Here is a 111447-nt window from a genome sequence, read left to right on the forward strand (position 1 = left end):
TGTGTTGCTGAAGCAATGCGGAATGCGACGTTCTGAGAAGGTGTTCAAGCCACGCTCCCCGCCCGTCGCCGGTTGATCTACCCGCCGGTAGCATCCTGTCCATGGCAGAGACGGCAGAGGCTGAGACCCAGCAGGTGGACGGCAGGCGGGCGGCGCGCGCGGAGCGCAGGGCGGCCCGGCTGGCCAAGCGGATCGGCGCCTTCGCGAAGGCGCACGGCGGCGCCGAGGGGCAGATCGCCTACCTCGGGCAGATGGGCGCCCGCATCGTCCTGGTGGGCGAGGACGGCGACTGGGGCGATCTGGTCGCCCCCTCGTACGAGGTCGCCGAGAGCGCCGCGCGGAAGTCGGGGATCACGCTCCACGAGGCCTTCGACGGCGAGTTCGCGGCGAAGGTGCGCACGGGCCCGTACGAGTGGAGCCGGATGGCCGGCATCCAGGTCGGCGGCCCGTCCAACGCGGCCTGACACGGGAAACGGACCGGGGCTCCCGCTCCGACGGCGTACAGCCGTGGAGCGGGAGCCCCGGTCCGTTCGTGCGTGCGCCCGCGTCAGCCGGCCGCGGCGGGCTCCGCCTGCTCGACCGCCCGCTCCGGCTCCGGTACCTGTGCGACGGCCACCGGCCGCTCCCGCAGCGACAGCAGTACGCGGACGACCCCGATCCACACCAGGCACGAGCCGAACATGTGGATCCCGACGAGGATCTCCGGCGTGTCGGTGAAGTACTGCACGTAGCCGATCACACCCTGCGCCAGCAGGATCAGGAACAGCTCCCGCGTCCGGTGCAGCGGACCGATGGGCGCGTCCACGGCCTTCAGGACGAACCAGAGCGCGACGGTCAGCGCCACCACGACCCAGGCCAGGTCCGCGTGCAGCTGGGCGACCATCTTCCAGTCGACCGGGATGCGGTGCACGTCGCTGGAGTCGCCCGCGTGTCGCCCGGCGCCGGTGACCACCGTGCCCACGGCGACCAGGAGCCCCGCCGCGACGGCGAGCAGCCAGGCCAGCTGCGCGACGGCCTTGCCGACCAGCGGGCGCGGCGCCTCGTCGCCCTCACGGATCCGCTGCCAGGTCATCAGGGCGACCGTGAGCAGCGCGGTGGACAGCAGGAAGTGCGCGGCGACGGTGTACGGGTTGAGGCCGACGAGCACGACGATGCCGCCGAGCACCGCGTTGCCCATCACGATCCAGAACTGCACCCAGCCGAGCCGCGTGACGCCGCGCCGCCAGGGCTTCGCGGAGCGGGCGGCGATGATCGCCCAGCCGACGGCCGCGCACAGCACGTACGTGAGCATGCGGTTGCCGAACTCGATGGCGCCGTGGAAGCCCATCGCGCTCGTCGCCGTCAGGCTCTCGTCGGTGCACTTCGGCCAGGTCGGGCAGCCGAGGCCGGAGCCGGTCAGCCGGACGGCGCCGCCGGTCACGACGATGACGACGGCCATCACGACCGCGGACAGGGCCGCGCGGCGCACCGTCCGGGGCTCGGGCGTCCAGCGTTCGGCGATGTACAGCAGCGGGTTGCGCAGGGCTTGAGCGACTTCGGCTCTCGTCAGCTTGGGCACGCGCACCATGGTAGGACGCCGCTTGTGCAAGCTTTCACGAGGGGGACGAGTTACGCGTAACGGCGACGGAACGCGGTCGAGGGCTTACTCCCAGCGGAAGAACCGGGCCGCCGCACCGAGCCCCAGCACCGTCCAGACCGCCAGGATGCCCAGGTCGCCCCACGGCGTACCGGCGCCGTGCTGGAGGACGTCCCGCAGCCCGTCCGAGAGGGCCGCGATCGGCAGCAGGCCCAGCACCGACTGCACCGCGTCCGGGAACTTCTCCAGCGGCACGATCACCCCGCCGCCCACCAGGAGGAGCAGGAAGACCAGGTTGGCCGCGGCGAGCGTGGCCTCCGCCTTCAGCGTCCCGGCCATCAGCAGCCCGAGCCCCGAGAAGGCGGCGGTCCCCAGCACCAGGAGCAGCAGCACCGCGAGCGGGTTGCCGTGCGGCGACCAGCCCAGCGCGAAGGCGATCACCGTCAGCAGGACCACCTGAAGGACCTCGGTGACCAGGACGGACAGGGTCTTCGCGGTCATCAGCGCCCAGCGGGGCAGCGGTGAGGCGCCGAGCCGCTTGAGCACCCCGTAGCGCCGCTCGAAGCCGGTGGCGATGGCCTGGCCGGTGAAGGCCGTGGACATCACGGCGAGAGCGAGGATGCCGGGGGTCAGGAAGTCGACCGACTCGCCCGAGCCGGTGTCCACGATGTCGACCGCGCTGAACAGCACGAGCAGCAGCGTCGGGATGACCACGGTCAGCAGCAGCTGCTCGCCGTTGCGCAGCAGCATCCGGGTCTCCAGCGCGGTCTGCGCGGCGATCATGCGCGGCAGCGGGGCGGCGCCAGGCCGGGGGGTGTACGTACCGGCGCTCATGCGCGCAGCTCCTTGCCGGTCAGTTCGAGGAAGACGTCCTCCAGGGTGTGGCGCTCGACGGAGATGCCGGAGGGCATCACGCCGTGCTGCGCGCACCAGGAGGTGACGGTGGCCAGCAGCTGCGGGTCGATCTCGCCGGTGATGCGGTACGCGCCGGAGCTCAGCTCGTCCGCCTGCGTGCCGTCGGGCAGCGCCTTGAGCAGCGAACCGAGGTCGAGCCCGGGGCGGCCGGTGAAGCGGAGGGTGTTCTCGGCGCCGCCCCGGCACAGGGCCTCGGGGGAGCCCTGGGCGACGATCCGGCCGGCGTCGATGACGGCGATCTCGTCGGCCAGCTCCTCGGCCTCGTCCATGAAGTGGGTGGTGAGCACCACGCTCACGCCGTCGGCGCGCAGCTCCCGGACCAGGTCCCAGGTGGAGCGGCGGGCCTGCGGGTCGAGGCCGGCGGTGGGCTCGTCCAGGAAGACCAGCTCGGGCCGGCCGACGACCGCCATGGCCAGCGCGAGCCGCTGCTGCTGGCCGCCGGAGAGCCTGCGGTAGGAGGTCCGGCCGCAGGAGCCGAGGCCGAGCCGGTCGATCAGGGCGTCGACGTCGAGCGGGTGGGCGTGCAGCTTGGCCATGTGGCGGAGCATCTCGTCGGCGCGGGCGCCGGAGTAGATCCCGCCCGACTGGAGCATCACGCCGATCCGGGGGCGCAGCCGTGCGGCGTCGGCGACGGGGTCGAGGCCGAGGACCCGGACGGTCCCGCCGTCGGGGCGGCGGTAGCCCTCGCAGGTCTCGATGGTGGTGGTCTTGCCGGCGCCGTTGGGACCGAGCACGGCGGTGACCGCGCCGGCCGGGATCTCGAGGTCGAGGCCGTCCACCGCGGTCTTGTCGCCGTACCGCTTCACCAGGCCGCTGATCAGGACGGCCGGGCGGGGCTCGCTGTTCATGGCAGATGAGTGTAGGCAGCGGGCCGGGGGCGTCCGGCTCCGGGGCTTGATTAGGTAACCCTAAGTGATGGAGAGCACCGTTGATCGTTTCGGACCGTGGTTGTCACGGCCGGAGGAATTACGCAACAATGGCGTTGTGAAATACGCGGGCGAGGCTCCTCAGGAGGAACTCGCGACCGGTGAGCGCTCGACGCGCAACCGCGTCGCGCGGTCCATCCTGGACCACGGCCCGTCCACCGTCGCGGAGCTGGCGAAGCGCCTGGGGCTCACCCAGGCCGCCGTCCGCCGCCATCTCGACGCGCTCGCCTGCGACGGCGTGGTCGAGGCCCGCGAGAAGCGGGTGTACGGGGCGCGGACCCGGGGCCGTCCGGCCAAGGTCTTCGCCCTCACCGACTGCGGCCGGGACGCCTTCGACCAGTCCTACGACACGCTCGCCGCGGACGCCCTGCGCTGGATCGCCGAGACCGCGGGCGACGAAGCGGTCATGGCGTTCGCCCGCGCCAGGACCGCCGAGCAGTCGGCGGCCTACCGCGCGGCGATCGAGGCCGCGGACCCCGAGGCCCGTACGGAGGCGCTGGCCAGGGCGCTGTCCGCCGACGGGTACGCTGCTACGGCGCGTAGCGCGCCGGGCCCGCAGCAGGGCGAGCAGCTGTGCCAGCACCACTGCCCGGTCGCGCATGTCGCCGAGCAGTACCCGCAGCTGTGCGAGGCGGAGACGGAGATCTTCTCCAGCCTCCTGGGGACCCATGTGCAGCGTCTGGCCACCATCGCCCACGGCGACGGGGTGTGCACGACGTACATTCCGCGCAGCGGACACCCCACCCCACAGACCACCGATTCAGCATCTGCAAGCACGGCCGGGAGGAACCCCGCATGACGCTCCCCACGGAGACTGCCCACCCTGAGCTCGAGGGTCTGGGCACGTACGAATTCGGCTGGGCCGACTCCGACGCGGCAGGCGCGGCGGCCAAGCGCGGCCTCTCCGAGGCCGTCGTCCGCGACATCTCGGAGAAGAAGAACGAGCCCGAGTGGATGCTGAAGCTGCGGCTCAAGGGCCTCAAGCTCTTCGGCAAGAAGCCCATGCCGAACTGGGGCTCGGACCTCTCCGGCATCGACTTCGACAACATCAAGTACTTCGTCCGCTCGACGGAGAAGCAGGCGGCCTCCTGGGACGACCTGCCCGAGGACATCAAGAACACCTACGACAAGCTCGGCATCCCGGAGGCGGAGAAGCAGCGTCTCGTCGCCGGTGTCGCCGCACAGTACGAGTCCGAGGTCGTCTACCACCAGATCCGCGAGGACCTGGAGGAGCAGGGCGTCATCTTCGTCGACACCGACACCGCGCTGAAGGAGCACGAGGAGCTCTTCAAGGAGTACTTCGGCACCGTCATCCCGGTCGGCGACAACAAGTTCGCGTCGCTGAACACGGCCGTGTGGTCCGGCGGATCCTTCATCTACGTGCCCAAGGGCGTCCACGTGGACATCCCGCTCCAGGCCTACTTCCGTATCAACACGGAGAACATGGGCCAGTTCGAGCGGACGCTGATCATCGTGGACGAGGACGCCTACGTCCACTACGTCGAGGGCTGCACCGCCCCGATCTACTCCTCCGACTCGCTGCACTCCGCGGTGGTCGAGATCATCGTGAAGAAGGGCGGCCGCTGCCGCTACACGACGATCCAGAACTGGTCGAACAACGTCTACAACCTGGTCACCAAGCGTGCCGTGGCCTACGAGGGCGCGACCATGGAGTGGGTCGACGGCAACATCGGCTCCAAGGTCACCATGAAGTACCCGGCCGTCTACCTGATGGGCGAGCACGCCAAGGGCGAAACCCTGTCCATCGCCTTCGCGGGCGAGGGCCAGCACCAGGACGCCGGCGCCAAGATGGTCCACATGGCCCCGAACACCTCGTCCAACATCGTCTCCAAGTCGGTGGCGCGAGGCGGTGGCCGCACCTCCTACCGCGGCCTGATCGAGATCGGCGAGGGCGCTCCGGGCGCGAAGTCCAACGTCCTGTGCGACGCGCTGCTGGTGGACACGATCTCCCGGTCCGACACCTACCCGTACGTCGACGTCCGCGAGGACGACGTGTCGATGGGCCACGAGGCGACCGTCTCCAAGGTCTCCGAGGACCAGCTCTTCTACCTGATGAGCCGCGGCATGACGGAGTTCGAGGCCATGGCGATGATCGTGCGCGGCTTCGTCGAGCCGATCGCCAAGGAGCTCCCGATGGAGTACGCCCTGGAGCTCAACCGGCTGATCGAGCTGCAGATGGAGGGTTCGGTCGGCTAGTACGCCGCCGAACACGTCCTGAAGTCCTTGACTGAGAAAGCGAGCACTACGACAGCCATGGCTGAGGCTCAGAACATCCCCGCGGGGTCCACCACCGCCGGTTCCATCGCGGTGGCCGCGGAGTCGACCGTCGCGACGCGCATGAGCGCGCCCCCGTCCTTCGACGTCGCGGACTTCCCCGTCCCGCACGGCCGCGAGGAGGAGTGGCGGTTCACCCCGCTGGAGCGGCTGCGCGGTCTGCACGACGGCACCGCCGCGGCCACCGGCAGCGGTGTGAAGGTCGCCATCGAGGCCCCCGAGGGCGTCGTGGTCGAGACGGTCGGCCGCGACGACGCGCGGCTGGGCAAGGCAGGCAAGCCGGTCGACCGGGTGGCCGCGCAGGCGTACTCGTCCTTCGAGCAGGCCCACGTCGTCACGGTCCCCAAGGAGGCCGTGCTGACCGAGCCGATCCGGATCGCCGTGCACGGCGAGGGCGGTGTCGCCTACGGCCACCAGCTCGTGGAGCTGGGCGCCTTCGCCGAGGCCGTCGTCGTCATCGACCACACCGGTGACGCGGTGCTCGCCGCCAACGTCGACTACGTCCTGGGCGACGGCGCCAAGCTCACCGTCGTCTCCGTGCAGGACTGGGACGAGCGCGCCGTCCACGTCGGCCAGCACAACGCGCTGGTCGGCCGGGACGCCTCGTTCAAGTCCGTCGTCGTCACCTTCGGCGGCGACGTGGTCCGGCTGCACCCCCGGGTCGCGTACGCGGGCACCGGCGGCGAGGCCGAGCTGTTCGGCCTGTACTTCACCGACAAGGGCCAGCACCAGGAGCACCGCCTCCTGGTCGACCACAACACCCCGCACTGCAAGTCCAACGTGGCCTACAAGGGCGCGCTCCAGGGCGACGAGGCGCACGCGGTGTGGATCGGCGACGTGCTCATCCAGGCCGCCGCCGAGGGCACCGACACCTACGAGATGAACCGCAACCTGGTCCTCACGGACGGCGCGCGGGTCGACTCCGTGCCGAACCTGGAGATCGAGACCGGCGAGATCGTCGGCGCCGGCCACGCCTCCGCGACCGGCCGCTTCGACGACGAGCAGCTGTTCTACCTCCAGTCCCGCGGCATCCCGGCCGAGGAGGCCCGCCGCCTCGTCGTGCGCGGCTTCTTCGCCGAGCTGGTCCAGCAGATCGGCCTGCCGGACGTCGAGGCCCGGCTGCTCGACAAGATCGAGGCCGAGCTGGAGGCGTCGGTCTGATGGCCTTCGTCAAAGCCTGTGCGCTGAGCGAGCTGGAGGACGACACCCCCAAGCGGGTGGAGCTCGACGGCACGCCGGTCTCCGTCGTCCGCACCGAGGGCGAGGTGTTCGCGATCAACGACATCTGCTCGCACGCGAACGTCTCGCTGTCCGAGGGCGAGGTCGAGGACTGCTCGATCGAGTGCTGGCTGCACGGATCGAGCTTCGACCTGCGCACAGGCAAGCCGTCCGGCCTTCCCGCGACGCGCCCCGTCCCCGTATACCCCGTCAAGATCGAAGGGGACGATGTGCTCGTCTCCGTCACCCAGGAGTCCTGAGTCACCCATGGCAACGCTTGAAATCCGCGACCTGCACGTCTCCGTCGAGGCCGACAACGCCACGAAGGAGATCCTCAAGGGCGTCGACCTGACCGTGAAGCAGGGCGAGACCCACGCCATCATGGGCCCCAACGGGTCCGGCAAGTCCACCCTCGCGTACTCCCTCGCAGGCCACCCCAAGTACACGATCACCAGCGGCACGGTGACCCTGGACGGCGAGGACGTCCTGGAGATGTCCGTGGACGAGCGGGCCCGCGCCGGCCTGTTCCTCGCCATGCAGTACCCGGTCGAGATCCCCGGTGTCTCGGTCTCCAACTTCCTGCGTACCTCCGCCACCGCCGTCCGCGGCGAGGCGCCCAAGCTGCGTACCTGGGTGAAGGAGGTCAAGGAGACGATGGCCCAGCTCCAGATGGACCCGGCCTTCGCCGAGCGCAACGTCAACGAGGGCTTCTCCGGCGGTGAGAAGAAGCGCCACGAGATCCTTCAGCTGGAGCTCCTCAAGCCGAAGGTCGCCATCCTGGACGAGACCGACTCCGGTCTGGACGTCGACGCCCTGCGCATCGTCTCCGAGGGCGTCAACCGGGTCCGGGAGACCGGCGAGGTCGGCACCCTGCTGATCACGCATTACACCCGGATCCTCCGGTACATCAAGCCCGACTTCGTGCACGTGTTCGCCAACGGCCGGATCGCCGAGTCCGGCGGCGCCGAGCTGGCCGACAAGCTGGAGAACGAGGGCTACGAGGCATACGTGAAGGGTGGCGCTGCCGCGTGACATATCTGCCGGGCCTCCTCGACACCGAGGCGATCCGCAAGGACTTCCCCCTCCTGGACCGCACGGTCCACGACGGCAAGAAGATCGTGTACCTGGACAGCGCGGCGACCTCGCAGAAGCCGCGCCAGGTCCTCGACGCCCTCAACGAGTACTACGAGCGGCACAACGCCAACGTGCACCGCGGGGTGTACACGATCGCGGAGGAGGCCACGGCGCTGTACGAGGGTGCCCGTGACAAGGTCGCCGCCTTCATCAACGCGCCCAGCCGCGACGAGGTCATCTTCACGAAGAACGCCTCGGAGTCGCTGAACCTCGTGGCCAACATGCTCGGCTGGGCCGACGAGCCCTACCGGGTCGACCACGAGACCGAGATCGTCACCACGGAGATGGAGCACCACTCCAACATCGTCCCCTGGCAGCTGCTCTCGCAGCGCACGGGCGCGAAGCTGAAGTGGTTCGGCATCACCGACGACGGCCGGCTCGACCTGTCCAACATCGACGAGATCATCACCGAGAAGACGAAGATCGTCTCCTTCACGCTGGTCTCGAACATCATGGGCACGCACAACCCGGTCGAGCAGATCGTCCGCCGCGCCCAGGAGGTCGGTGCGCTCGTCTGCGTCGACGCCTCCCAGGCGGCCCCGCACATGGTGCTCGACGTGCAGGCGCTCCAGGCCGACTTCGTGGCCTTCACCGGTCACAAGATGGTCGGTCCGACCGGCATCGGCGTGCTCTGGGGACGGCAGGAACTCCTGGAGGACCTGCCGCCGTTCCTGGGCGGCGGCGAGATGATCGAGACCGTGTCGATGCACTCCTCGACCTACGCGCCCGCGCCGCACAAGTTCGAGGCCGGTACGCCCCCGATCGCCCAGGCCGTCGGCCTCGGCGCGGCCGTGGACTACCTCTCGGCGATCGGCATGGAGAACATCCACCGCCATGAGCAGGCCATCACCGCCTACGCGGTGAAGCGGCTCCTGGAGGTGCCGGACCTGCGGATCATCGGTCCGGCCACCGCGGAGGACCGCGGCGCGACGATCTCCTTCACGCTCGGCGACATCCACCCGCACGACGTGGGGCAGGTGCTGGACGAACAGGGCATCGCGGTCCGGGTCGGCCACCACTGCGCCCGCCCGGTCTGCCTGCGGTACGGAATTCCTGCGACGACGCGAGCGTCGTTCTATCTGTACTCCACGCCCGCCGAGGTCGACGCCCTGGTGGACGGCCTGGAACACGTCCGGAATTTTTTCGCCTAGACGCGGCTGGGGATTGACTCGTGAAGCTGGATTCCATGTACCAGGAAGTGATCCTGGACCACTACAAGCACCCCCACGGGCGCGGTCTGCGGGACGGCGACGCCGAGGTGCACCACGTCAATCCGACGTGTGGTGACGAGATCACGCTGCGGGTGCGGTACGACGGCGAGACCATCGCCGACGTGAGTTACGAGGGCCAGGGCTGCTCCATCAGCCAGGCCAGCGCCTCCGTGCTGAACGAGCTGCTGGTCGGCAAGGAACTGGGCGAGGCGCAGAAGATCCAGGCCGCGTTCCTGGAACTGATGCAGTCGAAGGGGCAGCTGGAGCCCGACGACGCGATGGAGGAGGTGCTGGAGGACGCGGTCGCGTTCGCCGGTGTCTCCAAGTACCCGGCCCGGGTGAAATGCGCGCTGTTGAGCTGGATGGCGTGGAAGGACGCGACGGCGCAGGCGCTGTCCGAAGGGAAGACCGCATGAGCGACAACGAGACCGTGACGACCAAGCCGGCCTCCGAGGAGGAGGTCCGCGAAGCTCTGTACGACGTGGTCGACCCCGAGCTGGGCATCGACGTCGTCAACCTGGGGCTGATCTACGGCATCCACATCGACGACGCCAACATCGCCACCCTCGACATGACCCTGACGTCCGCGGCCTGTCCGCTGACCGATGTCATCGAGGACCAGGCGAAGTCCGCGACGGACGGCATCGTCAACGAGCTCCGGATCAACTGGGTCTGGATGCCGCCGTGGGGCCCGGACAAGATCACGGACGACGGCCGCGAGCAGCTGCGCGCGCTGGGCTTCAACGTCTGAGCCTCCGCGTACGACGCGTACGCCCCGTACGACCGAAACGGCCCCGGCACCCGCCGGGGCCGTTTCGGCGTTGTCCTCGTGGGACGCGCCGGGCAGACTCTGTCCATGGCTCTTCGCTTCTATCAGCTCGCCGTCGATGCCCACGACCTCCCCGCCCAGGCGCGTTTCTGGTGCGCCGCCCTGGACTGGCGGGTGCTCTACGAGGACGCTGACGAGATCGTCATCGGCGCCGACGAGGCCGCCCTGCCCGGCATCTGCTTCCTGCCCGTGCCCGAGGACAAGGCGGTCAAGAACCGGCTGCACATCGACCTCTCGCCGGACGACCAGGCCGCCGAGGTCGAGCGGCTGATCGGGCTCGGTGCCCGGCGCGTCGAGGTCGGCCAGCCGTCGGACGTGACGTGGGTGGTCCTGGCCGATCCCGAGGGCAACGAGTTCTGCGTACTGCGCCCGAAGAAGACGCTCACCGACTGAGGCCGGGCGCCGGGGCCGCTACGCCGTGTGCTGCGGTGGTACGGCGGCGGCCTCGGCGAGGACCGGCGCCAGGTTCTCGGTGCGGATGCGCCGGTCCACGTACAGCAGCCCGGTCACCAGCGGCGGGAACACCGAGACGATCAGCTGGCTCACCAGCTGGCCGAGTACCCCGATGACCAGGTAGCCGCCGAGTGCGGTGAGGATCGCGGCCGGGTGCGTGTTCTCGTCGAAGGCGGCGCCGCCCAGCGCGCCCGTGAACATGCCGAGGAGGCTGAACGGCAGCTGGATGACGTAGCTCGCCACGGAGGCGATCACGCCCGCGAGCAGCGTCATCCCGCAGATCCGCCACCAGTCGCCGCGCACCAGAAGGACCGAGCGGCGGAGCGAGGCCAGGGGGCCCTGGTTCTCGAAGACGGCGGCCGAGGGGGCGAGCGACAGGCGCACCCAGAGCCAGACGGTCAGCGGGATGAACGCGAGGAAGCAGACCGCGCCCACGACGATCAGTGCCACCGCGCCCCCGCCGCCGTCCGTGGCGACCGCGGCGATGATGCCCGCGGTGAGCGCGGCCACCGCCAGCACCATCGGCACCATGGTGATCAGCCCGGTCAGCAGGAGCGTGCCGACCACCGCGGGCGTCCGCGCCCAGGCCCGCCGCCAGATCGCGGAGAACGTCGTCGGCCGGCCCAGCACCGCTTCCTGGAGGACCGCCGGCACCGCCGCGTAGACCACGGCCGAGGCGATCACCATCGCGAGGAACCCGAGCAGCACGACCACGCCGAACGCGACGACCACCGGCACCACGTCCCGCGAGGCGGCGCTCTCGCCCTCGTGCAGCTCGAACAGCCGGTGCAGATGGTCCGAGACCGCCGCGTACGCGACCGCGACCGCCGCGCCCATCAGGACCAGCGCCCCGCCGTACAGCGTCGCGCCCACCCCGAAGAGCTGCTTGCCGTAGCGGCCCAGCGTCGAGAACGCGCCGTTGAATATGTCCCCGAGCCTCATCGGCCCCAGGGGTATGACCCCCGGCTTCGGCGGCATCCAGCCACCGCCCCAGCCGCCCCACCCTGCGTCCTGCGCCACTGCCGCTCCGTCTGCCTGTTCGATCATGTACTGGACGAACCACGGTAGCGCCCCCGGCCCCGGGTGACTCCGGCCGTACGGGAGCAGCCGTTGCGTACACTTGTACACATGGGATACGGACTGCTCGCCGCGGCCATCGCCGCGGAGGTGGCGGGGACGACCGCCATGAAGTACAGCGAGGGATTCACCCGGCTCTGGCCCTCGCTGATCACCGTCGCCGGCTATCTGCTGGCCTTCTCCCTGCTCGCCCAGACCCTCAAGACCCTGTCCGTCGGCACCGCCTACGCGATCTGGGCGGGCGTCGGCACGGCGGCCGTGGCCCTCATCGGGATGTTCTTCCTGGGGGAGTCCGCGAGTCCGCTCAAGGCGCTCGGCGTCGTGCTGGTCATCGCCGGTGTGGTGGTGCTCAATCTGGGCGGGGCGCACTGATGGCGCGGCGGTACGACCCCGAGCGCCGCGACCGGATCATCGACGCGGCGATCCGGGTGGTCGGCGAGCGGGGGATCGCCGGGCTGAGCCACCGCTCCGTCGCCGCCGAGGCCGACGTGCCGCTGGGCTCGACCACGTACCACTTCGCCTCGCTGGACGAACTGCTGATCGCCGCCCTGCGCCGGACCAACGAGAACTTCGCCGCCGTGCTGCGCGCGAGCCCCGCCCTCGCCGACCGGGAGGCGGACCTCGCCGCCGAACTCGCCCGGCTGCTCGGCGAGTTCTTCGCGGGCGGCCGCGGCAGGGCCGAGCTGGAGTACGAGCTGTATCTCGCCGCCGTGCGCAGGCCCGCGCTGCGCCCGGTCGCCGCCGAGTGGACCGACGGTGTGACCGCCCTGCTCCGCCCCCGCACCGACCCGGCCACCGCGCGCGCCCTGGTGGCCCTGATGGACGGCATCTGCATCCAGGTGCTGCTCACGGGCGGCGGGTACGACGAGGCGTACGCCCGCGAGATGCTGGGCCGGGTCGCGGGCTGAGGGGTCCGCCCGATCAGCGGCTGTCCGCACCCCCGACCGCCGCCAGGGCGGTCCGCACGCTCGCCTCGATGTCGGTGACCGGGTACAGCACGTCGCGGACCGTGCGGTCCCGGTCCACCACCAGGGTCAGCCGCTTGGCGCGGACGATTCCGCCGGCGCGGAACGTCGGCAGGCGCAGGGCGGCGGTCAGTTCCAGGTCGGCGTCGGAGAGGAGCGGGAAGCGCAGCCGCTCCGCCCCGGCGAATGCCGCCTGCTCGTCGGGGCGTTGCGTGGAGACGCCGTGCACGCTCGCGCCCGCCGCCGTGAAGTCGGCCAGCTGGTCGTGGTAGGTGCACGATTCGAGCGTGCAGCCGCGGGCGCCGGGGATGCCGGACCAGCCCGGAGGATAGGACTCCTGGCGGGCGTAGGCGCCGGGGAAGAAGTACAGGACGGTGTACGGGGTGTCCGCCACCGGGTCCCGGTGGTCGCCGTCGGCGCCCGGCAGGGTCAGGTCCGGCACGCGCGTCCCGCGCAGCGCGTGCACGCGTGCGGCCTCCCGCGAGGACTCGTCCGTGGTCGCCATCGTCTCCCCGTCTCCCATCACCCAGGCGTCGCCCCAGTCCTGGAGCGCGATCAGTACCGGCAGCAGGGCCCGGCCGCGCGGGGTCAGCCGGTACTCGTACCGCACCGGCCGCTCCTGGTACGGCTCACGGAAGAGCACTCCCGCGTCGACGAGCAGCCGCAGCCGTTCCGTCAGGACCTTGCGCGAGACGCCCAGTTCGCGCTGGAGCGCGTCGAACCGGTGCACCCCGCGCGCGGTGTCCCGCACGATCAGCAGGGTCCACCAGTCGCCGACCACGTCGAGCGCCTGTGCGATGGCGCAGTCGGCATCGGCCTGGCTGATGCGCTGGGGCATGGGGCCTCCTCGGTGGTCCGGGGCTGCCATTCAACTCCATCGGGCCGCGTTGACCTGCGGAATCCATGCTGCCATAGTCAGTTCCCAAAAGGAACTCACTGGGTGTTCCGTTGGGGAGGGCGTTCGGATGGGGATGCTGAAGGGTGTGCCGCGCACGGTGCGGCTGCTGGCTTTCGGGGCGTTCTTCAACGCGGTGGTGAGCTTCACCTTCGTCTATCTCTTCGTCTATCTGACGGGCCCGCGCGGGCTCTCCGTCGCCCAGGCCGGGCTGCTCACCGGCATCGGCGGCGTCGGTCTGGTCGCGGGGAACTTCACCGGCGGCTGGTTCGGCGACCGCTACGGACACCGCCGGATGCTGCTGCTCGGCGCCTGTGTGAGCGGCGCGGTGCTCGTCGCCCTGCCGCTGCTGCCGCTCGCCGCCCTGTACGCCGTGCTGCCGCTCGCCCAGTACGCGAGCGGCGTCGTGCGCGCCGCGAACTCCGCGCTGGTGGCCGTCTCCGTCCCGGAGGGCGGCCGGCGCCAGAGCTTCGCCCTGACCCGCTTCGCCTCCAACGGCGGCTTCACCCTCGGCCCGCCCGCCGGAGCGCTGATCGCCGCCCGTTTCTCGTACGACTGGCTGTTCCTCGTCGACGGCGTGGGCACCCTGCTCTTCGCCTGTTACGCGTCCCGCATCCTCCCGGCCCGGGGGACCGCCCACTCCCGCTCCGCGCCCCCGCCGCCCGGGGCCCCGGGGCTGTGGCGCGAACTGCGGGCCAGGCCCACCGTGCCGGTCCTGCTCGCCGCGATCGTCTGCGTGGACGTCGTCTACCGCCAGCAGTACTCGACCCTGCCCGTCTTCCTCGCGGACCACGGGCACGGCACGGCGTTCTACGGCTGGCTCATCGCCGTGAACGGCGGGGTGATCCTCTGCCTGGAACTGCCCGCCGCCCACGCCCTGCGCGCCCGCGCCCCGCTGGGCATCATCGGCGCCGGGCTGCTGCTGGTCGCGGCCGGGTACGCACTGCTGATCCCGGGCGCGGGGGCCGGGTACGCCGTCCTGATGATGGTCTCCCTCACCCTCGGCGAGATCCTGTACAAAACCCCGGCCACGGCGTACGTCGCCGACCAGGCGCCCGCCCACGCGCAGGGCCGCTTCCAGAGCCTGTACGCGGGCGCCTCGATCAGCGGCCAGGTCCTGGCACCGCCGCTCGGCGGTGCCCTGTACGCCACCGCACCCGCGCTGCTCTGGCCCGCCTGCGCGGTCCTCGCCTGCCTGGCGGGATGTGCGGTGCTCGCCGCCCGGCGGCTGCCGCCCGTGCCCGCCGGGGCGGGACCGGTGGCAGCAGCGGACCCCGGTCCGGCGGCGCGCCGCCCGGACGCTGGGACGGGTTCGCCCGCGCGGCCCCGGTCCGGTTAGGTTTCTGGTCATGACCGACACGACTTCCCCCCGTACCACCGGCGCCGTCGCCGCCGGCCTCGCCACCATCGCCGGCGACGGTGCCGTCCTCGACACCTGGTTCCCCGCCCCCGAACTGACCGCCGAGCCCGGCCCCGCCGGAACCGAGCGGCTCGGCCCCGACCAGGCCGTCAACCTGCTCGGCGAGGGCGCCGCCAAGGCCATCGGCGTCGACGCCCGCCGTGGGGTCGAGGTCGTCGCCGTGCGCACGGTCATCGCCTCGCTGGACGACAAGCCGCTCGACGCCCACGACGTGTACCTGCGCCTGCACCTGCTGTCGCACCGCCTGGTCCAGCCGCACGGGCAGAACCTGGACGGCATCTTCGGCCACCTCGCCAATGTCGCCTGGACCTCGCTCGGCCCGGTCGCCGTGGACGATCTGGAGAAGGTGCGGCTCAACGCCCGCGCCGAGGGCCTGCACCTCCAGGTCACCTCCGTCGACAAGTTCCCGCGCATGACGGACTACGTGGCGCCGAAGGGTGTGCGGATCGCCGACGCCGACCGGGTGCGCCTCGGCGCGCACCTCGCCTCCGGCACGACCGTGATGCACGAGGGGTTCGTCAACTTCAACGCCGGCACGCTCGGCACGTCCATGGTCGAGGGCCGCATCTCCGCCGGTGTCGTCATCGGTGACGGCTCGGACATCGGCGGCGGCGCCTCCACCATGGGCACGCTCTCCGGCGGCGGCAAGGAGCGCATCGTGATCGGCGAGCGCTGCCTGGTCGGCGCGGAGGCCGGGGTCGGCATCGCGCTCGGCGACGAGTGCGTCGTGGAGGCGGGTCTCTACGTCACCGCCGGCACCCGGGTCACCATGCCGGACGGCCAGGTGGTCAAGGCCCGCGAGCTCTCCGGCGCCTCGAACATCCTCTTCCGCCGCAACTCGGTCACCGGAGCCGTCGAGGCCCGCCCGAACAACGCGGTCTGGGACGGCCTCAACGACGTCCTGCACAGCAACGGCTGAGCGGCTCGCGCTGCTCGCGCGCAACGGCTAAGCGGCCACGAGGAGGTCCTCGTACGCCGCACGCAGCCCGTCGGACGCCTCGCGCCCGGCGGGCTGCAGCGGTTCGCGGACCGGACCCGCGGCCAGCAGCGCCTTCGCCGTCACGGTGCCGGGCAGCCCTGACGCCATCATCAGCGCGGTCAGCGGGGCGAGCCGCGCGTTCAGCCGGGCAGCCCCGGCGGTGTCCCCGGCGTCGAACGCGTCCAGCACCGCCCGCATCCGTCTGGGCACCACGTTGGCGACCGTGCTGACGTACCCCGCGCCGCCCACCGCGTACAGCGGCAGGTTCAGCTCCTCGCAGCCCGAGTAGTACGCGAGCCCGCCGGCGGCGATCACCCGGGTCGCCGTCAGCAGATCCTGCGCGCAGTCCTTCACCGCCACGATGCGCGGGTGCTCCGCGAGCCTGAGCATCGTCTCCGGCTCGATGCGGGTGCCGGTGCGGCCGGGGATGTCGTACAGCATCACCGGCAGGCCGGCCGCGTCCGCGATCCGCCGGAAGTGCGCCTCCACGGCCGCCTGCGGGGGCCTGCTGTAGTACGGGGTCACCACCAGGAGCCCGTCCGCGCCCGCCCGTTCCGCCTGCCGGGCCAGCTCGACCGTGTGCCGGGTGTCCGCGGTGCCGACGCCCGCCACCAGCGGCACGCCGGGGCCGACCGCCTCGCGCACCGCGCGCAGCAGCTCCGCCTTCTCGGCGTCGGAGGTGGTCGGGGACTCGCCGGTCGTGCCGCTGAGCACCAGCCCGTCGCAGCCGCCCGTGACCAGGGCGGCGGCGTGCGCGGCGGCGGCCTCCCGGTCGAGAGCGCCGTCGGCGGTGAACGGCGTGATCATGGCACAGAGGGCGCGGCCGAAGGGGCGCGGGCGGGCAAGGGCGGAAGGCGTCATTCCTGCAGTGTCGGTCCGGCGGACCGTGAAGGTCCACTTAGATCTGCTGTGGGTGAAGGTGAAGCAACGCTCAAGGGTCCGGGGAGGGCCGTGCGGGCCGGGGGCCCTTGCCCGCATTCCGGTCGGCACGCGGCGAAATGCGTCTACGCTTAGGGCGTGTTCCGCCCGCCCCGCCACAGGTCCTGGGCCCCGCGGCACACGTCCTGAGCCGGCCGGCCCGGCGACCGAAACCCCGTACGTTCCGAGGAGACCCCCTGATGTCCGCAGAGCGCCCGACCCTGCCGCCGGTCCGGCTGCACACCGAGGCCGAGCTGGCACGGGACGCCCTTGCCGCGCCGCTGCTCGCCCGTGCCGCACGGCTCGCCCGCTGGGCCGGCCCGGACACCAGGGTCGGCGCCGGCGGTGAACTGGCCGACGCCCAGCTGCCCGCCGCCGCCGAACTCCTCGGCCTCACGCCGGACGAGGACGGCGCGGCGGAGGCCAGCGAGGCGTGGCGGCTCGCCGTGGACACCGGGCTGGTCGAGATCGAGGACCCCGCGGGTGAGCCGGGAGACCCGGACGACGGATTCCACGAGGACGACGAGCCCGGGGGCGGGGACGAGGAGCCGGCCGGGACCGTCACGGCCGGCGAGAACCTGGCGCTGCTGACCGGGGGTTCACCGGCGGACGTCCTCGCGATCTGGCTCGACGGCCTGGAGGCCGCGTACGCCGACGCCACCGCGCCCGCCTTCGACGACTTCGCGGACCTCATCGGCGAGGACGGCTCGGTCGACTTCGACGCGCTCGACTGGGATCCGGAGACCGAGACCGAATTCCTGGACGGCGTCCTCGGCAACCTCTACCTGCTCACCGTCGGCGACGGGGCGGACGGGGCGCCCGTGCCGCTGCCCGCGCTCGCCGCCTCGGTGATCGTCCCCGACGACATGGGCGAGCCCACCGACGACGTCCTGGAGCAGGTCTCGGACGCGATGATGCGGCTGGACGACCAGTTCCGGGTCCTCGAACCCATCGGCATCGTCGAGTACCAGCCGGTGGACGAGGCGCTGCTGGTCGAGGAGGGCGAGGACGCCCTGTCCCCGGGCGACGAGGAGGACGTCACCCGGTACGGCATGGTCCGGCTGACGCCCCTCGGCCTCTACGGCATCCGCGCCCGCATGCTGGACGCCGGAGTGGACGCCCCGGCGATCGGAGACCTCGCGGACAAGGGCGCCGACGCGCTCCTCGGCGGCGTCGCCCACTACCCGGAGGCCGTCGCGCGCGCCGAGATCCAGCTGTGGCTGACCCGCCGGGGCTCGGACGGCGCCGCCGCCGAACTCCTGGACGCGGCGCGGGGTTCGGACGAGCTGGGGCCGTTGCGCAGGCTGCACTGCCAGCAGGCGCTCGCCCTGGTCGGCGCCGAGGCGGAGCCCGCCGTGCGCGCGGTGCTCGACGATCGGGAACTCGGCGGCCTGGCCCGCGTCTGGCTCGCCGAACGCGGCGCGGAGGACGTCCCGGCGCCCTCGGAGGAGATGATCTTCTGGCTCGCCGTCGACACGATCGCGGCCCAGCTGGAGGCCGCCGGCGACCTCGAAGAGCTCCAGGGCCTGGTCGAGGGCCTGTCCGGCCAGCACAGCGGCTTCTTCGAGGAGGCGTGGCGCGTCGACCACCCGGCCACAGCGGAGGTCCTGGAGGCGATGGGGCGGCTGCACAGCGACAAGAAGCAGGCCAAGGACGCCCGCAAGGCCGCGTTCAAGGCGCGCTCGCGCGGCGGTTCGGCCGACTGAGCGGGCGTACCACGACGGTGTGAGGGGCGGCCGAAGTTCACCTGACGGGTCGCCCCGAAGTCGTCGCGGGTTCAACTGGTGTTGGGGAACGGACGGAACGGTGAGCCCGTCAACAGCACGCCCCCGCAGCACCAGGAGTACGTGATGGCCTTCACGCGCAGGGAATTCACCAGACAGTCCGCCCTCACCGGCGCCGGCATCGCCCTCACCGGAACCGTCGCCGCGCTGGCCACCGCGCCCGGCGCCCTCGCCGCCGGGGACTCGGCCCACGGCCACGGCCACGGCCACGACGACCACGACCACGACGGTCACGGCCACGGCCATGAGCACGGTCCCGGGTACGGCCCGCTGCGCCCCGACCCGAAGGGCATACTCGCGCTGCCCGCCGGATTCTCGTACCGGATCATCACGCACTGCGGGGTCACCAAGCTGGACAGCGGCGAGTACACGCCGTCCAACCACGACGGTACAGCCGCCTTCGAGGGTCCGCGCGGGGTGACCCTCCTGGTCAACAACCACGAGCTGAGCGGCACCAGGGCCGGCTGGGAGCACCCCGTGCCCCTCACCGAGGGCCTGGTCTACGACCCGGTCGCGGCGGGCGGCTGCACCGTCGTGGAGACCCGCCGCGACGGCCGCACCGCCGAGTGGGTCGGCATCGCCGGCACCTCCACCAACTGCGCGGGCGGCGCCACCCCGTGGGGCACCTGGCTCACCTGCGAGGAGACCGAGGACAAGGCCGGCAAGAACGGCCTGCTGAAGGACCACGGCTACGTCTTCGAGGTCGACCCGTACGACAAGCGCGCCAACCGCTCCCCGCGCCCGGTCAAGGCGTTCGGCCGGTACGCGCACGAGGCGGTCGTCATCGACCCCAAGCAGGGCCACGCCTACCTCACCGAGGACGCCTCGGGCCCCAACGGTCTGCTCTACCGCTGGGTGCCGCCGCACGGCTTCCGGCACGGCCGGGGCAAGCTGCGCACCCTCGCGGACGACGCCGGGGTCCTCCAGGCGTTCAAGTGCTTCGACAAGCGCGGCACATTCGTCGACGACCTCTCCCGGGCCACGAAGACCGGCACCGTGTACGGCGTGGACTGGGTGGACGTGCCGGACCGCGACGCCACGTCCGTCTCGGTGCGCAAGCAGTTCGCGGCCGGCGAGGTCACCCGCGCCCGCAAGCTGGAGGGCATGTGGTGGGCCGACGGCGGTGCGTACGTCGTGTCCTCCTTCGCCCGTGACGAGAGCCCCGTCCAGCACGACGGCCAGGTCTGGTTCTACGACCCGAAGCGCCGCACGCTGACCCTGAAGGTGCTCCTCGGCGTCAACCCGGACCCGTCGAAGGACGGCGCGTTCGACGGCCCGGACAACATCACCGTCTCGCCGTACGGCGGCCTGGTCATCGCCGAGGACGGCGAGGGCGTCCAGCACCTCTTCGGGGCGACCGAGAGCGGCCGTACGTACCCGATCGCGCGCAACGAGCTGAACATCGGCAGCGCGGAGGAGCCGGAGTACAGCGAGTTCACCGGGGTCACGTTCTCGCCGGACGGGCGGACCCTGTTCGCCAACATCCAGACCCCGGGGATCATGGTCGCGATCACGGGTCCGTGGAAGCGGCAGCCCAACCGTTAACTGCGGGGCATGGCGTCGGGCCCGCCGGGGGCGCATACTCGAAGCAATGAAACAGTCAGCCGGCTCCCGGCGCCACCTGCCGTCCAGTCCCTTCAACCGCCCGGCCCAGGCGGCCCCACCGGTCGAATTGTTCGACGTGGGTGACCGGGTCTCGCACGACCAGTTCGGTCTCGGGCGCGTCCTCGCCGTCGAGGGCGACAACGATGCGGTGCTCATCGACTTCGCGGGCCGCCAGGGCCGCATCATGAGCCCGTACTCCAAGCTCACCAAGCTCTGAGGCCGTCACAAAGGGGCCGTCCGCCAGCCGCGCGGACGGCCCCTTAACCATGCCCTAGAGCGCCTGGGCGGCCGGCTTGACCATGCCCCGGACGGTCCGGGACTTCACGAAGTCGCCGATCGCGGTCATCTCCCACTCTCCGGAGAACTGTTTGATCAGCTTGGCCATCATCACGCCGGTCTGCGGCTCGGCCCCGGTCAGATCGAAGCGGACCAGCTCCTCGTCGGTGGCGGCGTCGACCAGCCGGCAGTACGCCTTGGCCACCTCGGTGAACTTCTGGCCCGTGAACGAGTTGACCGTGAACACCAGGCCCGTCGCCTCCGCCGGGATCCGGCCCAGGTCGACGGTGATCACCTCGTCGTCCCCCGCCCCCTCACCGGTGAGATTGTCCCCGGAGTGCTTGATCGCGCCGTTCAGGATGGACAGCTTGCCGAAATAGCAGCTGTCCAGGTGGTTGCGCTGGGGCCCGTACGCGATGACCGAGGCGTCCAGGTCGATGTCCTTGCCCCGGAAGGCGGGCTCCCAGCCGAGACCCATCTTGACCTGGGAGAGCAGCGGGCGCCCCGCCTTGACCAGCGAGACCGTCTCGTTCTTCCGGAGGCTGACCCGGCCCTTGTCCAGGTTGATCCGGCCGGGTGCCGCCGGGGCCGGAGGGGCGGCCGGAGCGGCCGGGGGCGCGGGGGCGGCGACCGGTGCCGGGGCGGCGGGGGCGGCGGGGGCGGCGACGGCCGGGGCGGCGGCGGGCTCTTCGACCGTGACGCCGAAGTCCGTGGCGATGCCGGCCAGGCCGTTCGCGTAGCCCTGGCCGACCGCGCGGACCTTCCAGGCGCCGCCGCGCCGGTAGACCTCCACGATCACGAGCGCGGTCTCGGCGCCCAGCCCGGGCGGGGTGAAGGAGGCGATCACGGCGCCGTCGTCCGCGTTGCGCACGGTGGCGGTCGGCTCCACGCCCTGGAAGGTCTGGCCGGAGGCGTCCGGGCTCGCCGTGACGACGATCTTCTCGATGCCGGCGGGCACCGACGCGGTGTCCACGACGACGGCGTCCGGCGCGCTGCCGCCGCCGGAGCGGTAGCTCACGCCGGGGCCCGCGGGCTGGTTGTAGAAGATGAAGTCGTCGTCGGAGCGCACCTTGCCGTCGGCGGTGAGCAGCAGGCCCGAGACGTCGAGCCGCACGGGCGCGGCGACGTCCACCGCCACGCGGACGGCGCTGAGCGGAAGATTCGAGCCAGGTGTCATAGCGGTCATGTCCGGATGAACGAACGACCCGGCTTTGCCGTTCCCTTACCTTTCGACAGCTTCGCCCGTACGGCGGAATGCCCCGTTCCGGCGGCCTGTTCCCCTGCCCGCACGGGTCAGTGCGGCCAGACCGGCGGGTTGGTGCAGAAGTGGCCGCCGAGGTGGGCGTGGTCCGGGTTGCCGGGATCCAGCTCGCCCTGTTCCGCGACGAGCTTCGCCGCATACGGCTCCGAGTCGTCGCGCGGCTCGTAGCCCAGCGCGCGGGCCGAGCCGAGGTCCCACCACAGCCGGGTGTTGTCCGACGAGCCGTACACGACGGTGTGTCCGACGTTCCCGGCGGTGAGCGCGGCGTCGAAGAGCCGGGCGCCGTCGGCCGGGCTCATCCACACCGAGAGCATCCGTACGGAGGTCGGCTCCGGGAAGCAGGAGCCGATGCGGACGGAGACCGTCTCCACGCCGTGCAGGTCCCAGTACAGCTGGGCGAGGTCCTCGCCGAACGACTTGGAGAGGCCGTAGAAGGTGTCGGGGCGGCGCGGGGTCTCCACCGGGATCAGCGGATCGCCCGGGCGCGGGCGCGGGGTGAAGCCCACCGCGTGGTTGGACGAGGCGAACACGACGCGGCGGACACCGGCCTCGCGCGCTGCCTCGTACAGGTTGTACGTGCCCTCGATGTTCGCCTTGAGGATCTTGTCGAACGAGGCTTCCAGCGAGATGCCCGCGAGGTGGATGATCGCGTCGACCCCGGTCACGGCCGCGCGCAGCGCCTCCCGGTCCCCGAGGTCGGCGGTGATCGCGTCCGGCTCGCCCTCGATCGGCACCATGTCGAACAGGCGCAGCGTGTAGCCGTGGGCGGGCAGCAGCTCGCGCATCAGCGTGCCGAGGCCGCCGGCGGCGCCGGTGAGCAGGACGGTGCGGGGCTTTTCGGCGGGCATGCGGGGTCTCCTCTTGGATCAGGTTCACATGCGTGGACAAGGTATGCGGGGGGTCGGGGGGCGTCAAGAGAACCCCGCGCAGGGTTGGCCCGGACCGGGGCGTCGGCGCCTTGACCCCGGCGCCTCGCCGGGCCTAGCTTAGGCATCGTTCATAAATATGGACACCAATCAGAGATGCGCACGCCTCAGGAGGCGCCCGTGAGCTCAGACCCGCTTGCCGCCCGGCTCACCGCCGTTGCCGGGCCGCTCTTCTTCCCCGTCACCGCGTACGACGCGACCGGCTCCGTCGATCTGGACGCCTTCCGGGCGCACGTCCGCCAGGGCATCGACGCGGGCGCGGCGGCCGTCTTCGCGTGCTGCGGCACCGGGGAGTTCCACGCCCTGACGCCGGAGGAGTTCCGGCGCGTCGTCGCCGCCGCCGTGGCGGAGACCGCCGGGCAGGTGCCGGTCGTCGCGGGCGCCGGGTACGGCACCGCGCTGGCCGTCCACTTCGCCCAGCTGGCCGAGGAGGCCGGCGCGGACGGGCTCCTCGCCATGCCCCCGTACCTGGTCCACGCGGACCAGGAGGGACTGCTGGCCCACTACACGGCGCTGGCCGGGGCGACCGGCCTGGAGACCATCGTCTACCAGCGCGACAACGCCGTCTTCACCCCCGAGACCGTGCTCGCCCTGGCCCGGACCCCGGGGATCATCGGCCTGAAGGACGGCTACGGCGACCTGGACCTCATGCAGCGCATCGTGAGCGCGGTGCGCACCGGGCTGCCGGGGGAGGACTTCCTCTACTTCAACGGGCTGCCCACCGCCGAACTCACCGGCCTCGCCTACCGGGGCATCGGCGTCACGCTGTACTCCTCGGCCGTCTTCGCCTTCGCCCCGGACATCGCGCTCGCCTTCTACCGCGCGCTGGACTCCGGCGACGACGCCCTGGTCAACGCGCTGCTCGACTCCTTCTACCGGCCGCTCGTCGAGCTCCGGGCCCAGGGGCGCGGTTACGCCGTATCCCTCGTCAAGGCGGGCGTCCGCCTCAACGGCCTGGACGTCGGCCCGGTGCGCAGCCCGCTCACCGAGCCGCCGGCCGCCCACATCAAGGAGCTCACGGAGATCATCGCGAGCGGCCGCGCCCTGCTGGAACGGCACGGGGCGGAGGGGCGCGGATGAGGGCGTCCGCCTTCCTCTACCCCTGGGACGTCGTCGGTGACCCGGACGCCCCCGCCCGCATCGCGGACCTCGGCGTCCAGCAGGTGACACTCGCAGCCGCCTACCACTCCACCCGGGCGCTGACCCCCCGCCACCCCGGCCACCGCATCGTCACGGCCGAGTACGCGGCGGTCCTGTACCCGCCGGACGACGGCCGCTGGGCGGACCGGGCGCTCCGCCCGTACCGGCAGGCGTGGACGGCCTCCGACGACCCCTTCGCCGAGGCCGCCGAGGCGCTGTCCGGCGCGGGTCTCGACGTGCACAGCTGGGTGGTGCTCGCGCACAGCTCACGCCTGGGCGCGGACCATCCGGACACCTCCGTGGTCAACGCCTACGGGGACCGCTACCCGTGGGCGCCCTGCATCGCGCGCCCGGAGGTCCGCGCCTACCTGGTGGACCTCGCGGCGGAGGCGGCGGTACGCGACGGGGCGCTGGGCACCGAGCTGGAGTCCTGCGGCTGGTACGGCTTCGCCCATCTGCACGCCCACGACAAGGTGGCGGGCGTCGGGCTCGGGGACGCGGCGCAGTACCTGATGTCGCTCTGCTTCTGCGCCGTCTGCCGGGCCGGTTACGCCGGACAGGGCCTCGACCCCGAGGAGCTGGGCGCGGCCGTGCGCCGGGCCCTGGCACCGGTCTGGGCCGGGTCCGGAGCACCGGACGCGGGCTGGGACGCCGTCGGAAAGCTGCTCGGCGCCGACCTCGCGGAGGCGACGCTGCGGTGGCGCACGGGGGTGGCCCGGGGCCTCCAGGAAGCGGTGACCGGCGCGGTGCGGGCGGCCGCTGCGCCCGGGTTCCAGGTGCTGCTGCACGCCGACCCCGCGCCGTACCGCTGCGGGGCCAACGTGGGCGTCGACCCGGGGCACATCCTGTCCGTGGCGGACGGCGTGGTGCTGCCGTGCACCGGGGCGGACGCGGCGCGGGAGGCGGTGCTCGGGCCGTTCGCCGGCGCTTCCGACGCGGTCGTCGCCGCCAACCTCACCGTGGTGCGCGGCATGGGCGGCAGCCCGGACACGCTGGAGCGGGACGCCGCGCACGCCGCCTCGCTCGGCGCCGACCAGCTCCGCCTTTACCACGCCGGCCTGGCCTCGGACCCGGACCTCGTGACGGTCGCCGGGGCGCTCTCACGCCTCGGCTGAGACGGGCGGGCCGCCGGGAGCCACCCGTTCCCGGCGGCCCGCCGCCAGCAGCAGCGCTGCCGTCAGCACCGCCCCCGCGCCCACCAGGGGCAGCAGCACCGTGACGTCTACCCGCGCCACCAGGCCCGCGCCGATCCCCAGAGCCACCGCGTTCGGCGACATCATCAGCGTGTCGGCGGTCGCCGCCGTCCGGCCCAGGACCGCGTCGGGGGTCTCCCGCTGCACCGCCGTCAGGGCGGCGATCAGGACGCACGGCAGGCCCACCCCGATCAGGGCGCACGCGGTGAGCGCCACCGCGTCGGACGGCACGGCCCGCAGCCCCACCGCGACCCCGAACACCGCGATCCCGGCCGCCGCGAACACCCGGCCCGGCAGCCGGCGCATCAGCGCGCCCGCGAGCAGCCCGACTGTGACGGACCCGAGCCCCTGGGCGACCGACAGCACACCCGCGTACGCGGGGGAGTGGCCGAGGGTGTCGTCCACGACGGCGTACAGCGTCGCTCCGTTGAGCCCCGCGCACAGCATCGTGGCCGAGGCGGCGAGGACCAGCGGGCGCACCACCGGCGACCCCCACAGCTGCCGCAGCCCGGCCGTCCAGCCGCCCGGACCCAGCGGCGAGGGGCGGGCCGTCCGGCGTACCCGCAGCAGTGCGTAGAGACCGGCCGCCAGGGCGAAGGAGACCGCGTCCAGGAGGGCCACCGCGCCGCCGCCGAAGCGGGCGTAGAGCCCGGCGCCGGTCAGCGGGGCGACCAGTTTCATGCTCTCGTTCGCCATCATCCGCAGGCCGTTGAAGTCGCCCAGCAGGTCGGGCGGGACCGCCCCCGCCACCACGGCCGACTCCGCCGAGTCCATCAGCACCGAGGCGCACCCGTACAGCACGAGCACCGCGAACAGCAGCCATACGCGCCCCTCCGCGCCCGCTGCCGCGAGCACGGCCATCAGGACCGCCAGGGTGGCGTTCGCGCCCACCAGCAGCGGCTTGCGCGGCAGGCGGTCCGCCACCGCCCCGAGGAGCGGCCCGAACAGGACCGGCAGCCAGACCGCGAACAGGGCGAGCGCCGCCAACGCGTCCGAACCCGTCAGCGACTTGACCCAGATCCCGGCCGCCAGAGTCATCGCCGAGCTGCCGAATCCGGAGACCACGACCGCGGTGAGGAACAGCCCCGCCGTCCGGTCCCGTAGCACCCGCCCCACCGCCATCACACCCACCGCACCTTCCTGACCTGCACGTTCGTCATGCGGTCAGGCTGGCGGCTGAGGCCCCGGCGCGGCATCGGGCAGATGCCCTACACCGGGCAACTCGCGGCCGGCACACCGGAATCCGTGTACGGCACATGTCCCGGTCCCGAGAAGTTCTTTCGTCAGAAGCGTTGACGAAACATTCGCGGCGGCCCTAGCTTCATCGCGTCGTACTCCGTACGTCATATATGAGACGCGATACGCGAGATGTGAGAGCCCTTCACCCATGACCTTTGCGCCCACCCCGATTCCGTCCCGCACCCAGTACGTGCTGGAGGCGGTCAAGCACGCGATCCTCACGGCACAACTGAGGCCGGGGCAGGCGCTCGTGGAGACCGAGCTCGCCGCGCAGTTCGGGGTCTCCAAGACCCCGGTACGCGAGGCGCTGAAGACCCTCGCCGGCACCGGACTCGTCGTCATGAGCCAGTACAAGGGCGCCACCGTCCGGCTCGTCGACGCCGCCATGGCCCGCGAGGTGTACGACGTACGGCTGCTGCTCGAACCCGAGGCACTGCGCCGCTCGATCACCCGCAAGGCGTCGCTCGACGCGGCGCAGGAGGCCCTGGAGCGGGCGGACACGGCGGGCGACAAGGCCGACCGGTCGCTCGCCAACCGGGACTTCCACCGGGCGCTCTACCTGCCCTGCGGCAACCCGCTGCTGGCCCGGATGCTGGACGAGGTCCGCGACCAGGCGGCGCTCGTCTCCACGGTCGCCTGGTCGACCATCCCGTCCTGGGAGCGGGAGGCGGCCGAGCACCGGGAGATCCTGCGGCTCGCGCTCGCCGACGACGCGGACGCGGCGGCCGGGGCCCTGCACGACCACATCGCGTCGTTCGTCCGCCGCGCCTTCCCCGACGACGAGGACGGGGACGGCGCGGCGTGAACCGGCACACCGACGAAAGGCCAGTCCGCATGGACCTCACACCGCTGAAGGCGGCCCTCGCAGATGTCGTGGCGATCCCGGTCACCCCGTTCGCCGGGGACGGGACCATCGACACGACGGCGCACCGCGCCCTGCTGCGGAGACTGCTCGACGGCGGCGTGCGCATCGTCACCCCGAACGGCAACACCGGGGAGTTCTACGCGCTCACCCCCGAGGAGCGGCGCACCGTCACCGAGCTGACCGTCGACGAGGCCGGCGGCCGCGCCACGGTCCTGGTCGGCGTCGGGCACGACGTGCCGACCGCCGTCGCCGCCGCCGAGCACGCCAGGGACGCCGGGGCCGAGATGGTGATGGTCCACCAGCCCGTCCACCCGTACGTCTCGCAGGACGGCTGGATCGACTACCACCGCGCCATCGCGGAGGCGGTGCCCGGGCTCGGGGTCGTCCCGTACATCCGCAACCCGCGCCTCGACGGCTCCTGCCTGGCCGTGCTCGCCGACAGCTGCCCCAACGTCATCGGCGTCAAGTACGCGGTGCCGGACGCCGCCCGCTTCGCCGCCTTCGCCCGCGACGCCGGCCTGGACCGGTTCGTCTGGGTCGCCGGCCTCGCCGAGCTGTACGCCCCGGCCTACTTCTCGGCCGGCGCCACCGGCTTCACCTCCGGGCTGGTCAACGTGGCGCCCGGCGTCTCGCTGGCCATGCTGGAGGCGCTGCGGGCCGGCGACCACCCGGCGGCCATGAAGGTCTGGGAGCAGATCCGCCGCTTCGAGGAGCTGCGCGCCGACCGGCAGTCCGCCAACAACGTCACCGTCGTCAAGGAGGCCCTGGCCGCGCTCGGGCTGTGCGACCGCTCGGTGCGCCCGCCCAGCCGGGTGCTGCCCGAGGCCCAGCGCGCCGAGGTCGCCGACCAGATCGCCGGGTGGTCCATATGACCGACCGCATCGCCCCCGAGGAACTGCGCAGCCACCAGTGGTACGGCACCGACGGGCTCCGCTCGTTCAGCCACCGCGCCCGCACCCGCCAGCTCGGCTACCTCCCCGAGGAGCACCTCGGCAAGCCCGTCATCGCGATCCTCAACACCTGGTCGGACATCAACCCCTGCCACGTCCACCTGCGCGACCGTGCGCAGGCCGTGAAGCGCGGGGTCTGGCAGGCGGGCGGCTTCCCGCTGGAGTTCCCGGTCTCCACGCTCTCGGAGACCTTCCAGAAGCCGACCCCGATGCTCTACCGCAACATGCTGGCGATGGAGACCGAGGAGCTGCTGCGCTCCTACCCCGTCGACGGGGCGGTGCTGCTCGGCGGCTGCGACAAGTCCACCCCGGCCCTGCTGATGGGCGCGGCCTCCGTGGACCTGCCGGCCGTCTTCGTACCGGCCGGGCCGATGCTGCCGGGGCACTGGCGCAACGAGGTCCTGGGCTCCGGCACCGACATGTGGAAGTACTGGGACGACAAGCGCGCCGGGCTCATCGGTGACTGCGAGATGGGCGAACTGGAGAACGGTCTCGCCCGCTCGCCCGGCCACTGCATGACCATGGGCACCGCGTCCACCCTGACCGCGGCCGCCGAGGCGCTCGGCGTCACCGTCCCCGGCGCCTCCTCGATCCCCGCCGTCGACTCCGGCCACGACCGGATGGCCGCCGCCTCCGGGCTGCGCATCGTCGAACTGGTGTGGCAGCAGCGGAAGCTTTCCCGGATCCTCACTGCGGAGGCGTACGAGGACGCCGTCGCCACCGTCCTCGCGCTCGGCGGGTCCACCAACGCGGTCATCCACCTCATCGCGATGGCCGGCCGCTCCGGGATCGAGCTCACCCTCGACGACTTCGACCGCGTCGCCCGCACCGTCCCGGTCCTGGCCAACCTGCGCCCCGGCGGGAAGTACCTGATGGAGGACTTCCACTTCGCCGGCGGGCTCCCCGGCTTCCTGGCCCGGCTGACCGACGTACTGCACCTGGACCGCCCCACGGTCTCGCACGACACCCTGCGCGAACAGCTCGACGGCGCGCTCGTGCACAACGACGACGTCATACGGGAGCGCTCCAACCCGCTCGCCGACGAGGGCGGCGTGGCGGTGCTGCGCGGCAACCTCTGCCCGGACGGCGCCGTCATCAAGCACATCGCCGCCGAACCGCACCTGCTGCGCCACACCGGACCCGCGGTCGTCTTCGACGACTACAAGGAGATGCAGCGCACCATCAACGACCCGGCGCTCGCGCTCACCCCCGACCATGTCCTGGTCCTGCGCAACGCGGGCCCCAAGGGCGGTCCCGGAATGCCCGAGTACGGCATGCTGCCGATCCCCGACTACCTGCTCAAGCAAGGTGTACGGGACATGGTGAGGCTCTCCGACGCCCGGATGAGCGGCACCAGTTACGGGGCGTGCGTGCTGCACATCGCGCCCGAGTCCTTCGTCGGCGGGCCCCTCGCCCTCGTCCGCACCGGTGACCTCGTCACCCTGGACGTCGAGGCGCGGTCGCTGAACCTCGACGTGTCCGACGAGGAACTGGCCCGCCGCCGCGCCGAATGGACCCCGCCGCCCGCCCGGTACGAGCGCGGCTACCAGGCGCTCTACCAGGACCAGATCACCCAGGCCGACACCGGCTGCGACTTCGCCTTCCTGGCCCGGCCGGGAGAAGTGCCCGACCCGTACGCCGGCTGAACGGCCCCTCAGGAATTCCGGCGCCCCCTTGTTCGGGATACCGAACAGCATGCGGGAAGCGCTTGCGTACTACACGCACCACCGGCTCCGCCGCGTAACACCGCACGACCCGCACCCCGTACAGAGAGAACGGAGACGTGTCATGGCCCAAGCCTCCGCCGCGGCCACACCGCCCAAGGTGCCCAGGCGCCGCTCCGCGAGCCCCCGCAGGCTGCCGTATCTGCTGATCGCCCCCGCGGGGCTGCTGATGCTCGGCTTCATCGCCTACCCGGTGGTCAGCGTCTTCTACTACAGCCTGCAGAACTACAACGTCACCAAACCGTGGCGGAACGGCTTCGCCGGCTTCGACAACTTCACCCGGATCTTCACCGAGGACGACCAGTTCTGGACGACGCTCGGCTTCAGCGCCCAGTGGGTCTTCGTGCAGGTCGCGCTCCAGCTCACACTGGGGCTCGCGCTGGCCCTGATCGTCAACCAGTCCTTCATCGGCCGGGGCATCTCCCGCGCCATGGTCTTCTCGCCCTGGGCCGTCTCCGGGGTGCTGACCAGCACCATCTGGATCCTGCTCTACAACTCCTCGACCGGCTTCAGCCGCTACCTCGCGGACGCCGGGATCGGCGAGTACGGCACCTCGGTGCTCTCCGACACCGGCACCGTCTTCTGGGCCGCCACCGTCTCCGAACTCTGGCGCGGCGTCCCCTTCTTCGCCATCCTCATCCTCGCCGACCTCCAGTCCGTCTCCAAGGAGCTGTACGAGGCGGCCGCCGTGGACGGCGCCGGACGGATGCGCCAGTTCTTCCACATCACCCTGCCCCACCTGCGGGACGCGATCATCCTGTCCACGCTGCTGCGCGGGGTCTGGGAGTTCAACAACGTCGACCTGCTCTACACGCTCACCGGCGGCGGACCGGCCGGCGAGACCACCACCCTGCCGCTCTACGTCGCCAACACCGGCATCGAGGGCCACGACTTCGGCTACGCCTCCGCGCTCACCACCGTCGCCTTCGTGATCCTCCTCTTCTGCTCGATCGTCTATCTGCGCCTGAGCAAGTTCGGAGGCGACCACAAGTGACTGCCGCCCTCGCCGAGAAGAACGGCACCCACGCCGCACGGCCGGCCACCCCCGAAGGCCCGCCGCCCGCCACGCCCCGCCGCAGGCCCGGCCGCGAACGCGCCTTCGACGACGTACCGCGCTGGCAGATCTACGTGCCCCTGGGCATCTACCTGGTCTTCACGCTCGTCCCGTTCTACTGGATGTTCCTCTTCGCCGTACGGCCCGCCGGCTCCACCTCGCTGGTGCCGTGGCCGATGACCGGCGAGCACTTCTCCAAGGTCTGGAACGAGCGCAGCTTCGCCGTCTTCTTCCAGAACAGCATGATCGTCGGCGTCTGCACCCTGGTTGCCACGACCCTCGTCGCCCTGGCCGGCGGCTACGCCCTCGCGCGGTTCGACTTCAAGATCAAGAACGGCTTCATGCTGGCGCTGCTCTGCTCGCAGTTCATCCCCGGCGCGCTGATGCTCGTCCCGCTCTTCGAGATCTTCAAGAACCTTCAGATGATCAACTCCCTGGGGAGCGTGGTCATCGCCGAGACGGTCTTCCAACTGCCGCTCTCCATCATCCTGATCAGCGGATTCATCAAGAACGTGCCGCCCTCCCTGGAGGAGGCCGCCTGGGTGGACGGCTGCTCGCGCTTCCGGGCCTTCTGCGCGGTCGTGCTGCCGCTGCTGCGCCCCGGGCTCATCGCCGTCGGCTCGTTCGCCTTCGTGCACAGCTGGAACCACTTCCTGTTCGCCCTGATGTTCCTCAGCGAGCAGGACAAGCAGACGATCCCGGTCGGCCTGAACACCCTCATCGGCGCGGACAGCGTCGACCTGGGCGCACTCGCCGCGGGCGGGGTGATCGCCGCGGTGCCCGTGGTGATCGTCTTCGCCTTCATCCAGAAGTGGCTGATCACCGGCTTCAGCGCCGGCGCCGTGAAGGGGTGACGGACATGACCTCGCTGCCCCCCACCACCCCGCTACCGATCGTCCTCGCGGGCGCCCGGGGCCACGGCCGCTGGCACCTCGCCAACATCCGCCGCCTCCAGCACCAGGGCCTCGTCCGCCTCGCCGGCATCTGCGAGCTCACCCCGCTCGACGCCACCGAGCTCGACGCCTTCGCGGACGAACCCCCCGAGCAGTCCGCCGACTTCGGGGCCCTCCTGGACTCCACCGGGGCCCGCGCCGCCGTCATCTGCACCCCCATCCAGACCCACACCGCCCTCGCCCTGACCGCCGCGGGGCGCGGCGTGCACCTCCTCCTGGAGAAGCCGCCCGCCGCCACCCGCGCCGACTTCGACCGCATCCTCGCCGGGGTGCGGGACGCGGGCACCGCCTGCCAGGTGGGCTTCCAGTCCTTCGGCTCGCACGCCGTCCCCGCCATCCGGGAACTCGTCGCCACCGGCGCCATCGGCACCGTCCGCGGGTACGCGGCGGCGGGCGCCTGGGTCCGCGACGACGCCTACTACCGGCGGGCACCCTGGGCCGGGCGGCGCCGCATCGGCGACACCGACGTGGTCGACGGCGTCCTCACCAACCCGCTCGCCCACGCCGTCGCCACCGCCCTCGAACTCGCCGGCACCACCGCCGAGGACATCACCGCGATCGACACCGAACTCTTCCGCGCCCACGACATCGAGGCCGACGACACCTCCTGCGTACGTGTCACCACCGCGTCCGGGCCGCCCGTCACCGCCGCCGTCACCCTCTGCGCGGAACAGGCGGGGGAGCCGTACGTCATCGTCCACGGCGACCGCGGCCGCGTCACCTTCTGGTACAAGCAGGACCGCGTCCTCGTCCAGCGCGCCGGACACGGCCCGCTGGAAACCGTGCACGGGCGCACCGACCTCCTGGAGAACCTGGTCGCCCACCTGGCGGAGGGCACCCCCCTCCTCGTACCGCCGGAGCGCACCGGCGCCTTCATGGACGTCGTGGAGGCCGTACGCACCGCGCCCGAACCGCGCCCCCTGCCGTCCGACGCCTGGCACACCGCCCCCGTGCCCGGCACCGGCGCCACCCGCCGGGTGGTACGCGGCATCGACGCCCTGGTCGCGTCCGGCGCCGAAACCCTCGCACTCTTCTCCGAACTCGGCGCCCCCTGGGCGCTCAGCGAGGTGACCTCCTCATGACGACCACCGCCCTGCTCAGCTGCGCCGGCCGCCCCGTCGGCCGCTACACCTACCTCCCCGCCGACGCGGGACGCCCCTATTTCCACCCGGTCACCACCCTCGCCGGCACCCCGGTCACCGAGGAGCGCCCGGCCGACCACGTCCACCACCTCGGCGCCTCCGTCGCCGTCCCGGACGTCTCCGGGCACAACTTCTGGGGTGGGCGCACCTTCGTCCGGGGCCAGGGGCCCACCGTGCTCGACAACCACGGGACGCAGCGCCACCTCGGCTGGAAGCTGTGCGACCCGGACGGCTTCGTGGAGGAGCTCGGCTGGGAGGCCGAGGGCGGCGAACTGCTGCGCGAGCACCGCACGGTGGCCGCCACCGCCCTCTCGGACACCGCCTGGGCGCTGGACTTCTCCTTCTCGCTCACCAACCCCGGCCCCGGCGACCTGTCGATCGGCAGCCCCGCCACCAACGGCCGCCCCGGCGCCGGATACGGCGGCTTCTTCTGGCGCGCCCCCAAGGAGGCGTCCCCGCCGGCCGTGTTCGGCCCGGCGGCGGACGGCGAGGAGGCGGTGCACGGGCGGGCCGCCGACTGGGTCGCGCTCTGCGGCGACGGCTGGTCCCTGGTCTTCGCCGGGGCCACCGAGGAGACCCGCCGCGACCCGTGGTTCGTCCGCACCGCCGAGTACCCGGGCGTCGGCTCCTCCCTCGCCTCCGCCGAACGGCTGCCCGTCCCCGCCGGCGCCACCGTCGTACGCCGCGTCGTCACCGTCGTCGCGGACGGCCGGCTCGACCGGGCCGCCGCCGCCGCCCTCGTCCGCCGGGCGGTGACCGCGTGACCGCCGCCCGCCCCTGGACCGCCGACCTCGGCGGCACCTACCGCAACCCGGTCCTCAACGCCGACTGGTCCGACCCCGACGTGATCCGCGTCGGCGACGACTTCTACCTCACCGCCTCCAGCTTCGGCCGCGCCCCCGGGCTGCCGCTGCTCCACTCGCGCGACCTCGTCAACTGGACGCTGACCGGGCACGCCCTGGACCGCCTGGAGCCCGCCGCCGAGTTCGCGGTGCCCCGTCACGACTGCGGGGTGTGGGCGCCGTCGCTCAGGCACCACGCCGGACGGTTCTGGATCTTCTGGGGCGACCCCGACCACGGCATCCAGCAGATCAGTGCCGAGGACATCCGGGGCCCGTGGACCGCGCCGCACCTGGTGAAGGCCGGGCGGGGACTGATCGACCCGTGCCCGCTGTGGGACGAGGAGACCGGCGAGGCGTACCTCGTGCACGCCTGGGCCAAGTCCCGCTCCGGGATCAAGAACCGGCTCACCGGACACCGGATGAGCCCCGACGGGCGGGAACTGCTGGACGGCGGCAAGACCCTGATCGACGCCGACACGCTGCCCGGCTGGTTCACCCTGGAGGGCCCCAAGCTCTACCGGCGCGGCGGCGAGTTCTGGATCCTGGCCCCGGCGGGCGGGGTCGCGACGGGCTGGCAGGGCGCCTTCCGCTCCCGGGACTTCTTCGGTCCCTACGCGGAGCGCGTCGTCCTCGCCCAGGGCCGCACCGATGTCAACGGCCCCCACCAGGGCGGCTGGGTGACCACCCCGTCCGGTGAGGACTGGTTCCTGCACTTCCAGGAGCGCGGGGCGTACGGGAGGGTGGTGCACCTCCAGCCGATGCGCTGGGACGGTGACGGCTGGCCGGTCATCGGGGACGCCGGCGAGCCCGTCGCCACGCACCGCAAACCCGCCCTGCCCGCCCAGCCCGTCGAGGCCCCGGCCTGCGACGACAGCTTCCCGGGCGGCCGCTACGGCAGGCAGTGGCAGTGGACGGCGAACCCGCGCCCCGGCTGGACCGTCGAGCACGCCGGGGACGGGCTGCGGCTGAGCTGCGTCCCGGCCCAGGACGCGCACGACCTGCGGCTCCTGCCCCACGTGCTGGTCCAGCGGCTGCCCGCCGGGACGTTCACCGCCGAGGTCGGGCTCGCCCTGGACAGCGAGGCGCCCGGGGCGAGGGCGGGGTTCGCCGTCCTCGGGGACGCCTACTCCTGGATCGGCCTCGAACGGCAGGCGGAGGGCGGGGTGCGGCTGGTGCACCGGTTCGCCGAAACGACCGCCTCCGCCGAGCGCGACGCGGGGTACGCCAGGCCGGCGCCCCCGGGCACGGCGCGGCTGCGGATCGAGGTGGCGCCCGGCGCCCGGTGCCGCTTCCTCGCCGACACCGGGGACGGGGCCGGGTTCCGGCCCTCCGGGCAGGTCTTCGCCGCCACCCCGTGGCGCTGGGTCGGCGCGCTGCTCGGGCTGTTCGCCACCGCGCCGCCCGGGACGGGCCCGACCGGGACCGCCCGCTTCACCGGCTTCCACGTCACCGCGTAACCGGACCACCGTCCGGCGCGCAACCCCCCATGCACGCGTACGACCCGAGAGACCCGAGAGAACCGAGAGAGAAGAGCCGATCATGAACATCTCGAAGACGCAGCGGGGGCGCGCCGCGGCCGCCGTCTCCCTCGCGGCGGTGCTCGCCCTGACCGCGACCGCGTGCGGCGACGACGGCAGCGACAGCGGCAACGAGGGCAGCGGCAAGGGCGAGATCACCTTCTGGGACAACAACGGCGGTCCGCGCACCGCCGTCTGGAAGGAGATCATCCAGGACTTCGAGAAGAAGTACCCGGACATCAAGGTCAAGTACGTGCCGATCCCGATCGCCGACGTGCAGTCCAAGTACGACACGGCCATCGCGGGCGGCGGAGTGCCGGACGTCGGCGGCGTCGGCACCGCCTACCTGGCCAACATGGTCTCGCAGGACGCCCTGGAGCCGCTGGGCGACCGGATCAAGGACTCCTCGCTCAACGGCAAGCTCGTCGAGGGCATGGTCGAGAGCGTCAAGGACGCGGCCGGCCGGGGCGACGAGATGTACACCGTGCCGACCTCCGCGAACAACGGCGCGCTGTGGTACCGCACCGACCTCTTCAAGGCGGCGGGGCTCGACGCGCCCACCACCTGGGCCAAGTTCTACAAGGCGGCCGAGAAGCTGACCGACGCCAAGCACAACAAGTTCGGCTACACCATCCGCGGCGGCGCCGGCTCGATCGCCCAGGCCGTCGACGCGGCGTACGGGCAGTCCGGCATCTCGGAGTTCTGGAACGGCGACAAGACCACCCTCAACGACCCCAAGAACGTGGCGGCGCTGGAGAAGTACGCCGCCCTCTACAAGAAGACGACGCCGTCCGCCGACGTCAACAACGACTTCACCAAGATGGTCGCCCAGTTCGACACCGGCACCATCGGCATGCTGAGCCACAACCTCGGCTCCTACCAGGACCACCTGAAGGCCCTGGGCAAGGACAAGTTCGCCGGCATACCCAACCCGGTCGGCGACGGCGGCACCCGCGTCCAGGTCTCCAACCCGGTCGACGGCCTCGGCCTGTTCAAGGCGAGCAAGAACAAGACGGCCGCCTGGAAGTTCATCGAGTTCGCGGCCTCGCACGAGTCGAACAGCAAGTGGAACGAGTCCGCGGGCGCCATCCCGGCCAACACCGAGGCCGCCAAGGACCCGTGGATCAGCGAGGCCGCGCCGACCGAACTGGCCGCTAAGGCCCTCACCGACGGCTCCACCAAGATCGTGCAGCTGCCGTACTACCTGCCCGACTGGAACAACATCAGCAAGGCCGACAACGAGCCGGAGTTCCAGAAGCTGCTGCTCGGCAAGGTCACGGCCAAGGCGTTCCTGGACAAGATGGCCGACGAGCTGAACGCGGCCCAGAAGGAGTGGAAGGAGCGGAGCGACGGCTGACCCGCTCCCGCCGGCGCGGGGCCGGTGGCGGGACCGTCGCAGGACGGCCCGCCCCGCCCCGCCCCGCAGCCCTGCCCTGCCCTTCTGCGTACCCACCCACGAGAGAGGCAGTTCCACCGTGTCACTCACCCGCAGGCAGACCGCGGCCGCCCTCGCCGCGCTGCCCCTGGCGCTCGCCGCCACCCCGGCGACGGCACACGGCGCCGCCCGCCGCACCCGCACCGTGCACATCGCGGGTGACTCCACGGCCGCGCAGAAGTACGCCGACGCCGCCCCCGAGACCGGCTGGGGCATGGCCCTGCCGTTCTTCCTCGGGCACGGGCTCGCCGTGGCCAACCACGCCATGAACGGCCGCAGTTCCAAGAGCTTCCTCGACGAGGGACTGCTCGCCGCCCTGCTGCCGCAGGTCCGCCCGGACGACCTCCTGCTGATCCAGTTCGGGCACAACGACGAGAAGACCGGGGACCCGGCGCGCGGCACCGACCCGTACACCACCTACCAGGACTGCCTGCGCGTCTACATCGCCGAGGCCCGCGCCCGGCGCGCCCGGCCCGTGCTGATCACCCCGGTCGAGCGTCGCAGGTTCGCCGAGGACGGCACCGCCAAACCCACCCACGGCGACTACCCGGCCGCCATGCGCGCCCTGGCCGCCGAGGAGCGGGTCCCCCTGCTCGACCTGCAGGCCCGCACGCTCGCCCGCTGGCAGGAACTCGGCCCCGACGGCACCGAGGCGTACTTCAACTGGCTGGAGCCCGGCGAGTCGCCCAACTACCCGGACGGGCGGCAGGACAACACCCACTTCCGGCCCGCCGGTGCCGTCGAGGTCGCCCGGATGACGGCCCACGCCCTGCTCGACGCGCGCGTGCTCGCCCCGCGCGAACTGCGCCGGCTCGGCGCACACGTACCCGAGACGTGGATCAGCTGGCCGCCGGCCGTCTGACGACCGCGCCACCCCCTCCTTCTCCTTCCACAGGTCCCGTACCAGAACCGAGGATTTGTCATGCCCACACGCATTTCTGCTCGCAGAAGCCACGCCCGCGCCATCGCCGTCGCGATGGGCTGCGCCTCGCTGGCCCTCGCCCTGAGCGTCCCCGCGCAGGCGGCCCCGCACCCCCACGGCAAGAAGGGCGTCGAGCGCGCCGTCCTCGCCGAGGGCGACGGCTGGGCCTCCGCCGAGGGGTCCACCACCGGCGGTGCCGCCGCGACGCCCGACCACGTCTACACCGTGCACAACCGCGCCGAACTCATCGCCGCCTTCGAGGACGCGGGCGACGCGCCGAAGATCGTCCGGATCGCCGGGACCGTCCACGGCAACGCCGACGCCCAGGGCAACCCGATCGACTGCGAGGCGTACCAGACGGACGGCTACACCCTGGACAAGTACCTCGCTGCCTACGACCCCGGGACCTGGGGCCGCGAGGAGGTCCCCTCCGGGCCGATGGAGGACGCCCGGCTCGCCTCCGCCAAGCTCCAGAAGGCCGCCGTCAACGTCTACGTGCCGTCCAACACCACGCTGATCGGCGTCGGCAGGGACGCCACGGTCATCGGCGCCTCGATCCAGATCCAGAACGTCTCCAACGTCATCGTCCGCAACATCAGCTTCGAGGACACCTACGACTGCTTCCCGCAGTGGGACCCGACCGACGGCGACACCGGCCACTGGAACTCCGAGTACGACAACCTCGTCGTCTACGGCTCCGACCACGTCTGGGTCGACCACAACACCTTCGGCGACGGGGACCGCCCCGACGCCGGCCAGCCCCGCTACTTCGACGAGCTGTACCAGCAGCACGACGGGCTCTTCGACATCGTCAAGGGGGCCGACCTGGTCACCGCGTCGTGGAACGTCCTCAAGGACCACGACAAGACGATGCTCATCGGCAACAGCGACAAGGCCGGGGACACCGACCGGGGCAAGCTCCGCGTCACCCTGCACCACAACCTGTTCAAGGACGTCAACGAGCGCGCGCCCCGCGTCCGCTTCGGCCAGGTCGACTCGTACAACAACCACTTCGTCGCCACGAAGGGCAGCGTCTACGGCTACTCGTACGGGATCGGCGCCGAGTCCCACCTGGTCGCCGAGCACAACGCGTTCACGCTGAGCGGCGAGTTCGACAAGGCGAAGATCCTCAAGAAGTGGTCCGAGTCCTCGCTCACGGCCGCCGACAACTGGGTCAACGGCCGCCGGACCGACCTGATCGCCGTCCACAACGCGGGCGTCCCCGAGGAGCAGCTGACCACGGGTGCCGGCTGGACCCCGGTCCTGCGCAACCGGATCGACCACCCGCTGCTGGTGCCGCTCGTCGTGGGCCTCGGCGCGGGCTCCGGCCGGCTGCCCGGCGCCTGACAGCCGCCCCTTCTCCGCCGGCGCCCGCGCGGCGCCGGCGGAGGCCGCCCCCGCAAAGGAGTACCCATGCCCACCCGCCGCACCGCCCTGGCCCTCCTCGCCGGCTCCGCCACCGCCCTCGCCCTCGGCACCGCCCCCGCCCGGGCCCACGCCCGCCCCTTCGGCCGCTACGGCTCGCCCGCCCGCCGCCTCGACCGCGCGACCCTCTACGTCGACGCGCGCGGCAGGGGCGACCACACCACCGTGCAGGCCGCCGTGGACGCGGCCACCGGCACCGGACGCACCCTGGTCATCGCCCCCGGCACCTACCGGGAGACCGTCGACATCCCGGCCGACCGGACCGGCCTCACCCTCGTCGGCGCGAGCGGCGACCCGCGCGACACGGTGATCGTGTACGACCACGCCAACGGCACCCCGCGCCCCGACGGCTCGGGGACCTACGGCACCAGCGGGTCCGCCACCGTCACCGCCCGGCCCGCCGGGCTCACCGCCCGCGCTCTCACCTTCGCCAACGACTGGCTGCGCGCCGACCACCCCGACTACACCGGCACCCAGGCCGTCGCCATCAAGGTGACCGGCGACCGCTCGGCGTTCCACGACTGCCGCTTCCTGGGCCACCAGGACACGCTGTACGCGGACTCCGCGTCGCTCACCGACTTCGCCCGGCAGTACTACCGCGACTGCTACGTGGAAGGGGACGTCGACTTCGTCTTCGGCCGCGCGTCGGCGGTCCTGGACCGCTGCCACTTCCGCACCCTGGCCCGCACCGACCTGGCCGGGCCGCCCCACGGCTTCGTCTTCGCGCCCAGCACCGCCGGGGCCGACCCGCACGGCTTCCTGGTCCTGCGCTCCCGGGTCACCAGCACGGCCCCCGACGGGTACTTCAAGCTGGCCCGCCCCTGGGTTCCGTCCTCCGACCTGACCGCGCACCCGATGCTGACCGTGCGCGACAGCCACCTCGGCGCGGGCATCGACACGGACGAGCCGTACGGCACCATGTCGGCCGGCTTCCCGTGGCAGGACCAGCGGTTCGCGGAGTACCGCAACACGGGCCCGGGTGCGCGCGTCACCGTCCCGGCCAACCGGCCGCAGCTCACCGCGTCGGAGGCGCGGGAGCACACCCCCGCCGCGTGGTTGGGCGACTGGAAGCCCTAACGCGACCGCCCGAAGTGGTCGCCCACCGACGCCTTTCCGCCCGAGGCGCGGACCGCGTGCGCGGTCACGTAGTCGCCGGTGGCGTCCCGGTCGCCCTCCGCGTGGTTGTACTGCCCGGCGAACGTGTGCGTGCCGGCCGGGACGGTCCGCCCGGCGCGCAGCGTCCACCGGTAGACCAGATAGCCGCCGCTCTCGTTCACCGACACGGTGAAGTCCCGCTCGGGCAGGGAGCGCCAGGAACCGGTGCTGTTCACCCCGCCCGTTCGCGCGACCCGGAGTTCCACGGTGAGCGCGGACAGCGGCTCGGTGGTCCGCAGCGTGACGTTGCTCTGCGCCCAGTACGCGTTGCTGTGCGGGTCGACCACACCGCCGGTCCACAGCGGACCGTCCTCGGGCCGCAGCCCGCCCCGGACGGCCGGGGTGCTCGCGGCGGGGGAGGGCGCCGAGGCCACCTGCCCGCCGTGCGCCCGGTCGTCGTCGCCCGCCCAGGTGACCGAGAACGCGCCGGCCGCCAGCACCCCGCAGACCGCCGCCGTCGCCCCGGCGACCCGCAGCCACGGGCGCACCGCGCGCGGCGGGCGCACGGACCGGGGCGCCGGCCGGCCGCTCGCCATCCCGCGCTCGATCCGGGCCAGCATCCGGGCCCGGTCGGGGCGGTGGGCCTCGGCGGCCTCCCGCAGCAGCCCGGACAGTTCCTCGTCCTTCACCGGTCTCCTCCGCCGCCCTGCGCCGCGACGGCCACCCGGACCCGAGCGGCGGGCGTCTCGGGCCCCAGCAGCCGCTGCAGTTCCGCGACGGCGCGCGAGGTCTGGCTCTTCACCGTACCCACCGAGATCCCCAGCACCAGCGAGGTGTCGCGCTCCGAGAGGTCGAAGGCGTGCCGCAGCACCACACAGGCCCGCTTGCGGAACGGCAGCCGCCGCAGCGCCTCCTGCACGTCCACCACCGCAGGCACATCGGGCACCTCGGCCGCCCCCTCGTCCCCGCCGCCGCGCGGCGCCCAGAACAGGGCGATCCGGCGGCGCTCGCGCACGGCGCTGCGGATGCGCGTCCTGGCCAGATTGGCGACCACGCCCCGCGCGTACGCCACGGGGTGCCCGGCTTCGCGGACCCGGTCCCAGCGGTGCCAGAGCGCGAGCAGGGCGTCGGCCGCGAGATCGTCGGCGGCATCGGCCTCACCGGTCAGCAGATGGGCGAGGCGGGCCAGTTCCGCGTAATGCGCCTCGAAGAACTCATGGAACTCGTCGGCGGCATCGTCGACTGCTGTGCCCACGGCTACCTCGTCCCCTGCGCTCGCACGCCCGGCCCGTCCGGATACGCCCCCGCCGGGGCGAGAGCGTATCGCAAGCGCTTCGACGGGACAGGCCCTACCGCCGCAGCGCCGCCTCCATCATCTTCCTGGCGACCGGCGCCGCGAGCCCGTTGCCGCTGACCTCCGACGCGGTCGAACCGGAGTCCTCCACGATCACGGCGACCGCGACCTCCTGGCCGCCGGACTTCGCGTACGAGGTGAACCAGGCGTACGGGGTGTTGCTGTTGCCCACGCCGTTCTCGGCGGTGCCCGTCTTGCCGCCGACCTCGGCCCCGGCGATCCGGGCGTTGGTGCCGGTGCCCTTCTCGACCACGGTCACCATGGCGCTGCGCAGCTGCTTCGCGGTGTCCTCGGAGACGATCCGCACGGTGTCGCCGTCCGCGAAGTCCTCCAGCGTGCCGCCGTCCCCGTCGGTCACCTTCGACACCATGTGCGGGGCGGCCAGCTCACCGCCGTTGGCGAGCGCGGCGGAGACCATCGCCATCTGGAGCGGGGTCGCGGTCACCTCGAACTGGCCGATGCCCGTCAGCGCCGTCTGCGGCTTGTCCATGTCCGTCGGGTACACGCTCTTGGACGCCCGCACCGGAACGTCCAGCTTCTCGTCGTTGAAGCCGAACTTCTCCGCCATCGCCCGCACCTTGTCCTGGCCCAGGTCGGCGGCGGCCTTGCCGAAGACGTTGTTGCACGAGTACTGCAGGGCCACGCGCAGCGAGGCGTTCTCGCAGGGCGCGGACGCGCTCTCGTTCGGCAGGGGGGTGCTGGTGCCCGGCAGGATGTACGGGACGGGGCTCTTCGTCGGCTCGTCCACGGAGTCGTAGAGCCCGTTCTCCAGCGCCGCCGACGCCACGACCAGCTTGAACGTCGAACCGGGCGCGAGCGGCTGCCGCATGGCGCGGTTGACCAGCGGCTTGTCCGGGTCGGTGAGCAGCTTCTTCCAGGTGTCGCCGTCGTTCGTCCCGCTGATGTCCGACGGGTCGTACGACGGCGAGGAGACCATGCCCAGGATCTGCCCGCTCCTCGGGTCGATCGCCACGGCCGCGCCCTTGTCGTCGCCGAGCGCGTCGCTCGCCGCCTTCTGGACGTCCGGGTCGATCGTCGTCACCACGTCACCGGGCGCGGACCGCTTCCCGGCCAGCGCGCCCAGCGGACTCTTCAGCCGGTCGTCGGTGCCGTCCAGCACATGGCTGTAGATCCCTTCGAGCTGTGTCGAGCCGTACGCCTGCGAGCTGTAGCCGGTCACGGACGAGTAGAGGCCGCCCTGCCGGTAGGTGCGCTTGTACGCGAGATCGCTGCCCTCCGTCCGCTTCGAGCCCGTGACCGGCGAACCGGCCACGACGATGTTGCCCAGCGGCTGCGCGTACTGCGCGATGATCTTCCGCCGGTTGTGGTCGTCGTCTGCGAGCGCCTTGGCCTGGTACGCCTGCACCCAGGTCGCCCGCCCGAGGAGGGCGAGGACCAGCAGCAGGCAGAAGACCGAGGCGCGCCTGATCGTCTTGTTCATCCCGCTTGAGGGACGTGCGGGGCCCGGCGCGTCGTTCCCGGTTGTGCCGCTTCTCACCGATTCCTCATACGGTGACCACGGCGTTCACCGCTCTACGGGACTCAGCCGGGGGTGATGAACCCCGACTCGTACGCCGTGATGACCGCCTGGGTACGGTCCCGGGCCCCGGTCTTCGCGAGGACCGCCGCCACATGCGTCTTGGCCGTCGCCGCGCCCACCGCGAGCCGGTCCGCGATCTCCGCGTTCGTCAGCCCCGCCGCGATCAGCCGCAGCACCTGCGCCTCCCGCTCGGTGAGCCGCGCGGCCCAGGGCGGGGCGGGGGCCGGCGCGGGCGTCCCGTACAGGGCGGCCAGCTGCCGCACGGCGGACGGGAAGAGCAGCGAGTCGCCGCACGCCACCAGCCGGACCGCCTGCACCAGCTCCTCGGCCGCCGCCCGCTTCAGCAGGAACCCCGCCGCCCCGGCGCGCAGCGCCTCGTACACATAGGCGTCGTGCTCGAAGGTGGTGACGACCACGACGCGCGGGGCCGGGGCGAGGCCGGCGAGGATCCGCTCGGTGGCGCGGATGCCGTCCGTCTCGGGCATCCGCACATCCATGAGCACCACGTCGGGCCGCAGCGCCCGCACCACGGAGACCGCCTCGGCGCCGGTGGCCGCCTCGCCGACGACCTCCAGGCCGTCCTCGGCGTCCAGGATGGCCCGCAGCGCGGTGCGCACCATGCGTTCGTCGTCGGCGAGGACGATCCGGACCGGTGTGCTCATCGTGGCTCCTTCGCGGGGGCGCGCAGGGGGAGGCGGGCGGCCAGCCGCCACACGCCGTCGTCGCGGGGGCCGGCCTCGGTGGCGCCGCCGAGCAGCAGGGCGCGTTCCGCGACGCCGGCCAGGCCCCGTCCGCCGCCGGGGCGGGCGACCGGGGGCCGGGGCGGGAGCGCGCTGTCCAGGACGAGCGTCAGCTCGCGGGGGCCGACGCCGATCCGCAGCCGGACCGGTGACCCGGGGACGCCGTGCCGCAGCGCGTTGCTCAGGCCTTCCTGCACGATCCGGTACGCCTCGGCCGAGACGGGTCCGGGGACCGTGCCCGGGTCGCCGTCGGCCTCGTAGCGCACGGGCACCCCGCACCGGGCGAGCAGCCCGCCGAGCGCGTCGAGCCCGGGGCCCGCGAGCGCGCCGGACCCGTCGCCGTCCTGCCGCAGCAGGCCGAGCACCGCGTCGAGTTCGCCGACCGTGCGCCGCGTGGTCTCCTCGATCGCGGTGAGCGCCTGCCGGGCGAACTCGGGGTCGCTGTCCAGGACCCGGCGGGCGGCCCCCGCCTGAAGGGTGACGGCGCTCAGCGCGTGGCCGACCGAGTCGTGCAGCTCGCGGGCGAGCCGGTTGCGCACGGCCAGCTCGGCCGCCCGGCGCTCGGCGGCGGCGAGCCGGTCGTCCGGGGTCGGGCCGAGCAGCACCGGGGCCCGGTCCGCGAGGAGGGCCCCGGCCGCCGCCGCGCAGCCGGCCAGCGCGACGAGCATGGCCGCCCCGGCCGGGGGCGCGAGGGCCAGGACCCAGGTGTGGTCCAGGGCCGGGCGGACGTTCGGGGCGGCGGATTCGCGCAGGGCCGGGACGAACGGCAGCGCCGTCACACAGACCGCGAACGGGACGAGCGCCAGCGTCATCCCGCTGATGATCCCGCCGAGCCCCACGTGCAGCGTGAACCAGGCGGCCGTGCGCACCCGGGCCTGCCGGGAGCCCGCGGGCCCGTCCGCGAGCGGCCGGCCGGCGGGCAGGCCGCACAGGGCGCGGGCGGCGGCCACCGACAGGAGCCGGGCCGTGGGCAGCAGCGCGGTGACCGCGGCCATCGGCAAGGCGTAGGCGTAGGCGGAGAGTTGGGCGGAGAGCGAGGTCAAGGCGTTGGTGCCGGGCGCGTACAGGCCGACGACGACGGTGCCGACCAGGAGGTACGGCATCAGCAGCGCCCCGCCGACGATCAGATGCAGCCAGCGCAGCCGGGCGCGCCGGCCCACGAGCCGGACCATGACCGCGGTCATGCGGGGGCGCCCCGCGTCCCGGCCGCGCGCTCCGTCAGGAAGTACGCGCCCAGGGTCACCATCAGTGTCCCGACGAGCATCTGGACAGCGTAGATCAACACCATGGCGGCCGTGGGCTGTTGGGCGGCGTCATCGACGTTGGTCAGCGAGGCGATGCTCAGCCAGCCGCCCCAGCAGGCCATCACCCCCGAACCGCCCCAGGCCGCCGCGAGCGGCACCCACAGCGGCAGCGTGGAGCGGCGGAAGGCGAGAAGAAGGATTCCGGCGGCGCCCGCTGCCACGAACAGGACGTCGACCGCTTCCAGGACGTAGTAGCCGCTGGTGCGGTCCCCACTCCGGGCGTCGTTCAGGCCCGCCGTCGCCCCGCAGGCCCACAGCAGGTGGAGGGCGCCGGGCACCACGGCGAGCAGCGACGCGGCGACCGCTCCGGCCCGTAGCGCCGGAGCGGTGGGGCTGCCGGGCAGCTCGCGCAGTGTGCCCCGCCAGAGGTGGCCCCAGCGATCTCCGGCGTACAGCGCGAAGAGGGTGCCCAGGGCCAGGCCCTGGAGGATGAAGCCCGTGTAGACGACGCCGAAGACCCACTCGTGCAGGAAGGGCCGGCCCGCCTCGCCCTTGCTGACGGATTCCCCGCCCAGGGCCTGGACCAGCAGTTGCAGCGGGTACCCGGTCATGATCGGCAGCAGCAGCCCGGTCGCCACCCACACCGGCAGCGCGAGCAGCCACGCGGGCACCCGCAGTCCCCAGGGCCGGGTGAGCAGCAGGGCCAGGCCCACCACCGCGCCGTCCATCAGCACCGAGCCGCCGTTGGCGACGGCCATCGGGGCGCGGTGGTCCAGCAGCACGCTGCCGTCCGGAATCCCGACGCGGCTGCCCGACAGCCACGCGATCTTGAGCGTGATGTACGGCAGGCAGGAGACGATGGCGACGGTGCGCAGCACGGTGCGCGCGGAGACGGATGTCATGGCCTCCACGCTGCCGGGCGGCGCGCCCCCGCACGTCCTGCCCGGCGACGATCCGCCTCCGCCGCGCGGGGGAGACGGACCGCCGTGTCAGAGCCTTCGGGTGGCGAGCGTCAGCCGGTCGCGTGCGTCGAACAGCGCGTCCTTGACCATCTGTTCGTGCGCGGGCGTGAGCCGGGCGACCGGCACCGAGCAGCTGATGGCGTCCCGGGCCGGGGTGCGGTACGGGACGGCGACGCCGAAGCAGCGCAGCCCCAGCGTGTTCTCCTCGCGGTCCACCGCGTAGCCCTGCTCGCGGATCTGGTGCAGCTCCTCGATGAGCTTCTCGCGGTCGGTCAGGGTGTGCTCGGTGAGCGCGGGCAGCGTCTCGGGCAGCATCTTGCGGACCTGCTCGTCGCTGTAGGTGGCGAGGAGCGCCTTGCCGAGCGAGGTGGAGTGGGCGGGCAGCCGGCGGCCGACGCGGGTGAAGGGGCGCAGATAGTGCTGGGACTGGCGGGTGGCGAGGTAGACCACGTTGGTGCCGTCGAGCCGGGCCAGGTGGATGGTCTCCGTGGTGTCGTCGGAGAGCCGGTCGAGCGTGGGGCGGGCCGCGGCGACGACCTCGTCGCCGTCGATGTACGAGGTGCCGACCAGCAGGGCCCGGACGCCGATCCCGTAGCGCGTGCCCGTCGCGTCGGTCTCCACCCAGCCCAGCTCGACCAGGGTGCGCAGCAGCATGTAGAGGCTCGACTTCGGGTAGCCGACCGCCTCCTGGACCGCGGCGAGCGAGTGCATGCCGGGCCGCCCCGCGAAGTACTCCAGCAGCTCGACCGTCCGTACCGCGGACTTGACCTGTGCCCCACCCGATTCGGGAACCGACATCGCCCTGTGCCCCTTTCACCCCGCCGACGAAACCCTGCGACTTCTTGCCAACACCGAACGCCCGGAAATAGAGTCGCTTCACATTCACGTTCAGGAACGCTGTTCAGAATACCGAACAGCTTATACCGGACGACTTCTGATGTGCGGCAGTGGAGCGGAAGGAAACACGGTGGCAGCAACACCAGTCTGGAGCGTCGACCCCCGCACCGGGAACCCGCGCGAGCAGGTTGCGGTGGAGGCCACAGGGGAGGAGGTGGACCGCGCGGTCCGAGCCGCTCACGCGGTACGCGGCTCCCTCGCCGACCGCACCACGCGCGCCGCGTTCCTGCGTACGGCCGCCGAACTGCTCACCGAGGCCGGGGAGCACGTCATCGAGGCCGCCGACGCCGAGACGGCCCTCGGCCCGGCCCGGCTGACCGGCGAACTCGCGCGCACCGCAGCCCAGTTGCGGGCCTTCGCGGAGGTCGTCGACGAGGGCGCCTACCTCGACATCCACATCGACCACGCGGACGCCACCCGCACCCCGCCCTGGCCCGACCTGCGCCGCTACAAGATCCCGCTCGGCGTCGTCGCCGTCTACGCCGCCAGCAACTTCCCGCTCGCCTTCTCCGTCCCCGGCGGCGACACCGCCAGCGCCCTCGCGGCCGGCTGCCCCGTCGTCGTCAAGGCCCACCCGGACCACCCGGCGACCTCCGAGCTGTGCGCATCGATCCTGCGCCGGGCCGCCGCGCGCAGCGGTCTGCCCGAGGACGTCGTCACCCTCGTCCACGGCTTCGAGGCCGGCATCGCCCTCGTCCGCCACCCGCTCGTCGCCGCCGCCGGCTTCACCGGCTCGGTGCGCGGCGGGCGCGCCCTGTTCGACGCGGCCGCCGCCCGCCCCGCCCCCATCCCCTTCCACGGCGAGCTGGGCTCCCTCAACCCCGTCGTCGTCACCGAGGACGCGGCCGCCGAGCGCGGCGAGGAAATCGGCGCGGGCCTGGCCGGCTCGATGACCATGGGCGCGGGCCAGTTCTGCACCAAGCCCGGATTCGTCCTGGTCCCCGAGGGCGAGGGCGGCGACCGCCTCCTCAAGGCGCTCACCGAGGCCGTCAGCGACACCGAGGCCGGCGTCCTGCTTGACCACCGCATGCGCGACGCCTTCCTCGCCGGGGTCACCGAGCGGGCCGAGCTCCCCGGGGTCGAAGCCCCCGTCACCCCCGGCGCGGGCGGCGAGCACACCGTCGCGGCCGGCTTCCTGACCGTCCCGGCCCGCACGCTCGCCGCCGAGGGCCCGCACGACGCGCTCCTGGAGGAGTGCTTCGGCCCCGTCACCGTCGTCGCCCGGTACGCCTCCGAGGACGAGATCACCGCCGTCCTGACCCGCCTCCCCGGCAACCTCACCGCCACCCTCCACATCGCCACCGAGGAGGCCGGAGGCGGCGCGGCGGACCTCCTCGCCGCCCTCATCCCGCTCGCCGGACGCGTCCTCGTCAACGGCTGGCCGACCGGCGTCGCCGTCGCCCCCGCCCAGCACCACGGCGGCCCCTACCCGGCCACCACCTCCACCTCCACCTCGGTCGGCGCCACCGCCATCGAACGCTGGCTGCGCCCGGTCAGCTACCAGACCACCCCGGACGCGCTCCTCCCACCCGAACTGCGCGACACCAACCCGCTGGGCCTGCCCCGCCGCGTGAACGGAACCCCCGCGTGAACCTCCCCGAACTCCCCTTCGCGCTCCAGCCGTACGGCCCCGACGGCGGCTGGGCGTACGAGAACGGCGTACTCACCGCCCGCGCCGGTGCCCGACAGGACCGCTTCGTCCCGCCGGGCGGCGAGAGCCTGGAACCGGCGAGCGACGCGCCCCGGCTGCTGGGCGCCGCCCCGGCGGGCGACTTCCAGCTGACCGCCCGGGTGAAGGTGGGCTTCGCCGCCGCCTTCGACGCGGGCGTGCTCTACCTCCATGCCGGCGACCGGGAATGGGCCAAGCTCTGCCTGGAGCTCTCCCCGGAGCGCCCGACCATCTGCACGGTGGTCACCCGGGGCCACTCGGACGACGTCAACTCCTCCGTCGTGGACGGCGACACCCACTGGCTGCGCCTGAGCCGTACGGGCCGTGCCTTTGCGTTCCACGCCTCGGCCGACGGCGAGAAGTGGACCTTCGTCCGCGTCTTCACCCTCGGCGCCCCGGAACAGGCGGCCACCGTCTCCGTCGGCTTCCTCGCCCAGTCGCCCACGGGCGAGGGCTGCGAGGTGGCCTTCGACCGGATCGCCTTCCGGCCGGAGGGCCTGACCGACCTCCGCGACGGCAGCTAGGGCGCGTCCGGGGCGGCGGAACCGGCGCCCCGGACCGTACGTCCTCCCCACCATGATCCGTACAGCGAAGCGGGACGACCTCGACGCGATAGTCACCCTGCACACCGAGGCCAGGGCCACCTACTACAGCGGCCATCTCGCCGAGGAGGAGTACGCGGGTCCGGCCGAGGTGGGCCGGAGCCGGGACGGCTGGGCCCGCGCGGTGGACCGGGAGGACGCCACCGTGCTCGTCGCGGAGGAGGACGGCGCCCTCGTCGGCGTCGCCGCCCACTCCGTGCGCGACGGGTGGACGTACCTCACCCAGCTCCACGTGTCCCCGGCCCACTGGCGCGAGGGGGTCGGCAGCGCCCTGCACCTCGCGTGCGTCGCCGACTGGCGGCGGCGCGGTGTGACGCGGGCCCGCCTGGAGGTCTTCGGGCCCAACAGGCGCGCCCAGGCGTTCTACTCCGCGTGCGGCTGGGTCCCCGACCCGGAAACGCCCCGGCACGGCGACCACCTGGTGCTGCGCCTCGCGGTGCCGGAAGCGGTGCCGGAAGCGCCCGGGAGAGGCTGAGCACACGGGGTCCGGCCCGGGAATGGCACGGGCCCGTCATGCGTTGGGGCCGGGAGCGGAGGGTGGCCTCCGCGCCCTGCCGCAGCCGTCGATGAGTCCGGAGAGAAGAAGAGTCATGCGCGTCGAGATCTGGAGCGACATCGCCTGCCCCTGGTGTTATGTCGGAAAGGCCCGTTTCGAGAAGGGTCTCGCGGGCTTCGCCCACCGCGACGACGTCGAGGTGGTGCACCGCTCCTTCGAGCTCGACCCCGGCCGCGCCAAGGGCGACACCGAGCTGGTCACCGACATGCTGGCCCGGAAGTACGGGCGCACCCCCGACGAGGTCCGCTCGATGGAGGCCAACGTCGCGGCCAACGCGCAGGCCGAAGGGCTCGGCTACCTCACCGAGGGACGCGACCACGGCAGCACCTTCGACATCCACCGCCTGCTCCACCTGGCCAAGGCCCGCGGCCGCCAGGACGCGCTGCTCGCCCTCGCCTACCGGGCCAACTTCGCCGAGGAGCGGTCCGTCTTCGACGACGCCGTCCTGCTGGACCTGGCCGTCGAGGCGGGACTCGACGCCGACGAGGCGCGCGCGGTGCTCGCCGACCCGCAGGCGTACGCCGACGAGGTGCGCGCCGACGAGCAGGAGGCGGCCGAGCTGGGCGCCAACGCGGTGCCCTTCTTCGTGTTCGACCGGCGCTACGGCATCTCCGGCGGCCAGCCCGCCGAGGTCTTCGCCCAGGCGCTGGAACAGGCGTGGAAGGACCGCCCGGTGGCCGCCGCCGCCGACGCGGCGGCCTGCGACGCCGACGGGGCCTGCGAGGTCCCCGGAGCGGCCGCCCGGAACGCCTGACCCCGCCGCGCGGGCCGTCCCCGGCGGCCCGCACCCCCGGTTCCGGACACATAAGCATCGCTTGGGGCCGACCGTGAATTTTTGTCAATTGACCCCAGGTCGGCGAAGGTCCACGCTGAACGCATGACGATCTCTCCGCTCAGCCGTGCCGTAGCCGCCGAGTTCGCCCCCGAGACCACCTACCTCAACACCTCCACCTGCGGGCTGCTGCCCCGCCGCACCGTCGACGCGGTGAAGACCCTCGCCGAGGAGAGCGCGACCGGCCGTCGCGCCGGTTCGGGCGATGTCGAGGCGGTGGACCGGGCCCGCGAGGGCTTCGCGCGGCTCGTCGGCCTCGCGCCCGGCCGGGTGGCCGTCGGCAGCTCGGTCGTCGCCCACGTCGGGCTGATCGCCGCCTCCCTCCCGCCCGGGGCCGAAGTGCTCGTCCCCGAGGGTGAGTTCAGCTCGGTCGTCAGCCCCTTCGCGGTCCGCGGCGACCTCGACGTGCGGTACGTGCCGCTCGCCGGGCTGGCCGGGGCCGTGCGCCCCTCCACCGCACTTGTCGCCTTCTCCTCGGTGCAGTCGGCGGACGGCCGGCGCGCCGACCTGGACGCGGTCCGGGCCGCCGCGGCCGCCCACGGCGCCCGCACCCTGCTGGACGCCACTCAGTCCGCGGGCTGGCTGCCGCTGGACGCGGGGTCCTACGACTACACGGTCACCGGCGGCTTCAAGTACCTGCTCTGCCCGCGCGGCACCTCGTTCCTCACCGTCACCGAGGACGCGCAGGAGGGCCTGAAGCCGGTCGATGTGGGGATGGCCGCGTCCGAGGACCCGTGGGGCAGCGTGTACGGACCGGTCACCAAGCTGGCCTCCGACGCCCGCCGCTACGACGAGCCGCCCGTCTACCTCGCGTACCACGGCGCCGAGCACTCCCTCGCCCTGCTCCACGAGATCGGCGTCGACGCCCTGCACGACCACGCCCTGAAGCTCGCGGACCGCTTCCGTTCCGGGGTGACGGCCCTCGGGCACACCCCGGTGGACGCGGACACCGTCGTCGTCGCCGTGCCCGGGCTCGGCGACCGGGCACCGGAGCTCCAGCGGGCCGGGGTGCTGGTCGCCGGCCGGGCCGGCAATCTGCGCGCTTCCTTCCACCTTTACAACACCGAGGAGGACGTGGACCGCGCGCTCGACGTGCTCGCTTCCTAGCCCCGCGTCTCCAGCGGGGCGCTGTGCCACTTCCAGGACGTCACGCGCTCGCGGCCGGGCAGCGCGGCGCGACCGGTGGACCAGAGCAGCACGGCCCACCGGTCCTTGTCGTCCGGAGCCCCGGGGAAGAGCCGGGCCAGCGCCCGGTCGCACAGTTCGGCGGGCGGCTCCCAGGAGAGGCCCAGGGCCGAGGTGACGTCATGGGCGTGCACCAGGGTCTCCACGACGCCCATCGCCGCGAAGCCCTCGGGGTCGGAGACCCCGTAGCTGTGGAAGGAGCGGGTGGCCGGCGAGGCCGTGCGGACCATCGCGGCCAGCAGCGCGCCGCTCGCCTCCAGGGTCTGGAGCAGCCCCGCCACATCCGCCTCCGGGTCCGCGAAGACCGCGTTCCACGGGCCGCCCTCGCGCCGGGGGCCCCAGTGGTACGGCACGTCGGTCTCCACCGACGGCGTACGCGGGCCCAGCTGGACGGCGTAAGCGAAGAGGTCGTCGCTCAGGTGCTCCGCGGTCTCCCAGCAGTCCCAGGTCAGCGTTCCGGCCGGGACGCGCCAGTCGGCCTCCGCCGCGCCGGCGAGGGCGTCGACCGCCAGCCGTACCGCCCGCGTCACGTCGTCCGCGGTGACCGGCAGCCGCGTCCCGGTGAGCGCGGCCCGCTCGGCCGCGCCGCACTCCACGCAGAACTCGTTGCCCTCGGGGTCGGCCAGGGTCGCCCAGCCGCGTCCGTTCGGCTTGCGGTGGTCGGCGACCAGGGTGGCGCCGAGGGCCAGCAGCCGTTCGACCTCCTCGTCCCGGGTGCGGTCCTCGGGCCGGATGTCCAGATGGACGCGGTTCTTGGTCTGCTTCCGGTCCGGCACGGTGACGAACAGGAGGGCGGCGCCGGGCGCTTCGACGAGGGCCTCGGGGTCGCCGGGGTGGTCCTCGTCGGAGAGCGGGGCGCCGAGCACGGCCGCCCAGAAGGTGCCCAGGGTGTAGGCGTCGGCGCAGTCGATGGTGATGTGCTGTACGTGGGATGTCATGCGCCCACTGTTCCCGTCGTCCCCTCCCCGGTCCACCGGGATATGCCGGAGGGGGCGGCACGTGAATCCGTACCGCCCCCTCCGAAGGCCCTACTTCACCGGGGTGAAGTCGCGCGCCCCGATGAACTCCGGGCGGCGGACCGGCGCCGCGAACGGCTCCTGCGCGGTGTTCTCCACGCTGTTGAACACGATGAACACGTTGCTGCGCGGGTACGGCGTGATGTTGTCGCCCGAGCCGTGCATCGCGTTGCAGTCGAACCAGGTCGCCGAACCGGGCTTGCCCGTGAAGAGCCGGATGCCGTGCCGGTCGGCCATCTTCGTCAGCGCCTCGTCGGACGGGGTGCCCGCGTCCTGCATCTGGAGCGACTTCTTGTAGTTGTCCTTCGGCGTCTCACCCGCACAGCCGAGGAACGACTTGTGCGAGCCGGGCATGATCATCAGCCCGCCGTTGGTGTCGTGGTTCTCGGTCAGCGCGATCGACACGGACACCGTCCGCATGTTCGGCAGGCCGTCCTCCGCGTGCCAGGTCTCGAAGTCCGAGTGCCAGTAGAACCCCGAAGCCCCGAACCCGGGCTTGACGTTGATCCGCGACTGGTGGACGTAGACGTCCGAACCGAGGATCTGGCGGGCCCGGCCCACCACCCGCTCGTCGGCGACCAGCCGGGCGAAGACCTCGCTGATCCGGTGTACCTCGAAGACCGACCGAACGGACTGCGACGTGGGTTCGATGATGGAGCGCTCGTCGGCGCGGACGGCCGGGTCGGTGATCAGCCGTTCCAGTTCGGCGTGGTAGCCGGCCACCTCGTCCGGGGTGATCAGCTGCTCGACGGTCAGGAAGCCGTCGTGCTCGTAGCCCTGGAGTTCCTTGGCGCTGATCGGACCCGGTGCGCCCGGCGCGGACCAGATGACCGGGTCCTGGCGGGGAGTGGTCATCTCGGCGGCGCCGCGCGAGGGGTACAGGTCGGTGCGTACGTCGGTGGTCATGGTTCAGCCCTCCTCGGTCAGCAGTGGGTAGACACCGTTCTCGTCGTGCTCCTCCCGTCCGGTGACCGGCGGGTTGAAGACGCAGACGCAGCGGAAGTCGGACTTGGGCCGCATCGTGTGGCGCTCGTGGCCGTCGAGCAGATACATGGTCCCCGGCGTGATCCAGTGCTTCTCACCGGTCTCGTCGTTGGTCAGCTCGGCCTCGCCCTCGACGCACAGGACCGCCTCGATGTGGTTGGCGTACCACATCGACGTCTCGGTATCCGCGTACATGATGGTTTCGTGGAGCGAGAAGCCGACCTTCTCCTCGGCGAGCACGATGCGCTTGCTCTCCCAGGTGCCGGAGGCGGCCTTGATGTGCCGGTCGGTGTTCTCGACGTCGGCGAACGATCGGACGATCACGGTGGTTCGATGCCTTTCTCTCTACGAAGGTGAGGTGTGCGGTCCGGACCGTCAGGCGGTCTCGCGGACGGCACGGGCCAGCGTGCGCAGCCCTTCGTCCAGCACCTCGGGCGTGATGGTGAGCGGCGGCAGCAGCTTCACGACCTCGCTCTGCGGGCCGGAGGTCTCCAGCAGCAGCCCCAGCCGGAAGGCACGGGCGCAGACCGCGGAGGCGCGCGCCGGGTCCTCGAACTCCAGGCCCCAGACCAGGCCGCGGCCCCGGAACCGGGCGCTCTCGTGCTCGCCGCAGATGGCCAGCATCGTCTGCTCGACCTGCTCGCCGCGGGCGAGCGTCTGCTTCTCCATCTGGCCGTCGGCCCAGTAGGCGTCCAGCGCGGCGGCGGCGGTGACGAACGCGGGGTTGTTGCCGCGGAAGGTGCCGTTGTGCTCGCCCGGCTCCCAGACGTCCAGCTCCGGCTTGAACAGGCAGAGCGACATGGGCAGTCCGTAGCCGCTGATGGACTTCGACAGCGTCACGATGTCCGGCGTGATGCCGGCCTCCTCGAAGGAGAAGAAGCCGCCGGTACGGCCGCAGCCCATCTGGATGTCGTCGACGATCAGCAGCATGTCCTGGCGGTGGCACAGCTCCTGGAGCGCGCGCAGCCACTCGGCGCGGGCCACGTTGATGCCGCCCTCGCCCTGGACGGTCTCCACGATCACGGCGGCCGGGTGGTTGAGCCCGGAGCCCTGGTCCTCCAGCAGCCGCTCGAACCAGAGGAAGTCGGGGACCTGACCGTCGAAGTAGTTGTCGAACGGCATCGGCGTGCCGTGCACCAGGGGGATGCCGGCACCGGCCCGCTTGAACGCGTTGCCGGTCACGGCCAGCGAGCCGAGCGACATGCCGTGGAAGGCGTTGGTGAACGAGACGACGGACTCGCGCCCCTTGACCTTACGGGCCAGCTTCAGCGCCGCCTCGACGGCGTTGGTGCCCGTCGGGCCGGGGAACATCACCTTGTACGGAAGGTCGCGGGGGCGCAGCACGACGTTCTGGAAGGTGTCCAGGAAGGCCCGTTTGGCGGTGGTCGCCATGTCGAGGCCGTGCGTGATGCCGTCGCGTTCGATGTAGTCGATCAGCGCGCGCTTGAGCACCGGGTTGTTGTGGCCGTAGTTGAGCGAGCCCGCGCCGGCGAAGAAGTCCAGGTACGAGTGGCCGTCCTCGTCGGTCAGCCGGGCGCCCTGGGCGCGGTCGAACACGGCGGGCCAGCCGCGGCAGTAGCTCCGGACCTCGGACTCGAGGGTCTCGAAGACACTGAGGGCGGGCGGGGTGATGGTCACAGCGGGTCTCCTGCGTGAGGTGGTGTGACGGGCGGCGTTGAAGGAAGCTGCGGCGGGCCGTCGGCCCGGCGGGGGAGTGCGTGCTCAGGCGTGGAACGGGCCGATGCGGTACAGCACTTCCGGCAGATGGGTGCCTTCGGGGAACAGTCCGCCGTCGAAGAGCACCTCGCGCTCCAGGGCCACGTCGTGGCGCTGCGCGTAGGAGGTGAACAGGCGGTCCGATGCGGTGTTGTCGGGGGTCACGGTCGTCTCGACCGAGGCGAGGCCCTGTTCGGCGGCGACCCGCGCGGTCAGGGAGTCCAGCAGCTTCGCCGCCAGGCCCGTACCGCGGTGGCTGTGGTCGACGGCCACCTGCCAGACGACGAGCGTCTCGGGACGGTCCGGCCTGATGTACCCCGTCACGAAGGCGACCGGGGAGCCGGTCTCGTCACGGGCGACCACGGAGGTCGCCGCGAAGTCACGACACCACAGCAGGTAGCTGTACGAGGAGTTGAGGTCCAGGACCTCGGAGTCGCGGGCGATGCGCCAGATCGCGGCCCCGTCCTCCACTCGTGGCGTGTCGATCGTAAGGAATTCGCTTCGGGCACTTGCAAAATCTGCTGGTGCGGCGGTCATGGCATTTGAATTTACCCAGCAACTTTCTAAATTGCATCGACGGAAGGGGTTGGGTGAGGCAGGCGTCTGTGTTATCAGGCGGGTGCGCGCACCAGCGCGAGTCGCCTTCGTTTTCTGTCGTTCTGTCCGGTATTTATCGGGCAAATCTCCGACTGTGTGGAGTCGGTCACAAGGCCATAACTCTCTCCACACACAAGCGAAATGGGCTCTCGATACAGCTTGATAACTGGGGCGTTTAACCCAGGGAGAAGCGGGCATAAGAATGCGGGGAGCTGCTCTGATTCAGGCAGCTCCCCGCATTGTTGCCGGACGCGCTTTTATGCGCTGGGCCAGGTTTCCGAAACGGCCTTCCGGGCAGCCTCCAGATCGACCTGCCGGCCGGTTTCGGCCAGCGCCGACCCCAGAGCCGCGAGCGAGGAGAGCACCGCGCCCCGCGTCGCATCCACCCCGTAGTGATTGACCCGGATCATTTCCTCGGCCAGCGCGCCCCCGCCCGCGATCAGCGGCAGCGAGGGCTCGCCCGCGAGCGCCCGCGCCACCAGCTCGGAGGCGTCCACACCCTCGGGCGTGCGCAGCGTGGTCGCCACCGGCGCCGCGTCCCGTGCCTCGTGGACGTACGGGGTCAGGCCGCCGCCCAGCGCCACCGCACCGGCCCGGGTGGCGGCCGCGGCCGCCGCGTGACGGGCCATCACCGCGTCAGGGCCCTCCGCCTCGATCCGCTCCACGCACGCTTCCAGGGCCAGCATCTCCAGCTGGGCCGGGGCGTGCAGCAGCGCCTTGCGGCCTCCGTCGATCCAGCGCTCCTTCCAGTCGAGGAGCGACAGGTAGGACCGGCGCGGCGCCTGCGGGTTGGCGGCGATCCGCTCCCAGGCCCGCGCGCTCACCGACACCGCCGAGACCCCGGCGGGCCCGCCCATCGCCTTCTGCGCCCCGATCACGCACAGGTCCACGCCCCAGGCGTCCGGCAGCAGCGGCTCGGCGCCCACCGAGGCGACCGCGTCCAGCATGAACAGCGCGCCGTGCGCCCGCACCACCTCGCCGATCTCCGCGACCGGGTTGGTGTTCCCGGTCGCCGCCTCGGCATGGACCAGGGAGACGAAGTCGATCTCCGGGTGCGCGGCCAGCGCCTCGGCGACCTGCTCCGCGGTGACGGCCGTGTGGAACGGCACCTCCAGGTCCACGACCTCGGCCCCGCAGTCGCGCAGCCAGTTCCCGAAGGTCTGCCCGTAGGGGCCGGTCACGACGTTCAGCGCCGTCGAACCGGGCCGGGCGCCGCCCCGGATGCAGCCCTCCAGGGGCAGCAGCGCCTCGCCCTGCATGATGACGACGTCCTGCTCGGTGGCCAGCAGACCGGCCACCCGCCGCTCGATCGCCGCGAAGTGCGCGGCGGTCAGCGGAGCGAGGTCGAGGAAGGGGTGCGTCACGGCGGTGCTCTCTTCGGTTTCGGTCGGCGGGCTCCGGCCTGCTGACCGGGCGCCTCCGAGAGTACCCAGCACCCTCCGGACGGGCCGGGACAGGGCATGTCGCACGCGGTGGGCCCCTCGTACAGTGCTGTGCATGAGTGATCACGAGGCATCGCGGGTGCTGCATGTGAAGGGGCGGGTGCTCGCCGGACCCGAGGAGGTCAGGGACGAGCTCTGGGCGGTCGGCGGCCGGATCACCTACGAGCGGCCGCCCGGCGCGGACGACGCCGTCACCGTCACCGGCTGGGCCCTGCCCGGCCTGGTCGACGCCCACTGCCACGTCGGGCTCGACCACCACGGCGCCGTCGACGCCGCGACCAGCGAGAAGCAGGCCCTGGACGACCGGGGGGCCGGGGCGCTGCTCCTGCGCGACGCGGGCTCGCCCGCCGACACCCGGTGGATCGACGACCGCGAGGACCTGCCGAAGATCATCCGGGCCGGCCGCCACATCGCCCGGCCGCGCCGCTACACCCGTAACTACGCCTGGGAGATCGAGCCCGACGAGCTCGTCGCCTACGTCGCCCGGGAGGCGCGCCGGGGCGACGGCTGGGTGAAGCTCGTCGGCGACTGGATCGACCGCGAGGTGGGCGACCTGACGGCGCTCTGGCCGCGCGAGGCGGTCGAGGCGGCCATCGCGGAGGCGCACCGGCTGGGCGCCCGCGTCACCGCGCACTGCTTCGCGGAGGACTCGCTGCGCGACTTGGTGGAGGCCGGGATCGACTGCGTCGAGCACGCCACGGGCCTGACCGAGGACACCATCCCGCTCTTCGCGGAGCGCGGTGTGGCGATCGTCCCCACGCTGGTCAACATCGCCACCTTCCCCTCGCTCGCGCAGAGCGGCGAGGCGAAGTTCCCGCGCTGGTCCGCCCATATGCGCCGGCTCCACGAACGCCGTTACGACACCGTGCGCGCCGCCTACGACGCCGGGGTGCCGGTCTTCGTCGGCACCGACGCGGGCGGGGTCCTGGCGCACGGCCTGGTGGCCGACGAGGTCGCGGAGCTGGTCAAGGCGGGCATCCCGGCCCTGGAGGCGCTGTCCGCGACGACCTGGGGGGCGAGGGCCTGGCTCGGCAGGCCCGGCCTGGAGGAGGGGGCGCCGGCCGACCTCGTGGTGTACGACGAGGACCCACGGGCGGACGTGCGGGTGCTGGCCGGGCCGCGCCGGGTCGTCCTGAACGGGCGCGTGATCGGCTGACACACCGCGTTGACCAGCAGTGACCGGAGGGCGGCCCGCTCGTTGAACCTCCTTCGCGCATGCGGAGAGCGGACGTTACGGGCCGCCCTCGCGCGGTCCGAAACGCCCTGGCGCTCATTGAAACGGGTGAACCCGAGGAACGCGCGTGCCGGAATATTCGAATACAGGCACGGAAACCCCCCTTTGGAGTGAACTGGCGTCAGGTGTCCGCCAGTTCACCCTCTGTGCGTAAAGATTCACGGAGTCGAGGCCACCGGTGCCCGCGATGTCCCCCATTGGACGGCGCGCCGGTGGCTCCATGTCTCCTGTGGGGGTTCCACCATCTTGAACAGCAACACCTTCCGCCTCGCCGCCCTGGCGGTCGCCGCCGCTCCCGTCGCCCTGCTGGTCGCGGTCCCGGCCCATGCCGCCCCGGCGACGACCACCACGGCAGGCGGCGACGGGAAGGCGAGCGCGGTCGTGCTCCGTACCGCACTCGACGTCTCCCTCCTCAACAAGACGGTCGACGTGCCGTTGAAGGTCACCCTCAACGAGGTGCGGGCACCGCGCAGCGCCGAGGAGACCGCGCTCAGCGTGCGGCTCGACGGCGTGGACCACGGAAAGCCGCTCAGTGTCCTGAAGGCGGACGTGGCCACCGCGAAGGCCACCGCCGACAAGCACCGGGCGGCCGGCTACAGCAACCTCGCCAGGGCGCGGGTGGGCCTCCCCGGGCTCACGGTGTTCCCGCTGATCGAGGTGGAGAAGGTCACCTCCAAGGCGGTCTGCGCGGTGGGCAGCCGGCCGGTCGCCGAGTCCCACGTGCTCGGGCACGTGTCGGTCCTCGGCAAGCGCGTCACGCTCACCGCCGGCGGCACCACGCGGGTGGCGGTGCCGCATGTCGGCGAGGTGACGCTCGACCTCTCCAAGACGGAGACCACCTCGCGCACGGCCGCGGCGGTGGCGCTGCGCCTGAAGGTGTCGGTCAATCCGGGCGCGCTGAACGTCGCGGACGTCAAGGGCGAGGTCACGCTCGCGGAGGCGACCTGCGAAACCCCGAAGGGCCACGGCGGCCACTCGGGCGGCGGCGACAACGGGGGCGGCGACAACGGGGGCAACGGCAACGGGGGCAACGGCAACGGCGGCGCGACCGGGGGCGGTTCGACGGACGGCGGCTCCGGGAGCGGCGGTGCGACCGACGGCGGCTCCGGGAACGGCGGCTCCACGGGCGGCGGCGACAAGGCCGGCACCACCGGGGGCGGCGGCGACGTGAAGACCCAGACGGGCACGGACCAGGCGCCGGCCGCCACCGGCGCGGACCTGGCCGAGACGGGCAGCAGCTCCAGCGCCCCGTACATCGCGGGCGGCGCGGCCCTGCTGCTGGCGGCCGGCGCGGGCGCCATGGTCCTGACCCGGCGCCGCGCCCGAGGCGCCCGAGGCTGACGGCCCGAGGGGAGGAACCCCGGGGGAGGGGGTGGTGAGCGGTGCTCCGAGGGGGGAGCACCGCTCACCCATGGGATCGGCGCCCCGACTTGTGAGCGCCGCTCGCTTACTGGGCTGGTGCCCCGAGTGGTACCCCAAGGCTGCGAGCGCCGCTCTCCTGTCGGAACGGCGCTCGCAGACCAGAGCACCGATCACGAACCGGAGCGCCGCCCGCTTCCCGCAGCACCGCCCCCAGTCCGGAGCGCCGGTCTACCGCCCCGCGACCGTCAACGCCTGGAGCGCCAGGTCCAGCGCCTGGAGGAAGCGGTTGGTCGTCGTCCGGTCGCGTACCGCCAGCCGCAGCCAGCCGTCCCCGAGCCCCGGAAACGTATCTCCTCGCCGCGCCGCGAACCCCAGCATCCGCAGCCGCTCCCTTATCTCGGCGGCCCCGTCGAGGCGGATGAGCACGAAGGGCCCCTCGGCCGGCTCCACCACCCGGACCTCCGAGAACTCCCGCAGCCCGGCCACCAGATGGGCCCGGTCCACCACGACCCGGTCCGCCGCGCCGGCGGCCTCCGCCAGCGCCCGGGGTTCCACGCACGCCTCCGCCGCCGCGAGTGCGGGCGACGACACCGGCCACAGTGGCTGAGCCTCCTCCAGGGTGCGGATCGTCTCCGGGGCGGCCGCCACGTAGCCGATGCGCAGCCCGGCGAGCCCCCAGGTCTTGGTGAGGCTGCGCAGGACGACGAGCCCGGGGATGTCCGTACGCCCGCACAGGGCCTCGCGTTCGCCCGGCACCGCGTCCATGAACGCTTCGTCCACCACCAGGGTCCGCCCGGGACGCGCCAGGCGTTCGAGGGCGGCTGCGGGGTGGAGGACGGACGTCGGATTGGTCGGGTTGCCGACGACCACCAGGTCGGCGTCGTCGGGCACGTCCGCCGGGTCGAGCCGGAAGTCGTCCTCGGCCCGCAGCAGCACCCGCCCCACCTCGTGCCCGGCCGCGCGCAGCGCCGCCTCCGGCTCGGTGAACTGAGGGTGCACCACGTACGGCCGCCGGGCGGGCAGCGCACGGGCGATCAGGACGAACGCCTCCGCCGCGCCCGCCGTCAACAGGACGCGCTCGGGCGGAAGTCCGTGCCGCGCGGCGACGGCCTCGCGGGCCTCACGGCCGTCCGGATACGCGGCGAGCGTGCCCAGGGAGCCGGCTATGCGCTCCTTCAGCCAGGCCGGTGGGGTGCCGGCCCGTACGTTGACGGCGAGATCGGTCAGATCCCGGCCCCGTCCGCGTACTTCCGCGTCTCCGTGGTGACGCAGATCGTGGGTGCCCGAGCCTGTCGCGTCGGGACTCTCAGTGGGAGTGTGCATGACCGCCGTGGTGGGGGTGTGATGTGGGGGTGTGCGCCGTGGCCTGGGTGGACTCCGGCAGGATGACTATGCGCCCCGCACCCTGTTTCACGCAACGGTCCCGACGTTTCACGCAACGCTCCCGACGGGCCGGCGCGCGACCGCGCAGGTGGCCATCGACGGGCGTCCGCCGTGCGGCCGTGACTTCCTTTTGGGTACGAGGAGTTGACCCCCGCCGGCGAGGGCGGCGGCCTCGGCCACCGAGGGGGTGCCGAGGGCTGCGAGCGCCGCGCCGGAGGGGTGCGGGACGAGGACCCGGGCGAGCACGTCCGCCGGGTACGCGCGCAGCGGGACCCCGAGCCGGGCGGCGGCGGCCAGCAGCCCCGGCTCACGGGCCTTCGCCGTCACGGTGACCAACTCCGCGATCTCCGTGAGCCCCGCGTCCCGCAGCACCTCCAGAACGAGCCCGGCCACCTCGTCGGCGGAGACGCCCCGGGAGGCACCGACGCCGACGACGAGCGCGCCGAGATGCGCGGAGCGGGGTGCATCGGCTAGCAAGAGGCCATGGCGGTGTTCGTCGCGCTCGGCGCGTTCCTGATGACCCTGGCGGGCGGCTGGGTCGCCCAGCGCGTCAGCGACCGCCGCCACCTGGTCCTCGGTCTGGCCGGCGGGCTGATGCTCGGCGTGGTCGGCCTGGACCTGCTGCCCGAGGCGGTGGAGGCGGCGGGCGGCCTGGTCTTCGGCGTTCCGGCGGCGCTGCTGCTGTTCGTCGGCGGCTTCCTCGTCGCCCACCTGGTGGAGCGGCTGCTCGCGGTGCGCCAGGCGGCGCACGGGGCGGCCGAGGAGCGGGTCCCGCAGGTCGGGCTCACGGCGGCGGCCGCGATGGTCGGCCACAGCCTGATGGACGGGGTGGCGCTCGGCGCGGCCTTCCAGGTCGGCGGCGGGATGGGTACGGCCGTCGCGCTCGCCGTGATCACGCACGACTTCGCGGACGGCTTCAACACGTACACGATCACCAGCCTGTACGGGAACGCCCGCCGCAGGGCCCTCACGATGCTCTTCGCGGACGCGGCGGCGCCCGTGGTCGGGGCGGCGACGACGCTGCTGTTCACCCTGCCGGAGGAACTGCTCGGCTGCTATCTCGGCTTCTTCGGCGGCGCGCTCCTCTACCTCGCCGCCGCCGAGATCCTGCCCGAGGCCCACCACGACCACCCGGCCCGTTCCACGCTGCTGTGCACGGTGGCCGGAGTGTGCTTCATCTGGCTGGTGGTGGGCCTCGCGCAGTGACCCCGCCGCCGCGTTCACCCCCGGCACCGCTCGACGAACCGTGCGGCGGTGCCGGGCGACGCGGCCCAGTGCGTGTGCAGGTAACTCGCGTGTACGTTCCCCCTGACGAACCCCTCCACGCGCCGCTCGGGCCGGTGCATGCCCCAGGCGGGCTCGTCGCCCGCGCCGGGCTCGATGACGGTCCGGTGGAACTCGTGCCCCCGCATCCGCGCCCCGGCGGGTGCCAGCACGTTGTCGCTGAGCGCCACGGCGTCCCGGTACCCGAGCGTCAGCCGCTTGGTCATCCGCGCGTCGGCGTCGAGCACCCCGCACATCGGCAGCCCGTCCAGGGACCGCGCCAGATACAGCAGCCCGGCACACTCGGCAGCCACCGGCGCCCCCGAGAGCGCCAACTCGGCCACGGCCTTCCGCAAGGCTTCATTGGCCGACAACTCGGGGGCGTACACCTCGGGGAACCCACCCCCGATGACGACGCCCCGAGTCCCGAGCGGCAACGCCTCATCCCGCAAGGGATCAAACGAAACGACGTCGGCCCCGGCAGCGGCAAGAAGCTCGGTGTTCTCGGCGTACGAAAACGTAAAAGCGGCCCCACCAGCAACGGCAACAACAGGCCTCACACCGGCCGCCCCAACCAGCTCCCGCGGCGCTCCACCCAGACCTGCCGCCCCACCCAGCCCCTCCGGCGCTTGAGGAGCGGAGCCCCGGTTACGGGAAGGGGCGGGGTGGGGAACGCTCCCGGCAACAGCAACCCCCGCATCCCATACCCCCCCACCCGGCAACGCGGGCGCCGACCGCGCCAAAGCCAACAACCCCTCCAGGTCACACCCAGCCGCAACCTGCCCCCCCATGGCCGCGACAGCGGCCACCGCATCGCCCCGCCGCTCGGCCACCGGCACCAGCCCAAGATGCCGCGACGGCACGGAAACCCCCTCCGCCCGCCGCAGGGCACCGAGCACCGGCACCCCCGACTCCTCCAACGCCTCCCGCAACAACGCCTCGTGCCGGTCGGACCCCACCTTGTTGAGGATCACCCCGCCGATCCGCACCTCCGCGTCCCAGGACGCGAACCCGTGCACCAGCGCCGCCACCGACCGCGACTGCGAGGACGCGTCCACGACGAGCACCACCGGCGCCCGCAGCAGCTTCGCCACATGCGCGGTGGACGCCAGCTCACCGAGCCCCGATGCCCCGTCGTACAGGCCCATCACGCCCTCGACGACGGCCAGCCCGCACCCCCGCGCGCCGTGCGCGAACAGCGGAGCGATCAGCTCGGGCCCGCACATGTACGCGTCGAGATTGCGCCCGGGGCGCCCGGTCGCGAGCGTGTGGAAGCCGGGGTCGATGTAGTCGGGGCCCACCTTGTGCCCGGACACGGCGAGCCCGCGCGCGGCGAACGCGGCCATCAGCCCCGTGGCGACGGTGGTCTTGCCGCTCCCGGACGAGGGCGCGGCGACGACGAGGCGGGGGACATTCACCACTCGATGCCCCTCTGGCCCTTCTGCCCGGCGTCCATCGGGTGCTTGACCTTCGACATGTCCGTGACCAGATCCGCCGCGTCCAGCAGGGCGGCGGGCGCGTTGCGGCCGGTGATCACCACGTGCTGCGTACCGGGGCGGTCGCGCAGCACCGAGACGACCTCGTCGGTGTCGATCCACCCCCAGTGCAGGGGATAGGCGAACTCGTCCAGCACGTACAGCCGGTACGTCTCGGCGGCCAGGTCGCGCTTGACCTGCTCCCAGCCCTCGCGGGCCTTCGCCTCGTTGTCCGTCTGGTCGTCGCGCTGGACCCAGGACCAGCCCTCGCCCATCTTGTGCCAGGCGACGGACCCGCCCTCGCCGCTCGCGCCGAGGACCTTCAGCGCGTTCTCCTCGCCGACCTTCCACTTCGCCGACTTGACGAACTGGAAGACCCCGATGGGCCACCCCTGGTTCCAGGCGCGCAGCGCGAGCCCGAAGGCCGCGGTCGACTTCCCCTTGCCGACGCCGGTGTGCACCATCAGCAGCGGCCGGTTGCGCCGCTGCCGGGTGGTGAGTCCGTCGTCCGGCACGCTCTCCGGCTGTCCCTGCGGCATTACGCGACCCTCCTGTCGGTGTGCCCGAGGCCCGCGCCCCGGACGTCCTTGACCAGCCCGGCGATCGATTCGGCGCGCAGCTCGTCCAGCGTGACGGCCTTGCCGCCCAGATCGGCGGCGAGGCCGGCCGCGAGCCCCAGGCGTACGGGACCCGCCTCGCAGTCCACGACGACCGACGCCGTGCCCTCGGCCGCGTGCAGCCGGGCGGCCCGCGCGGCCAGCGCCACCGGGTCCGGGCCGCCGGTCGCCCGGCCGTCCGTCACCACGACCAGCAGGGCCCGCCGGGACGGGTCGCGCAGCCGCTCCACCCGCAGCACGTCGTGCGCCTTCAGCAGCCCGGCGGCCACCGGGGTCCGCCCGCCGGTCGGCAGCGATGCGAGCCGGGCCGCCGCCGCGTCCACCGACGAGGTCGGCGGCAGGGCCACCTCCGCGTCCCGGCCCCGGAAGGTGACGAGACCGACCTTGTCGCGCCGCTGGTAGGCGTCCATCAGCAGGGACAGCACCGCGCCCTTCACGGCGCCCATGCGCTGCCGGGCGGCCATCGACCCGGAGGCGTCCACGACGAACAGCACGAGGTTGCCCTCGCGCCCCTCCCGCGTCGCCTGCCGCAGATCGTCCCGCCGCACCACGAGGCCCCGCCCGGACCGGCCCCGCGCCCGCTGGTGCGGGGCGGCGGCCAGGACCGTCGCGGCCAGATGCAGCTTGGTCAGTGCCCCCTCGGGCCGCCGCGAACCCGTCGTCCGCCCGTGTTCGGTGCGCGCCCGGGACCGCCGCCCCGCCGCGCCCTCGCCGAGACCGGGCACGCTGAGCATCTTCGTGCGGAACGGCTCACCGGCCCGTACGGGCCGCTGCTCACCGCCCTGCCCGGGCACGGGCGCCCCCGGCTCCGGCTGCCCGGGCGTGTCGTCGGCCCCGCCCTCGGGCCGGGGCGGCGTGTCGGGCCCGTCCCCCTGCGGCGGCAGCCCGCCGCCGCCCCCGCCGTCACCTCCGCCACCGGGCCCGTCCGGTTCCGGCTCGTCGTCCCCGCCGCCGTTCCGCTCCAGCGTGTCGTCCAGCTTGTCCTCGTCGAGACCCGGCGCGTCGAAGGGGTTCCGCCGGCGCCGGTGGGGGAGCGCGAGCAGCGCCGCCTGACGGACGTCCTCGGCGAGTACGTCGGTGCGCCCCGCCCACGCGGCCAGCGCGGTCGCGGTCCTGGCCATCACGATGTCCGCGCGCATCCCGTCGACCTCGAACGCCGCGCAGGTCGCCGCGATCTGCCGCAACGCCTTGTCGCCGAGCACCACTTCGGGCAGCAGCGCCCGCGCGGCCGTGATCCGGTCCCGCAGCTCCGCCTCCTCACCGGCCCAGCGCGCGGCGAACCCGGCAGGGTCGTCCTCGTACGCGAGCCGCCGCCGCACCACCTCCACCCGCAGGTCGGTCTCCCGGGAGGCCGCGACCTCGACGGTGAGCCCGAACCGGTCGAGCAACTGGGGCCGCAGCTCGCCCTCTTCCGGGTTCATCGTCCCGACGAGCAGGAACCGCGCCGCGTGCCGTACGGAGACGCCCTCGCGCTCCACGTACGAGGCGCCCATGGCCGCGGCGTCCAACAAGAGGTCGACCAGGTGGTCGTGGAGGAGGTTGACCTCGTCCACGTACAGGATTCCGCGGTGCGCGTCCGCGAGCAGCCCCGGCTCGAAGGCTTTGACGCCCTCCGCGAGGGCCCGTTCGATGTCGAGCGCCCCGACGAGCCGGTCCTCGGAGGCGCCGACCGGCAGCTCCACGGTCCGCGCCGCCCGCGACACGCCGGAGGCGTCCTCGTGCGGGCCGTCCGGACACGCCGGATCGGGGGCGGCGGGGTCGCACGAGAAGCGGCATCCCGGCACGACGGAGACCTCCGGCATCAGCGCGGCCAGCGCGCGCACGGCGGTCGACTTGGCGGTGCCCTTCTCACCACGGACCAGGACCCCGCCCACGGCCGGGCTGACCGCGTTGAGCAGCAGCCCGAGCCGCAGGTCGTCCTGGCCGACGATGGCGGTGAAGGGGTAAGGCGTACTCACAGGGCCTCCTTGACGGGGGTGGCGGGCGCTCCCGGCGGGATGAACGGCAGACCGGACGGCGCGCCCGACTCGATGAGCCGCCACAGCGCGTCCGTGTCCGCGTGTTCCTCGATCAGGTCGCCGAGGCGGTCGAGCTGTTCCTCGCGCAGGCCGGCGAAGCAGGTGTCGGGCGCGGGCACGAAGCGGCGGCCGGTGAGCCGGGCGACCTCCGTCAGGAACCGGCGGCGGAACGCGTCGCTCTCCAGCGAACCGTGCCAGTGCGTCCCCCACACCGCCCCCGAGCGGCAGCCGTCCAGCGGGGCGCCGCGACCGTCGGTCAGGAACGGCTCCCCGCCGCCCACTTCGGCGACGCCATGATGGATCTCGTACCCCTCGACGGGCGCGCCGAGCGCCTCGCCGGACGGCCGGGCGAGCGTCTTCTCGCGGTCGAAGCGGACGCGCACGGGCAGCAGGCCGAGCGCGTCGACCCGCCCGGCGCGCGACTCGACGTCGTCCTCGATGTGCTCGCCGAGGATCTGGTAGCCGCCGCAGATCCCGAGCACCGGCCGGCCCTCGGCGGCGCGCCGCCGCAGCGCGTCGGCGAGCCCGCGTTCGCGCAGCCAGGCGAGTGCCTTCACGGTGCCCCGGGTGCCCGGCACGACGACGAGGTCGGCGTCGGCCAGCTCCTCGGCCCGGTCCACGAACCGCACGACGACGCCCGGTTCGGCGGCGAGCGCGTCCACATCGGTGAAGTTCGACATCAGCGGGACCGCGCAGACGGCGACGCGCAGGACGTCCTCGCCGTGCGGCGGGGCGACCGCCGACTCGCGTACGGTCCCGCGCAACGACACCCGCAGGCCGTCCTCCTCGTCGATGCCGAGCCCGTGCGCGAAGGGCAGCACCCCGTACGTAGGACGGCCCGTCAGATCGTGGAGCATGTCCAGGCCCGGCTCCAGCAGCGAGACGTCCCCCCGGAACTTGTTGACCAGGTACCCCGCGATCAGCTCCTGGTCCTCGGGCGCGAGCAGCGCGGTCGTGCCGAAGAACGAGGCGAAGACCCCGCCCCGGTCGATGTCCCCGACCACCACGACCGGGAAGCGCGCCGCCCGGGCGATGCCCATGTTCACGATGTCCGTGCGGCGCAGGTTGATCTCGGCGGGCGACCCCGCGCCCTCGCAGATCACCGCGTCGTACGTGCCGCGCAGCTGCTCCAGGCAGTCCGTGACGGTGGACAGCAGTTGTTCCTGCCGCCCGCCGTGGTAGCCGCGGGCGCTCATCTCGCCGACCGGCCGCCCCATCAGGACGACCTGGCTGGAGCGGTCGCCGCCGGGCTTGAGCAGCACCGGGTTCATCAGGGCGGTCGGCTCGACGCGGGCGGCCTGGGCCTGCATCGCCTGGGCCCGGCCGATCTCGGCGCCCTCGCGGGTGACGAAGGAGTTCAGCGACATGTTCTGCGCCTTGAACGGGGCGGCCTTCACGCCCCGGCGCACCAGCCAGCGGCAGATGCCCGCCGTGACGACGCTCTTGCCCGCGTCCGATGTGGTCCCGGCGACCAGCAGTCCGCCGCTCATATCGCTCTCCGTCCAGAGGTACGAGGTCCTTGAGGTCCCCCGGTCCGTCCCGGGATCCGGCGCGCGACCGCTCCCGCGCCCAGCCGGGCGGCCACGCCGACGCCGAGGGCGAGCACGCCCACCCGGCGTGAGAGCCGCACGGCACGCGCGATGTCCCCGGTCTCCACGGCACGGCCCGCCTCCCCGTTGAGCACGGGCCGGTGCTCGACGCGCCCCCCGTACGCGAGGGTCCCGCCCAGCCGTACGCCGAGCGCCCCGGCGAACGCGGCCTCCACGGGCCCCGCGTTGGGGCTCGGGTGCTTCGCGGCGTCGGCCCGCCAGGCCCGTACCGCCTCCCGGGGGCGGCCGCCGGAGGCCACGGCGAGCAGGGCGGTGAGCCGGGCGCCGGGCCAGCCCGCGAGGTCGTCCAGCCGGGCCGACGCCCAGCCGTACCGCAGGTAGCGGGGCGACTTGTGGCCGACCATCGCGTCGAGCGTGTTGGCGGCGCGGAAGCCGACGAGCCCGGGGACACCGGCGAGGGCGCCCCAGACGAGGGCGCCGACCACGGCGTCCGAGGTGTTCTCGGCGACGGACTCCACGACGGCGCGTGCGATCCCGGGGCCGTCCAGCGCCTGCGGGTCGCGCCCGCACAGGTGCGGCAGCCGCTCCCGGGCGCGCTCGATGTCACCGGCGGCGAGCGCCCCGCCGATGGCCCGGGCCTCGCGCCCCAGCGACGTACCGCCGACGACGGACCAGGTGGCGGCGGCGGTCAGGGCCACGGAGGCGGCGGGACGGCGGCGCAGGGCGTGGGCGGCGAGCGCGGCGCTCCCGGCGGCGCCCCCGGCGCAGATCAGGGTGTGCAGGGCGCCCCGGCCGCGGTGGTCGCGCCAGAGCCGGTCCTCGACGGCCGCGGCGGCCCGCCCGAAGGCGGCGACCGGGTGCCCCCTGCGGGGGTCACCGAGCAGCAGGTCGGCGATCAGGCCGGCGGTGGCGCCGTACGCGAAGATGCGATCGGCACGCACGGTTCAGCCGGCCGTACCAGAGGCTGCCGACAGGGGCTGTGGGGAGGTCGCACGGCAGCCGGGCATGGCGATATGTCCTCACTCAGGGTCCGCGCCCTGGTTCGACGTGACGGCGACAAGAGTCTCCTGGCTTCCGGATCGGCGGATTCCCCGGTCTTCCAGCCCGCTCGCGCGGGCCGTGACGTGCGGTGGGGACCGCTCCCCGGTGACAGTGGCGGGACCGCGCCGGATTCGCACCGGCTTCCTCTGCTGTCGCCGTAATGGCTCCGGCAGTCCACCACGCCCCGCGAACGCCCGTCAACTCGCCGTTGACCTGCGGCGGCACGGTGTGGGCGGACACACAGCGGGCCGGACGCGCACGAGGTGCGTCCGGCCCGGGGGAGAGGTGGTGCGTCAGGCGACGATCAGATAGATGCCGTACGCGACCGCCGCCGCGCACAGCCCGAAGCAGACGTACGCCCCGGCGCGCGCCAGCAGGAGCGAGGAGCCCGCCTGACCGCCCCCGGCGGCCGGCTCCGGCTGCTTGGAGAGGCCGGCGATCCCCAGGGTGAAGAGGCCCACCAGGGCGACGGTGGTGATGAGGGAGACGCCGAAGACGGTGCCCAGAGCTGCCCAGTCGATGTTCATACGGGGTGTCCTTACCGGAGTACCGGGGTCTGTCAGACCGTGGCGGGTCGGGCCGGATCGGCGGCGACGGGACCGGCGGGCGCCGGAATGGTGGCGGCGAGGTCGTGCGCCTGGGCCACGGTGGGCGGCGGGCTCACGGCCGCGATGGCCTGGGTGACGACACCGGCGGGCTCGGCGGGGGCCGCGTCCTCGGTGCCGGGCGCGACATCGCCGTGGCCGACGGGTTTGCGGCGCGAGAGCACCCAGATCGCCCCGGACCCGGCGATCAGGAGGGCCGCGACGACCACGACACCCCAGGTGCCCTGCTTCGTCAGGAACTCGGCACCCGCGCCGACCAGACCGGCGGCCGGCAGGGTCAGGCCCCAGGCGACGAACATCCGGGTGGCGGTGGACCAGCGGACCACGCCCCCGGCACGGCCGAGGCCCGCGCCCATCACGGCCCCGGAGCAGGACTGCGTGGTGGAGAGGGAGAAGCCGAGGTGCGAGGAGGCCAGGATGACGGTGGCCGCGCTGGTCTGGGCGGCGAAGCCCTGCGGGGGCTTCAGCTCGGTCAGGCCGCTGCCCATGGTGCGGATGATGCGCCAGCCGCCGAGGTACGTGCCGAGCGCGATGGCCAGGCCGGCGCTGACGATGACCCAGACCGGCGGGTTGGAGCCGGGGGAGAGGACGCCGCCGGTGACCAGGGCGAGGGTGATGATGCCCATGGTCTTCTGCGCGTCGTTGGTGCCGTGGGCGAGCGAGACGAGTCCGGCCGAGGCGATCTGCCCCGCCCGGTAGCCCTTGGCGGTCGCCTTCTCCTGGGCGTCGTTCCGGATCTTCCCGCCGATCCGGTACGTGAGCCGGGTGGCCAGGAGCGCGGCCACACCGGCCACGATCGGGGCGGCGACGGCGGGCAGCAGCACCTTGGTGACGACGGTGCCGCCGTCGACCGACGACCAGCCGGCGGACATCACCGCGGCGCCGATGAGGCCGCCGAACAGTGCGTGGGAGGAGCTGGACGGGAGCCCGACCAGCCAGGTCAGAAGATTCCACAGGATGGCGCCGACGAGCGCCGCGAAGATGACCTCGGTTCTGAGGCCGTCCTCGTTGACGATCCCGCCGGAGATCGTCTTGGCGACCTCCACGGACAGGAACGCGCCGACCAGATTGAGAACGGCGGACATCGCGACCGCCGTCTTGGGTTTGAGTGCGCCGGTCGAGATGGTCGTGGCCATCGCGTTGGCGGTGTCGTGGAAACCGTTCGTGAAATCGAACACTAGAGCTGTCACGATCACTATCGCGAGCAGCAGCGTGATGTGTTCCATTTACCCAGGCAATCGTTCGACGTCATTGGCACGTGGAACGTAGGCAACTTGAGTGAACGGAAGATGAACTGAACAGGGCGCTGCGGTGACCCCCGGCGCGGTGGCCGGGCGGCGCCCGGGGCGGGGCCGGAAAGGATCTTCGTATGAGTGACCGAGAGCACGAGGCGATCGCCCGGGGATGGGAGGACGTCGTCGCCGCGGCGCGCCGCACGGCGGCCGAGGGACTGGTCGTCGGAACCTCCGGAAACGTCTCGCTGCGGGTCGGCGACACGGTGCTGGTCACCCCCAGCGGAGTGCCGTACGACCGGCTGGGTCCCGGGGACCTGACCGGCGTCGATCCGGAAGGCAACCAGACCTTCGGGACACTCACCCCCACCAGCGAACTTCCCCTCCATCTCGCCGTCTACCGGAATACCGACGCGAGGGCCGTCGTGCACACCCACGCGGTCCACGCCACGGCCGTCTCCACCCTCGTCACGGAGGTCCCCCCGGTCCACTACGCCGCCGCGATGCTCGGCGGCACGGTCCGCGTCGCCCCCTACGCCCGGTACGGCACCCCCGAACTGGCCGCGCACATGCTCACCGCCCTCCGCGACCGCACCGGCTGCCTGCTCGCCAACCACGGCACCGTCACCTACGGCGCCACCCTCGACGAGGCGTACGACCGCACCGCCCAGCTCGAATGGCTCTGCCACGTCTGGCTCACCGCGAGCGCCGTACCCGGCCGCACCCCGGCCCTGCTGTCGGAGGACCGGCTCGGGGAGGTCCTGGAAGCGCTGAAGGGGTACGGGCAGCAAGGCTGAGTCGGCACCGGACGGCCCTGCCCACTGGCATCGCGCCGCCCCGGCCCCGACACTGTGGGGGTGCGCCCGGTTACCGCGACGGCAGCAGCCGTCACCACACTCATCGGCGCCGGCGCGGCAGCGGTCGCGGCCGGCCGGTTCGCGGGCGACGTCGCCCTCAGGACGCCGCCCGGACGACCGCTCCCCGCCGACCGCGAACTCACCGTCCACGCGACGGCCGCCGGGCAGGTCACCCTGACCCGGTCCCTCACCTCGCTGCGCCCCGGCACGTACGGGCTGACCGGCAAGGACGTCCACGCCGTCGTCGGCCCCGTGCTCGACCGCGCCCACCAGGCCGCCGACACCGTCGTGCGCCGGCTGGAACGCGTCGACCTCGGCGTCCTCGCCCCCGGCGACAAGGTCCGCCTCACGCCCCAGGTGTACAGCGGCGACCCCGGCAGCGCGCTCGGCCTGGCCTTCCGCGAGGTGCGGATCCCCGGCGAGCTGGGCGAACTGCCCGCCTGGTACGTCCCGGCTCCCCGCCGCACCTGGGTCATCACCGTCCACGGCATCGGCGCCACCCGCGAGCATCCCCTCAACCTCCTGGACTTCCTGCACGGCCGGCAGCTCCCCGTGCTCGACCTCGCCTACCGCGGCGACCCGGGCGCCCCCCGCTCCCCGGACGGGCTCGGCCACCTCGGCGAGTCCGAGTGGCGCGACCTGGACGCCGCTATCCGCTTCGCCGTCCGCAACGGCGCCGAGCAGGTCATCCTGTACGGCTGGTCCACCGGCGCGTCCATGGCGCTGCACGCCTGCGCGGGCTCCGCGCTCCGCGACCGGATCTCCGGCCTCGTCCTCGACTCGCCCGTGCTGGACTGGACCGACACCCTGCGCGGCCTCGCCGCCGCACGCGGGGTCCCCGCCGCGCTGCTGCCGCTGGCGGTACGCGCCGCCCAGGGGCAGACCGGACTCCACGGCACCGGGCTCCTGGACACCTCGGTCCCCCTGACCCTGCACGTCCCGACGCTCGTCCTCCACGGCCCCGACGACACCCTGGCCCCCTGGATCCACTCCCGCCGGCTCGCCGCCGCCCGCCCCGACCTCGTCTCCCTGCACACCGTGGACCACGCTCCGCATGCGGCGATGTGGAACGCCGACCCGGCCCACTACGAGGAGACCCTGCGCCGCTTCCTCACGCCCCTGATGTGAGGTGATGCGCCGGTTCGGCCGATTGGTCCCCGCCGGTGCGCGGGCCCGTCAACGCCGGTGACCCAGGTTCCGTTTGGGCTTTCGGGCCGTCAGGGGCAAGACTGCTCCCGTGACGTCCCGTACCCCGCGCGACTCCAGGCTGCGTCTTGTCCGCCCGCGACCCCTCACCACCGCCCGAAGGGCCGTGACCACCCGGCGCACCAGGCCCGCGCCGCGCCCGCCCGAGGGCACCCCACCCCGGGCGGAGCTGGCCCGTCAGGCCAGGACGGTCCTCGCCGACGCCGTACGGATCGCCCGCTGGGCGGCCGACGGGGCGGCCCCCGGCACCACGCCGCCGGCCGCCCTCGAACACGCCGCCGCCGCGCTGGACATCTCCCCGGAGCAGGTGCGCTCCGGCTGGGACCGCGCCCGGCTCGCCGGACTGGTCGAACTCCACGGCGACACCGCACGGCCCGGCTGGCGGCTGCGCGCCTGGGACCGGGACGACTCCGCGGTGCTGCGCGGCTGGGTCGCCCTCTTCGACGCCTGGTCGCTCGTCCACCCCGCGCCCCGGGGTGTCGAGTCCACCGCCGTCGCCGAGGCCGTCGAGGCCGTGCCCCAGGTCCTCTCGCTGCTCCAGCTCTCGGCCGGGCCGGTCACCGTGCCCGCCCTCCTCGACCTCCTCGGCCAGCGCGTCGCGGAGCTCCACGAGGAGCGCTGCGAGGTGCCGTACGGCCCCGAGCCGCTGCCGGCCCCCGCCGAACCGGCCCCCACCGCCCACCCGCCGGCCCTCGTCGCCCGCCTGCTCGACTGGGCCCTGGAGGGCCTGGCCGACGTCGGGGCGCTCACCCTCGGCCCGGGCCAGGCCACGCTGACCCCGCTCGGCAACTGGGCGGTCTGGGTCAAGCTGGAACAGATCTGCGTCGCCGCCCAGAGCCCCGCCGGCAACATCGAGCAGGCCGCCGCCGACATGCTCCTCGGCTGCGCCCGCCTCACCCCCGGCCCCGCCCGCGCCGAATACCGCGCCTGGCTGGCCGCCCGCCCCGTCGGCAGCGCCGTCGCCGAACTCCTCGACGTCGCCCGCGGCGAGGACGCCCTCCTGCGCGGCCTGGCCTTCGAGGCCCTGCGCGTCGTCGGCGCCCCCGCCGAGCCCGAGGTCCGGGCCGTCGTGACCGACCCGTCGCTGCGCCCGTACGCGCTGCTCTGGCTCGCCGAGTACGACGGTACGGACCCCGAGGACGCTCAGGAGGTCCTCAGCCGCGAGGAAGCCACGTGGCTCTGGGTCGACACGGCGGCGGCGGTCGCGGACCACGGTGAGACGGGCCTCCTGGTCCGCCACCTCGACTCGGCGGTCCAGGGCACGGTCCCGGCCCTCCTGGACGAGGTCCGGGCCGTCGGCCACCCCCGCACGGTCCAGGTCCTGGTGGCCCTGGCCGCAGCCCACCCGGACCCGGCCCTGGCCAAGGCGGTCCGCAAGGCGGCCTTCCAGGTCCACACGGGCGGCTCGTAACGCGGGGGCGCTGCCCCCGTACCCCCGCTCCTCACTTCCAGCCCCGCCGGCGTTTGGGGCGCGGGGTCCGGGGCGGAGCCCCGGTTTCGGGAAGGGGCGGGTAGGGGGCAAGGCCCGACGCAGGCGCCCCCGGCCTCAGCCCGCCGCCCCCGGCGCATACGTGCCGAAGCTCCACACGTTGCCCTCCCCGTCCCGCGCCATGTAGTCCCGCGATCCGTAGTCCTGGTCCGTAGGCGGCATCAGGATCTCCACCCCGTGCTCAACCGCCCGCGCATAGTGCGCGTCCACCTCGTCCACCACCACATAGACCCCCGCAGGACCGGCCCCCGCCATCGCCCGCGCGAACACCCCCTCCCGCCCACGGGACCCCAGCATCACCCTGCCGTTCCCGCACGACAGCTCCGCATGCACCACCGACCCGTCGTCCCCCTCGTGCACCGCCTCCGCGACGAACCCCAGCCCCTCCGTCAGCAACCGGATCGCGCCCTTCGCGTCGTCGTAGAGGAGCGTCGGATACACCGTCGCCACACCCGTCCCCGCCATCGCACTCAGCCCCTTCCGTACAGCTGTCGCACAGCTTCCGTGCATGTGATTCACGTCACGGACCAGTCTCGCACCGACCACTGACAACGCCTCGGCGACAACGTCTCAGCGGAACGTGTCGCAGTCCCCCATGTCCCCGCTCCGGAACCCCGTGGTGAACCACTCCTGCCGCTGCGCGGCGGACCCGTGCGTCCAGGACTCGGGTGTGACCCGGCCCTGGAACCGCTCCTGGATCCGGTCGTCCCCGACCGACGCCGCCGCGTCCAGGCCGTCCCGGATGTCCGCCCGGGTGACCTCGGTGATCAGGGGTCGCCCGGTCGACTCGTCGGGCGTGGTCGTCGCGTGGTGCGCCCAGACCCCCGCGTAGCAGTCGGCCTGGAGCTCGACCCCGACCGCATTGCTGTTCTCGCCGGTCCGCCCGTCCTGGGCCCGGCCCAGCGTCCCCATCTGGTTCTGCACGTGGTGCCCGTACTCGTGGGCGACGACGTACGCCTGGGCGAACGGCCCGCCGCTCGACCCGAACTTCGTCCGCAGCTCGTCGAAGAACCCCAGGTCGAGGTAGACCTGCCGGTCACCGGGGCAGTAGAACGGCCCCACGGCGGAGGTCGCGGAGCCGCAGGCCGTGCCGACCCGGTCGGTGAACAGGACGGTCCGCGCCGTGGCGTACTCCGCGTCGCGCCGGGTGAACTCCTGTCCCCAGTAGTCCTGCACGCTGTTGACCACCGCGACGATCCGGCAGTCGTCCTTGGTGTTGGCGTCCCGCCCGGTCCGGCACTCCCGCGCCACCTGCCCCGCCGAGGACGCGGTCGCCGTCGGCGAGTCGCCCGACGAGAGCCCGAGCTGATCGGGGCCCACCCCGAAGAACAGCCCCAGGATCAGCGCGATCACCCCGGCGATGCCACCGCCCACGGTGGCCCGGCCACCCGGGACGCGGCTGCCGCGTACGTCCCTGACCTCCGAGGTGTCCAGACCGGCGTCGTCGTCGAACTGCATCGCTCACCCTCCGCCACGGATCACGGTCCCTGCGCCGAGTATCCGGCCATACGCCCCGTAATGCCCTGTTCACATCCCGTACCCGTGCGGGCCCACCGGCGCGGGAGCATGCGGAAAAGTCGTTGGACACCGCCAGTAGACTGGTTTCCATGGCAGTTCTCCTTGTGCGTGTGCGTGAGTAACGGCGTCGATCCGTCACCACCCGTCGTTCCTCCGCCCTTCCTTCCGCCCTGGAGTACCTCCCCGTGATCACCGCCTCCGGCATCGAGCTGCGCGCCGGCGCCCGTCTGCTCATCGAATCCGCCAGCTTCCGCATCGCCAAGGGCGACCGCATCGGCCTCGTCGGCCGCAACGGAGCGGGCAAGACCACCCTCACCAAGTGCCTCGCGGGCGAGGGAACCCCCGCCGCCGGCACCATCACCCGCTCCGGTGAGGTGGGCTACCTCCCGCAGGACCCGCGCACCGGTGACCTCGACGTCCTGGCCAGGGACCGGGTCCTGTCCGCCCGCGGGCTGGACGAGATCCTGCGCAAGATGCGGGAGAACGAGGACCGGATGGCGAACGGCAAGGGCGCCACCCGCGAGAAGGCGATGAAGAAGTACGAGCGCCTGGAGACGGAGTTCCTCACCAAGGGCGGTTACGCCGCCGAGGCCGAGGCCGCCACCATCGCCGCCGCGCTCAGCCTGCCCGACCGGGTGCTCGGCCAGCCGCTGCACACACTCTCCGGCGGTCAGCGCCGCCGCGTCGAGCTGGCCCGCATCCTCTTCTCGGACGCCGATACGCTGCTCCTGGACGAGCCGACCAACCACCTCGACGCGGACTCGATCGTCTGGCTGCGCGACTACCTCAAGTCCTACCGCGGCGGCTTCGTCGTGATCTCCCACGACGTCGAGCTGGTCGAGACGGTCGTCAACAAGGTCTTCTACCTCGACGCCAACCGCTCGCAGATCGACGTCTACAACATGGGCTGGAAGCTCTACCAGCAGCAGCGCGAGGCCGACGAGAAGCGCCGCAAGCGCGAGCGCCAGAACGCCGAGAAGAAGGCCGCCGCCCTCAACGCGCAGGCGGACAAGATGCGCGCCAAGGCGACCAAGACGGTCGCCGCGCAGAACATGGCCAAGCGCGCCGACCGGCTGCTGTCCGGCCTCGACGAGGTCCGCGTCGCCGACAAGGTCGCCAAGCTGCGCTTCCCCGACCCGTCGCCGTGCGGCAAGACGCCCCTGATGGCGGAAGGGCTCTCCAAGTCCTACGGCTCGCTGGAGATCTTCACCGACGTCGACCTGGCCATCGACAAGGGCTCCCGCGTCGTCATCCTCGGCCTCAACGGCGCCGGCAAGACCACGCTGCTGCGGCTCCTCGGCGGCGCCGAGAAGCCCGACACCGGCCGCGTCGTGGAGGGCCACGGCCTCAAGCTGGGCTACTACGCCCAGGAGCACGAGACCCTGGACCCGGACCGTACGGTCCTGGAGAACATGCGCTCCGCCGCGCCCGACCTGGACCTCGTCGCCGTCCGCAAGACGCTCGGCTCGTTCCTGTTCTCCGGGGACGACGTGGACAAGCCGGCCGGGGTGCTCTCCGGCGGCGAGAAGACCCGCCTGGCCCTGGCGACGCTGGTCGTCTCCTCAGCCAATGTGCTCCTGCTCGACGAGCCCACCAACAACCTGGACCCGGCCAGCCGCGAGGAGATCCTCGGCGCGCTGCGCACGTACAAGGGAGCGGTCGTTCTCGTCACGCACGACGAGGGCGCGGTCGAGGCCCTTCAGCCCGAGCGGATCATCCTGCTCCCGGACGGGATCGAAGACCTGTGGGGCGCGGACTACCGCGACCTGGTCGCGCTGGCCTGATCCCCGGCCCGGATCATTCGGCCTACTCGTGATCCGTCATCTGTGTGAGTACGTCTCATACCTCGGCGCGGCGCCCGGCAGATAGCTGCCGGGCGCACCCATGTCCGCCCCCCGGCCCGCGTGGGCCCTGACCTGGACGTTCCTTCCCGGGCGCCCGCACGACACCTCGCGCGACCTGTTGGAATGAGGCATTCCGGTCGCACCGGCGCACTCGCGGGGCGCGAATCCGGTCGCAGAGACCTTGCCGAATGGGTGGCCAGGAAGCGCCCGAGGGGTGATCATGAGAGTCCAGAGCGCACTTCCCATGAGGAGGCACGGGTGGCCGAGACTCTGAAGAAGGGCAGCCGGGTGACCGGCGCCGCGCGCGACAAGCTCGCGGCAGACCTGAAGAAGAAGTACGACTCCGGTGCGAGCATCCGGGCGCTGGCCGAGGAAACGGGCCGCTCCTATGGATTCGTCCACCGGATGCTCAGCGAATCCGGAGTGACGCTCCGCGGACGCGGCGGCGCCACACGAGGCAAGAAGGCCGCGGCGGCCTGACGGCCGGCCGTGGATCGGGGCACGTCACGGGACGGCCCCGGGAGTCCCCTGGTTCCGGGTGCGCCCACCCGGTCGGCCGCACGGCCGATCTGGTGGTTACTGTTCAGTCACTTAGCTCGATGTGCTGACTGCACCCGAACCGGAGGCCCCGTATGACCTCGCTCGACTCCGTGCTCGACCAGGACGGCGTACGACTCACCGTCGACGACGCGGCTGCCACGGTGACCCTCACCAACCCGGCGAAGCGCAACGCCCAGTCTCCCGCTCTGTGGCGGGCGTTGACCGAGGCCGGACGGGCTCTGCCCGGCAGTGTGCGGGTCGTCGTGCTGCGCGCCGAAGGCGTGTCGTTCTCCGCCGGACTCGACCGCCAGGCGTTCACCCCCGAGGGATTCGACGGCGAGCCGTCCTTCCTCGACATGGGGCGCGGCCCGGAGGCCGAACTCGACGCGCTGATCGCCGAGTACCAGGAGGCGTTCACCTGGTGGCGCCGCAACGACATCGTGTCGATCGCGGCCGTCCAGGGCCACGCCATCGGTGCCGGCTTCCAGCTCGCGCTCGCCTGTGACCTGCGCATCGTCGCCGAGGACGTCCAGTTCGCCATGCGCGAGACCAGCCTCGGCCTGGTGCCCGACCTCACCGGCACGCACCCCCTGGTGCACCTCGTCGGGTACGCCCGCGCGCTGGAGATCTGCGCCACCGGCCGCTACGTCCACGCCGAGGAGGCGGAGCGCACCGGCCTGGCCAACCTCGTCGTGCCCGCCGCCGAGCTCGAAGGCGCCGCGCGCGACCTGGCGGGTGCCCTGCTGGCCGCCCCGCGCGACGCCGTCATCGAGACCAAGGCCCTGCTGGGCGGCGCCGTCTCGCGTACGTACGAGGAGCAGCGCGCCGCCGAACGGGCCGCGCAGGGCCGCCGCCTCCGCGACCTGGCGGGAGCCCTCGGCTGACGTACGGGCGGGCCGGAGCCGCAAGGCGCTCTCCGGCCCGCATCCGCGCCGGGGGTTCAGCCCGCCGTGCCGTCCTCCGAGACCGCCGTGACCAGCACCGCGACCGGCGGCCGCCCCTCGGCCGCCTCCGTCACCGCCTTCCGCACGGCACGGGCGACGTCCAGCGCGCGGTGACCGCTCTCCGTCGCCAGCTCGACGCGCACATGGTCCTCGCCCGTCCGCACCGCCGGGCCCAGCACCCCGGTCAGCGCCGCCACCCCGGCCACCGCGGCGGCCGCCCGCCCCGCGGCGTTCTCCGCTTCCACCGGGCGCACCTCCACCGGCTCCGGCTCCACCCGTTCGGGCGAGCCGTCGAGCAGTCCCGTCACCCGCAGGTCCACCTCGGACACCACCAGGCCGAGCCGGCGCGCGGCGGCCGACAGCAGGGCCGCGCGCAACGCCTCGGCGGCTGCGGGCAGGGGCCGGTCGGCCGTCGCGGTCATCGTCGCCTCGATTCTCAGGGGTCCCGGCGGCAGCGCGCTCGGGGGCGGGGGCACCTGCGCGGAAGGGGCCGCGTCCGGGTCGGCCACGGCGATCCGCAGCTCACCGAGGACCGGACCGGGGTCCGGACCCGTCACGGCCCGGCGCAGCACCGCGACCGCGGCCCGCTCCGCGATCCAGGCGCCGTCCGCCGGGCCGCCCAAAGGGAGCAGTCGGCCCAGCGAGAGCCGTAGCCGTACCGCAGCCGTCCACGCATGGGCCCTGTGCGGGCCGTCAGCCGTCGTCATGACCACCAGACTGCCGTATCCACGGCGCGAGTCGGGGCAAGCGCCCTTAATGTGGGCAAAGTAGTCACATCTGCCCCGAAGGGAAGAGCGGCGATGACCGAGACCCCACAGCGGAACCGGCCCGAGAACCCCGACAGCAACGCCTCGGGCGGCAGCAGCCTGACCAAGCGCGGCGGAGGCGACCCCGGCGCCCGCGGCCGTACGACCATCGCGGACGGCGTGGTCGAGAAGATCGCCGGAATGGCGGCACGCGACGTCGTCGGGGTGCACGCCATGGGCAGCGGCCTCTCCCGGACGTTCGGAGCGGTCCGCGACCGGGTCCCCGGCGGGTCCAAGTCCGTCACCCGGGGCGTCAAGGCCGAGGTCGGCGAGACCCAGACCGCGCTGGATCTGGAGATCGTCGTGGACTACGGCGTGTCGATCTCCGACGTCGCCCGCGATGTACGGGAGAACGTCATCGCGGCCGTCGAGCGCATGACGGGCCTGGAAGTGGTCGAGGTCAACATCGCCGTCAGCGACGTGAAGCTGCCCGACGAGGACGACGATGACGACGAATCAGAGTCCCGCGTCCAGTAGTCCCGGCGTCACCGAGCGGTTGAGGAGCACACGATGAGCATGGCTGTGGCCGGTCTGTTGGCCGGCATGGCGCTCGGATTCGCCGGATACTTCGGCGGGTTCGGAGCCTTTGTGCTGGTGGCCGCCCTCGGAGCGGTCGGCTTCGTCGCCGGCCGCTTCGTCGACGGCGACCTGGAACCCGGCGACTTCTTCCGCAGTCGCGAGCGCGGCGACCGACGGCGGTGACGGCGGTGTCGGGGGCGAGCGGCCCGGTCTCGGCCGGGGAACGGGGAGAGACGCGGATCGCCGACCGGGTGGTCGCGAAGATCGCCGCGCAGGCGGCCAAGGAGGCGGTCGACGCACTGCCGAAGGAGGCGGCGTCGCCGCGTGCCACGGTCACCGTGCACCGCGACACCGCCCGCGTACGGGTGAGCCTGGAGCTGGGATATCCCGCTGACATCGGCCACCAGTGCGGTGCCGTGCGTCGGCGGGTCGCCGAGCGGGTAAAGGCGTTGGCGGGGATGGAGGTGCCCGAAGTGGCCGTCCAGGTCGAACGCCTGCATCCCACCGGAGCGAGCCTGGCGGCACAGGGGAGGATTCGATGACCGAGCCCCACGACCCGGACGACGGCACGCGGCGACCGCCCGAGGCCGGGGCGACGGAACACGGCAGTGTCCTCGCGCTCGACCAGTCGGCCTCCTCCGCGGCCTACGACCCCGCACCCGAGAAGGAACGGCCCGAAGGCCGCGCGGGGCGCTTCTGGGCCGCCCGCCGCATCCCCGCCGGCATCGTCGCCGCCGTGGTCCTCGGCGCGAGCGGCCTGCTCCTCTACGACGTGGCGGCGGTCCGCGCCGGACACTCCGCGATGCAGTGGCGCCGCTCCCTGGCGGACGAGCTCGCGACGCGGAAGCTCGACGACGTCTGGGTGCTGACCGGCGCGTCCGTCGCGGCCGCCCTCGGACTCTGGCTGCTGCTCCTCGCGCTCACGCCCGGGATGCGCGACCTGTTGCCGATGCGCCGCGAACACGCCGATGTGCGCGCCGGACTCGACCGGACGGCGGCGGCCATGGTGCTGCGCGACCGGGCCGTCGAGGTGGCCGGCGTCCAGTCGGTCCGGGTCCGCATGGGCCGGAGCAAGGTGGGGGTGCGTGCCGTTTCGCACTTCCGGGAACTCGATGACGTACGGGCCGACCTGGACACCGTGCTCTCCACAGGCATCCGGGAACTGGGACTCGCCAGGCAGCCGAGCCTGTCGGTCCATGTCCGCCGGCCGGCGAAGAAGGGGTGAGCGGCGTGCTCAGGACCGTGAACCGGGTACTGCTGGGCCTGGCCGGACTGGTGCTGCTCTGCGTGGGCGGCGGGGTGCTCGCCGCGGCGGCGGGCCTGTCCGTGCCGTCCTGGTGGCCCTGGTACGGCAAGAACGACGTCCTGCTCAGCGAGGCGGACCGGGACCGCTGGCGCTCCGAGGGCTGGTGGTGGCCGACGGTGATCGCGGTCCTCGCCGTCCTCGTGGTCCTCGCCCTGTGGTGGCTGCTGGCCCAGTTCCGCCGCTCCCGCCTCAACGAGGTGCTGGTGGACAGCGGAGACGGCGAGGGCGCCCTGCTGCGCGGCCGCGCCCTGGAGGGGGTGCTCGCCGAGGAGGCGGGAGCCCTGGACGGGGTCGCCCGCGCCCAGGCCACCCTGACCGGCAAGCGCTCCGCCCCGGCCGCCCGGGTCCGGCTGCTGATGGAGCCGCACGCCGCGCCCGACGAGGCGCTGGGGAGGCTGAGCGACGAGGCGCTGGCCCATGCCCGGGACTCCGCGGGGCTGGCCCGGCTGCCCGCCGAGGTCCGGCTCAAGGCCGTCAAGCACCGGGCGTCGCGGGTGAGCTGAAGTGGTACGGGGCGGCGGCACGGACCCCCTGCCGCCGCCCCGTACCACCGTCTGCGGTTCAGAAGCCGTGCCGGTGGCCGCCGTCGACCGGCACCATGATGCCCGTCAGGTACGAGGCGGCGGGGGACAGCAGGAAGGCGGCCGTCCGGCCGAACTCCTCCGGGGTGCCGTAGCGGCGCAGCGGGATGTTCGCCTCGTTGGCGGTACGCGCGGCCTCCGCGTCGCCCGACAGCGCGTCCAGCTCCCGCACCCGGTCCGTGTCGATCCGGGCCGGCAGCAGGCCCACGACCCGGATGCCGCGCGGGCCGAGCTCGTCGGCCATCGACTTGGCGACGCCGGCCAGGCCGGGGCGCAGCCCGTTGGAGACGGTCAGCCCGGGGATCGGCTCGTGGACGGAGCCGGAGAGGACGAAGCCGATGACCCCGCCCTCGCCGAGCGCCGCGGCGGCCGCCCTGGCCAGGCGTACCGCGCCCAGGAACACCGACTCGAAGGCCGCCTGCCACTGCTCGTCGGTGTTGTCCGCGATCCCGCCCGGCGGCGGGCCGCCGACGCTGATGAGGATGCCGTCGAGCCGGCCCAGGCCCTCCTGGGCGGCCTCCACCAGCCGTTCGGCCGCCGCCGGGTCGGCGTTGTCGGCGGCGAGACCGACGGCGTCCCGGCCCAGGTCGGCGGCGGCCTGCTGGGCGCGCTTCTCGTCCCGGCCGGTGACGATCACCTTCGCGCCGTCCGCCACCAGGGCCCGCGCGGTGGCGTAGCCGAGCCCGCGCGTCGCTCCGGTGACGATGTACACACGGTCCTTCAGTCCAAGATCCATGGCTCTATCCTGCCGTGCCCCCGGGGTCCGTGTCCTCGGTGGCCTGATCCTCCACGGGCTGTGCCTCGGCCAGCGCGACCGCCGTGCCGACCAGGCCGATATGGCTGAACGCCTGCGGGAAGTTGCCGAGCTGGCGCCCCGCCACCGTGTCGTACTCCTCGGCCAGCAGGCCCACGTCGTTGCGCAGGGCGAGCAGCCGCTCGAAGAGCTCGGTGGCCTCCTCGGTGCGCCCGGTCAACCGCAGGGCGTCCGCCAGCCAGAACGAACAGGCCAGGAACGCGCCCTCGCCGCCCGGCAGCCCGTCGATCGAGGTGCCGTCCGTGCTGTAGCGGCGCACGAGGCCGCCGCTGTCCAGTTCCTCGCGCACCGCGTCCACCGTGCCGACCACCCGCGGGTCGTCCGGCGGCAGGAAGCCGGTCCGGGCGATCAGCAGCGTCGCGGCGTCCAGCTCCCGGGAGCCGTACGACTGGGTGAAGGTGTTGCGGACCGGGTCGTAGCCCTTCTCGCAGACCTCCCGGTGCACGGCGTCCCGCATCGCCCGCCAGCGGTCCGCGTCCCCGGCCAGCGAGGGGTCGTCCTCCAGGCTGCGCACCGCCCGGTCGGCCGCGACCCAGGCCATCACCTTGGAGTGCACGAAGTGGCGCCGCTGCCCGCGGATCTCCCACAGGCCCTCGTCCGGTTCGCGCCAGGTCGACTCCAGGAACCCGAGCAGGCTGAGCTGGAGGCTCCAGGCGTGCGGTTTGTCGTCCAGTCCCGCGTCCCGGGCCAGCCGGAGCGAGTCGATGACCTCCCCGTACACGTCCAGCTGGCGCTGGCGCACCGCCGCGTTGCCGATCCGGACCGGGGCGGAGTTCTCGTAACCGCGCAGCCACGGCAGCTCGGACTCGGGGAGCCTGCGCTCGCCGGCCAGCCCGTACATGATCTGGAGGTCGGCCGGGTCCCCGGCGACCGCGCGCAGCAGCCAGTCCCGCCAGGCGCCCGCCTCCTCCAGATAGCCGGCCGAGATCAGCGCGCCGAGGGTGAGCGTGGAGTCCCGCAGCCAGCAGAAGCGGTAGTCCCAGTTCCGTACGCCGCCGATCTCCTCCGGGAGCGAGGTGGTCGGGGCCGCCACGATGCCGCCGGTCGGGCCGAAGGTCAGCGCCTTGAGGGTGATCAGCGAACGGATCACGGCATCCCGGTACGGCCCCTGGTACTTGCAGCGGGCGGACCACTCGGCCCAGTCGGTCAGGGTGTTCTTCAGCGCCTCGTACGGGTCGACGCGCTTGGGCCGGGGCGAGTGCGAGGGGTGCCAGGTCAGGACGAAGGCCACCTTCTCGCCCTCGGAGACCGTGAAGGACGAACAGGTGGAGAACTGCTGGCCCCACGTCTTGACCGGTGGTTCGCTGCGCAGCCAGGCGGAGTCCGGCCCGGCGACGGCGACCCGGTGGCCGTCCGAGCGGCGCATCCACGGCACGATGGACCCGAAGTCGAAGCGCAGCCGGATCACCGACGACATCTCGACGGTGCCGCTGACCCCCTCGACGATCCGCATCACGTCCGGCTCCTTGTCGCGCTGCGGCATGAAGTCGATCACCTTGACGGTGCCGGTGCGTGTCTCCCAGTACGTCTCCAGGACGAGGGAGTCGCCCGCGTAGCCGCGCCGCGTGCAGGTGTCCGCGCCCTTGGGTGCGATCCGCCAGTGGCCGTTGTCCTCGTCGCCGAGCAGGGCGGCGAAGCAGGCGCCCGAGTCGAAGCGGGGCAGGCACAACCAGTCGACAGAACCGTTTCTGCCGACCAGGGCCGCGGTCTGGAGATCGCCGATGAGGGCGTAGTCCTCGATGCGTGGGGTCACGTTCAGGCGTCTTCCCGAACCCGGCCACCGTTAAGCAGGCTGTGTACCAGGAGAGGTGGGAGTCACCGTTGGGCCGGCTCGGGTTCGGGCTCGGGCTCCGGCTCCGCGCTCTCGGCGGCGGCCGCCTCCGACGCCGCCACCCGGTCGCGCTTCTCGCGCCGGGCCAGCACCACGAAGCCCACCGGGACCCCGGCGGCGAACAGCCACCACTGCACGGCGTACGCCATGTGCGGGCCGATGGAGCTGTCGTCGGGGGCCTCGATCGGCTCGGGGGAGTTGTTCTTCGGCGCCGGGGCGGTCAGCTCGATGTACCCGCCGAGAACCGGCCGGTCGAGCAGCCGGGCCTGCTGGGCGCTGTTGATCAGCATCACCTGACGGTCCGGAAGGTCCGAGATGTCCTTGATGCCGCTCGCGCCGGTCGTCTCGTCGGCCTTGAGCCGCCCGGTGACGGTCACCTCGCCCTTCGGGGCGGCCGGTACGTCGGGAAAGGCGTGCTGGTCGTCGGCGGAGGGGACCCAGCCCCGGTTGATCAGGACCGTACCGCCGCCCTTGAGGTCGAACGGGACCAGCACGTGGACGCCGATGGAGCCGTCGGTGGCGGTCCTGCGGCGGACGACGACCTCGTGCTTCTCGTCGAACGTCCCGGTGGCCCTCACGGTGCGCCAGTAGTCCGAGCGCGGAACGGTGTGGCCGGGGGAGGTGAGCGCGGACACCGCGACCGGGTCCGCCTTCAGATTGCGCGAGATCAGGGCGTTCTGCGCGACCTTGTGCTCGTGCCGGTGCAGCTGCCAGAAACCCAGCTCGATCATCGTGGGGATGAGGACGAGCGAGAGGAGGGCGAGGATCAGCCACTGCCGGGTCATCAGGAAGCGGTACACCCCACGACGGTACAACCGGCCGTGGGGTGCCTCGCGCACGGGGTGGCCGAAGGGGTGGCCACCCCATGTCCTCAGGCGCGGTCCACGATGCCCACCTTCCCCTCCGCGCGGGCGCAGTGCCCGCCGCAGAACCAGTGCCCGTCGACCTCGACGCCCTGGCCGATGACCTGGACCCGGCAGTGCTCGCAGATGGGCGCCATGCGGTGGATGGCGCAGGCGAAGCAGTCGAAGACGTGCACCGCGCCCTGCGCGTGCACCTCGAAGGACATCCCGTAGTCGTTTCCGCAGACCTCACAACGTGCCATGCGCCACAGGGTGGGACGCGGAAGCGGCGACGGGCGGCCGATGGGCGGCGAGTCGTCCCCGGTTCACTCCGATGACGGCGTGGGCGCCGGCACCTTCGCGACGGCCGGGGCGACATCGCGCAGGAGATGGGTGAAGGCGCTCTCGTCCAGGATCGGCGTGCCGTACGCCTTCGCCTTCACCGTCTTCGACGTCGCCGCGTCCGGGTCGTTGGTGACGAGCAGGCTGGTCAGCCGGGAGACACTGGTCGCCACGTGCAGCCCTGCCTCCACCGCGCGGTCCTCCAGCAGTTCGCGATCGATCGAGGTGTCCCCGGAGAACGCGACCCGCATGCCCTGCTTGAGCGGTTTGTCCTTCTCGTACCGTCCCGGATTCGGATACGGGCACGCCGGACGCTTCCGCGAGGCGCGCCAGGTGGTGTGTCCCCCGTACGAGGGAGCTGAGCCGGACCGCGGGGTCACCGGCGAGTGGGACCACTCGGTCAGCGGCCGGCACTCCAGCAGCGGCAGCCGCACCCCGTCCCGCGCCGCGGCGTGCAGGCTCGGGCGGAACGCCTCGGCCAGCACCCGCGCGTCGTCCAGCGCGTGGTGAGCGTGCTGCTGGACCACGCCGAAGTGCTCCGCGAGGGACGCCAGCTTGTGGTTGGCCAGCGGCAGCCGGAGCTCCTTGGCGAGCGCGATGGTGCACAGCCGCTGCCGGACCGGCGCGGTGACCGAGGCGCGCGCGTACTCCCTCGCCAGCATCGACCAGTCGAACGCGGCGTTGTGCGCCACGAGCACCCGGTCCGCGAGCCGTTCGGACAGCTCGGCGGCGATCTCCGGGAAGAGCGGCGCCCCCTCCAGCACGTCGCTCGTCAGCCCGTGGATCCAGACCGGGCCCGGGTCGCGCTCCGGGTTGACCAGCGTGTACCAGTGGTCCTCGACGTCGCCCCGTGCGTCCAGGCGGTAGACGGCAGCGGACACTATCCGGTCGTCCCGGGCGAGGCCGGTGGTCTCCACGTCGACGACCGCGTACCCCTGCGGGTAGGCGGCCGGCCATGGTGCTGCGGTCTGCGGGTCGTCGAGCATGGTCACAGAGAATACGGGCCGACTCGGACAGTCCCCTATTCGGTGCGCGTGCGTGCCCGGTGGCGCCGAGAGGTGAGACCATCCCGGGATGACACGAGCGCCGGAGCACGACGAACCGCACGGCAACGGCCTGGGCGCCCGGCTCAACTGGCTGCGGGCCGCCGTGCTCGGGGCGAACGACGGTGTGGTGTCCACCGCCGGGCTCGTCGTCGGGGTCGCCGGAGCCACCGACGACCGGGGCGCCCTCCTGACGGCCGGGCTGGCCGGGCTGCTCGCCGGGTCGCTGTCGATGGCGGCCGGCGAGTACGTCTCGGTGTCCACCCAGCGCGATTCGGAGAAGGCCGCGCTGGCCACGGAGAAGCGGGAGCTCCAGGAGACCCCGGAGGCGGAACTCGCCGAGCTGACCGGTCTGTTGGAGGGCAAGGGGCTGAGCCGCGAGGTCGCCCGGGAGGCCGCCGTCCAGCTCACCGAACGCGATGCGCTGCGCGCCCACGCGGAGGTGGAGCTCGGCATCGACCCGGACGACCTGACGAACCCCTGGCACGCGGCGGGCGCCAGCTTCCTCGCGTTCACCGTCGGCGCCCTGCTGCCGCTGCTCGCGATCGTGCTGCCCCCGGTCACCGCCCGGGTCCCGGTGACCGTGCTCTCCGTCCTCGCGGTGCTGGCCGTGACGGGCTGGTGGAGCGCCCGGCTGGGAGCGGCGGCGGCGGGCCCGGCGGTGCTGCGCAACATGGGCGGGGGAGCGGTGGCCATGGCGGTGACGTACGGGGCGGGGCATTTGCTGGGGGCGGCGGGGGTTTAGGGGGTGCTCACTCGCCTGATTCGTTCGGGAGGGAAGTGCTCCTCCCCGATGGCGGGGGTAGCGGTGCCGAGGGTGATGGTGAGCCCGTCGAGGCCGGCCAGCGGGGTCAGGTCGTACGCGTCGTCGCCACCTAGATCGTTCGGCCAGGAGAAGAGAAAGAGAGTCCGCAGCCCGGGCAGATCGGCCAGAGGCTCCAGTCCTCCGAGTAGTTGGCAGCGGTAGAGTCCAAGTGAGGCGAGGGACGATGCGCCGCCCAGTGGGACCAGGTCGAGATTGTCCAGGCTTTGGATGGTGAGCCGTCGGAGCTTTCGAAGGGCCTCGGAGGTGTACAAATACCGGACCTGTGGCCGCCCGTCGACCCTGAGCTCCTCCAGGTCGGTCCACTGCTCGATTCCCTCCAAGCTCAGCTCATTGGCCTCTCCGGACACGGACAGGAAGGTGAGACGGCGGCTCAGTGGCAGCTCGCCGATGCTTCCGACAGGGAAGCGATGACCCAGATGGACGCTGGACAACTCCATGAACGGCTCCAGCTGTGCGGCTGGCAGGTCCGGATGCAGTCGGACCAGTGAGAGCCAGGTGAGGGGGAGAGTGTGCAGAGGACGTAGGTCGCGGACCTCGGGACACAAGCTGATCCCCACCTCTGTGAGGGACCTCAATGAGGCCAGCGGGGAGAGGTCGGTCAGCTCCTTGTTGTCGAAGACGAAGAGCCGCGCCACGTCGGGGCGGGAGGCCAGCGCGGACAGGTTCGGGTGGTGCCCCTGCACTCGAATCGCGCGAGCGTCGGGAACATGGCTGAGAGCCACCAACTGCTCGTCCGTGTAGACGGAAAGGTAGGGGCCGTCCGCGTCCCACGACCGCGCCGCCAGGATTTCTCGCATGTACGTGAAGGTGTCGAAGGAGCCCCAGGTTTCGCAGAGCTGGGAGCCCACAGAGACCCGCTCGTCCTCGCGATACCGCCTGATGACCTCATAAGCCGCATCCCCACCCACCAGCCCGGCCGTCATCACCACATATGCCGCTGCATAGTCGTCCTCCACCTCCTCCGGCCCCGGCAGCAGCTCCAGCACCAGCTCCCCCACCGCCGCCAGCGCCTCCGCCTCCTCGCGGCTGCGCGGCGGCAGCAGCGCCTCGGTCCGGTCGCGGATGTCGGCCCGCAACGCGGGCCCCAGCTCCGGCGCGTGCGCCGCGCTCGCCGCCGCCAGGAGCACCAGCCGGTGGCGGTGCCGGGGTGCCCGGTCCGCGCGCCGCAGCAACTGCCGCAGCAGCCGCTCCCGTTCGTCCGGCCGGGCGTGGCCCACCGCCATCTGGATCACGTCGTGCCACTGGTCGTCGTGCGCGTTCTTCACCAGGACGCCCAGGTCGCGGGCCTCCACCGCGGCCTTGGCGCCCAGGTAGTCCTGGAAGGTGCGGTGCACGAACCCCACCGCCCCCGGCGCGGGTTCGCGGAGCAGGCCGCTCCTGATGAGGAGGTGGGAGAAGACGTCCTCCGGGGTCGCCCGGATCTGGGACATCGCCGTCAGCCACTCGGTCACCATCTCCAGGGCCTCGGCCCGGTCCGCCTCCGCCAGGCCGTTGCGGATCAGCCAGTACGCCAGCCGTTGGAGCAGTGCCGTCTGCTCCTCCCGGGTCAGGTCGACGCCCTCGACCCCCGTGATCTCGCGCTCCGTGTCGCGGCGTACGAGGAGCATGTCCAGCGCGGCGTCGTACAGCTCCTTCCGGGCCCTCGGCAGCTGCATGCGCCGGTCGCGGTTGAGGGCGCACAGGAGGGCGCACATCAGCGGGTTGGTGGCCAGCCTGCCCAGGTCGCGCCGGGTGACCACCGCCTGCCGCAGCGCCTCCTCGTACGTGTCCAGCCGGCGGCGCTCCTCGTCGGACGCGCACTCCAGGCGGGCGGCCCGGTGCCAGTGCTCGATGAAGGTGCGGATGTCCTTACCGCGCATCGGCAGCAGCGAGTGCGCTTCGAAGCCGGAGCCGGACAGCCAGCTCTCCGGGACCGCGGACGGCCGCGTCGTCACCACGTACCGGGAGCGGGGGTACGCGGTGATCAGGTCCTTCAGCCACCGTTCCGTGCGTTGCCGCAGCCGTGCCGGGACCTCGTCCACCCCGTCGACCAGGACCAGGCCGCGCCCCTCCGACAGCAGCCGGTCCGCCCAGCCGGCGGGCGCCGCGCCGTGCAGGGGGACGCCCGCGGCGCGCAGGAAGTCCTCCGGGCCCGGCGGCTTCCCGTCCGAGGTGAACGCGCGCAGGCGCAGGACGAACGGCACGCAGCGGTTCCAGTCCGCCAGCTCGCCGCCGAACGACTGCCGGGCGGCGTTCACCGCGAGCCACTGCACCAGGGTGCTCTTGCCGGACCCGGCCGGCCCCCGCAGCAGCAGCCGCTCGCTCCCCGCGAGGCACTGCTCCACCTTGACCGTCACCCGCTCCGGCCCGCCGGCCTCCCACCACTCCGGCCCGCTGTCCTGGGAGCTGACCGCCAGGCTGATGTAGGCCGTCTCCAGCGGCCAGTCACCGGCCGAGCGGCCCAGCGTCAGCCCGAACAGCTCCATCCGGCTGTGCGCCTGGGCCACGAACCGGGCGTACCGCTCCTCGAAGTCCAGGGCGGCGGCCTCCGGGGCCGGACCGAGCCGTCGGCGCACGTCCTCCACCAGCTCCCGGGTGCGCTCCGTGGCGCGGGTCTGCTCGACCGCCGCGCGCGCCATGAACGACGGCTCGGCGGTCAACTGCTCCACCACATGCGCGCAGCACCGGCCCAGCAGCTCCCCGTACAGGTCCCCCGCCCGCTCCGAGAGCCCCGGGTCCGGAGCCGGGAGCGCCGCCGCGAGCCGTCCCGGATCGAGGCCCACGGCGAACAGCCGGTCCGCCGTCACCTCGTCCCCGGCCGCGAAGGCGTCCCGCACCGCGTCCACGGCGGCCAGGCGCTCGTGCGCGGGCACATCGGCGTACGACTCCGCCAGCCGCCCGCCCAGCACCTTCGCCAGCCGGTCCGGCTTCGCGGGGCGGGGGAGCGGGCGCACCGGGGCGGGGACGAGACCGGCGCCGGGCTTCGGCGCCAGCAGCGACCTGGCCACCGTGCCGATCACCGTCGTCGCCAGCCTGAGCAGCGCAACTTCCAGTCCCTGCACGGTAGTTCCTCCCCCAAGTCGGCCCCGGTGCAGCGATCGTACGACGCGCACCCTGTCGGAAGTCACCAAAGACTGCTGACAGGAGGTCTCACATACTTGTTGGTAACAACATCTGGCCCCCGGCCGGCCCCGGCCCTACCGTGCAGGCATGCCGACGAACCTGCCCGATGTAGTGCTCTGGTCCATACCGGCCTTCGTCCTGCTCACCGTCCTGGAGATGGCGCTGCACCACTTCCATCCCGACGAGGACGCCGCCGGCTACGAGGCGAAGGACGCCGCCACCAGCATCACCATGGGGCTGGGCAGCCTGGTCTTCGACCTGCTGTGGAAAGTGCCCATCGTCGCCCTGTACACCGCGGTGTACGAGCTGACGCCGCTGCGCGTCCCGGTCCTGTGGTGGACGGTCCTGCTGACGCTGCTCGCCCAGGACTTCTTCTACTACTGGTCCCACCGGGGCCACCACGTCATCCGCATCCTGTGGGCCTGCCACGTGGTCCACCACTCCAGCGAGAAGTTCAACCTCTCCACCGCGCTGCGCCAGCCCTGGACCTCGCTGACCTCCTGGCCGTTCTATCTGCCGCTCATCGCGTGCGGGGTGCACCCGGCGGCGCTCGCGTTCTGCTCCTCGGCCAATCTCGTCTACCAGTTCTGGGTGCACACCGAGCGGATCGACAAGCTGCCCCGGCCCTTCGAGTACGTGCTCAACACGCCCTCCCACCACCGGGTGCACCACGCCTCGCAGGGCGGCTACCTCGACCGCAACTTCGGCGGCATCCTCATCGTGTGGGACCGCTGGTTCGGCTCGTTCGCCGAGGAGACGGTGCGGCCGGTCTACGGGCTCACCAAGAACATCCACACCTACAACCCGCTGCGGGTCGCCACCCACGAGTACGCCGCCATCGCCCGGGACGTGCGCGCGGCGAGCGGCTGGGGCGAGCGGGCCGGGCGGATCTTCCGCGGCCCGGGCTGGCGTCCGGCCGGAGCCGCGCCCCGCACCGGGGCCGCCCCCGTCGCCGCGCCCGCCCCGGAGGGCACCGCATGAGCGGGCGGTACGCGCGGCCCCTGCTCATCGCCTTCCTCGTCGCGTGCGCCGTCGACCTCGCCGGCGTACTCACCGGCCCCGAGTGGCTCCACCTCGGCGCCAAGCCGCTCCTGATGCCGCTGCTCGCCGGGTACGCGTCCGCCCGGCGCGGGCAGAGGATGCTGATCGCGGCGCTGCTGTGCGGCTGGGCGGGTGATGTGTTCCTGCTGGCCGACTCCGACCCGGCGTTCCTCGTCGGGATGGCCGGGTTCGCAGCCGGGCACGTCTGCTACCTGGTGCTGTTCGGCCGGGCGCGCGGGGCGCTGCTCCCGGCGCTCGTGTACGCCGTCGTGCTCGTCGTCTTCGTCGTCCTGATCTGGGACGGGCTGCCGGGCGTGCTGCGGATCCCGATGGCCGGCTACAGCCTGCTGCTGACCGCCATGGCGTACCGCTCCGGCGTCCTCGGCCGGTACGCCGCGACCGGCGGGGCCCTCTTCCTGCTCTCCGACGCGCTCATCGCCACCGGCATCGCGGACTGGCCGCAGCTCCCGGCCCCCGGCTTCTGGGTGATGCTCACCTATGTCGCCGCGCAGCTCCTGCTCACCCTGGGGGCGCTGGGCCCTGTCCGAGAGGAACCCGGCCCGGGGGCGTACCGTGAAAGGAGTATCAGCATCTGAGACCGGCAAGGATTCCCACGCATGCGCGCCACCGTTATTCACGCCCCCCACGACATCCGCGTGGAGGAGGTGCCCGACCCGGTGATCCAGCAGCCCACCGACGTGGTGCTGAGGGTCCTGCGGGCCTGCATCTGCGGCAGCGACCTGTGGGCCTACCGGGGCGAGTCCGCGCGGCAGCCGGGTCAGCGCATCGGCCACGAGTTCCTGGGGATCGTCGAGGAGGCCGGGTCCGAGGTGCGCGGCTTCTCGGCCGGGGACCTGGTCGTCGCGCCCTTCGTCTGGTCCGACGGCAGCTGCGCGTACTGCGCCGAGGGGCTCACCACCTCCTGCCCGCAGGGCGGCTTCTGGGGCTCGGTGGGCTCCGACGGCGGGCAGGGCGAGGCCGTCCGCGTCCCCTTCGCCGACGGCACCCTGGTCGCCCTGCCCGCCGCGGCGGCCTCCGACGACCGGCTGCTCACCGCGCTGCTGGCCCTCTCCGACGTGCTCGGCACCGGCCACCACGCGGCGGTCGGCGCGGGCGTACGGGCCGGCTCGACCGTCGCCGTCGTCGGGGACGGGGCCGTCGGGCTGTGCGGCGTGATGGCCGCCAAGCGGCTCGGCGCGGAGCGGATCATCGCGCTCGGCCGGCACGCGGCGCGCACGGACATCGCCCGGGACTTCGGCGCCACCGACGTCGTCGCCGAGCGCGGCGACGCGGCGGTCGCGGCCGTACGGGAGCTGCTCGGCGGCGAGGGCGCGCACTGCGTGATCGAGGCCGTGGGCACCGAGCAGTCGATGCGCACCGCCGTCGGCATCACCCGGGACGGCGGGGCGATCGGGTACGTCGGCGTCCCGCACGGCAGCGGCACCGGGCTCGACCTCGGCGACATGTTCAACCGGAACATCGCCCTGCGCGGCGGCGTCGCCCCCGTGCGCACGTACATCCCGGAGCTGCTGCCCGACGTGCTGGACGGCACCATCGACCCCTCGCCCGTCTTCGACCTGGCCGTCGGCCTCGACGACGTACCGGCCGGCTACAAGGCGATGGACGAGCGGACGGCGCTCAAGGTCCTGATCACGCCGTGAATCACCCGTGACCCGGCGGTCCGGGGGCCGTGACGCACCGGCCCCCGGACCCCGGTGTCACCAGCGCACGGCGTCCAGCGCGTCCACCACTCCGGCCCCGTAGAAGCCGTTGCGGTTCTTGCCGCCCTCGCAGACCGCGTCGGCCGTGCCGTCACCGTCGATGTCGTACGGCGCGTCGCACGCCTTCGCGTCCGCCTCCAGAGTCAGCAGCGCCTTGACCGCGGCGGGCGGGGCGTACGGGTGCTTCGACTTGATCAGGGCCACGACGCCGGCGACGTGCGGGGACGCCATCGACGTACCCGCCTTGTAGCCGTACCTGCCGCCCGGCAGCGTCGAGAGGATCAGTCCGCTCGTCGCCGGGGGCTCGGGGGTCTGGTAGACCGTCGAGTCCCCGCCGGGCGCGGCCACGTCGATGACCCCGTTCCCGTAGTTCGAATACGACGCCTTCAGGCCCTTCGCACCCGTCGCCGAGACCGTGACGACGCCCGGGAGCATCGTCGGGATGTCCAGGCACTGGCGCGGGTCGACGGTCCGGCCGCCCGGGGTGGTGTCGTTCGGGCTGGTGGTGTCCTCGATGGAGTCCGCCGCCAGGTCCTCGGCGGAGTTCCCGGCGGCCGCCACGTTGACCGCGCCCTTCAGCTCGGCGTACCGGGTGGCCCGGTACACGGCCTCGACCAGGGCGCCCTGGTCCGGGTCGTCCTTGCAGTTGTAGAGCCACGGGTCGGTGTAATAGCTGTTGTTGGTGACGTCCACGCCGTGCTCCGCCGCCCAGACGAAGCCGCAGACCACGGCCTCCGTGTAGAAGAAGCCGTCCGGGTTGGCGACCTTGATGCCGGACACCTTCACGCCCGGCGCCACACCCGTCACGCCGACGCCGTTCTTGGCCGCCGCGATGGTGCCGGCGACATGGGTGCCGTGGTCGCTCTCGCCGGGCTTCGGACGCCAGGCGCCCTCGGTGGTGTCCGGGGCGCCCGACACGCAGTTCGCGGAGGCCGCGCGGTCGAAGTTGGGCGCGAGGTCCGGGTGGGTGTCGTCCACCCCGGTGTCGATGACCGCGACCGTCACCTTGGAGCTGCCCAGGGACTTCTGGTGGGCCTTGTCCGCCTTGATGGCCGGCAGGTCCCACTGCAACGGCTCCATCGGGTCCTGGTCCGCCGTCGCCGCGGCGGCCGCCGCCCGCTCCTGGGAGGCCGTCAGCGGCTGCTCGACCCCGATGTCCTTGGTGGCCTGCGGCACGATCGGGTTGGTGCGCGTGGCGCCCGCCGACCGGACGCCCCTGACCTCGCGGACCGTCTTCGCGAAGTCCGGGTTCTTCGAGTGGACGACGATGACGCCGATCCGGTCGTAGGCGATCACCACCGTGCCGCCGGCCCGTTCTATCGCCTTGCGCACCTGCTTGACGGTCCCGGGACCGCCCTCGGTGTTCACCACGTACGACAGTTCGGGTCCGTCCGCCGGCACCGCCGCCGCGGGGGCACCGTGCCCCGCCGGGGCGGCGGAGGCGACCCCCGCCGGCAGGAAGACGAGCGAGGCGGTGAGGGCCAATCCGACGGGCAGCGTCAGTGCGCGCGTCCGTCCGGATCCCAGATGAGCCATGGGGTCTCCACTTCATCCGTGTCAGCCGACCGGACACGAGGCGTGTCCGGTCGCGTACATGACCAGTGAAGCTAGCGCCGATCATCCCGGCACATCAATCGATTCGCACGAACACGTGCACACCGGACCGCCCGAAGGGGTGACGGAGAGAAGGAGTGAACCCAAGTGAACCGCTTCGCCGCGCGTTGCGTGCCGTTGTCAGGGGAAGCGCACCACCACCCCCGAACACGAGGTCACCCGTGCAACCGATCGTCCCCACCACCGCACCCGCGTCGCGAGGAGAATCCGTGGCTACCGATGCACCGCCGCCCGAGGGCAGTACGGAGAAGAGCCCTGCCCAGCCCACGACCGAGGCGTTCCTCGCGGAGCAAGCCGGCGCGGAGTTCGGCGAACTGCGCCGCTCCTACCGCTCGTTCGCCTTCCCGCTGACGGTCGCCTTCGTCCTCTGGTACCTGCTGTACGTGCTGCTCTCCAACTACGCGGGCGGCTTCATGGGCACCAAGGTCTTCAGCAACATCAACGTGGCCTTCGTCTTCGGCCTCGCCCAGTTCGTCACCACCTTCCTCATCGCCTGGTTCTACTCGCGCCACGCCAACGCGAAGCTGGACCCGAAGGCCGAGGCCATCAAGGACCGCATGGAGGCCGACGCATGAGCGCCGCGTACCACTCCCACACCGCCGTGACCCTCGCCGCCTCGTCCACCAGCGAGCACCGGCCGCTCATCATCACGCTGTTCGCGGTCTTCGTCGCCGCCACCCTCGGCATCACCGTCTGGGCCGGCCGCCAGACCCGCAGCGCCTCCGACTTCTACGCGGGCGGGCGCCAGTTCACCGCCTTCCAGAACGGACTCGCGGTCTCCGGCGACTACATGTCCGCCGCGTCCTTCCTCGGCATCGCCGGCGCCATCGCCCTCTTCGGCTACGACGGGTTCCTCTACTCCATCGGCTTCCTCGTCGCCTGGCTGGTGGCGCTCCTGCTCGTCGCCGAACCCCTGCGCAACTCGGGCCGTTACACCATGGGCGACGTCCTCGCCTACCGGATGCGGCAGCGCCCGGTGCGCACCGCGGCCGGCGTCTCCACCATCATCGTGTCGATCTTCTACCTGCTGGCACAGATGGCGGGCGCCGGAGCACTGGTCACCCTGCTCCTCGGCATCAGCAGCGACGGCGGAAAGATCCTCATCGTTGCGCTGGTCGGCGTACTGATGATCGTCTACGTCACCATCGGCGGCATGAAGGGCACCACCTGGGTCCAGATGATCAAGGCCGTCCTGCTCATCGCCGGCGCCCTCCTGATGACCCTCATGGTGCTGTGGAAGTTCGACTTCAACGTCTCCGACCTGCTGGGCACCGCCGCCGAGAAGAGCGGCCACGGCTCCGCGTTCCTGGAACCCGGACTGAAGTACGGCGCCACCGGCACCTCGAAGCTGGACTTCCTCTCCCTCGGCCTGGCCCTGGTCCTCGGCACCGCGGGCCTGCCGCACATCCTGATCCGCTTCTACACGGTGCCCACCGCCAAGGCCGCCCGTAAGTCCGTCAACTGGGCCATCGGCATCATCGGCGCCTTCTACCTGATGACCATCGCCCTGGGCTTCGGCGCCGCCGCGCTGATCGGTCCGAAGAACATCGCCGCGCCGGGCAACACCGCCGCCCCGCAGCTCGCCGAATACCTCGGCGGGACCGGCACCACCGGCGGCGCCGTCATGCTCGCCGTCATCTCCGCCGTCGCCTTCGCCACCATCCTCGCCGTCGTCGCCGGACTGACCCTCGCCTCCTCGTCCTCCTTCGCGCACGACATCTACGCCAACGTCATCCGCAAGGGCCAGGCCACCGAGAAGGAGGAGATGAAGGCCGCCCGCTGGTCCACCGTCTTCATCGGCGCCGCCGCGATCGTCCTCGGCGTCTTCGCCCGCGACATGAACGTCGCCGGCCTCGTCGCCCTCGCCTTCGCCGTCGCCGCCTCCGCCAACCTGCCGACGATCCTCTACAGCCTCTTCTGGAAGCGCTTCACCACCCGGGGCGCGCTCTGGTCGATCTACGGCGGCCTGGCCTCCTCCGTGATCCTCGTGCTGTTCTCGCCGGTCGTCTCCGGCAACGAGAAGAGCTCGATGTTCAAGGGCGTCGACTTCTCCTGGTTCCCGCTGGAGAACCCCGGCCTGATCTCCATCCCGCTCGGCTTCCTGCTCGGCTGGATCGGCTCGCTCCTGTCCAAGGAGGAGCCGGACAAGGGCAAGTACGCCGAACTGGAGGTCAAGTCCCTCACCGGCATCGGAGCGCACTGACGCCACGCCCGTACGAGGCCGCGTCGTAGGGTCCTACGACGCGGCCTCGCCGCACCTCGTGCCAAACGCGCCCCTCCGCCGTCACCGGTCTCGCGTAGGCTCGAAAGAGTCAGATACCGCGACCGGGAAGTCACCGGGGGAGGGGGCCCACCATGCTCATCGACACCTACGGCCGGGTCGCCACCGACCTGCGCGTCTCGCTCACCGACCGGTGCAACCTGCGCTGCACGTACTGCATGCCCGAGGAGGGCCTGCAGTGGCTGGCCAAGCCCGATCTCCTCAGCGACGACGAGATCGTCCGGCTCGTCCGCATCGCCGTCACCACGCTCGGCGTCACCGAGGTCCGCTTCACCGGTGGCGAACCGCTGCTGCGCCCCGGCCTCGTCTCCATCGTCCAGCGGTGCGCCGAGCTGGCCCCCCGGCCCAGGATGTCCCTCACCACCAACGGCATCGGGCTGAAGCGGACCGCCGCCGCCCTCAAGGCCGCCGGCCTCGACCGGGTCAACGTCTCGCTCGACACCCTGCGGCCCGAGGTGTTCAAGACCCTCACCCGCCGCGACCGCCACCACGACGTGCTGGCCGGCCTGGAAGCCGCCCGGGACGCCGGGCTCACCCCCGTCAAGGTCAACACCGTCCTGATGCCGGGGCTCAACGACGACGAGGCCCCCGACCTCCTCGCCTGGGCCGTCGAGCACGGTTACGAGCTCCGCTTCATCGAGCAGATGCCGCTGGACGCCCAGCACGGCTGGAAGCGCGACGGCATGATCACCGCGGGCGACATCCTCGCCTCCCTGCGCACCCGCTTCGACCTCACCCCCGAGGACGACGGCGAGCGCGGCTCCGCCCCCGCCGAGCGCTGGACCGTCGACGGCGGACCGCACCGGGTCGGCGTCATCGCCTCCGTCACCCGCCCCTTCTGCCGGGCCTGCGACCGCACCCGGCTCACCGCCGACGGACAGGTCCGCACCTGCCTGTTCGCCCGCGAGGAGACCGACCTGCGCGGGGCGCTGCGCTCGGAGGCGCCCGACGAGGAGATCGCCCGCATCTGGAAGCAGGCGATGTGGGGCAAGAAGGCCGGATCCGGCCTTGACGACCCGAGCTTCCTCCAGCCCGACCGCCCGATGTCCGCGATCGGCGGCTGACCCCGTCCCGTTACGGGGACGCGGGGCGCGACTCCCACTCCGCCAGCGTCACCACGTCCTTGAGGAAGCCCCGCACCCCGAGGAACGAGGACAGGTGCTCGCGGTGCTCCTCGCAGGCCAGCCACGTCTTGCGGCGCTCCGGTGTGTGCAGCTTCGGGTTGTTCCAGGCCAGCACCCAGACGGCGTCGGCCCGGCAGCCCTTGGCCGAACACACGGGGGCGGGATTCTCGGCGGATTCCGGGGAGTTCACGGACTCAACCCTAGAGGGTGCCGGACGCGCGCCCCGACGCGGGAATGGCGACGCCGGGCAGCCACGGGGGGAGCTGCCCGGCGTCGGTCCGTCGCTCCGACGGGGGATGCGGAGCGCCTACAAAGTATGTCACGCACACCCTGCCGCGGGGCACCGGAACTTCATGATTGATCTGAGCTTTTCTTGAGCTTGGCCCCGTCGGGGGCTCAGTCGTGCACCGGCCCATCCGAAGACCGGAAACCGCGTCCGGACTGCGGTGCGGGCGTCGCCGCACCGGCTTCGAGGGCCGGGTGCGACTGGGGCGGCAGGACGAACGTGGACGGCAGCGCGGGGCTGGTCTCGCGGCCCGCGTTGGCGAGGACGACGGCCACGTACGGCAGCAGCACCCCGAGACCGAGCGCCACGAACGCGATGTGCCGCTCCACGTTCCACAGGAGCGCGGCGGCCACCACCGACACCGTGCGCACGCTCATCGAGATCACATAGCGGCGCTGTCTGCCGCGCACGTCCTCGGCGAGCCCCTGCCGGGCCCCCGTGATCCGGAAGACCTCCGCACCACCCTGTTTGCGCACCACGTCCCCACCAACCTTCCCCGGACCCGGACCGGCCGCTCCTACGCTACGCCCGGCCTCCGCCACGTACGAGACCGGGGCGCGCCGTATGCGCACATACCACCCCTCGCCCGCACGGACCCGCACGACGTGCGGCGGGCCGCCGCAGCGCCGAGACTGGGCGGGACATGCGCGACACCGCGTCGCTCAAGGAGGCAGTATGGGCTGGTTGTGGGCAATCATCGTGGGCCTGGTGCTCGGACTGATCGCCAAGGCGATCCTGCCGGGCAAGCAGCAGATCCCGCTCTGGCTGACGGTCATCTTCGGCATGATCGGCAGCGTCCTCGGAAACGCTGTCGCCACGTGGATCGGGGTCAACGACACCAAGGGCATCGACTGGACGCGCCATGTGCTCCAGCTCATCGGCGCGGTGGTGGTGGTCGGTGTCGGCGACATGCTGTGGGCCTCGCTGCGGGGCAACAGACAGCGCACCTGAACCTTCCGGACCATCCCCGGAACGGACGGAGCGGCCGGGCACGCGTCATGCGTGCCCGGCCGCTCCGTCGCCGGTTCGGGTACGGCTCAGCCGGCCGTGACCTCGATCGCCGCCAGGTTCTTCTTGCCCCGGCGCAGCACCAGCCAGCGCCCGTGCAGCAGCTCCTCGCGGGCCGGGGCGGCCTCGCCGTCGACGGCCTTCACGTTGTTCACGTAGGCGCCGCCCTCCTTGACCGTGCGCCGCGCCCCCGACTTGCTCGGCGCCAGACCGGCCTCCACCAGCAGGTCCACCAACGGGCCCAGCTCGGTGACCCGGGCGTGCGGCACCTCGGACAGGGCGGCGCCCAGCGTCGCCTCGTCCAGCTCGCCCAGCTCACCCTGACCGAACAGGGCCTTCGACGCGGCGACGACCGCGGCGCACTGGTCCGCCCCGTGGACGAGCGTCGTCAGCTCCTCGGCCAGCGCGCGCTGCGCCGTCCGCGCCTGCGGGCGCTCCTCCGTGACCTTCTCCAGCTCCTCCAGCTCGGCCGGGGTCCGGAAGCTGAGGATGCGCATGTAGCGCGAGATGTCCCGGTCGTCCACGTTCAGCCAGAACTGGTAGAACGCGTACGGGGTCGTCATGCCGGCGTCGAGCCAGACGGCCCCGCCCTCCGACTTGCCGAACTTGGTGCCGTCCGCCTTCGTCATCAGCGGCGTCGCCAGCGCGTGCACCTCGGCGCCCGGCTCCAGGCGGTGGATCAGGTCCAGGCCGGCCGTGAGGTTGCCCCACTGGTCGCTGCCGCCCTGCTGGAGGGTGCAGCCGTAGCGGCGGTACAGCTCCAGGAAGTCCATGCTCTGGAGCAGCTGGTAGCTGAACTCCGTGTAACTGATGCCCTCGTCGGACTCCAGCCGGCGGGCGATGGACTCCTTGGCCAGCATCTTGTTGACCCGGAAGTGCTTGCCGATGTCCCGCAGGAACTCGATCGCGGACAGGCCCGCGGTCCAGTCCAGGTTGTTCACCATGACCGCGGCGTTCTCGCCCTCGAAGGACAGGAACGGCTCGATCTGCGCACGCAGCCGGGTCACCCACTGGGCGACCGTCTCCGGGTCGTTCAGCGTGCGCTCGGCGGTCGGCCGGGGGTCGCCGATCTGGCCGGTGGCCCCGCCCACCAGGGCGAGCGGCCGCAGCCCGGCCTGCTGGAGCCGGCGCATCGTGAGCACCTGCACCAGGTGGCCGACGTGCAGGCTGGCCGCGGTCGGGTCGTAGCCGCAATAGAACGTGACGGGACCGTCCGCGAGAGCCTTGCGCAATGCGTCCTCGTCGGTGGACTGGGCGAACAGCCCGCGCCACTTCAGCTCGTCGACGATGTCCGTCACGGTTCCTGTGCTCCTTACGGCAGTGAGTTGTACGAGTCAGTCTAGGCGGGTCAGACGCCCCGGCTGACCGAGCTCATGTTGAAGTCCGGGACACGCAGCGCGGGCATCGCGGCCCGGGTGAACCAGTCGCCCCACTCGCGCGGCAGCGTCTTCTCGGTGCGGCCCGCCTCGGTGGCCCGGGACAGCAGGTCGACGGGGGACTCGTTGAACCGGAAGTTGTTCACCTCGCCCACCACCTCGCCCTCCTCCACCAGGTAGACCCCGTCCCGGGTCAGCCCGGTCAGCAGCAGCGTGGCCGGGTCCACCTCGCGGATGTACCAGAGGCAGGTCAGCAGCAGCGCGCGGCCGGTCGTGGCGGCGACCATCTCCTCCAGCGACCGTTCGCCCCCGCCCTCCAGGAGGAGGTTGTCGACCGCCGGGGCGAGCGGGAGCCCGGTCAGGGCCGCGGTGTGCCGGGTCGTCGTCAGCTGCTCCAGGCGGCCGCCGGCGATCCAGTCGGTCCGGGCCAGCGGCAGCCCGTTGTCGAAGACCGAGGCACCGTCCCCGGAGGAGTGCGCGATGACGAAGGGCGCCGACTCCAGGCCCGGCGCGTGCGGGTCGCTGCGCAGGGTCAGGGGCAGCGGGGACAGCGTCTCGCCGAGCCGGGTACCGCCGCCCGGCTTGGAGAACACCGTCCGGCCCTCCGCCGCGTCCCGTGCCGTGGAGGACCAGAGCTGGTAGATCAGCAGATCCGCCACCGCGGTCGGCGGCAGCAGCGTCTCGTACCGCCCGGCGGGCAGCTCGATCCGGCGCTCCGCCCAGCCGAGCCGGCGCGCGAGCTCCGCGTCCATCTCGGCCGGGTCGACGTCCTTGAAGTCCCGCGTGGAGCGGCCCGCCCAGGCGGAACGGGTGCGGTCGGGCGACTTGGCGTTCAGCTCCAGCGTGCCGTTCGGCTGGTCGTGGCGCAGCCGCAGCCCCGTGGAGGTGCCCAGGTACGTGGAGGTCATCTGGTGGTGGGCAAAGCCGTACAGCTCGCGCCCCCCGGCCCGGGCCCGGGCGAAGGCGTCCCCGAGGGCCGGCGCGAACGCGGCGAACACATCGGAGTCCGTCTCGGCCGGCGCGTCCGTGAAGTCGGGCGACGCGGAGACGCCGGTGACCAGCGGCTGGGCGTCCTCCGCCGGTCCGGCGGCGCGGGCGGCGGCCTCGGCGGCCCGGACCAGCGGCTCCAGATCGTCCGCGGTGACGGCGGCCCGGGACACCACCCCGGAGGCGCTGCCCTCGGCGCCGTCGACGGTGGCGACGACGGTCAGGGTCCGGCCCCGGGTGACCCCGTTGGTGGTCAGCGCGTTGCCGGCCCAGCGCAGATTGGCCGACGACTCCTCGTCCGCGATGACCACACAGCCGTCGGCGGTGGACAGGTCGAGCGCCCGCTCGACGATCTCGTACGGCTTGCTGACGCGGCTCATCGCCCGGCCTCCTGCGTCGTGTTCAGAATGTTCACGCCCCGGAACAGGGCGGAGGGGCAGCCGTGGGAGACGGCGGCGACCTGGCCCGGCTGGGCCTTGCCGCAGTTGAAGGCGCCGCCCAGCACATACGTCTGCGGGCCGCCGACCTTCTCCATCGAGCCCCAGAAGTCCGTCGTCGTCGCCTGGTACGCGACATCGCGCAGCTGCCCGGCCAGCCGGCCGTTCTCGATCCGGAAGAACCGCTGCCCGGTGAACTGGAAGTTGTACCGCTGCATGTCGATGGACCACGACCGGTCCCCGACCACGTAGATCCCGCGCTCCACCCCGCCGATCAGGTCCTCCGTGGAGAGCCCGCCCGGATCCGGCCGCAACGACACATTCGCCATGCGCTGTACGGGGACATGGCCGGGGGAGTCCGCGTAGGCGCACCCGTTGGACCGGCCCAGGCCCGTGAGCTTCGCGATCCGGCGGTCCGTCTGGTAGCCCACCAGCGTCCCGTCCTTCACCAGGTCCCAGGACTGCGCCTCGACGCCCTCGTCGTCGTAGCCGATCGTCGCGAGCCCGTGCTCGGCGGTGCGGTCACCGGTCACGTTCATCACGGGCGAGCCGTACGCCAGCTTCCCCAGCTGGTCGAACGTGGCGAACGACGTTCCCGCGTAAGCCGCCTCGTAACCCAGCGCCCGGTCCAGCTCCGTGGCGTGGCCGATCGACTCGTGGATCGTCAGCCACAGGTTGGACGGGTCCACGACCAGGTCGTACGTCCCCGCCTCCACGCTCGGCGCCCGCATCTTCTCGGCCAGCAGGCCGGGGATGCGCTCCAGCTCGTCGGCCCAGTCCCAGCCGGTCCCGGTCAGGTACTCCCAGCCGCGCCCCACCGGCGGCGCGACGGTGCGCATCGAGTCGAACTCGCCGGTCGCGGAGTCCACCGCCACGGCCGTGAACTCCGGGTGCAGCCGGACCCGCTGCTGCGTGGTCACCGTGCCCGACGTGTCCGCGTAGAACTTGTTCTCGTGCACGGCCATCAGCGAGGCGTCCACATGCGCCACGCCCTCGGCCGCCAGCAGCCGCGCGCTCCACTCGGCGAGCAGTCCGGCCTTCTCCTCGGCGGGCACATCGAAGGGGTCGACCTCGTACGCCGAGACCCAGGTGCGCTCCCCGTGCGAGGGCTCGTCCGCCAGCTCCACCCTCTCGTCGGAGCCCGCCGCCGCGATCACCTTCGCCGACAGCTTGGCCATCGCGACGGCCTGCGAGGCCACCCGCGCCGCCGCGTCCATCGTCAGGTCGACGCCCGACGCGAACCCCCAGGCCCCGCCGTGCACGACGCGGACCGCGTAACCGAGGTCGGTGGTGTCGGAGCCCCCGGCGGGCCGGGCGTCCCGCAGCCGCCAGGTGGCACTGCGGACCCGCTCGAAGCGGAAGTCGGCATGCGCCGCCCCGAGCGCCCGCGCCCGGGCGAGCGCCGCGTCGGCGAGGGCCCGTAGCGGAAGCGCCGTGAAGGACGGATCGATCTCGTTGGCCATGTGCAGCCTCCCCATAGAGTCATGGCGCGGTCCGGGTGAGTGAATCATGCGCCGACAGGTGTGGTGCGGCTTTTCGGCGGTGGTGGGAACCGAAACACGGCGCCTCCGTCCTGGCGAGAGGCCCGGCGCCAAGGTCGGGCCGCCGGTCAGGCTCGCCGGGTGATCACACCGTACGAGCGGAGGCGGCCCTCGTACGCCCGGAAAGGCGGTCCCAACCCATGAGCAGCGCAGACGGGATGTCGCAGACGCCGGACCCCCGACTCGTACGTCTGGCCCGACAGTCTCGCGACTTCGGCTTCCTGCTGCCGCACCTTCCGCTGCTCGTCGCCTACGGAACCGCTGCCGAGAGCCATGTCTTCGGCGACCCGAACACCTCCCTGACCAAATCGCGCCAGTTCGCGGAGGCCATGGCGGCCGACCTGGTCAGCCGGGGGCGGGTCCGCGTGGAGGGCACCACCCAGTCCGACCGGCTGCGAGCCCTGGACCGGGATGGCTAGTTCCCGCGAACAGTTGCCGTTCGCGCCGCCCAGCCCCGACCGCAGAGAGCCGGAAGAATTCCGGATCGTCCGTCAGCCGGCGGTGCATCGCTGGCGCCAGCGGCTCGGAGTGGGGGTCTCCGTGCTTACCGCGGCAGGCTGACCTCGTGGACTCAGTTGGACAATGGCCTTGAGTCTCCAGTGACTGGAGACAGCAGAGTGGGGGCATGGACGTTACGACCCTCTACTCGATCGGGGAGCTTTCCCGGCGGACCGGCTTGTCTGTGAGGACCATCCGGTTCTATTCCGATTCGGGGGTGGTAGCGCCGACCACCCGTAGTCCCGCCGGCTATCGGCTCTACGACCTCGACGCACTGCTTCGTCTGGAACTCCTCCGCACATTGCGTGAGCTGGGCATGGACCTGCCCACGATTCGACGGGTACTGGACCGAGAACTCTCGGTGGCGGAAGTCGCCGCGACGCACGCCGACGCCATGGACGTCCAGATCCGGATACTGCAACTGCGTCGGAGTGTTCTGCGAGTCGTGGCCAGACGCGGGTCCAGTCCCGAGGAGACCAAGCTCATGCACAGGCTCACGCAGTTGTCCGGCGAGGAACGCCGACGTCTGATCGACGATTTCGTGGAGGGCACCTTCGGCGCAGTGGATGCCGACCCAGCCGAAGCGGCCATGGTTCGCGCTGCCACTCCCGACCTCCCCGATGATCCGACCGGCGACCAGGTCGCCGCGTGGGTGGAGCTCGCCGAGCTGGTCGGCGACGAGGATTTTCGTGCCCGCATGCGCCGGACGGCCGTACTCCAGGCCACCGGGCGCCCGCTCGATATCGAGCGCGACGCCGGCGAGGAACTGATGGAATTCACCCGCCAGAAGGTGACCGAGGCCCGGAAGTCGGGCATCGACCCGCTCAGCGACAGGGCCGCACCCGTCATCGACGACCTCGTGCACCGCTTCGCCGACGTGTTCGCGCGCACCCCTGACACGGAATTCCGGGATTGGATGGCGCAGCGATTCGAAGAGGCGCACGAGCCCAGGGTCGACCGGTACTGGAGGCTGGTCTGGATCGTCAACGGCTGGCAGGTAGTACCGAACATGATCCCGGTATACCCCTGGCTCATCCAGGCCCTGCGAAATGACCGCGCCGTATAGTCACCGCAGTGGACACCGCCCCGGATCCCTGGACGAGTCCAAGGGATCGTCTGCGGATATGAGACGAGGGCGTCCGACGTCGTGTGAGTGAGCCGCCCGGCAGGCTGGTGGAACCGCCACCGCTTGCGAGCGGCGGTTCCCCCGGTTCAACCGGTCAAAGCGCCTGGTGGAAGTACGGGCGCTCGGTGACAGTGGCCCAGCGGGGTGGATCTGCTCCGGACCCTGTCGAAGTGCGATGCTGGTTCCGGTCCAGTCGGCCCACGCGCCCGGCCTGGCGGACTGACGAGGCGGGCGGACTGTAGGAACCCGACAGTGCCCGGCCGAAGGCCCTGTCAGGGGCCGATTCCCCGCCGCGCGGACGGTACCGATAGGTTTCCGAGGTACCAGACCGCTAACGAAAGGGTGATCCGTTGAGCCGCTCGGTTCTCGTCACCGGAGGAAACCGGGGCATCGGCCTCGCCATCGCCCGCGCTTTCGCCGACAACGGCGACAAGGTCGCGATCACCTATCGTTCCGGCGAGCCGCCCGCCGAGCTCACCGAAGCCGGTGTTCTCGCGGTCCGTTGCGACATCACGGACCCCGAGCAGGTGGAGCAGGGCTACAAGGAGATCGAGGAGAAGCACGGCAACGTGGAGGTGCTGGTCGCCAACGCCGGTATCACCAAGGACCAGTTGCTGATGCGGATGTCCGAGGAGGACTTCACTTCCGTCCTCGACACCAACCTCACCGGCACCTTCCGGGTCGTCAAGCGCGCCAACCGCGGCATGCTGCGCGCCAAGAAGGGCCGCGTCGTCCTGATCTCCTCCGTCGTCGGCCTCCTCGGCTCGGCGGGCCAGGCCAACTACGCGGCCTCCAAGGCCGGTCTGGTCGGATTCGCCCGGTCCCTGGCGCGCGAGCTGGGCTCGCGGAACATCACTTTCAACGTCGTCGCGCCCGGCTTCGTCGACACCGACATGACGCAGGTGCTCACCGAGGAGCAGCGCAAGGGCATCGTGGCCCAGGTGCCGCTCGCGCGTTACGCGCAGCCCGAGGAGATCGCCGCCGCGGTGCGCTTCCTCGCCTCCGACGACGCGTCGTACATCACTGGAGCCGTCATCCCCGTTGACGGCGGATTGGGCATGGGTCACTGATCACCATGAGCGGAATTCTCGACGGCAAGCGCATCCTCATCACGGGTGTGCTGATGGAGTCGTCCATCGCGTTCCACGCCGCCAAGGTGGCGCAGGAGCAGGGCGCGGAGGTCATCCTGACCGCGTTCCCGCGGCCCACGCTGACCGAGCGCATCGCCAAGAAGCTCCCCAAGCCCGCCAAGGTCATCGAGCTGGACGTGACCAACCAGGAGCACCTGGACCGCCTCGCCGGCCTGGTCCGCGACGAGCTGGGCTCGCTGGACGGCGTGGTGCACTCCATCGGCTTCGCGCCGCAGGACGCGCTCGGCGGCAACTTCCTCAACACGCCGTTCGAGTCGGTCTCCACGGCGATGCACGTCTCGGCGTTCTCGCTGAAGTCGCTCGCCATGGCCTGCAAGCCGCTGATGAGCGAGGGCGGCTCGATCGTCGGACTCACCTTCGACGCCCAGTTCGCCTGGCCGCAGTACGACTGGATGGGCCCGGCCAAGGCCGCCCTGGAGGCCACCTCCCGCTACCTGGCCCGCGACCTGGGCCCGGACGGCATCCGCTGCAACCTGATCTCGGCCGGACCGCTCGGCTCCATGGCCGCCAAGTCCATCCCGGGCTTCGACGGGCTCGCCGACGTGTGGAACACCCGCGCGCCGCTGGCCTGGGACATGAAGGACCCGGAGCCGGCCGGCCGCGGCATCGTCGCGCTGCTCTCGGACTTCTTCCCGAGGACCACCGGCGAGATCATCCACGTCGACAGCGGCGTGCACATGATGGGCGCCTGACCCCAGGCCGTACGCTCCACCCGCGCACCGTCCCCGGACCCCGGAGGCGGTGCGCGGGCGTTTCCTCCCCCGGGTGCGCCCGGCGGCGCTCAGGTCGAAAAGCCGGACGATCCACCGCAGAATGTGGAGAAACCGGACTTCCGGTCAGGCGTGGGGAGGAGATCGCTGTGCGTCGCACACCCCACCGAACCCGTTCCCTGCTGGCCTCCGGCGCGGTCGTCGCCGCGCTGCTCGTCCCGGCCGGCCTGTACGCGGCCGGGCACGTCGGAGCCGCCGGCGCGGCCGCGCCGCCCGCGCTCAGCCCCGAACCCGCCGGCTCCGAGTGCCGTACGTCCATCGAGGGCTCCCGGGTCGTCGCCTACTGCCACAACCCGTACCCCTCGGCCGACCGCGTCCAGCTGCACACCGAGTGCGCCCGCTGGTGGGACGTGGACGCGGACGCCAAGCCGGTCACGGTCGCGCCGGGGCGCACGGTGCGCCTGGCCGACCGCTGCTGGAAGGAAGTCGCCTCCGCCTGGGTCACCCACAGCGCGGCGCCCAAGGCCTAGAGGCCAGGCCTAGACCCGGTCCGCCAGGCAGTTGAACGCGTGGCTCGCGGCCTCCGTCGCCGCCGTCGCCGCGTCGCCCGCCCGGATCGCCTCGACCAGGCGGCCGTGGTCCATGTGGTTCTCCGGTCGCAGCTCCTGGCCGACGTCGCCGCGCAGGTAGTCCCGCAGCAGGTCGCCCAGGTCCGCGTAGAGCCCCGTCAGCACGTCGTTGTGGGAAGCGGCCACCACGGCCAGGTGCAGCGTCGCGTCGGCGGCCACGAACGCCTCGGCGTCACCGGCCGCCCAGGTCTCCTCGCGCCGCCGCATCAGCGCGTCCAGCTGCTTCAGGTCCCGGTCGGTGCGCCGGACCGCCGCAAGGCGTGCCGCCGAGGACTCCAGGGTCGACCGGAGCTCCGCGATGTGGCGCGGGTCCGCCGAGGCGAACCGGCGGTGCATCACCCCGGCCAGCTCACTGGTGGCGGCCACATAGGTGCCCGAGCCCTGCCGGATGTCCAGCAGCCCGTTGTGCGCGAGCGCCCGGACCGCCTCACGGACCGTGTTACGGGCAACCCCCAGCTGCTCGACCAGCTCGGGTTCGGTCGGGATGCGGGAACCCACCGGCCACTCGCCCGTGGTGATCTGGTTCCTCAGCTGGGCAATCACCTGGTCGGCGAGTGCCGAACGCCTCGGGGACGTCAGCGCCATGGTGCTCCTCGGTCGCAACGGCTCATGGGCCCGATCTTCTCAGGGTCCGGTGGGCGGACGGAATGGACAATCAATCATCCCATGATTCTATGATGGCCCCATGCGTGACGAAGAGACGACTCCCCAGACCGCGACCGGGACCCTGAACCCCGCCGCCCCGGCAGCCACCCGCGCCGACACCGCAGCGCGGTCCGGCCCCGCGCCGTGGGCGCTGCGCCTGGTCGCCATCGGGCTCGTCCTCACCGCGCTCAACCTCCGCCCCGCCATCACCAGCCTCGGCGCCCTCCTCGAAGAGGTCCGGGACGGGCTGCACATGAGCGGCAGCGTCGCCGGGGTCCTCACCTCCGTGCCCCCGCTCTGCTTCGCGGTCTTCGGCGTCATGGCACCGCGCCTCGCCCGCCGCTTCGGCCCCGGTGCGGTGGTCTGCGCGGGCATGGTCGCCATCACGGCGGGCCTGGTGATCCGGCCCCTGGTCGGTGGCACCGCCGGCTTCCTCGCCGCCAGCGCCCTGGCCCTCATGGGCATCGCCGTCAGCAACGTCCTGATGCCGGTGATCGTCAAGCGCTGGTTCCCCGACCGCGTCGGCTCCATGACCGGGCTCTACTCCATGGCCCTGGCCCTCGGCACCTCGCTCGCCGCCGCCGTGACCGTGCCCCTGACCGACGCCATGGGCGGCAGCTGGAAGGCCGGCCTCGGCGTCTGGGCCGTCCTGGCCGCCGCCGCGATCCTGCCCTGGATCCCGCTCGTACGGGACCGGGCCACCGCCCACGAGCCGGTCTCCGCCGCCGCGCAGCCGCGGGCCCAGGATCTCCGGATCACCCGCAGCCGGACCGCCTGGGCCCTCGCCTGCTTCTTCGGCCTCCAGGCCACCGCCGCGTACATCACCATGGGCTGGATGCCGCAGATCTTCCGGGACGCCGGGGTCTCCGCCGGCACCGCGGGCGTCCTGCTCGCGGTCACCATGGCCATGGGCGTCCCGCTCGCCTTCGTCATCCCGCGCGTGGCCGCCCGGATGCGCACCCAGGGCCCGATCGTCGTCTTCCTCGGCGCCTGCGGCCTCACCGGCTACGCGGGCCTCTACCTGGCCCCCTCCGGCGGCGCCTGGGTCTGGGCGCTGCTCCTGGGCATCTCGAACTGCGCGTTCCCGCTCGCCCTCACGATGATCGGCATGCGGGCCCGCAGCGGCGCCGGAGTGGTCCGGCTGTCGGCGTTCGCCCAGTCCACCGGCTACCTGATCTCGATCCCCGGCCCGCTCCTGGTCGGCGTGCTCTACCAGCACAGCGGCGGCTGGGGCGTGCCGATCGCACTGATGGCCGCCCTGATGGTGCCGCAGATGGCCATGGGCATCCTGGCCGGCCGGGACCGGACGATCGAGGACGAATCCTGAGGTGCGAGACTGGGGCCATGTCACCTGTGCTCGATCCGAATCCCCAGAACGGTCAGAAGAAGCTGCTCCTCGTCTTCGGGGCCATGCTGCTGATCACGGTCGTCGTCGGCGTCATCGCCTCCATCGCCTCCCCGTGACGCCCCCGCCCCGGCCGGGGTGGGGCTAGCACCACCTCCCCCTAGGGGGCCAGGGTCAGGGTGAAGTGGGTGGATCACCGGATGGGAGGGGCGCCCCCGGCTCCGTAGGTTCTGAGTAACAGA

The 111447-nt window shown here is 72.5% G+C and carries 110 protein-coding genes, 1 pseudogene and 1 riboswitch; of the genes and pseudogenes, 65 read left to right on the plus strand and 46 right to left on the minus strand.

Annotation, left to right across the window (positions count from 1 at the left end; translation table 11 throughout):
* The first annotated feature begins 101 nt into the window (after positions 1-101).
* Positions 102-464 carry a hypothetical protein gene (locus ABZ565_RS24550; protein ID WP_361030735.1) on the plus strand — a complete coding sequence of 121 codons (363 nt, stop codon included), beginning with the start codon at positions 102-104 and terminating at the stop codon, positions 462-464.
* A gap of 83 nt (positions 465-547) precedes the next feature.
* On the opposite strand, the gene ABZ565_RS24555 is transcribed toward ABZ565_RS24550, so the two are convergent.
* The 3 genes from ABZ565_RS24555 to ABZ565_RS24565 all read right to left on the minus strand — a co-directional run bounded on the left by ABZ565_RS24555 (position 548) and on the right by ABZ565_RS24565 (position 3339).
* Positions 548-1567, minus strand: coding sequence for a COX15/CtaA family protein (locus ABZ565_RS24555; RefSeq protein ID WP_361030738.1), 1020 nt, complete (start codon positions 1565-1567; stop codon positions 548-550).
* Between the two features lie 75 nt (positions 1568-1642).
* Positions 1643-2410 carry an ABC transporter permease gene (locus ABZ565_RS24560; RefSeq protein ID WP_361030741.1) on the minus strand — a complete coding sequence of 256 codons (768 nt, stop codon included), beginning with the start codon at positions 2408-2410 and terminating at the stop codon, positions 1643-1645.
* Positions 2407-3339: an ABC transporter ATP-binding protein gene (locus ABZ565_RS24565; protein ID WP_361030744.1), complete on the minus strand. Its 933-nt coding sequence runs from the start codon at positions 3337-3339 to the stop codon at positions 2407-2409. Before ABZ565_RS24565 ends, ABZ565_RS24560 begins: the two co-directional genes overlap by 4 nt.
* Before the next feature lie 136 nt (positions 3340-3475).
* Here ABZ565_RS24565 and ABZ565_RS24570 point away from each other — a divergent pair, with 136 nt between their 5' ends.
* The 9 genes from ABZ565_RS24570 (at position 3476) to ABZ565_RS24610 (ending at position 10497) form a co-directional block, all read left to right on the plus strand.
* Positions 3476-4216 carry a metalloregulator ArsR/SmtB family transcription factor gene (locus tag ABZ565_RS24570; protein WP_361030747.1) on the plus strand — a complete coding sequence of 247 codons (741 nt, stop codon included), beginning with the start codon at positions 3476-3478 and terminating at the stop codon, positions 4214-4216.
* The gene (gene sufB / locus ABZ565_RS24575; RefSeq protein ID WP_018104622.1) at positions 4213-5634 is read left to right on the plus strand and encodes a Fe-S cluster assembly protein SufB; all 1422 of its coding nucleotides are present in this window, start codon (positions 4213-4215) and stop codon (positions 5632-5634) included. Before ABZ565_RS24570 ends, sufB begins: the two co-directional genes overlap by 4 nt.
* Before the next feature lie 57 nt (positions 5635-5691).
* On the plus strand, positions 5692-6873 hold the full coding sequence (gene sufD / locus ABZ565_RS24580; RefSeq protein WP_361030751.1) for a Fe-S cluster assembly protein SufD: 1182 nt from the start codon (positions 5692-5694) through the stop codon (positions 6871-6873).
* Positions 6873-7190 (plus strand): bifunctional 3-phenylpropionate/cinnamic acid dioxygenase ferredoxin subunit, encoded by a 318-nt coding sequence (locus ABZ565_RS24585; protein ID WP_018555702.1) that lies wholly within the window; start codon positions 6873-6875, stop codon positions 7188-7190. The genes sufD and ABZ565_RS24585 overlap by 1 nt, the downstream gene beginning before the upstream one ends.
* Before the next feature lie 7 nt (positions 7191-7197).
* Positions 7198-7962: a Fe-S cluster assembly ATPase SufC gene (sufC, locus tag ABZ565_RS24590; protein WP_073968339.1), complete on the plus strand. Its 765-nt coding sequence runs from the start codon at positions 7198-7200 to the stop codon at positions 7960-7962.
* Positions 7959-9215 carry a cysteine desulfurase gene (locus ABZ565_RS24595; protein ID WP_361030754.1) on the plus strand — a complete coding sequence of 419 codons (1257 nt, stop codon included), beginning with the start codon at positions 7959-7961 and terminating at the stop codon, positions 9213-9215. The genes sufC and ABZ565_RS24595 overlap by 4 nt, the downstream gene beginning before the upstream one ends.
* A 20-nt stretch (positions 9216-9235) precedes the next feature.
* Positions 9236-9691: a Fe-S cluster assembly sulfur transfer protein SufU gene (sufU, locus tag ABZ565_RS24600; RefSeq protein WP_073968341.1), complete on the plus strand. Its 456-nt coding sequence runs from the start codon at positions 9236-9238 to the stop codon at positions 9689-9691.
* On the plus strand, positions 9688-10026 hold the full coding sequence (locus ABZ565_RS24605) for a metal-sulfur cluster assembly factor (RefSeq protein ID WP_018104628.1): 339 nt from the start codon (positions 9688-9690) through the stop codon (positions 10024-10026). The genes sufU and ABZ565_RS24605 overlap by 4 nt, the downstream gene beginning before the upstream one ends.
* 105 nt (positions 10027-10131) lie before the next feature.
* Entirely contained in the window at positions 10132-10497 is a 366-nt protein-coding gene (locus tag ABZ565_RS24610) for a VOC family protein (RefSeq protein WP_164401346.1), read from the plus strand.
* 18 nt (positions 10498-10515) lie between these two features.
* Here ABZ565_RS24610 and ABZ565_RS24615 read toward each other — a convergent pair whose 3' ends face one another.
* Positions 10516-11535 carry a hypothetical protein gene (locus ABZ565_RS24615; protein ID WP_361031047.1) on the minus strand — a complete coding sequence of 340 codons (1020 nt, stop codon included), beginning with the start codon at positions 11533-11535 and terminating at the stop codon, positions 10516-10518.
* Positions 11536-11685: 150 nt separating this feature from the next.
* Between ABZ565_RS24615 and ABZ565_RS24620 the strand changes: the two genes are divergently transcribed.
* Complete coding sequence (locus tag ABZ565_RS24620) at positions 11686-12006, plus strand: multidrug efflux SMR transporter (protein WP_143618885.1); 321 nt, start codon at positions 11686-11688, stop codon at positions 12004-12006.
* On the plus strand, positions 12006-12542 hold the full coding sequence (locus ABZ565_RS24625; protein WP_361030759.1) for a TetR family transcriptional regulator: 537 nt from the start codon (positions 12006-12008) through the stop codon (positions 12540-12542). The genes ABZ565_RS24620 and ABZ565_RS24625 overlap by 1 nt, the downstream gene beginning before the upstream one ends.
* Positions 12543-12555: 13 nt before the next feature.
* On the opposite strand, the gene ABZ565_RS24630 is transcribed toward ABZ565_RS24625, so the two are convergent.
* Positions 12556-13437, minus strand: coding sequence for a winged helix-turn-helix transcriptional regulator (locus tag ABZ565_RS24630; RefSeq protein ID WP_361030762.1), 882 nt, complete (start codon positions 13435-13437; stop codon positions 12556-12558).
* 127 nt (positions 13438-13564) lie between these two features.
* On the opposite strand from ABZ565_RS24630, the gene ABZ565_RS24635 reads away from it, so the two are divergent.
* Together ABZ565_RS24635 and dapD are read left to right on the plus strand one after the other, a co-directional pair.
* A complete protein-coding gene (locus tag ABZ565_RS24635; protein WP_361030765.1) occupies positions 13565-14833 on the plus strand; it encodes an MFS transporter in 1269 nt (422 codons plus the stop codon).
* Between the two features lie 10 nt (positions 14834-14843).
* A complete protein-coding gene (dapD, locus tag ABZ565_RS24640; protein ID WP_361030768.1) occupies positions 14844-15833 on the plus strand; it encodes a 2,3,4,5-tetrahydropyridine-2,6-dicarboxylate N-succinyltransferase in 990 nt (329 codons plus the stop codon).
* A gap of 27 nt (positions 15834-15860) precedes the next feature.
* On the opposite strand, the gene dapA is transcribed toward dapD, so the two are convergent.
* Positions 15861-16754 (minus strand): 4-hydroxy-tetrahydrodipicolinate synthase, encoded by an 894-nt coding sequence (gene dapA, locus ABZ565_RS24645; RefSeq protein WP_361030771.1) that lies wholly within the window; start codon positions 16752-16754, stop codon positions 15861-15863.
* 257 nt (positions 16755-17011) lie between these two features.
* Here dapA and ABZ565_RS24650 point away from each other — a divergent pair, with 257 nt between their 5' ends.
* From ABZ565_RS24650 to ABZ565_RS24660, 3 genes are all read left to right on the plus strand, one after another.
* A complete protein-coding gene (locus ABZ565_RS24650) occupies positions 17012-18517 on the plus strand; it encodes a hypothetical protein (RefSeq protein WP_361030774.1) in 1506 nt (501 codons plus the stop codon).
* Between the two features lie 144 nt (positions 18518-18661).
* Positions 18662-20140 carry an alkaline phosphatase PhoX gene (locus ABZ565_RS24655; RefSeq protein ID WP_361030777.1) on the plus strand — a complete coding sequence of 493 codons (1479 nt, stop codon included), beginning with the start codon at positions 18662-18664 and terminating at the stop codon, positions 20138-20140.
* A gap of 46 nt (positions 20141-20186) precedes the next feature.
* Positions 20187-20417, plus strand: a complete 231-nt coding sequence (locus ABZ565_RS24660; RefSeq protein ID WP_018104640.1) for a CarD family transcriptional regulator — start codon at positions 20187-20189, stop codon at positions 20415-20417.
* Positions 20418-20471: 54 nt separating this feature from the next.
* Here the strand turns inward: ABZ565_RS24660 and ABZ565_RS24665 are convergent, their stop codons facing one another.
* On the minus strand, positions 20472-21662 hold the full coding sequence (locus tag ABZ565_RS24665; protein WP_361030781.1) for a TerD family protein: 1191 nt from the start codon (positions 21660-21662) through the stop codon (positions 20472-20474).
* Between the two features lie 107 nt (positions 21663-21769).
* Positions 21770-22585 carry an NAD(P)-dependent oxidoreductase gene (locus tag ABZ565_RS24670; RefSeq protein WP_361030784.1) on the minus strand — a complete coding sequence of 272 codons (816 nt, stop codon included), beginning with the start codon at positions 22583-22585 and terminating at the stop codon, positions 21770-21772.
* Positions 22586-22783: 198 nt separating this feature from the next.
* On the opposite strand from ABZ565_RS24670, the gene ABZ565_RS24675 reads away from it, so the two are divergent.
* Complete coding sequence (locus ABZ565_RS24675) at positions 22784-23743, plus strand: 5-dehydro-4-deoxyglucarate dehydratase (RefSeq protein WP_361030787.1); 960 nt, start codon at positions 22784-22786, stop codon at positions 23741-23743.
* Positions 23740-24918 carry a hypothetical protein gene (locus ABZ565_RS24680; protein ID WP_361030790.1) on the plus strand — a complete coding sequence of 393 codons (1179 nt, stop codon included), beginning with the start codon at positions 23740-23742 and terminating at the stop codon, positions 24916-24918. Before ABZ565_RS24675 ends, ABZ565_RS24680 begins: the two co-directional genes overlap by 4 nt.
* Here the strand turns inward: ABZ565_RS24680 and ABZ565_RS24685 are convergent.
* Entirely contained in the window at positions 24904-26118 is a 1215-nt protein-coding gene (locus tag ABZ565_RS24685) for an MFS transporter (protein ID WP_361031050.1), read from the minus strand. The two genes, ABZ565_RS24680 and ABZ565_RS24685, sit on opposite strands and share 15 nt — an antisense overlap.
* Positions 26119-26383: 265 nt before the next feature.
* On the opposite strand from ABZ565_RS24685, the gene ABZ565_RS24690 reads away from it, so the two are divergent.
* From ABZ565_RS24690 to ABZ565_RS24745, 12 genes are all read left to right on the plus strand, one after another.
* On the plus strand, positions 26384-27040 hold the full coding sequence (locus ABZ565_RS24690; RefSeq protein ID WP_361030793.1) for a GntR family transcriptional regulator: 657 nt from the start codon (positions 26384-26386) through the stop codon (positions 27038-27040).
* A 29-nt stretch (positions 27041-27069) separates the two neighbouring features.
* Positions 27070-27972 (plus strand): dihydrodipicolinate synthase family protein, encoded by a 903-nt coding sequence (locus ABZ565_RS24695; protein ID WP_361030796.1) that lies wholly within the window; start codon positions 27070-27072, stop codon positions 27970-27972.
* Positions 27969-29696 (plus strand): L-arabinonate dehydratase, encoded by a 1728-nt coding sequence (gene araD, locus ABZ565_RS24700; protein WP_361030799.1) that lies wholly within the window; start codon positions 27969-27971, stop codon positions 29694-29696. The genes ABZ565_RS24695 and araD overlap by 4 nt, the downstream gene beginning before the upstream one ends.
* Before the next feature lie 142 nt (positions 29697-29838).
* Positions 29839-30768, plus strand: a complete 930-nt coding sequence (locus ABZ565_RS24705) for a sugar ABC transporter permease (protein WP_143618859.1) — start codon at positions 29839-29841, stop codon at positions 30766-30768.
* Positions 30765-31682: a carbohydrate ABC transporter permease gene (locus ABZ565_RS24710; protein ID WP_361030803.1), complete on the plus strand. Its 918-nt coding sequence runs from the start codon at positions 30765-30767 to the stop codon at positions 31680-31682. The genes ABZ565_RS24705 and ABZ565_RS24710 overlap by 4 nt, the downstream gene beginning before the upstream one ends.
* A gap of 5 nt (positions 31683-31687) precedes the next feature.
* Positions 31688-32863, plus strand: a complete 1176-nt coding sequence (locus ABZ565_RS24715; protein WP_361030805.1) for a Gfo/Idh/MocA family oxidoreductase — start codon at positions 31688-31690, stop codon at positions 32861-32863.
* The gene (locus ABZ565_RS24720; RefSeq protein ID WP_361030808.1) at positions 32860-33687 is read left to right on the plus strand and encodes a PmoA family protein; all 828 of its coding nucleotides are present in this window, start codon (positions 32860-32862) and stop codon (positions 33685-33687) included. The genes ABZ565_RS24715 and ABZ565_RS24720 overlap by 4 nt, the downstream gene beginning before the upstream one ends.
* The gene (locus tag ABZ565_RS24725; protein WP_361030811.1) at positions 33684-35222 is read left to right on the plus strand and encodes a family 43 glycosylhydrolase; all 1539 of its coding nucleotides are present in this window, start codon (positions 33684-33686) and stop codon (positions 35220-35222) included. Before ABZ565_RS24720 ends, ABZ565_RS24725 begins: the two co-directional genes overlap by 4 nt.
* A gap of 82 nt (positions 35223-35304) precedes the next feature.
* Complete coding sequence (locus tag ABZ565_RS24730) at positions 35305-36639, plus strand: sugar ABC transporter substrate-binding protein (RefSeq protein ID WP_361030813.1); 1335 nt, start codon at positions 35305-35307, stop codon at positions 36637-36639.
* 118 nt (positions 36640-36757) lie between these two features.
* A complete protein-coding gene (locus ABZ565_RS24735) occupies positions 36758-37579 on the plus strand; it encodes a rhamnogalacturonan acetylesterase (protein WP_361030816.1) in 822 nt (273 codons plus the stop codon).
* 72 nt (positions 37580-37651) lie between these two features.
* Positions 37652-38986: a polysaccharide lyase family 1 protein gene (locus ABZ565_RS24740; protein ID WP_361031053.1), complete on the plus strand. Its 1335-nt coding sequence runs from the start codon at positions 37652-37654 to the stop codon at positions 38984-38986.
* A gap of 66 nt (positions 38987-39052) precedes the next feature.
* Positions 39053-40141 (plus strand): pectinesterase family protein, encoded by a 1089-nt coding sequence (locus ABZ565_RS24745; protein WP_361030819.1) that lies wholly within the window; start codon positions 39053-39055, stop codon positions 40139-40141.
* On the opposite strand, the gene ABZ565_RS24750 is transcribed toward ABZ565_RS24745, so the two are convergent.
* The 7 genes from ABZ565_RS24750 to ABZ565_RS24780 all read right to left on the minus strand — a co-directional run bounded on the left by ABZ565_RS24750 (position 40138) and on the right by ABZ565_RS24780 (position 46797).
* Positions 40138-40848, minus strand: a complete 711-nt coding sequence (locus ABZ565_RS24750; protein ID WP_361030822.1) for a hypothetical protein — start codon at positions 40846-40848, stop codon at positions 40138-40140. The genes ABZ565_RS24745 and ABZ565_RS24750 overlap by 4 nt on opposite strands.
* Complete coding sequence (locus tag ABZ565_RS24755) at positions 40845-41414, minus strand: SigE family RNA polymerase sigma factor (RefSeq protein WP_361030825.1); 570 nt, start codon at positions 41412-41414, stop codon at positions 40845-40847. The genes ABZ565_RS24750 and ABZ565_RS24755 overlap by 4 nt, the downstream gene beginning before the upstream one ends.
* Before the next feature lie 94 nt (positions 41415-41508).
* Positions 41509-42954, minus strand: coding sequence for a penicillin-binding transpeptidase domain-containing protein (locus ABZ565_RS24760; RefSeq protein ID WP_361030828.1), 1446 nt, complete (start codon positions 42952-42954; stop codon positions 41509-41511).
* Positions 42955-43055: 101 nt separating this feature from the next.
* A complete protein-coding gene (locus tag ABZ565_RS24765; protein WP_361030831.1) occupies positions 43056-43715 on the minus strand; it encodes a response regulator transcription factor in 660 nt (219 codons plus the stop codon).
* Positions 43712-44977: a histidine kinase gene (locus ABZ565_RS24770; RefSeq protein ID WP_361030834.1), complete on the minus strand. Its 1266-nt coding sequence runs from the start codon at positions 44975-44977 to the stop codon at positions 43712-43714. The genes ABZ565_RS24765 and ABZ565_RS24770 overlap by 4 nt, the downstream gene beginning before the upstream one ends.
* Complete coding sequence (locus ABZ565_RS24775) at positions 44974-45939, minus strand: hypothetical protein (RefSeq protein ID WP_361030837.1); 966 nt, start codon at positions 45937-45939, stop codon at positions 44974-44976. The genes ABZ565_RS24770 and ABZ565_RS24775 overlap by 4 nt, the downstream gene beginning before the upstream one ends.
* 87 nt (positions 45940-46026) lie before the next feature.
* Positions 46027-46797: an IclR family transcriptional regulator gene (locus ABZ565_RS24780; RefSeq protein WP_018104665.1), complete on the minus strand. Its 771-nt coding sequence runs from the start codon at positions 46795-46797 to the stop codon at positions 46027-46029.
* Positions 46798-46966: 169 nt separating this feature from the next.
* Between ABZ565_RS24780 and ABZ565_RS24785 the strand changes: the two genes are divergently transcribed.
* From ABZ565_RS24785 to ABZ565_RS24805, 5 genes are all read left to right on the plus strand, one after another.
* On the plus strand, positions 46967-48487 hold the full coding sequence (locus ABZ565_RS24785) for an aldehyde dehydrogenase (NADP(+)) (RefSeq protein ID WP_361030840.1): 1521 nt from the start codon (positions 46967-46969) through the stop codon (positions 48485-48487).
* Positions 48484-49089, plus strand: coding sequence for a DUF1349 domain-containing protein (locus tag ABZ565_RS24790; protein ID WP_361030843.1), 606 nt, complete (start codon positions 48484-48486; stop codon positions 49087-49089). Before ABZ565_RS24785 ends, ABZ565_RS24790 begins: the two co-directional genes overlap by 4 nt.
* A gap of 52 nt (positions 49090-49141) precedes the next feature.
* Complete coding sequence (locus tag ABZ565_RS24795) at positions 49142-49642, plus strand: GNAT family N-acetyltransferase (protein ID WP_361030846.1); 501 nt, start codon at positions 49142-49144, stop codon at positions 49640-49642.
* Between the two features lie 115 nt (positions 49643-49757).
* The gene (locus tag ABZ565_RS24800; RefSeq protein WP_361030849.1) at positions 49758-50477 is read left to right on the plus strand and encodes a DsbA family oxidoreductase; all 720 of its coding nucleotides are present in this window, start codon (positions 49758-49760) and stop codon (positions 50475-50477) included.
* Between the two features lie 123 nt (positions 50478-50600).
* Complete coding sequence (locus tag ABZ565_RS24805) at positions 50601-51662, plus strand: aminotransferase class V-fold PLP-dependent enzyme (RefSeq protein ID WP_361030852.1); 1062 nt, start codon at positions 50601-50603, stop codon at positions 51660-51662.
* Here ABZ565_RS24805 and ABZ565_RS24810 read toward each other — a convergent pair.
* The 6 genes from ABZ565_RS24810 to ABZ565_RS24835 all read right to left on the minus strand — a co-directional run bounded on the left by ABZ565_RS24810 (position 51659) and on the right by ABZ565_RS24835 (position 57417).
* Positions 51659-52678, minus strand: a complete 1020-nt coding sequence (locus ABZ565_RS24810) for a VOC family protein (RefSeq protein WP_361030855.1) — start codon at positions 52676-52678, stop codon at positions 51659-51661. The genes ABZ565_RS24805 and ABZ565_RS24810 overlap by 4 nt on opposite strands.
* Before the next feature lie 90 nt (positions 52679-52768).
* Complete coding sequence (gene thpD, locus ABZ565_RS24815) at positions 52769-53662, minus strand: ectoine hydroxylase (protein ID WP_361030858.1); 894 nt, start codon at positions 53660-53662, stop codon at positions 52769-52771.
* Positions 53663-53665: 3 nt separating this feature from the next.
* Positions 53666-54064: an ectoine synthase gene (locus ABZ565_RS24820; RefSeq protein ID WP_361030861.1), complete on the minus strand. Its 399-nt coding sequence runs from the start codon at positions 54062-54064 to the stop codon at positions 53666-53668.
* A 51-nt stretch (positions 54065-54115) separates the two neighbouring features.
* On the minus strand, positions 54116-55378 hold the full coding sequence (gene ectB, locus ABZ565_RS24825) for a diaminobutyrate--2-oxoglutarate transaminase (protein ID WP_361030865.1): 1263 nt from the start codon (positions 55376-55378) through the stop codon (positions 54116-54118).
* Positions 55379-55462: 84 nt separating this feature from the next.
* Positions 55463-55993 (minus strand): diaminobutyrate acetyltransferase, encoded by a 531-nt coding sequence (gene ectA / locus ABZ565_RS24830; protein WP_361030868.1) that lies wholly within the window; start codon positions 55991-55993, stop codon positions 55463-55465.
* 317 nt (positions 55994-56310) lie between these two features.
* Positions 56311-57417, minus strand: coding sequence for an aminotransferase class V-fold PLP-dependent enzyme (locus tag ABZ565_RS24835; RefSeq protein ID WP_361030870.1), 1107 nt, complete (start codon positions 57415-57417; stop codon positions 56311-56313).
* A 133-nt stretch (positions 57418-57550) separates the two neighbouring features.
* Between ABZ565_RS24835 and ABZ565_RS24840 the strand changes: the two genes are divergently transcribed.
* Together ABZ565_RS24840 and ABZ565_RS24845 are read left to right on the plus strand one after the other, a co-directional pair.
* Complete coding sequence (locus tag ABZ565_RS24840; RefSeq protein WP_361030873.1) at positions 57551-58651, plus strand: amidohydrolase family protein; 1101 nt, start codon at positions 57551-57553, stop codon at positions 58649-58651.
* Between the two features lie 324 nt (positions 58652-58975).
* The gene (locus ABZ565_RS24845) at positions 58976-60070 is read left to right on the plus strand and encodes an SCO1860 family LAETG-anchored protein (RefSeq protein WP_361030876.1); all 1095 of its coding nucleotides are present in this window, start codon (positions 58976-58978) and stop codon (positions 60068-60070) included.
* A 249-nt stretch (positions 60071-60319) separates the two neighbouring features.
* Here the strand turns inward: ABZ565_RS24845 and cobC are convergent.
* Positions 60320-61951 (minus strand): annotated as a pseudogene (gene cobC, locus ABZ565_RS24850) (Rv2231c family pyridoxal phosphate-dependent protein CobC).
* Positions 61952-61957: 6 nt separating this feature from the next.
* Between cobC and ABZ565_RS24855 the strand changes: the two are divergent.
* Entirely contained in the window at positions 61958-62680 is a 723-nt protein-coding gene (locus tag ABZ565_RS24855) for a ZIP family metal transporter (protein WP_361030879.1), read from the plus strand.
* Between the two features lie 14 nt (positions 62681-62694).
* Here the strand turns inward: ABZ565_RS24855 and ABZ565_RS24860 are convergent, their stop codons facing one another.
* The 7 genes from ABZ565_RS24860 to ABZ565_RS24890 form a co-directional block, all read right to left on the minus strand.
* A complete protein-coding gene (locus ABZ565_RS24860) occupies positions 62695-64158 on the minus strand; it encodes a cobyrinate a,c-diamide synthase (RefSeq protein WP_361030882.1) in 1464 nt (487 codons plus the stop codon).
* Complete coding sequence (cobO, locus tag ABZ565_RS24865; RefSeq protein WP_361030885.1) at positions 64152-64751, minus strand: cob(I)yrinic acid a,c-diamide adenosyltransferase; 600 nt, start codon at positions 64749-64751, stop codon at positions 64152-64154. The genes ABZ565_RS24860 and cobO overlap by 7 nt, the downstream gene beginning before the upstream one ends.
* A complete protein-coding gene (locus ABZ565_RS24870) occupies positions 64751-66787 on the minus strand; it encodes a putative cobaltochelatase (RefSeq protein WP_361030888.1) in 2037 nt (678 codons plus the stop codon). Before ABZ565_RS24870 ends, cobO begins: the two co-directional genes overlap by 1 nt.
* On the minus strand, positions 66784-68337 hold the full coding sequence (locus tag ABZ565_RS24875) for a cobyric acid synthase (protein WP_361030891.1): 1554 nt from the start codon (positions 68335-68337) through the stop codon (positions 66784-66786). Before ABZ565_RS24875 ends, ABZ565_RS24870 begins: the two co-directional genes overlap by 4 nt.
* Positions 68334-69338, minus strand: a complete 1005-nt coding sequence (locus tag ABZ565_RS24880; protein WP_361030894.1) for a cobalamin biosynthesis protein — start codon at positions 69336-69338, stop codon at positions 68334-68336. The genes ABZ565_RS24875 and ABZ565_RS24880 overlap by 4 nt, the downstream gene beginning before the upstream one ends.
* Positions 69339-69457: 119 nt before the next feature.
* A riboswitch (cobalamin riboswitch) is annotated at positions 69458-69586 on the minus strand.
* Between the two features lie 145 nt (positions 69587-69731).
* A complete protein-coding gene (locus tag ABZ565_RS24885) occupies positions 69732-69965 on the minus strand; it encodes a hypothetical protein (protein ID WP_361030897.1) in 234 nt (77 codons plus the stop codon).
* Between the two features lie 32 nt (positions 69966-69997).
* Entirely contained in the window at positions 69998-71269 is a 1272-nt protein-coding gene (locus ABZ565_RS24890; RefSeq protein ID WP_361030900.1) for an inorganic phosphate transporter, read from the minus strand.
* Positions 71270-71412: 143 nt separating this feature from the next.
* Between ABZ565_RS24890 and ABZ565_RS24895 the strand changes: the two genes are divergently transcribed.
* The 3 genes from ABZ565_RS24895 to ABZ565_RS24905 all read left to right on the plus strand — a co-directional run bounded on the left by ABZ565_RS24895 (position 71413) and on the right by ABZ565_RS24905 (position 74749).
* Positions 71413-72072 carry a class II aldolase/adducin family protein gene (locus ABZ565_RS24895; RefSeq protein ID WP_361030903.1) on the plus strand — a complete coding sequence of 220 codons (660 nt, stop codon included), beginning with the start codon at positions 71413-71415 and terminating at the stop codon, positions 72070-72072.
* 60 nt (positions 72073-72132) lie between these two features.
* Positions 72133-73260, plus strand: coding sequence for a hypothetical protein (locus tag ABZ565_RS24900; RefSeq protein ID WP_361030905.1), 1128 nt, complete (start codon positions 72133-72135; stop codon positions 73258-73260).
* A gap of 184 nt (positions 73261-73444) precedes the next feature.
* Positions 73445-74749: a hypothetical protein gene (locus ABZ565_RS24905; RefSeq protein WP_361031056.1), complete on the plus strand. Its 1305-nt coding sequence runs from the start codon at positions 73445-73447 to the stop codon at positions 74747-74749.
* Positions 74750-74884: 135 nt separating this feature from the next.
* Here the strand turns inward: ABZ565_RS24905 and ABZ565_RS24910 are convergent, their stop codons facing one another.
* Both ABZ565_RS24910 and ABZ565_RS24915 read right to left on the minus strand, forming a co-directional pair.
* Complete coding sequence (locus ABZ565_RS24910) at positions 74885-75292, minus strand: VOC family protein (RefSeq protein ID WP_361030907.1); 408 nt, start codon at positions 75290-75292, stop codon at positions 74885-74887.
* 105 nt (positions 75293-75397) lie between these two features.
* Positions 75398-76285 (minus strand): neutral zinc metallopeptidase, encoded by an 888-nt coding sequence (locus ABZ565_RS24915; RefSeq protein WP_361030910.1) that lies wholly within the window; start codon positions 76283-76285, stop codon positions 75398-75400.
* A 245-nt stretch (positions 76286-76530) separates the two neighbouring features.
* On the opposite strand from ABZ565_RS24915, the gene ABZ565_RS24920 reads away from it, so the two are divergent.
* The 3 genes from ABZ565_RS24920 to ABZ565_RS24930 all read left to right on the plus strand — a co-directional run bounded on the left by ABZ565_RS24920 (position 76531) and on the right by ABZ565_RS24930 (position 79613).
* Positions 76531-78129: an ABC-F family ATP-binding cassette domain-containing protein gene (locus tag ABZ565_RS24920; protein ID WP_361030913.1), complete on the plus strand. Its 1599-nt coding sequence runs from the start codon at positions 76531-76533 to the stop codon at positions 78127-78129.
* Positions 78130-78447: 318 nt separating this feature from the next.
* Positions 78448-78669 (plus strand): helix-turn-helix domain-containing protein, encoded by a 222-nt coding sequence (locus ABZ565_RS24925; protein WP_007263382.1) that lies wholly within the window; start codon positions 78448-78450, stop codon positions 78667-78669.
* 152 nt (positions 78670-78821) lie between these two features.
* Positions 78822-79613, plus strand: a complete 792-nt coding sequence (locus ABZ565_RS24930) for an enoyl-CoA hydratase/isomerase family protein (RefSeq protein ID WP_361030916.1) — start codon at positions 78822-78824, stop codon at positions 79611-79613.
* 56 nt (positions 79614-79669) lie between these two features.
* On the opposite strand, the gene ABZ565_RS24935 is transcribed toward ABZ565_RS24930, so the two are convergent.
* Positions 79670-80380 (minus strand): hypothetical protein, encoded by a 711-nt coding sequence (locus ABZ565_RS24935; RefSeq protein ID WP_361030919.1) that lies wholly within the window; start codon positions 80378-80380, stop codon positions 79670-79672.
* Between the two features lie 93 nt (positions 80381-80473).
* On the opposite strand from ABZ565_RS24935, the gene ABZ565_RS24940 reads away from it, so the two are divergent.
* The 5 genes from ABZ565_RS24940 to amaP are packed head-to-tail and all read left to right on the plus strand — an operon-like array spanning position 80474 to position 82807.
* The gene (locus ABZ565_RS24940) at positions 80474-80956 is read left to right on the plus strand and encodes an Asp23/Gls24 family envelope stress response protein (RefSeq protein ID WP_361030922.1); all 483 of its coding nucleotides are present in this window, start codon (positions 80474-80476) and stop codon (positions 80954-80956) included.
* Positions 80957-80989: 33 nt separating this feature from the next.
* Positions 80990-81181 carry a hypothetical protein gene (locus tag ABZ565_RS24945; protein WP_018104700.1) on the plus strand — a complete coding sequence of 64 codons (192 nt, stop codon included), beginning with the start codon at positions 80990-80992 and terminating at the stop codon, positions 81179-81181.
* A 5-nt stretch (positions 81182-81186) separates the two neighbouring features.
* Positions 81187-81540, plus strand: a complete 354-nt coding sequence (locus tag ABZ565_RS24950; protein ID WP_361030925.1) for an Asp23/Gls24 family envelope stress response protein — start codon at positions 81187-81189, stop codon at positions 81538-81540.
* On the plus strand, positions 81537-82223 hold the full coding sequence (locus tag ABZ565_RS24955; RefSeq protein ID WP_361030928.1) for a DUF6286 domain-containing protein: 687 nt from the start codon (positions 81537-81539) through the stop codon (positions 82221-82223). The genes ABZ565_RS24950 and ABZ565_RS24955 overlap by 4 nt, the downstream gene beginning before the upstream one ends.
* Positions 82220-82807, plus strand: a complete 588-nt coding sequence (amaP, locus tag ABZ565_RS24960) for an alkaline shock response membrane anchor protein AmaP (RefSeq protein ID WP_361030931.1) — start codon at positions 82220-82222, stop codon at positions 82805-82807. Before ABZ565_RS24955 ends, amaP begins: the two co-directional genes overlap by 4 nt.
* A gap of 58 nt (positions 82808-82865) precedes the next feature.
* Here amaP and ABZ565_RS24965 read toward each other — a convergent pair whose 3' ends face one another.
* From ABZ565_RS24965 to ABZ565_RS24985, 5 genes are all read right to left on the minus strand, one after another.
* Positions 82866-83621: an SDR family oxidoreductase gene (locus tag ABZ565_RS24965; protein ID WP_361030934.1), complete on the minus strand. Its 756-nt coding sequence runs from the start codon at positions 83619-83621 to the stop codon at positions 82866-82868.
* Positions 83622-83625: 4 nt separating this feature from the next.
* A complete protein-coding gene (locus ABZ565_RS24970) occupies positions 83626-85452 on the minus strand; it encodes a glycoside hydrolase family 15 protein (protein WP_361030937.1) in 1827 nt (608 codons plus the stop codon).
* A 62-nt stretch (positions 85453-85514) separates the two neighbouring features.
* A complete protein-coding gene (locus ABZ565_RS24975; protein ID WP_361030940.1) occupies positions 85515-86330 on the minus strand; it encodes an SURF1 family protein in 816 nt (271 codons plus the stop codon).
* 71 nt (positions 86331-86401) lie between these two features.
* Entirely contained in the window at positions 86402-86635 is a 234-nt protein-coding gene (locus tag ABZ565_RS24980; RefSeq protein ID WP_361030943.1) for a hypothetical protein, read from the minus strand.
* Between the two features lie 63 nt (positions 86636-86698).
* Positions 86699-87706, minus strand: a complete 1008-nt coding sequence (locus ABZ565_RS24985; RefSeq protein ID WP_361030946.1) for a DEDDh family exonuclease — start codon at positions 87704-87706, stop codon at positions 86699-86701.
* An 82-nt stretch (positions 87707-87788) separates the two neighbouring features.
* On the opposite strand from ABZ565_RS24985, the gene ABZ565_RS24990 reads away from it, so the two are divergent.
* Complete coding sequence (locus ABZ565_RS24990) at positions 87789-88502, plus strand: VIT family protein (RefSeq protein ID WP_361030949.1); 714 nt, start codon at positions 87789-87791, stop codon at positions 88500-88502.
* Here the strand turns inward: ABZ565_RS24990 and ABZ565_RS24995 are convergent.
* Entirely contained in the window at positions 88499-91624 is a 3126-nt protein-coding gene (locus ABZ565_RS24995; RefSeq protein ID WP_361030952.1) for an NACHT domain-containing protein, read from the minus strand. The genes ABZ565_RS24990 and ABZ565_RS24995 overlap by 4 nt on opposite strands.
* 148 nt (positions 91625-91772) lie before the next feature.
* Between ABZ565_RS24995 and ABZ565_RS25000 the strand changes: the two genes are divergently transcribed.
* The 3 genes from ABZ565_RS25000 to ABZ565_RS25010 are packed head-to-tail and all read left to right on the plus strand — an operon-like array spanning position 91773 to position 94387.
* Positions 91773-92666: a sterol desaturase family protein gene (locus tag ABZ565_RS25000; protein ID WP_361030955.1), complete on the plus strand. Its 894-nt coding sequence runs from the start codon at positions 91773-91775 to the stop codon at positions 92664-92666.
* Positions 92663-93322 carry a lysoplasmalogenase gene (locus tag ABZ565_RS25005; RefSeq protein WP_361030958.1) on the plus strand — a complete coding sequence of 220 codons (660 nt, stop codon included), beginning with the start codon at positions 92663-92665 and terminating at the stop codon, positions 93320-93322. The genes ABZ565_RS25000 and ABZ565_RS25005 overlap by 4 nt, the downstream gene beginning before the upstream one ends.
* Before the next feature lie 21 nt (positions 93323-93343).
* Positions 93344-94387 (plus strand): zinc-dependent alcohol dehydrogenase family protein, encoded by a 1044-nt coding sequence (locus ABZ565_RS25010; RefSeq protein ID WP_361030961.1) that lies wholly within the window; start codon positions 93344-93346, stop codon positions 94385-94387.
* Between the two features lie 57 nt (positions 94388-94444).
* Here ABZ565_RS25010 and ABZ565_RS25015 read toward each other — a convergent pair whose 3' ends face one another.
* Positions 94445-95983 (minus strand): S8 family serine peptidase, encoded by a 1539-nt coding sequence (locus tag ABZ565_RS25015; protein ID WP_361030964.1) that lies wholly within the window; start codon positions 95981-95983, stop codon positions 94445-94447.
* 287 nt (positions 95984-96270) lie between these two features.
* Between ABZ565_RS25015 and ABZ565_RS25020 the strand changes: the two genes are divergently transcribed.
* The 3 genes from ABZ565_RS25020 to moaA all read left to right on the plus strand — a co-directional run bounded on the left by ABZ565_RS25020 (position 96271) and on the right by moaA (position 99406).
* Entirely contained in the window at positions 96271-96636 is a 366-nt protein-coding gene (locus ABZ565_RS25020; protein WP_361030967.1) for a DUF485 domain-containing protein, read from the plus strand.
* Entirely contained in the window at positions 96633-98264 is a 1632-nt protein-coding gene (locus ABZ565_RS25025; RefSeq protein ID WP_361030970.1) for a cation acetate symporter, read from the plus strand. The genes ABZ565_RS25020 and ABZ565_RS25025 overlap by 4 nt, the downstream gene beginning before the upstream one ends.
* Before the next feature lie 152 nt (positions 98265-98416).
* On the plus strand, positions 98417-99406 hold the full coding sequence (moaA, locus tag ABZ565_RS25030; RefSeq protein WP_361030973.1) for a GTP 3',8-cyclase MoaA: 990 nt from the start codon (positions 98417-98419) through the stop codon (positions 99404-99406).
* Positions 99407-99416: 10 nt separating this feature from the next.
* Here the strand turns inward: moaA and ABZ565_RS25035 are convergent, their stop codons facing one another.
* Together ABZ565_RS25035 and ABZ565_RS25040 are read right to left on the minus strand one after the other, a co-directional pair.
* Positions 99417-99656 (minus strand): hypothetical protein, encoded by a 240-nt coding sequence (locus ABZ565_RS25035; RefSeq protein ID WP_361030976.1) that lies wholly within the window; start codon positions 99654-99656, stop codon positions 99417-99419.
* A 206-nt stretch (positions 99657-99862) separates the two neighbouring features.
* A complete protein-coding gene (locus ABZ565_RS25040) occupies positions 99863-100231 on the minus strand; it encodes a DUF3099 domain-containing protein (protein ID WP_361030979.1) in 369 nt (122 codons plus the stop codon).
* 196 nt (positions 100232-100427) lie between these two features.
* Between ABZ565_RS25040 and ABZ565_RS25045 the strand changes: the two genes are divergently transcribed.
* Positions 100428-100703, plus strand: coding sequence for a GlsB/YeaQ/YmgE family stress response membrane protein (locus ABZ565_RS25045; RefSeq protein ID WP_073968422.1), 276 nt, complete (start codon positions 100428-100430; stop codon positions 100701-100703).
* A gap of 86 nt (positions 100704-100789) precedes the next feature.
* On the opposite strand, the gene tyrS is transcribed toward ABZ565_RS25045, so the two are convergent.
* From tyrS to ABZ565_RS25060, 3 genes are read right to left on the minus strand one after another with little or no spacing between them, the layout of a single operon-like run.
* Positions 100790-102058 carry a tyrosine--tRNA ligase gene (gene tyrS, locus ABZ565_RS25050; RefSeq protein ID WP_361030982.1) on the minus strand — a complete coding sequence of 423 codons (1269 nt, stop codon included), beginning with the start codon at positions 102056-102058 and terminating at the stop codon, positions 100790-100792.
* 50 nt (positions 102059-102108) lie between these two features.
* Positions 102109-103503: a metallopeptidase TldD-related protein gene (locus ABZ565_RS25055; RefSeq protein WP_361030985.1), complete on the minus strand. Its 1395-nt coding sequence runs from the start codon at positions 103501-103503 to the stop codon at positions 102109-102111.
* Entirely contained in the window at positions 103500-105023 is a 1524-nt protein-coding gene (locus ABZ565_RS25060) for a TldD/PmbA family protein (protein WP_361030988.1), read from the minus strand. Before ABZ565_RS25060 ends, ABZ565_RS25055 begins: the two co-directional genes overlap by 4 nt.
* Positions 105024-105241: 218 nt before the next feature.
* Between ABZ565_RS25060 and ABZ565_RS25065 the strand changes: the two genes are divergently transcribed.
* The 5 genes from ABZ565_RS25065 (at position 105242) to ABZ565_RS25085 (ending at position 109116) form a co-directional block, all read left to right on the plus strand.
* Positions 105242-105520, plus strand: coding sequence for a hypothetical protein (locus tag ABZ565_RS25065; RefSeq protein WP_361030991.1), 279 nt, complete (start codon positions 105242-105244; stop codon positions 105518-105520).
* 206 nt (positions 105521-105726) lie between these two features.
* The gene (locus ABZ565_RS25070; protein ID WP_361030994.1) at positions 105727-106665 is read left to right on the plus strand and encodes a MerR family transcriptional regulator; all 939 of its coding nucleotides are present in this window, start codon (positions 105727-105729) and stop codon (positions 106663-106665) included.
* Positions 106666-107075: 410 nt separating this feature from the next.
* Positions 107076-107795 (plus strand): 3-oxoacyl-[acyl-carrier-protein] reductase, encoded by a 720-nt coding sequence (fabG, locus tag ABZ565_RS25075; RefSeq protein ID WP_018104724.1) that lies wholly within the window; start codon positions 107076-107078, stop codon positions 107793-107795.
* Positions 107796-107800: 5 nt separating this feature from the next.
* Positions 107801-108568, plus strand: a complete 768-nt coding sequence (fabI, locus tag ABZ565_RS25080; RefSeq protein WP_073864775.1) for an enoyl-ACP reductase FabI — start codon at positions 107801-107803, stop codon at positions 108566-108568.
* A 167-nt stretch (positions 108569-108735) separates the two neighbouring features.
* Complete coding sequence (locus tag ABZ565_RS25085) at positions 108736-109116, plus strand: hypothetical protein (protein WP_361030997.1); 381 nt, start codon at positions 108736-108738, stop codon at positions 109114-109116.
* A gap of 9 nt (positions 109117-109125) precedes the next feature.
* On the opposite strand, the gene ABZ565_RS25090 is transcribed toward ABZ565_RS25085, so the two are convergent.
* Entirely contained in the window at positions 109126-109800 is a 675-nt protein-coding gene (locus ABZ565_RS25090; protein ID WP_361031000.1) for a FadR/GntR family transcriptional regulator, read from the minus strand.
* A 100-nt stretch (positions 109801-109900) separates the two neighbouring features.
* Here ABZ565_RS25090 and ABZ565_RS25095 point away from each other — a divergent pair, with 100 nt between their 5' ends.
* Positions 109901-111187, plus strand: a complete 1287-nt coding sequence (locus ABZ565_RS25095) for a CynX/NimT family MFS transporter (RefSeq protein ID WP_361031003.1) — start codon at positions 109901-109903, stop codon at positions 111185-111187.
* Positions 111188-111213: 26 nt separating this feature from the next.
* Complete coding sequence (locus ABZ565_RS25100) at positions 111214-111324, plus strand: SGM_5486 family transporter-associated protein (protein ID WP_018553371.1); 111 nt, start codon at positions 111214-111216, stop codon at positions 111322-111324.
* The last annotated feature ends 123 nt before the right edge of the window (positions 111325-111447 follow it).

It is taken from the genome of Streptomyces sp. NPDC016469 (assembly GCF_040632905.1).
GTDB lineage: Bacteria > Actinomycetota > Actinomycetes > Streptomycetales > Streptomycetaceae > Streptomyces.

Bases quoted from the DNA above. Each gene is read 5' to 3' on its own strand.
- ABZ565_RS24550 (WP_361030735.1), top strand. From the start codon at position 102: ATGGCAGAGACGGCAGAGGCTGAGACCCAGCAGGTGGACGGCAGGCGG.
- ABZ565_RS24555 (WP_361030738.1), bottom strand. From the start codon at position 1,567: ATGGTGCGCGTGCCCAAGCTGACGAGAGCCGAAGTCGCTCAAGCCCTG.
- ABZ565_RS24560 (WP_361030741.1), bottom strand. From the start codon at position 2,410: ATGAGCGCCGGTACGTACACCCCCCGGCCTGGCGCCGCCCCGCTGCCG.
- ABZ565_RS24565 (WP_361030744.1), bottom strand. From the start codon at position 3,339: ATGAACAGCGAGCCCCGCCCGGCCGTCCTGATCAGCGGCCTGGTGAAG.
- sufB (WP_018104622.1), top strand. From the start codon at position 4,213: ATGACGCTCCCCACGGAGACTGCCCACCCTGAGCTCGAGGGTCTGGGC.
- sufD (WP_361030751.1), top strand. From the start codon at position 5,692: ATGGCTGAGGCTCAGAACATCCCCGCGGGGTCCACCACCGCCGGTTCC.
- ABZ565_RS24585 (WP_018555702.1), top strand. From the start codon at position 6,873: ATGGCCTTCGTCAAAGCCTGTGCGCTGAGCGAGCTGGAGGACGACACC.
- sufC (WP_073968339.1), top strand. From the start codon at position 7,198: ATGGCAACGCTTGAAATCCGCGACCTGCACGTCTCCGTCGAGGCCGAC.
- ABZ565_RS24605 (WP_018104628.1), top strand. From the start codon at position 9,688: ATGAGCGACAACGAGACCGTGACGACCAAGCCGGCCTCCGAGGAGGAG.
- ABZ565_RS24610 (WP_164401346.1), top strand. From the start codon at position 10,132: ATGGCTCTTCGCTTCTATCAGCTCGCCGTCGATGCCCACGACCTCCCC.
- ABZ565_RS24615 (WP_361031047.1), bottom strand. From the start codon at position 11,535: ATGCCGCCGAAGCCGGGGGTCATACCCCTGGGGCCGATGAGGCTCGGG.
- ABZ565_RS24620 (WP_143618885.1), top strand. From the start codon at position 11,686: ATGGGATACGGACTGCTCGCCGCGGCCATCGCCGCGGAGGTGGCGGGG.
- ABZ565_RS24625 (WP_361030759.1), top strand. From the start codon at position 12,006: ATGGCGCGGCGGTACGACCCCGAGCGCCGCGACCGGATCATCGACGCG.
- ABZ565_RS24630 (WP_361030762.1), bottom strand. From the start codon at position 13,437: ATGCCCCAGCGCATCAGCCAGGCCGATGCCGACTGCGCCATCGCACAG.
- ABZ565_RS24635 (WP_361030765.1), top strand. From the start codon at position 13,565: ATGGGGATGCTGAAGGGTGTGCCGCGCACGGTGCGGCTGCTGGCTTTC.
- dapD (WP_361030768.1), top strand. From the start codon at position 14,844: ATGACCGACACGACTTCCCCCCGTACCACCGGCGCCGTCGCCGCCGGC.
- dapA (WP_361030771.1), bottom strand. From the start codon at position 16,754: ATGACGCCTTCCGCCCTTGCCCGCCCGCGCCCCTTCGGCCGCGCCCTC.
- ABZ565_RS24650 (WP_361030774.1), top strand. From the start codon at position 17,012: ATGTCCGCAGAGCGCCCGACCCTGCCGCCGGTCCGGCTGCACACCGAG.
- ABZ565_RS24655 (WP_361030777.1), top strand. From the start codon at position 18,662: ATGGCCTTCACGCGCAGGGAATTCACCAGACAGTCCGCCCTCACCGGC.
- ABZ565_RS24660 (WP_018104640.1), top strand. From the start codon at position 20,187: ATGAAACAGTCAGCCGGCTCCCGGCGCCACCTGCCGTCCAGTCCCTTC.
- ABZ565_RS24665 (WP_361030781.1), bottom strand. From the start codon at position 21,662: ATGACCGCTATGACACCTGGCTCGAATCTTCCGCTCAGCGCCGTCCGC.
- ABZ565_RS24670 (WP_361030784.1), bottom strand. From the start codon at position 22,585: ATGCCCGCCGAAAAGCCCCGCACCGTCCTGCTCACCGGCGCCGCCGGC.
- ABZ565_RS24680 (WP_361030790.1), top strand. From the start codon at position 23,740: ATGAGGGCGTCCGCCTTCCTCTACCCCTGGGACGTCGTCGGTGACCCG.
- ABZ565_RS24685 (WP_361031050.1), bottom strand. From the start codon at position 26,118: ATGGCGGTGGGGCGGGTGCTACGGGACCGGACGGCGGGGCTGTTCCTC.
- ABZ565_RS24690 (WP_361030793.1), top strand. From the start codon at position 26,384: ATGACCTTTGCGCCCACCCCGATTCCGTCCCGCACCCAGTACGTGCTG.
- ABZ565_RS24695 (WP_361030796.1), top strand. From the start codon at position 27,070: ATGGACCTCACACCGCTGAAGGCGGCCCTCGCAGATGTCGTGGCGATC.
- araD (WP_361030799.1), top strand. From the start codon at position 27,969: ATGACCGACCGCATCGCCCCCGAGGAACTGCGCAGCCACCAGTGGTAC.
- ABZ565_RS24705 (WP_143618859.1), top strand. From the start codon at position 29,839: ATGGCCCAAGCCTCCGCCGCGGCCACACCGCCCAAGGTGCCCAGGCGC.
- ABZ565_RS24715 (WP_361030805.1), top strand. From the start codon at position 31,688: ATGACCTCGCTGCCCCCCACCACCCCGCTACCGATCGTCCTCGCGGGC.
- ABZ565_RS24720 (WP_361030808.1), top strand. From the start codon at position 32,860: ATGACGACCACCGCCCTGCTCAGCTGCGCCGGCCGCCCCGTCGGCCGC.
- ABZ565_RS24730 (WP_361030813.1), top strand. From the start codon at position 35,305: ATGAACATCTCGAAGACGCAGCGGGGGCGCGCCGCGGCCGCCGTCTCC.
- ABZ565_RS24745 (WP_361030819.1), top strand. From the start codon at position 39,053: ATGCCCACCCGCCGCACCGCCCTGGCCCTCCTCGCCGGCTCCGCCACC.
- ABZ565_RS24760 (WP_361030828.1), bottom strand. From the start codon at position 42,954: ATGAACAAGACGATCAGGCGCGCCTCGGTCTTCTGCCTGCTGCTGGTC.
- ABZ565_RS24765 (WP_361030831.1), bottom strand. From the start codon at position 43,715: ATGAGCACACCGGTCCGGATCGTCCTCGCCGACGACGAACGCATGGTG.
- ABZ565_RS24770 (WP_361030834.1), bottom strand. From the start codon at position 44,977: ATGACCGCGGTCATGGTCCGGCTCGTGGGCCGGCGCGCCCGGCTGCGC.
- ABZ565_RS24775 (WP_361030837.1), bottom strand. From the start codon at position 45,939: ATGACATCCGTCTCCGCGCGCACCGTGCTGCGCACCGTCGCCATCGTC.
- ABZ565_RS24780 (WP_018104665.1), bottom strand. From the start codon at position 46,797: ATGTCGGTTCCCGAATCGGGTGGGGCACAGGTCAAGTCCGCGGTACGG.
- ABZ565_RS24795 (WP_361030846.1), top strand. From the start codon at position 49,142: ATGATCCGTACAGCGAAGCGGGACGACCTCGACGCGATAGTCACCCTG.
- ABZ565_RS24800 (WP_361030849.1), top strand. From the start codon at position 49,758: ATGCGCGTCGAGATCTGGAGCGACATCGCCTGCCCCTGGTGTTATGTC.
- ABZ565_RS24805 (WP_361030852.1), top strand. From the start codon at position 50,601: ATGACGATCTCTCCGCTCAGCCGTGCCGTAGCCGCCGAGTTCGCCCCC.
- ABZ565_RS24810 (WP_361030855.1), bottom strand. From the start codon at position 52,678: ATGACATCCCACGTACAGCACATCACCATCGACTGCGCCGACGCCTAC.
- thpD (WP_361030858.1), bottom strand. From the start codon at position 53,662: ATGACCACCGACGTACGCACCGACCTGTACCCCTCGCGCGGCGCCGCC.
- ectA (WP_361030868.1), bottom strand. From the start codon at position 55,993: ATGACCGCCGCACCAGCAGATTTTGCAAGTGCCCGAAGCGAATTCCTT.
- ABZ565_RS24840 (WP_361030873.1), top strand. From the start codon at position 57,551: ATGAGTGATCACGAGGCATCGCGGGTGCTGCATGTGAAGGGGCGGGTG.
- ABZ565_RS24855 (WP_361030879.1), top strand. From the start codon at position 61,958: ATGGCGGTGTTCGTCGCGCTCGGCGCGTTCCTGATGACCCTGGCGGGC.
- cobO (WP_361030885.1), bottom strand. From the start codon at position 64,751: ATGCCGCAGGGACAGCCGGAGAGCGTGCCGGACGACGGACTCACCACC.
- ABZ565_RS24875 (WP_361030891.1), bottom strand. From the start codon at position 68,337: ATGAGCGGCGGACTGCTGGTCGCCGGGACCACATCGGACGCGGGCAAG.
- ABZ565_RS24885 (WP_361030897.1), bottom strand. From the start codon at position 69,965: ATGAACATCGACTGGGCAGCTCTGGGCACCGTCTTCGGCGTCTCCCTC.
- ABZ565_RS24890 (WP_361030900.1), bottom strand. From the start codon at position 71,269: ATGGAACACATCACGCTGCTGCTCGCGATAGTGATCGTGACAGCTCTA.
- ABZ565_RS24895 (WP_361030903.1), top strand. From the start codon at position 71,413: ATGAGTGACCGAGAGCACGAGGCGATCGCCCGGGGATGGGAGGACGTC.
- ABZ565_RS24910 (WP_361030907.1), bottom strand. From the start codon at position 75,292: ATGGCGGGGACGGGTGTGGCGACGGTGTATCCGACGCTCCTCTACGAC.
- ABZ565_RS24915 (WP_361030910.1), bottom strand. From the start codon at position 76,285: ATGCAGTTCGACGACGACGCCGGTCTGGACACCTCGGAGGTCAGGGAC.
- ABZ565_RS24930 (WP_361030916.1), top strand. From the start codon at position 78,822: ATGACCTCGCTCGACTCCGTGCTCGACCAGGACGGCGTACGACTCACC.
- ABZ565_RS24935 (WP_361030919.1), bottom strand. From the start codon at position 80,380: ATGACGACGGCTGACGGCCCGCACAGGGCCCATGCGTGGACGGCTGCG.
- ABZ565_RS24940 (WP_361030922.1), top strand. From the start codon at position 80,474: ATGACCGAGACCCCACAGCGGAACCGGCCCGAGAACCCCGACAGCAAC.
- ABZ565_RS24945 (WP_018104700.1), top strand. From the start codon at position 80,990: ATGAGCATGGCTGTGGCCGGTCTGTTGGCCGGCATGGCGCTCGGATTC.
- ABZ565_RS24955 (WP_361030928.1), top strand. From the start codon at position 81,537: ATGACCGAGCCCCACGACCCGGACGACGGCACGCGGCGACCGCCCGAG.
- ABZ565_RS24965 (WP_361030934.1), bottom strand. From the start codon at position 83,621: ATGGATCTTGGACTGAAGGACCGTGTGTACATCGTCACCGGAGCGACG.
- ABZ565_RS24980 (WP_361030943.1), bottom strand. From the start codon at position 86,635: ATGGCACGTTGTGAGGTCTGCGGAAACGACTACGGGATGTCCTTCGAG.
- ABZ565_RS24990 (WP_361030949.1), top strand. From the start codon at position 87,789: ATGACACGAGCGCCGGAGCACGACGAACCGCACGGCAACGGCCTGGGC.
- ABZ565_RS25000 (WP_361030955.1), top strand. From the start codon at position 91,773: ATGCCGACGAACCTGCCCGATGTAGTGCTCTGGTCCATACCGGCCTTC.
- ABZ565_RS25005 (WP_361030958.1), top strand. From the start codon at position 92,663: ATGAGCGGGCGGTACGCGCGGCCCCTGCTCATCGCCTTCCTCGTCGCG.
- ABZ565_RS25010 (WP_361030961.1), top strand. From the start codon at position 93,344: ATGCGCGCCACCGTTATTCACGCCCCCCACGACATCCGCGTGGAGGAG.
- ABZ565_RS25015 (WP_361030964.1), bottom strand. From the start codon at position 95,983: ATGGCTCATCTGGGATCCGGACGGACGCGCGCACTGACGCTGCCCGTC.
- ABZ565_RS25025 (WP_361030970.1), top strand. From the start codon at position 96,633: ATGAGCGCCGCGTACCACTCCCACACCGCCGTGACCCTCGCCGCCTCG.
- moaA (WP_361030973.1), top strand. From the start codon at position 98,417: ATGCTCATCGACACCTACGGCCGGGTCGCCACCGACCTGCGCGTCTCG.
- ABZ565_RS25045 (WP_073968422.1), top strand. From the start codon at position 100,428: ATGGGCTGGTTGTGGGCAATCATCGTGGGCCTGGTGCTCGGACTGATC.
- ABZ565_RS25055 (WP_361030985.1), bottom strand. From the start codon at position 103,503: ATGAGCCGCGTCAGCAAGCCGTACGAGATCGTCGAGCGGGCGCTCGAC.
- ABZ565_RS25060 (WP_361030988.1), bottom strand. From the start codon at position 105,023: ATGGCCAACGAGATCGATCCGTCCTTCACGGCGCTTCCGCTACGGGCC.
- ABZ565_RS25065 (WP_361030991.1), top strand. From the start codon at position 105,242: ATGAGCAGCGCAGACGGGATGTCGCAGACGCCGGACCCCCGACTCGTA.
- ABZ565_RS25070 (WP_361030994.1), top strand. From the start codon at position 105,727: ATGGACGTTACGACCCTCTACTCGATCGGGGAGCTTTCCCGGCGGACC.
- fabI (WP_073864775.1), top strand. From the start codon at position 107,801: ATGAGCGGAATTCTCGACGGCAAGCGCATCCTCATCACGGGTGTGCTG.
- ABZ565_RS25090 (WP_361031000.1), bottom strand. From the start codon at position 109,800: ATGGCGCTGACGTCCCCGAGGCGTTCGGCACTCGCCGACCAGGTGATT.
- ABZ565_RS25095 (WP_361031003.1), top strand. From the start codon at position 109,901: ATGCGTGACGAAGAGACGACTCCCCAGACCGCGACCGGGACCCTGAAC.